The sequence below is a fragment of the Enterobacter sp. RHBSTW-01064 genome (assembly GCF_014103035.1).
Taxonomy (GTDB): domain Bacteria; phylum Pseudomonadota; class Gammaproteobacteria; order Enterobacterales; family Enterobacteriaceae; genus Enterobacter; species Enterobacter mori.
Genome location: NZ_JABXOU010000004.1, coordinates 342979 through 456172, shown reverse-complemented (window position 1 = coordinate 456172; position 113194 = coordinate 342979). Strand labels below are relative to the sequence as shown.

The following is a 113194-nucleotide window of genomic DNA, read 5'->3' as shown; positions in this document are numbered from 1 at the left end:
CGCGCCGTACTCCCAGAACATCGCCCCTGCCAGACCTTTCTCTTTGATATAGTCCGCTTTGATGGCAACGGAACGCGGGTTCTCATAGGAAATCGCAAACAGCGCCTTCCCGTCGGCAGAATTCACCGACAGCCACGGCACCTTAGCCTGGTCATCCCAGTGCTCAGTAAAGCGCTTCTGCGGATCTTTCAATAGCTTCTTCACGATATCGTTGTACTTCACGTAGGTATCTTTGGTCAGGTCATAGCCGAGTGACGTGAACAACCCGATCTCCTGAGGTCCGAAGTAGGGCTGGGTCACCGGATTTTTTTGCGCATCCTGTTTCGTCCAGTCGATCCCCGGCTCGACGGCGCGTTTCGGCACGCGGCCATAGAATCCGATCCCGAGGTTCATCTGCTGTGGTTTCAACCCGGCGGTAAGATAGTTGTTCACCACAAAATCGACGCTGTATTTATCGGCCGCGGCAACCGTCGGCCAGGCGCTGGAGTCATACAGGTTCGCGTTGAAATACTGCGTCCCGTACGCCATGTCGTAGGTCATCAGGTTGATGTAGTCGAGCAGCGGGGCGATGGCTTTGACATCCACCCAGCTTTTCGGACTTTCCGCATTCGCGCCTACCGCGATAGTGACCAGTTTTTTCTGCCCGAACGCCTCACGCATCTCTTTCAGCAGCGCGGTGAAGTTATCCCGGTCGGCAGGCGTGCTGGCAACCAGCCCCCACGCGCCGTTGACGGGATACTCCCAGTCGAGGTCGATCCCGTCCAGACCGTATTTATCGACGATCTCCTGCGCGGAGCGGATAAACACCGCGCGCGTCTCTTTAGTTGCCGCTGCGCCAGAGAAGCCACGCGCCCCCCAGCCGCCAACAGAAAGCAGCACTTTGAGGTTCGGGTTTTGTTTACGCAGGGTCGGGATGAGGGCCAGATCGGAGGCGACTTTTGGCGATAGCCAGATTTGATGCAGTTTCGTCGGATCTTTTAGGGCGGCGTTGGTTTCATCTTTCTCATCGTTATAGACAAGGCCAAACGAGTAGTTCAGGTGGGTGATCTGGCGAACGTCCAGCTTATTGATGTCGCCACCCGGTCCGGCGGTGACATCGCCACCCCCGTTAAAGTAGCCTACGGACATCAGGGTACTGGCGGAGGCAACTGACGCGCAAAGCAAGGGTAATGCTGCCAGCAAGGGCAAACGTTTCATACAAGTTCCTCTTTGACAAACGAAAAAACCACGCCACTGAAAAAGCGTGGCGGAAAAATAACCTGATGAGAATAGCATTGCCGCTTCGCTGAGGATGCGAGGGAGTTCACTTTATGGGAGATCGGAGAGGGGGTTGCCGGGTGGCGGCTGCGCCTTACCCGGCCTACGGGGAAAGGTAGGCCGGGTAAGCGTCAGCGCCACCCGGCTAAAAAGGTTTACGCCTGCGTTTCCAGCCAGTCTTCCAGCGTATACAGCGTCGCGCCTTCGGCGGCCATATCCATAAACGCCTGAGCGCTGTCCTGCGGGTTAATGTTCACCCCGCGGCAGCCATCGGTGATGACGCTGACGGAGTAACCCAGCTGGAGCGCATCGAGTACGGTAAACTTTACGCAGTAATCCGTCGCCAGGCCCAGCACAATCAGCTCCGTGATTTCGTGGTGACGTAACCATGCGTCCAGCGCCGTTTTCTGGCGATGCCCGTTATCAAAAAACGCGCTATAGCTGTCGATATCCGGGTTTTCCCCTTTATGGAACACCGCGTCGATGGCTTTCTGATTCAGGAGCGGATGCAGCTCCGCGCCTTCCGTCTGCTGTACGCAGTGATCCGGCCAGAAGGTTTGCACCAGCCCGTCGAGTTCCCCCTGAGTGAAAGGCTCAACGCCGTGCTGGCTGGCAAAGCTGCCGTGGTTCGCCGGGTGCCAGTCCTGGCTTGCGACAACCGCTTCGCCGCGGGCTTTGCACCAGTCAATCAGCGTATTCGCCACATCAACGGTACTGTCACCTTCCGCGACGGCCAGCGCGCCGCCCGCGCAGAAATCATTTTGCAAATCGACCAGTAACAGAGCGCGTTGCTTCATGTAGCCTCCTTATTCGTCCGGGGTCAGCTCGCCGCGCAGGTTTTGCATCATCGCGCTGCGAATAGACTGAATGTCCAGGTCCTGACTCAGTAAATAGTGAAGTTTAGTCAGCGTTGCCTCAACGGTCATATCGAAGCCGCTGATGACTCCGGCATGTGCGAGCGCGTTGCCGGTGGCGTAGCCGCCCATGTTCACCTTGCCGGACATACACTGGGTCAGGTTCACCACCACGATCCCGCGCTCGCTGGCCTCCTGAAGCTCTTTCAGGAATTCGCCGTTCTGCGGGGCGTTGCCGACGCCGTAAGAGCGCAAAATCAGCGCTTTCACCGGCTGACGCAGGAAGTTACGTACCACGTCCGCAGAGATCCCAGGGTAAATCGTCACCACGCCAATCGGTTGTGGGGTAATCGGGTGCACAATCAGCTCACCGGCGGTGTTCGGCGCAGGCGGCGTGCCCAGACGACGGATATGAATACCCGCTTCCAGCAGCGGCTGCAGGTTAGGCGAGGCGAAAGCGTCGAAGCCGTCGGCGTGCGCTTTGGTAGTGCGGTTGCCGCGGTAAAGACGGTTGTTGAAGAACAACGACACTTCGTTAATCGGATAATTCGCCGCCACGTAAAGGGAATTCAGCAGGTTGATCTGGCCGTCCGAGCGCAACTCCGCCAGCGGGATTTGCGAGCCGGTGACGATAACCGGCTTGCCCAGATTCTCCAGCATGAAGGAGAGCGCGGAAGCGGTAAACGCCATGGTGTCGGTGCCGTGCAGGATCACGAAGCCGTCGTACTGGTCGTAATGGGCTTTAATATCATCCGCGATGTGCTGCCAGTCTTCCGGCGTCATGTCGGAGGAGTCCATCAGCGGCTCGTATTCGTGGATGGTAAAGTCAGGCATTTCCGGGCGGTGGAATTCAGGCATCAGTGCAAGCTGACGCTGCAGGTGGCCGGAGACAGGAATATAGCCGTTTTCAGAGCGCTGCATCCCGATGGTACCGCCAGTGTAGGCTACATAAATCGATTTCTTCTGCATGGGTGTGAGTTCTTGTTCTTCAAAAGAAAAAAATCCCCTCTTCGCGCGAAGCGGGGACGGTTTTTAACGAACGTTCGCGCAGGTCAGGCAAAACGCGTAACGACTTTGTGGATCATTAAAGGCCGCGAGCTTATCGCTTTCCGCCTTCATCGCTTTCGCTGCCGTGGCAACAGGCGCAGGCAGGTAAGCCTGCAGCGCCTCCGGCAGCATGGCGCGAACGGAAACGGACATGCTGTCCATCACCATATCGAAGAACGACGGCTCGTCCTGATAATACTCAACGTGCCACTGCTTGAGCTTCGCCAGTTCGGCCGCTTTCTTAACGGCGTCGTCAAAGTCACCCAGACTGTCCACCAGGCCGTTGCTCTTCGCGTCCTGGCCGGTCCAGACGTGGCCCTGCGCGATCTGGTCGATCTGCTCAGGCGTCTTTTTACGCGAGTCCGCTACCAGCGTGATAAAGCGTTTATAGCCGTTCTCAATGCTGAGCTGCATCATCTCAGAGACTTCAGGCGGCAGAGATTTCGTCACCGACACATCCGCCAGCGGAGACGTGGAAACGCCATCGGTATGCACGCCCAGATAGTCCAGACTGTTTTCCACGGTATTAATCACCCCGAAGATGCCGATAGAGCCGGTCAACGTGCTTGGGTTGGCGACAATGTAGTTCGCTGGCGTGGAGATCCAATACCCGCCCGATGCGGCCATTCCGCCCATTGATACCACCACCGGTTTGCCAGCGGCGCGTGCCGCGGCCAGTTCCGCGCGGATCACTTCAGAAGCGCTCACGCTGCCGCCAGGGCTGTTTACGCGCAGAACAATCGCTTTCACTTTCGGGTCAAGGCGCGCATCGCGGATTTGCGACGCGGTGGTGTCCCCGCCAACGTTCCCCGGGGTCTCCTGTCCGTCCATGATAGCGCCGTTAGCGAAGACCACGGCAACGCTGTCCCCGGTCTCATCAGGTTTTTTCGCTGCGTAGTCATACATGCTAATGGCGCTGAAGTTTTTATCTTCTTTGCTCCAGCCAAACTGTTTGGTCAGCGCTTTTTCGACATCCGCGCTTGAGCCCAGCGCGTCAACCAGCTTGTTGTCGAGCGCATATTTCGCGGTATCGCCGTCAACCTTACGCAGCCCGTCCAGCATGCCGCGCGCGCCAGGGAAGACCTGTTCAGCGGTAATCTGACGGTTAGCGGCGATGGTGCCGAGATAGTTCTGCCACAGTTCGCCAATCCAGCGGCTGTCCGCTTCACGGGCAGCAGGGGACATATCGTCGCGGATAAACGGCTCAACCGCAGACTTATAGGTACCGACGCGGAAGACGTGGGTGGTGACTTTCAGCTTGTCGAGCAGCGACTTGTAATACAGCCCGTTGGTGGCAAAACCATGAAGGTCGACCGTACCCTGCGGCGAGAGCCAAATTTTATTGGCAAAGCTCGCCAGATAATATTGCCCCTGGCTGTAGCTGTCGCCCACGGCAATCACCGGTTTGCCGCTGTCGCGGAACTCGCGCAGCGCTTTACCGATGTACTGCATGGAAGGCTGATCGCCTCCGGCAAAATCTTTCAGATCCAGCACGATCCCGGTGATGTTGCGGTCGTCTTTGGCCTGACGAATGGTATCGACGATATCGAACAGGGAGTTTTCCTGCAGACGGTCGGATGTTGCGCCAAACAGCTGGCGGCCAATCACGCCCAGACGGTTGCTGGTAGAAGGTTTATCAACGATGACGCCGGTGATGTCGAGTAACAGCGCCCCACGGGTCGAATGTTGGGCCTGGTTGGCGTTGCTGATGTGCATCCAGACGCCTACGCAAACCAGCACCAGGAAGATGAAAAAGATGTTCATCACCAGGTTGCGGACGAAGTTGAGCAGTCGCCACGTCCATTTAAAGAAACCGGCAAAGATTCGCCAAAGGGTTCGCATGTATTCTCCCTAACCAGAAAATGACTGTTTCCGTCGCCACGTGACGGTAATGTTGGGCTATCGTAATGACCCAACCGCCACTTGTCAGCAGGAATCGCCTGACACGCTGTAACAAAATCTGCCGCCGTGTTAATTTTGTGAGTAAATTTCAAGAAAGGAGTTAACCAATGGATGCACTTGAACTGCTTGTTAACCGCCGTAGCGCGTCGCGTCTGGCCGAGCCTGCTCCAGCGGGCGAGCAGCTGGAAAACATTCTGCGTGCGGGCCTGCGCGCGCCGGATCATGGCACGCTCCAGCCCTGGCACTTCTTTGTGATTGAAGCCGAAGGCCGCGACCGCTTCAGTGCGTTACTGGAAAAAGGCGCGGTTGCTGCTGGTCAGGATGAGAAAGGGATTGATAAAGCCCGCAGTGCGCCTTTCCGCGCGCCGATGATCATCGCTGTCGTGGCGAAATGTCAGGCCGACCATAAGGTGCCGGTCTGGGAGCAGGAAATGTCCGCAGGCTGCGCGGTGATGGCGATGCAAATGGCCGCCGTCGCGCAGGGCTTCAATGGCATCTGGCGCACCGGGCCGCTGACCGAGAGTTCGGTCGTGCGTGATGGCTTTGCCTGTGGCGAGCACGATAAAATTGTCGGCTTCCTCTATCTTGGCACCCCGCAGCTTAAAGCCTCCAGCACCATCAGCGTGCCGGACACCACGCCTTTCGTCAGCCGTTTCTGATAACCCGCGCTAAACTGTCTGGATTCTGAGCATCCGCCGCAGAATTCAGACAGTCATACTTACCTCTTTATGGAATGAGCGCTACCATAGCGCGATTGAGATGACAGGAGACGTCCATGAGCGAGCAAACCATTCGTTTAACGCAATACAGCCACGGAGCCGGTTGCGGTTGTAAAATTTCCCCGAAAGTGCTGGAGACCATCCTGCACAGCGAACAGGCGAAGTTTGTCGACCCGAACCTGCTTGTCGGTAACGAAACGCGTGACGATGCAGCGGTTTATGACTTAGGTAACGGCACCAGCATTATCAGCACCACCGATTTCTTTATGCCGATTGTCGATAACCCGTTCGATTTCGGGCGCATTGCGGCGACTAACGCCATCAGCGATATCTTCGCGATGGGCGGTAAGCCGATCATGGCGATTGCCATTCTGGGCTGGCCGATTAACACCATTCCACCTGAGATTGCCCGCGATGTGATTGAGGGCGGGCGCTTTGCCTGTCAGCAGGCGGGGATTGCCCTGGCCGGTGGTCACTCTATCGATGCGCCGGAGCCGATCTTCGGCCTGGCCGTTACGGGCGTGGTACCGACCGAGCGCGTGAAGCGCAACAGCACCGCGCAGGCGGGCTGTAAGCTGTTCCTCACCAAGCCGCTGGGCATTGGCGTACTCACCACCGCCGAGAAAAAATCCCTGCTGAAGCCCGAGCATGTGGGTCTGGCAACGGAAGTGATGTGCCAGATGAACCTGGCGGGTGCGGCTTTCGCCAACATCGACGGCGTGAAGGCGATGACCGACGTGACCGGTTTTGGTCTGCTGGGACACCTGAGTGAAGTCTGCCAGGGCGCTGGCGTTCAGGCGCAGGTCTGGTATCAGGACGTGCCGAAGTTGCCGGGCGTGGAAGAGTATATTGCTCAGGGCGCGGTGCCGGGCGGTACCCAGCGCAACTTCGCCAGCTACGGTCACCTGATGGGCGAGATGCCTGAAGCGTGGCGCAACCTGCTGTGCGATCCGCAAACCTCCGGCGGCCTGCTGCTGGCGGTTACGCCGGGATCCGAAGCCGACGTTCAGGCGACCGCCGCTGAGTTTGGCATCACCCTGACGGCGATCGGCGAGCTGGTGACCGCGCGCGGCGGCCGACCGATGATTGAGATCCGTTAATTCGATGCGGTTGTTTATTGCCGAAAAGCCGAGCCTGGCCCGCGCCATTGCCGATGTGCTGCCTAAACCGCATCGCAAAGGCGACGGCTTCATCGAATGCGGTAACGGGCAGGTGGTCACCTGGTGTATTGGTCACCTGCTTGAGCAGGCGCAGCCGGATGTCTACGACAGCCGCTATGCCCGCTGGAACCTGAACGATCTGCCCATCGTGCCGGAAAAATGGCGCCTGCAGCCCCGGCCTTCGGTCACCAAACAGCTCAACGTGATCAAGCGCTTCCTGCATGAAGCGGCTGAAATCGTGCATGCGGGTGACCCGGACAGGGAAGGGCAGCTCCTGGTCGATGAAGTGCTGGACTACCTGGAGCTGGCGCCGGAAAAGCGCCAGCAGGTGCAGCGCTGTTTAATTAACGACCTCAACCCGCAGGCCGTTGAGCGGGCAATCTCGCGCCTGCGCGCCAACAGCGAGTTTATTCCGCTGTGCGTCTCGGCTTTAGCCCGCGCCCGCGCCGACTGGCTGTACGGTATCAATATGACTCGCGCCTACACCATCCTCGGGCGCAACGCGGGCTATCAGGGCGTGCTCTCCGTGGGCCGCGTGCAGACGCCGGTGCTGGGGCTGGTGGTTCGCCGTGATGAAGAGATTGAAAACTTCGTCGCCAAAGATTTCTTTGAAGTGAAAGCGCATATTGTCACCCCAAAAGACGAGCGCTTTACCGCCGTCTGGCAGCCGAGCGACGCCTGCGAGTCATACCAGGATGAAGAGGGGCGTCTGCTCCATCGTCCGCTGGCCGATCACGTGGTTAACCGCATTACCGGCCAGCCCGCTATCGTCACCAGCTATAACGATAAACGGGAATCAGAACCCGCGCCGCTGCCGTTTTCGCTCTCTGCACTTCAGATTGAGGCGGCCAAAAAGTTTGGCCTGAGCGCGCAGAACGTACTGGATATCTGCCAAAAGCTCTACGAAACCCATAAGCTCATCACCTATCCGCGTTCGGACAGTCGCTATCTGCCGGAAGAACACTTTGCCGGACGCCACTCGGTGATGAACGCCATCGGCGTGCATGCGCCGGATCTGCTCCCGCAGCCGACGGTCAACCCGGACACCCATAACCGCTGCTGGGATGATAAAAAGGTGGATGCCCACCACGCGATTATCCCGACGGCGCGTGCCAGCAGCGTCAATCTGACCGAGAACGAAGCGAAGGTGTACAACCTGGTCGCCCGTCAGTACCTGATGCAGTTCTGCCCGGACGCGGTGTTCCGTAAATGCGTCATTGAGCTTGAGATTGCCAAAGGCAAGTTTGTCGCCAAAGCGCGTTTCCTTGCGGAAGCGGGCTGGCGCACGCTGCTCGGTAACAAAGAGCGCGACGAGGAGAACGACGGCACGCCGCTGCCGGTGGTCGCTAAAGATGACGAGCTGCTGTGCGAGAAGGGCGAAGTGGTTGAGCGTCAGACCCAGCCGCCGCGCCATTTCACCGACGCGACGCTGCTTTCCGCCATGACCGGGATCGCCCGTTTTGTGCAGGATAAAGATCTGAAGAAGATCCTCCGCGCCACCGACGGTTTGGGTACGGAAGCAACCCGCGCGGGGATTATCGAGCTGCTGTTTAAGCGTGGTTTTCTCGAGAAAAAAGGGCGCTATATCCATTCGACAGAGCCGGGCCGGGCACTGATTCACTCCTTGCCAGAGCTGGCCGCGAGGCCGGACATGACCGCGCACTGGGAGTCGGTGCTGACGCAGATCAGCGAGAAGCAGTGCCGCTATCAGGACTTTATGCAGCCGCTGGTCGGGACGCTTTACCAACTGATCGATCAGGCGCGCAGCACGCCGGTGAAAACGTTCAGAGGGATGGTTGCACCCGGTGGTGGCGCGAAGAAAACGTTTAAAAAGAAAAAGAGCGCGGCAGCCTCTTAAACCGTAGGCCGGGTAAGGCGCAGCCGACACCCGGCGAAAAGCAGCTCTGCGGCCTGAAAAAAGCCCGGTGGCGCTAACGCTTACCGGGCCTACAAGAGCGAGAATGCAGCGAAAGCTTAAATCACGCCCTGCCCAATCATCGCATCCGCCACCTTCACGAACCCGGCAATATTCGCCCCGCGCACGTAGTTGGTTTGCGATGCTTCACCGCCGTACTCCACGCAGGCGTGGTGAATATCCAGCATGATGTGGTGCAGGCGCGCATCCACTTTCTCCGCTTTCCAGCCGAGGCGCGCGGCGTTTTGCGCCATCTCGAGGCCGGAGGTCGCCACGCCGCCCGCGTTAGCGGCCTTGCCCGGCGCAAACAGCACGCCCGCTTCCAGGAACAGGTCCGTCGCGTCGATGGTGGTCGGCATATTCGCCCCTTCAGCTACGGCTTTCACGCCGTTGCTAATCAATGTACGCGCGGCTTCAACATCCAGCTCGTTCTGCGTTGCGCACGGCAGGGCGATATCCACCGGCACGCCCCACGGCTGTTTCCCTTCCAGGTAGGTCAGGCCAAACTCTCGGGCATAATCCGCCACGCGACCGTCGCGGCTGGCTTTGATTTCACACAGGCGCGCCAGTTTCTCCGCCGTGAAGCCCGCTTCATCCACCACCGTGCCGCTGGAGTCAGAGGCGGTTACCACGCGAGCACCAAACTGCATCGCTTTCTCAATAGCGTACTGCGCCACGTTACCGGAACCGGACACCGCGACGCGCATCCCTTCAAAACCTAAGCCGTGACGCTTGAGCATGGCTTCGGTGAAGTAAACCAGGCCGTATCCGGTCGCTTCCGGGCGGATCAGACTCCCGCCAAACGACAGCCCCTTGCCGGTAAAGACGCAGGCGCTGTTATTAGAGAGTTTTTTCATCATCCCGGCCATAAAGCCCACTTCACGTCCACCGACGCCGATATCACCGGCAGGAACGTCGGTGTCAGGACCAAGGTGACGATACAGTTCGGTCATTAGCGCCTGGCAGAAGCGCATCACTTCGCCTTCGCTTTTGCCTTTCGGATCGAAATCGCTGCCGCCTTTCCCGCCGCCCATCGGAAGCGTGGTGAGGGCGTTTTTAAAGGTCTGCTCGAAGCCGAGGAACTTCAGAATCGACAGGTTTACGGACGGGTGGAAGCGCATACCGCCCTTAAACGGGCCAATGGCGGAGTTAAACTGTACGCGCCACGCACGATTGACCTGCACCTGATTGCGATCGTCAACCCATGTCACGCGGAACTGGATCACGCGTTCTGGCTCGACAAGGCGTTCAAGCAGAGACATCTGACGGTAGCGCGGATTTTGTTCAAGGAAGGGCCACAGGGTGGTCATCACTTCACGAACGGCCTGCGCGAACTCGCTTTGGTGCGGGTCGCGCTGCTGAACATGGGCAAGGAAACTTTCCAGAGTGCGTGTCTGATCCATAGATATAAGAACCTCTTATAGTAATTTATGTATGTTGCTTATGCGATTTGTGTTGTTTTTTTGACTATACCACCCGTACCGCTTTGTGAGGCAAGCAGAAATGTGTGCCGAAAGGGAAATTCATGAGAAAGGGCGGGTCATAACCAAAAGCGATGGCGAGATAAATTAAAGGTTCTGCTCAGGTTTACCGTTATAGTCAATATCAGGACACAACAGGAAGACAAGTCGATGAACCGTTACGTGATCACCGCGTTATGTTTGATGTTTACCGCTGGCGCTCAGGCGGACCGCATTCGCCCGGATGTGGAAGTGAACGTGCCGCCAGAGGTTTTTAGCTCCAGCGGCCAGCGCGCGCAGCCGTGCAATCAGTGCTGCATCTATCAGGATCAAAACTATTCTGAAGGGGCGGTGGTTAAAGCGGACGGTGTTTTACTGCAGTGCCAGCGTGATGAACGCACCATTAGCACGAATCCGCTGGTCTGGCGTCGCGTAAAAGAATAAAGGCCTCCAGCAGCGGAATATCCGCCGGGGCTAAGTCGTAGGCGAACGCCTCTTCCGGTGTACACCACACCAGCGCGCTGTGGTAGTGCGCCGTGAGCTCTCCACAGAAGACGGGAACATGCCAGGCGTGCAGGTTGATTAACCGCTGCGACACTTCGCGCTGGTGGCTTGCCACGTAGCGCGCAGGCTGAGCCTCAATGCCCAACTCTTCACGCAGTTCGCGGATCAGCGCCTCGGGCTGGGTTTCACCGGCTTCGACTTTCCCGCCCGCAAATTCCCACATTCCCGGCTGGTCGGCGTGGGTAGGGCGCTGCGCCAGTAAAATGTTGTCGTCTTTTTCGATGATGGCGGCAACGACATCGAGTGTTTTCAGCATGGTCGTCAATAATTGTTAGCAAAAAAAGACATATTATCGTGCCCTTTCTCAGAGTCCAGCTATCAGGAGAATCAGGTGAAAAAGACCACCACCTGGGTTGCCCCCATCGAATCCCTTCCCGCCAGCCTTAAGCCGATTGCCGCCATGCAGAAAAAACATTTTGGCGCGGTGCTTAATCCCACTCGCTGGTGGGGACGGATGCCGCGTCTGTTCTGGCTGGTTGCGCTGTTTGTCGGTTATCTGGAGCGCCGCAAGGCACGTCTTTCCCCGGTGCTGCGTTCACTGCTGATGACCCGCGTGTCGCAGCTGTGTCACTGCGCATTTTGTATCGATGCCAACAGCCTGCGGCTTGCCGAGCGGGCGGGCGCGCTGGATAAAGTTCAGGCGGTGAGCCACTGGCGTGAAAGCGATGTATTCAGCGACGAGGAGTGCGCTGCGCTGGCGTACGCCGAAGCCGTCAGCGCCACGCCGCCTCAGGTGGATGACGTGGTCAAAGCGCAGTTGAAGCGCCACTTTACAGACGACGCGATTACCGAAATGACGGCATTGATTGCGTTTCAAAACCTCTCGGCACGTTTTAATGCCGCGCTCGACATTCCTGCTCAGGGGCTGTGCGCGACCTTTAAAGAGAAACCCCATGCTTGATAAACACCTGCATCCTCGCCTGAAACCTCTGCTTAACCAGCTCGTGGCCGTGCTGGATAAACCCTTTATTACCCCTGATGGCCTGACGTTAACAGGATTTGCCGTCGGCGTGCTGGCGCTGCCGTTTCTGGCGCTCGGCGGGTATTTTGCTGCGCTGGTCGCCATCGTATTCAACCGCCTGCTGGATGGTCTGGACGGTGCGCTGGCGCGCCGCAGGGGATTAACCGATGCGGGAGGGTTTCTGGATATCGCGCTCGATTTTCTGTTTTACGCGCTGGTCCCGTTTGGCTTTGCCCTGGCTGCGCCCGCCGAGAATGCGCTGGCCGCCGCCTGGCTGTTGTTCGCGTTTATCGGCACCGGCAGCAGTTTTCTGGCGTTTGCGGCGCTGGCGGCGAAACACGATATCGACAACCCGGGCTATGCTCACAAGTCGTTTTATTACATCGGTGGGCTAACGGAAGGGACGGAAACCATCGCGCTGTTCGTACTGTGCTGCCTGTTTCCGGCACACTTTACGCTGTTTGCGTGGATATTCGGCGCGTTGTGCTGGCTGACCACCACAACGCGCATTTGGAGCGGCTATGTGACGCTGAAGTCACTCAAGCCTTAGAGGGTACTCTCAGGCCCGCGTTTGCCGGTAGAGACCGGATTTTGCGGATGACTGCTCCATTCGTACCAGCCGCCGTCATAGACGGCGACGTTCTTCCAGCCCATCGCGCGGGCATACATAAAGCTTTCTGACGCGCGCCAGCCGGTGCCGCAATAAAACGCAACGTGCTGCTCAGGCTGGATGTGCCAGGTCTTCCACATAGCGGCAATATCATCGGCGCTGCGCATGGTGCCATCCGGGTTATGGAAATCTTCCATGTGGGTCGCGTCGCTGCCCGCGTGACCCCAGCGCGCCCCGGCAATATCACCTTTGGGCTTGATGTAGCTGTAGCCGCTGGTGTCGCCGATAAACTCCGGCCACGAACGAATGCTGACCAGCGAGGCATCCTGACGGTTCAGCATGCGGCGCGCCTGTTCCATATCCACCATCAGCTGCGGCTGGCCGGGGATCGGCGCGCCAAAATCAGGGGCAGGCTTCACGTTTGCCGGCATACCGCGCTCAACCGGCAGGTTGGCCTCTGACCATGCTTTCCAGCCGCCGTCGAGAATGCGAACATCCTTCACGCCCGCATAGAGCATGATTTGCGCCACGCGCGCGGCGGCGTAAACGTCACGGCCATACAGAATGACGGTGGTATCGTGACGGATCCCGTGTTTCGCCAGCATCGCTTTCAGCTTGTCGTCGGAGACCTTATTCCACAGCGGCTCGCTTTCCACCTCGTTAGTGTCGATGTAACCCGCGCCGGGGATATGGTTCAGCAGGTAAAACTTCGGTGCGCCCCAGGCGGCTTCAATCACTTTCCAGTCGCCAGCCGGGGCGGCGGTGACCGGTTTGCCTTGTTGTAGCTGGTGGATCCACTGCGGGTAGACGAGTTGTTCAAAGTGCGGCAGGCGCTGTAGGCGGTCGGGTGTTTGCAGGGCATCGCTGAGAAGCGACAGATGCGCGTATCCGGCCTTCTCCAGGCGGGCTTTAACGGCCTGGTTGTCGGCATCGCGGCCGTAAAGGGCAATGGGCGTGGACGGGGTAAGCTGGTGCTGTTTTATCCACGCGCCAAACTGCTCGTCGCTCATGGCGCTTAGCCAGGAGGCCGCCAGGTTGAGCGCGGCGGGTTCATGCCCGGAGGGGCCGCTGAGCGTTTGCGGCCAGCCGTTGTAGAACGCGCTGGGGCGGGTGTCGATGGCTTTGCCCTGTTGCGCCTGCAGTTCGGCCAGCGTAAGGGAAGAGGACATATCAGCCGCCACGGCGGAGAGTGAGGCGAGGCCGCAGAGTAGGGCCAGCGCGGTCAGTTGAGAAACACGTTTCATCGAATAACCTGACGTCAGTAAAAGAGGGGGGCATTGTCGTCTCTCCCGGATCTGAAAACATTGCGTTAGCACATTATTGCCAGCGAGAAATCTCGATCACCTTGCCACCGGGCGGAATGTCTTCCTCATCATGGGTGACCAGCACCGCTGGAATATTACGCGCACGAACGGCGTCAAACACCCAGGTTCGAAACGTCGTTCGTAACGCTTTATCGAGGCGGCTGAACGGTTCATCCAGCAATAATGCCTGCGGCTCCGCAAGCAGGGCGCGCAGCAGGCTGACCCGGGCGCGTTCTCCGCCGGAAAGCGTAGCAGGGTCGCTGGCAGAGTAATTTTCCAGCCCGGCAGAACGTAGCGCCTGCTCAACGCGTTCCCGACGCGCCTCGCCTTTAATGCGGGAAGGCAGGGCGAGCATCAGGTTTTGCCCGACGCTGAAGTGGTCAAACAGCAGGGCGTCCTGAAAGAGGATCCCTAAACCACGCGTTTCCACGGGCAAGGTGTCACAGCGGCTTTCATCAAGCCACAGTTCTCCCTGCGCCTTAAAATCAGAAGATAACGCCCCCACCATCCAGGAGAAAAGTGTCGATTTCCCGCTACCGGACGGCCCCATCAGGGTCACTATCTCCCCGCGCGGTACACAAAAATTGACCTGCCGGAAAAGCGGTTCAATGGTCAGATTTTGCACCTTTAACATTAACGTAATCCTCGACGGTAGCGGCCTGCCAGACTGGATAAGAGGGCGGCGGTGCCAAAAACGATGCCCGTCACTAATAGTAATCCCAGCGCGCGGGTCGCCAGGATCGGAAGACTTCCCCCGCTGCTGAGCGCCACGGTTTCAGTGGTCAGCGTGGCAAAACGTCCGGCACCCAGCCACAGTGTGGGCATGTATTGCGCCATGCTCACCGAAAACCCGGTGGCAAAAGCCAGTAACGCCGGGCGTACCAGCAGCGGGCATTTTAGCATCCAGAATATTTTCATCCGTCCCCAGCCAAGCGTTCTGGCGGAGAGGAACAGTCGGGGATCCAGCTTTTGCCAGGCAGGTTGCAGCACCAGCAGCGTCCAGGGCAGTACCCACAGCAGGTGCCCCCAGAGCACGGCAGCGAACTGCCCGTCGATGCCCAGCGTGAGCGCAACGGCATATTGACCGGAGACAAGAGGTAGAGCGGGCAACGCGAGCGGCAGCCAGACCCACAGCGCGCCTCTTCTGGGCCCCCATTCGAGCCAGAGAAAACTCAGCCCAAGCGCCAGCACGCCAGAGAGCATCCCCAGCGTAAGGCTGGTGGTTAACGGGGTCAGTGCGGCCTCTTCGGGACGCGCTAAACCGAGCAGCACGATGGCGCAGAGGATCCCACATCCCGGTAGCCACCAGGCGAGCGACTTTTCCGGTACCGGCAGGGACGCGCGGCGCCTGACGCCGGAGAGGTTCGGCAAGGTGCGTCGCCAGGCTTTCCAGATGCCGAATCCCACTCCGGCCAGCAGAGCCAGAGTCAGGAGTAAGAGAAGGCAAACGAGCGTTCCCTGCGCCTGCTGCCACGCATCGCCCTGGCTGAGCCACTGCCAGGCCAGCACCGCCAGCGTGGGGGGATTACCTGGCCCCAGAATAATGGCAACATCCACCACAGACAGCGACCAGGCCAGCACGGCCAGCATCACGGCACCCAGCGCGGGGGCAATGGTCGGCAGGACCAGCCAGCACAGGCGCTGAAGGCGTCCGTAACCCAGGGTACGCAAAACCACATTCTTCTGCGCCAGCTGCGCTTCAGGCAGCGCGGCATAGAGTGCCCACAGGACAAACGCGCTCTCTTTGACCGCGAGCGTCAGCCCCAGCCCGATGCCATAACGATCGAGCTGCGGTGAGCAGAAAGTGCAGACCTGATAAAACAGCCCTCCCTCGGCAAACAGGAGTAGCGCGCTGGTCGCGAAAGCGACGTGGGGCACCGCCAGCATCCAGGGTAACTGCGTGCACAAGCGACGCCAGCGTTCGCCGGGCCAAAGCAGCGTGATGAACCCCAGGGCAATCACCAGCGAACCCAGCGTTGCCAACAGCGTCGAGACCAGCGTAGCGGCAAACGCCTGCGGCAACTGGGGATCGTCAGCCAGCGCCTGCCAGCTATCGAGCGACAGCGCCGGAGTAAACAGCATAGCGACGGCAGGAAGCAGCGGGAGATAAATCACCGCCATTACCAGCCAGATCGCCGCGCTTAGCGGGTGCCGTAACGGCGAAGCCATTCCTGCTCCAGCGCGTTAACCCAGACGGCGTGCGGTTCAGGAAGCACTGCCGGTAACGCTTCTGGCGTGTGGCTGCGAAGCCGCTTCGCCTCATCGGCGGGTAGCGTTCCCGCGTCCAGCACGCTCGGGTCACCCCACACGGCCGGATCGGCTTTGCGGATCTGCGCCTGCGGTGAAAGCAGGAAGTTTGCCACCACTTTTGCCCCCGCACTGGCGCTGGCATTCGCCGGAATGGCGACAAAATGGACGTTACCGATTGTGCCGTTCTTAAACCCGAAGCTGTAGCTGTCGGCAGGGAGTTCACCGCTGGCGACCTTTTGCCGGGCATGCGCCGGGTTAAAGGTCATCGACAGAGCCAGGTTGCCGCTGGCGAGCAGGGCATCCATGCGCGCGGGCGAGGGAGGAAAATCTTGCCCTTTACGCCACAGCAGAGGATGTAGCGTGTCGAGGTAGCGCCACAGCGGCGCGGTAACCTGCTGGAAGGTATCATCCGGCGCTTTTTTTAGCGCGTCAGGCTGCGTGGTGAGCGTCAGAAGCAGCTGTTCCAGGAACGCCGTGCCGGTAAAGTCAGGCGGGCGCGGATAAGTGACGTTGCCCGGATGCTGCCGCGCCCAGGCCAGCAATGCCTGAGGGGTATCTGGCGGCGCAGGCATGCTTGCTTTACGGGCGATAAAGGTCAGCTGCGCGCCGCCCCACGGCGATTCTGCTCCCTCGGTTGGGATGGCAAAATCCTCCATAACCGGTTTACGCGTATCAACGTATCGCCAGTTCGGCAGCTGCTGTGCCCATCCGGTTTGCAGCAAACCCGCCTCTTTTAGGGTGCGGAAATTTTCTCCGTTAACCCAGAGTAAATCGACCGAGCCGTTGTGGTTTCGCCCTGCGGCATGTTCCGTCTGGATGCGTTTTACCGCATCGGCGGCATCCGCCAGACGAACAATCCTGAGGTCAATCGCGTAGTGCGTTTTCATTTCGCCGCTAACCCAGTCCAGGTAGCGGTTTACCGCCGGATCGCCACCCCAGGCATTAAACCAGACGGTCTGGCCTTTTGCCTGTTGTTGAAGGGATTGCCAGCTGTCTGCAGAAAAGGCTGGCGTCGCCAGCAGCAGGCTTGTCAGAAACGCGCAAAAACGCACACGGCGCATAATGCCTCACTTTTTGAACGAAGAGGTGTAACGGGAAAAGAGCCAGCGGGTGGCCAGCGGGAATAACCCCAATAGTGTAAAGGCGAACAGCAGGCCCGGCGACAAAATATCGCGCAGCGATGTCACTCTTCCAAGCTCGCGCCCGGCGTTGAGAAAGACAACCGTTGCAGGCAGCATGGCGACCTGACTTACCCACCAGTAGCGACGCACCGTGATGCGGGTCAGCCCCATCAGCAAATTCACCAGGAAAAACGGAAACAGCGGCATCAGGCGAAGGGCAAAAATGTACCCCGCGCCGTCACGCGCCATCCCGGCATTGACCGTTTTCATCTGTAGCGTAAAACGCCGTTGCACCCCGTCGCGAAGCAGATAACGGCTGGCGAGCATCGCCAGCGTGGCGCCGAGCGTGGATGCAAACGACACCAGCAGTACGCCCTCCCACAAGCTGAAAAGTGCACCACCCAACAGCGTCAGGATGGCTGCGCCAGGGATCGACAGGGCGCTTACCACGACATAGATAACAAAATAGGTGAGCGCACTTCGAAGGGGGGCATGTTCGACCTGCGTGAGCAACGCCTGCTGGTGAGTTTTTATCACGTCGAGGGATAGCGTAACCGGTGGCAGGAGGAAGAACGCCAGCGCAAAGGCGCCCAGAAGGGCGCACAGTAAAAGTGTTTTTTGAATGTTCACTCAGAGTTACAGCTTGAATTTCGCCCACACCGGCGCGTGGTCAGACGGTTTTTCCATGCTACGGATATCGTAGTCAATACCGGTTTCGATGCAGCGTTCTGCCAGCGGGGAGCTGGCCAGCAGCAGGTCGATGCGCAGGCCACGGTTGTCATCAAAGCCTTTTGAGCGATAGTCAAACCACGAGAAGCGATCCTGCGTCTCCGGGTTGGCGGTACGGAAGGTATCCACCAGGCCCCAGTCCAGCAGGCGCTGCATCCACTCGCGCTCTTCCGGCAGGAAGGAACATTTGCCGGTACGCAGCCAGCGTTTGCGGCTGTCTTCACCGATGCCAATATCCAGGTCGGTCGGGCTGATGTTCACATCACCCATAATCAGCACCGGGTTGTCTTTGTTCAGTTCGGTGGTCAGATAGTCCTGCAGATCCTGATAAAACTTGGCTTTGGCCGGGAATTTGGTCGGATGGTCGCGGCTTTCGCCCTGGGGAAAGTAACCATTGATCACGGTGATGTTCCCCAGCGGGGAAGGCAGCTCCGCCATGATGATGCGGCGCTGTGCTTCTTCGTCATCGCCGGGAAAACCACGGCGCACAGAAACTGGCGTCTCTTTGGTCAACAGCGCAACGCCGTAATGGCCTTTCTGCCCATGATAAAAGACGTTGTAACCGAGTTTCGCCACCTCTTCGAGGGGGAACATGTCGTCGTGAACCTTGGTCTCCTGCAGGCCGATCACATCTGGCTGATGTTGCTCAACAATGGCTTCAAGCTGATGAGGACGGGCGCGCAGGCCGTTGATATTAAAAGAGACAAATTTCATAGTCGCTGCCAGTGCAAGGTGAATAGTGCATGGATGGTAGCAGAAATTGTGTCGTCTGTTATCCGCTTCGCCCAATTACTGCGACAGATAATGCCAACGGTGCAATTTTTGCACCATTCTGATGCGCCGTGCCCCCAAACAGAGCGTAAATGGTCAATAAATTTCGCGAGCGATCACAATTCCAGAATTATATTTGGCCTGTGCATACTCTTTCTGATTTTCATGCGGCAAAGCGCCGCTTGTCGTAAAAATATTCACTTTTTATGCATTAACAGTGAATAACTCCATATCGTAACCTGTTGATATTCTGTCTTGCTATCCCGTTTATGCATTTTTATCGCTGGCTGGCACGAAGCGTGCAATCTACATTCACAGTGCAAACACCCAATTATTTAACATTCAAATAACTTTTTATTTACCGGATGAGGTCGCTATGTCTCTGTCAATTACGCGTGAAAATTTCGATGAATGGATGATGCCGGTTTACGCTCCGGCGGCTTTTATTCCGGTACGTGGGGAAGGCTCGCGCCTGTGGGATCAGCAGGGCAAAGAGTACATCGACTTTGCGGGGGGGATTGCGGTGAATGCGCTGGGCCATGCGCACCCGGCGCTGCGTCAGGCGCTGAACGACCAGGCGGCGAAGTTCTGGCATACCGGTAACGGCTTTACCAACGAGCCTGCGCTGCGCCTGGCAAAAAAACTGATCGACGCGACCTTTGCCGAAAAAGTGTTTTTCTGTAACTCGGGGGCGGAAGCCAACGAAGCGGCGCTGAAGCTGGCGCGTAAATATGCCCACGACAAGTTTGGGACGCACAAGAGCGGGATTGTGGCGTTTAAAAATGCCTTCCACGGCCGCACGCTGTTTACCGTCAGCGCAGGCGGTCAGCCTTCCTACTCTCAGGACTTTGCACCGCTGCCACCGGATATCCGTCACGCCATCTATAACGATCTGCAGTCCGCCAGCGAGCTGATTGACGACACAACCTGTGCGGTGATCGTCGAGCCGATGCAGGGCGAGGGTGGCGTACTTCCGGCGCAAAAAGCCTTCCTGCAGGGGCTGCGCGAGCTGTGCGATCGTCACAATGCGGTGCTGATTTTCGACGAAGTGCAGACCGGCGTGGGCCGCACCGGTGAACTGTATGCCTATATGCACTATGGCGTAACCCCGGACGTGCTCTCAACCGCCAAAGCGCTGGGCGGCGGCTTCCCGATTGGGGCTATGCTGACTACCGATAAATTTGCCAGCGTGATGACCGTGGGCACCCATGGCACCACCTATGGGGGTAACCCGCTGGCTACCGCCGTCGCCGGGCAGGTGCTCGACATCATTAACACCCCTGAGGTGCTGAAAGGCGTTAAGCAGCGTCACGACTGGTTTGTTGAGCGCCTGAATGCCATCAACAGCAAAATGGGGCTGTTTAAAGAAATTCGCGGTCTGGGGCTGTTAATCGGCTGCGAACTCACGCCGGAGTTTGCCGGAAAAGCTAAACTTATTTCACAGGAAGCGGCAAAAGTGGGCGTGATGGTGCTGATTGCCGGTGCCAACGTGGTGCGGTTTGCCCCTGCGCTGATCGTCAGCGAAGAAGAGGTGAGAACTGGCTTAGACCGTTTTGCGCTGGCCTGTGAACAGGTGAAATCCGGGGTGTCATCATGATGGTCATCCGTCCCGTTGAGCGTGGCGATCTCGCCGGGCTCATGCAGCTTGCCGGTAAGACGGGAGGCGGGCTGACCTCGCTTCCTGCCGATGAAAAAACGCTGTCGGCGCGCATTGAGCGCGCCCTGCAAACCTGGCAGGGGACGTTGCCAAAAAGCGAACAGGGGTATGTGTTCGTGCTGGAAGAGACCGACACGGGCACCGTGGCCGGGATCTGCGCTATTGAAGTGGCCGTCGGGCTTAACGACCCGTGGTACAACTACCGCGTCGGCACCATGGTTCACGCCTCGAAAGAGCTGAACGTCTATAACGCGCTGCCCACGCTGTTTCTCTGTAATGACCACACGGGTGCCAGCGAGCTGTGCACGCTGTTCCTCGATCCGGCGTGGCGCAAAGAGGGTAACGGCTATCTGCTCTCCAAATCGCGCTTTATGTTTATGGCCGCCTTCCGCGATCGCTTTAACGAAAAAGTGGTTGCCGAGATGCGCGGCGTGATTGATGAGACAGGCTACTCGCCGTTCTGGGAGAGCCTGGGCGAGCGCTTCTTCTCGATGGAGTTCAGCCGGGCAGACTATCTCTGCGGCACGGGCCAGAAAGCCTTTATTGCCGAACTGATGCCGAAACATCCTATCTATACCCATTTCCTCACCCCGGAAGCGCAGGCAGTGATCGGCGAAGTGCATCCGCAGACCGCGCCCGCCCGCGCGGTGCTGGAGAAAGAGGGGTTCCGCTACCGTAACTATGTCGACATCTTCGACGGCGGCCCAACGCTTGAGTGTGACATTGACCGCGTGCGCGCCATTCGTAAAAGCCGTCTGGTGACGGTCTCCGAAGGACAGCCCGCGCCGGGCGAATGGCCAGCCTGTCTGGTCTCCAACGAAAATTACAATAATTTCCGCGCCATGCTGGTACGTACTGACCCTAAATGTGAGCGTCTGGTACTGACGGCGGCGCAGCTGGATGCGTTGAAATGTAACGCGGGCGACTCGGTTCGCCTGGTGCGTCTCTGCCCTGAGGAGAAAACAGCATGACTTTATGGATTAACGGTGACTGGGTAACGGGTGAAGGCGACCTGCGGGTAAAAACCAATCCGGTCGGCCAGGCGGTGCTCTGGAAAGGAAATGATGCCAGTGCCGGGCAGGTAGAACAGGCGGGCCAGGCTGCTCGCCGCGCGTTTCCGGCTTGGGCAAAACAGCCCTTCGCCGTGCGCCAGGAGATTGTGGAAAAATTTGCCGGGCTGCTGGAGGCGAATAAGGCCGAACTGACGCGCATCATTGCGTCCGAAACCAGTAAACCGCGCTGGGAAGCGACCACCGAAGTGACGGCGATGATCAACAAAATCGCCATTTCGGTGAAGGCCTACCACACCCGCACCGGTGAACAGCATACCGAGATGCCGGACGGCGCGGCCACGCTGCGCCACCGTCCACACGGCGTGCTGGCGGTATTTGGCCCGTACAACTTCCCGGGGCATCTGCCGAACGGCCACATTGTGCCCGCGCTGCTGGCGGGCAATACCGTTATTTTCAAACCGAGCGAGCTCACGCCATTAACCGGCGAGGCGGTGGTGAAGCTGTGGGAACAGGCCGGTCTGCCGCCGGGCGTGCTGAACCTGGTGCAGGGCGGGCGCGAAACCGGTCAGGCGCTGAGTGCGCTGAGCGATATCGACGGCCTGCTGTTTACCGGCAGCGCCGGAACGGGCTATCAGCTGCACCGCCAGCTGGCAGGGCAGCCGGAGAAAATTCTGGCACTTGAAATGGGCGGCAACAACCCGCTGATTATCGAAGATCCTGATGATATCGACGCTGCGGTGCACCTGACGATTCAGTCCGCCTTTATTACCGCCGGACAGCGTTGTACCTGTGCCCGCCGCCTGTTGGTCAAGCGTGGCGCGCAGGGGGATGCCTTCCTCAAGCGTCTGGTAGAGGTGAGCGCGCGTCTGGTGCCTGCCGCGTGGGATGCCGACCCGCAGCCGTTTATCGGTGGGCTGATTTCCGAGCAGGCCGCGCTAAACGTGCTGAAAGCCTGGCAGGACCACGTCGCGCGCGGCGCGAAAACTCTGCTGGAGCCGAAGCAGGTTCAGCCAGGTACCTCGCTGCTGACGCCGGGCATTATTGAGATGAGCGGCGCGAGCAACGTGCCGGATGAAGAGGTCTTTGGCCCGCTGCTGTGCGTCTGGCGCTATGACGATTTTGATGCGGCCATCGCGATGGCGAATAACACCCGCTACGGCCTGTCGAGCGGGCTGATTTCACCGCATCGCGAGAAGTTTGAACAACTGCTGCTGGAAGCGCGCGCCGGGATTGTGAACTGGAACAAACCGCTTACCGGGGCGGCAAGTACCGCGCCGTTCGGCGGCGTGGGCGCGTCGGGCAACCATCGCGCCAGCGCGTGGTATGCCGCCGATTACTGCGCGTGGCCGATGGCGAGCCTGGAAACGCCGGCGCTGACGCTGCCGGAGACGCTCAATCCGGGGCTGGATTTTACCGGAGGGGATCGTCATGAAAGCGCGTGAGGTCAACTTTGACGGGCTGGTGGGGCTGACGCACCACTATGCCGGTCTCTCATTCGGGAATGAAGCCTCGACGAAGCACCGTTTTCAGGTTTCCAACCCGAAGCTGGCGGCGAAGCAGGGGCTGCTAAAAATGAAGGCGCTGGCGGATGCCGGTTTCCCGCAGGCGGTCATCCCGCCGCAGGAGCGCCCGAACGTGGCTGTCCTTCGCCAGCTCGGTTTTAGCGGTACTGATGAGCAGGTGGTGGAAAAAGCGGGGACGCAAACGCCGCACCTGCTCTCTGCTGCAAGCTCCGCGTCGTCAATGTGGGTGGCAAACGCGGCGACCGTCGCGCCGTCAGCCGACACGCTGGATGGCAAAGTCCATCTGACCGTGGCGAACCTGAATAACAAATTCCACCGCGCCACCGAAGCGGAAACCACCGAGCGCGTGCTGCGCGCCATTTTCCAGAATGACGCCCGTTTCGAGGTGCATCAGGCCCTGCCGCAGGTGGCGATGTTTGGCGACGAAGGTGCGGCCAACCACAACCGGCTGGGCGGTGATTATGGCGATCCTGCCGTGCAGCTGTTTATCTACGGGCGGGAAGAGGGCGGTCACAACGCGCCCACGCGCTATCCTGCACGCCAGACGCTGGCGGCGAGCCAGGCGGTTGCCCGGCTGAACCAGGTCAATCCGTCACAGGCGATCTTTGCCCAGCAAAACCCGCAGGTGATCGACCAGGGCGTATTCCATAACGACGTGATTGCTGTCTCCAACCGTCAGGTGCTGTTCTGCCATGAACAGGCGTTTGCGCATCAGGAGAGGTTGCTTGCCACGCTGCATGAGCATGTACCCGGTTTTACGCCGATTCAGGTTCCCACACAGGCGGTGAGCGTGCAGGATGCGGTAGAAACCTACCTCTTCAACAGCCAGCTGCTGAGCCGTGACGATGGCAGCATGATGCTGGTGCTGCCGCAGGAGTCCCGTAATCATCAGGGCGTGTGGCGTTATTTGAGCGAACTGGTGAAAGCCGATAACCCGATTGATGAACTGCGCGTCTTTGATCTGCGTGAAAGCATGGCCAACGGCGGCGGGCCAGCCTGTTTACGTCTGCGCGTGGTGTTAACTCAGGACGAAATGCAGGCGGTAAACCCGGCGGTCATGATGAACGATACGCTCTTTGCGCGGCTGAACGACTGGGTCGATCGTTACTATCGGGATCGCTTGACCCAGGCCGATCTGGTTGACCCGCAGCTTCTGCGTGAAGGGCGCGAGGCGCTGGATGCGTTATCGACAATCCTGCAGCTGGGATCGGTTTATCCGTTCCAGCGCTAAGGGGCTGATATGGAAAATTTACTGGCGCTGACGCTGGCAGACGAAACGCCCGAACAGACTGAGGGCGATGGCCCCTCATTCCACTGGCGCTGGCTGGGACGGGGCGTACTTGAACTGACGCCGTTTGCGCAGAGCGACGTATCGCTTCTGCTGTCGAGCGGTATTCACGGCAACGAAACCGCACCCGTTGAGATTGTCGACCTGCTGCTGCGCGCGTTGTACCGTGGAGAGATTACGCTCGCGTGTCGCGTGCTGGTGGTGTTTGGCAATCCGCCAGCGCTGGCGCAAAACAAACGTTACCTGGTGAGTGATATCAACCGGATGTTTGGGGGCCGCTGGTCGCAGTTCCCCCAAAGCGATGAAACGGCGCGCGCGCAGTGGCTGGAGAGCGTAGTGACGACGTTTTTTGTCACCGCGGGGGGGACGCGCTGGCACCTCGACCTGCATACGGCTATCCGTGCCTCTTATCATGTGCGTTTTGGCGTCCTGCCGCAGCGCAGTCAGCCTTGGGATGAAACCTTTCTGAGCTGGCTGGGGGATGCGGGGCTGGAAGCCCTGGTCTTCCATCAGTCGCCGGGCGGTACGTTTACCCATTTTACGTGTGAAAACTTCGGCGCGCTGGCCTGCACGCTGGAGTTGGGAAAAGCGCTGCCTTTCGGGGAAAATGATCTGACGCGCTTTGCTCCGACGCACTCTGCGCTCCGGGCGCTGCTCGGCGGCACCGCCCCGGAACATGCGCAGGAGCCCGTCGTGCGTTATCGGGTCGTGCAGCAGATCACCCGTCGCAGCGATGCTTTCCTCCTCCATATGGCGGCCCACACGCTGAACTTCACGCCGTTCCGTCAAGGGGCACTCCTGGCAGAAGACGGTGACGAGCGATACGAGGTGCAGAAAGCCACAGAGTATGTTTTATTCCCCAATCCGTCGGTGGCGTTTGGTCTGCGAGCCGGACTGATGCTGGAAAAATTAGCCTGATAATTTCCCCTCTTGAAGTAAGAGGGGAAATTATTTTCTTAGCAATGAAGGCGGTTATATCTCTTTTGCAGAATATTCCTGGATAATTGCTTTATTAATAAACGCCACTTCGTTATACTTCTGCATAATCTCTTTAAAATCAGAATATTGAATATTTATGTTTCACCTCTCCATGTTTTATCCTTAATTCCTCCACATTTGGCGAAAAATTGTTTTTTACACTTTCATTGTTTTACCGTTGCTCTGATTAATTGACGATAAACCCCGTAAAGTGAATATCGTCAACACGGCATAGCGCCGAAGAATAACTGAAAGTAAGGAAATACATTATGCGTAAGTTAACTGCACTGTTTGTTGCCTCTACCCTGGCTCTGGGCGCCACCAGCATGGCGTTCGCCGCAGATACCGCCACTACGACCGCCGCGCCAACTGAAGGCAAAATGATGATGCATCATAAAGGCAAGCCGGGTATGCACCATGAGATGATGATGTTTAAAGACCTGAATCTGACCGACGCGCAGAAACAGCAGGTTCGCGACATCATGAAAGGCCAGCGTGACCAGATGAAACGTCCTCCGCTGGAAGAGCGCCGCGCGATGCATGACATCATTGCCAGCGACAGCTTCGATAAAGCGAAAGCGGAAGCGCAGATCGACAAAATGGCCGAGCAGCATAAAGCCCGCATGCTTGCCCACATGGAAACCCAGAATAAGATCTACAACATTCTGACCCCGGAACAGAAAAAACAGTTTAATGCCAATTTTGAGAAGCGTCTGACAGAACGTCCGGCGCCGGAAGGTAAAATGCCAGCACCAGCCGAATAATCGGTTTACCCTCTTAAGACCGCCGGGATCCTGTTCACATAAGCAAAAACGCTGTGGACAGGACCGGCGGTTTTTTCTTTCTGCCCACCTCTTGCCTGCCGCCGCCAGCGCGGTATTCTCCTGTAGTCGCGTCAGAGATTTACTAAGGTTTGCCCACTCTGCTGCCGATAATACGTCTGTAGATTTCCAACGATAATAAACAAGACAGCAATGACAGCAATGTCGTTGCCCTGGCGCAGGTTGCGCCCCTCAGGAGTGGTGATGGAGTTCTTTGATATCCGTAAGATGCCGGTCAGTCTCTGGCGTAATGGCGCTGGCGAAACACGCGAAATATGCTGTTTTCCTCCCGCGACGCGTGATTTTTACTGGCGCGCCAGCATTGCCTCTATTGCCAGCAATGGCGAGTTCTCGTCGTTTCCCGGCGTCGATCGGGTGATCACCCTGCTGGAAGGGGGAGAGGTCACGCTGGATGCCGGTCAGGCATTTTTCCATACGCTGAAACATCACCAGCCCTACAGTTTTGCCGGCGATCTGCCGGTGAAGGCGCTGCTGACGGATGGGCAGATGTCGATGGATTTTAATATTATGACCCGGCGGGATTGCTGCCAGGCGATGGTTCGCGTCGCGGATCGGACCTTCACCACCTATGGCTCCCGCGGTGGCGTGATATTTGTGTTAAGCGGGGCGTGGCAGCTTGGCGAAAAATTGCTGACGGCGGATCAGGGAGCCAGCTGGGAGGAGGGCACGCATACCCTCCGGCTGCTGGAATCTACAGGAACGCTGTTGTTCAGTGAAATTACGTGGCTGCCAGGTCATTAAGCGAAATGATCTCGTACTTGCCGGTTAACACGGGTTTACAGAGTATTTTGTAGCCGTCGTGGTCGAATCCGGCGGGGGTACGCAGCAGGGTTGCGGCGTCTTGCAGCGTATCAACGGCGCCCAGCCAAAGCCAGTTGTGGACGATGTGATACTGCGTCATCAATTCCCCCACTTCCTTCAGGGCAACGGCACCTTCCCATGGCCAGCATTTAACGCTGATGGCCCCCAGCCCGGCAAGCAGTCGGGCATTATGTTCCTCGACGCTCTCTTTCCCACAACAGGCACCCGCGCAGCGTTTCAGCGCCGAGCGGAAACAGGCGCGACCGCGCGTGGTGCCCTCTAACCCTAAAAGGCTGTAGCAAAGCTGTAAATCGTCGGCGAGCGCCTGCAAAGCCTGCAGTGCCGCGCGTTTATTGGCGAACAGGCCATAGAGGTTCGGCTCATGGGAAAAATCAACGTCACGGGCGTACACAACCTGTGGTTTGCCGTTGCTGATCTGCAGGGAACAGAGCTGGCGATTGCGCCGAAGCCGCTTATTGAACAGCGGCTGCTGCTCTTTTATCAATCGGGCTTCCAGCAGCAGCGCGCCCATTTCACCCGCAGTCGGAAACCAGGTGATGCGTCTCGACTGGCGGAGCATCGCGGCTTCGTCCGGCGTGCGCAGATGGGATAATACCCGGCTGCGAATATTCACACTTTTACCGATATAGAGCGGTAGGGTGTCGCTTTCGCCGTGAAAGATGTACACACCCGGCTGTTTAGGCAACGCTTCAAGCCAGGGGCGAAGATGTTCGGGATATTCATAAATAGCCGCCGCTTCAAACTCAAGACGCGGGGCAGATTGACGCCTGCTCACATACTGCTCCATATACTGTTCAGGTATACAGTGTAGCAGGTGTGTGGTGGTTAAAAAAGAGCCGGGTGGCCTGATGCCCTCACCCCAACCCTCTCCCTCGGGAGAGGGCGCAAACACTAAAAACGGTAACCAGGTTACCGTTTTGCTTTATTTTTTCCAGAAGTCGTCGAACACCGTAATCGGCGTGTGACGCTTGTGCTCGGTTTTCAGATACCAGCCCTCGATAATCTTCGCGGTACCTTCATCCAGCTGTTTGCCTTCCAGATAATCGTCAATATTGTCATAGGTCACGCCCAGGGCGGCCTCATCAGGCAAGGAAGGGCGATCGTCTTCCAGATCGGCGGTTGGCGCCTTCTTGTATAAATGCTCCGGGCAGCCAAGTGCGGCGAGAAGCTGTTTACCCTGACGCTTGTTCAGGCGGAAGATCGGATTAATGTCGGTGCCGCCGTCGCCGTATTTGGTAAAGAAACCGGTGACCGCTTCCGCTGCGTGATCGGTGCCGACAACAACACCTTTGGTCATGCCCGCAATGCTGTACTGCGCTTTCATACGCTCACGCGCTTTTTCGTTGCCGCGGACAAAATCGCTCAGCTCGATACCCGCTTCGCGCAGCGCCTGTTCGCTCGCCAGCACGGAACCTTTAATGTTCACGGTCAGAACACGGTCGGGCTGAATGAAGGTAATCGCGTCCTGGCAATCTTGTTCGTCGGCCTGCACACCATAAGGAAGGCGCACGGCGATAAACTGCAGCGCATTATCACCCGTTTCTTCACGCAGCTCTGAAATGGCCATCTGGCACAGTTTGCCGGTCAGCGTAGAGTCCTGGCCGCCGCTGATGCCCAGCACCAGAGACTTCAGGAAAGCGTTTGTTTTTAAGTAGGACTTCAAAAAATCAACGCTTCGGCGGATCTCTTCATTTGCATCTACTGCAGGTTTCGCGCCCAGCGCCTGGATAATCTCTTGTTGCAGAGCCATTACGCCCTCCCTATGCAGAACGAGACAGAAAAATGTTATCTGGTAAAACTAACCCTTTGGGCGTAAAACGACAAGGATCACAGTTTCGAGTGCGCTAAATTGCGGCGCTTTAGCAGCTTATCGTTGTTTTATTAGAATTTTCCGAAATTCGTGTGGCGTAACTCGCAAAGTTGAACAATAGTATTTTTTATCCCATGCTTAGTTAACACGCTGATAAACAAGAGGACGGAATATGAACAAGAACGTAGCAGGAATTTTAAGCGCAGCGGCGGTACTGACTATGCTGGCAGGGTGTACGGCTTACGATCGCACCAAGGATCAGTTTACCCAGCCAGTTGTAAAAGACGTCAAAAAAGGGATGACGCGTTCACAGGTTGCTGCAATTGCAGGTAAACCTTCTTCTGAAGTCACCATGATTCATGCTAAGGGAACCTGTCAGACCTACATACTGGGTCAACGTGATGGTAAGGCAGAGACCTACTTTGTCGCGCTGGATGATACCGGTCATGTGATTAACTCCGGCTATCAGACCTGTGCAGAATACGACACCGATCCACAGGCCCCTAAGGCGCAGTAACCGCGCTTGCCTGAGGATGTTAACTAACCGGCCTGGTGGCCGGTTTTTTTATGCATACGTAAATCTTATTTCTTTGCGCGAATTATTTGCCCGAAATGTGAAGGGAGTCAACAAGCCAGGTCAATGAGAGACAATTTGACCCTATCCAGAATTATCCCCTCCTTGTACCATTGCGTATACTCGTTTCAACGACAAACAACAGTAAGTAACCTACCCGTCAGCCGGGATAGCAAGTCGAGTGATAGCGCGACGGCGGGGGGCACACAAGAGGGAAGTTATTATGGAAAAGAAACATATCTATCTGTTCTGCTCTGCGGGCATGTCAACCTCACTTCTGGTTTCCAAGATGCGTGCGCAGGCCGAAAAGTATGAAGTTCCTGTGGTGATCGAGGCGTTTCCAGAGACGCTGGCGGGCGAAAAGGGCCAGACAGCAGATGTTATTTTACTGGGGCCGCAAATCGCTTATATGTTGCCAGAAATTCAGCGTTTGCTGCCTCATAAACCGGTCGAAGTCATCGACTCGGGGCTGTACGGTAAGATTGATGGTTTAGGTGTATTAAAAGCTGCTGTTGCAGCCATTAAAAAAGCTGCTAATTAATTATTTATTTTTCCCGTCAAAGAGTTATTTCACACACAATACGCCGTAACATGCGTTACGGCATTTAAGGGTATTTTCCTATGAGTAAAGTCATCGCTTCACTTGAAAAGGTACTCCTTCCTTTTGCTGTTAAAATAGGAAAGCAGCCTCACGTTAATGCCATCAAAAACGGCTTTATTAAATTAATGCCGTTGACGCTGGCCGGGGCAATGTTCGTTTTAATTAACAACGTTTTTCTGAGCTTTGGTGAAGGTTCCTTCTTTTATTCATTAGGAATTCGGTTAGACGCTTCCACTATTGAAACCCTTAATGGTCTTAAAGCCATCGGCGGCAACGTATACAACGGTACGTTGGGTATTATGTCGCTGATGGCGCCTTTCTTTATCGGGATGGCGCTGGCGGAAGAGCGTAAAGTGGATCCTCTGGCCGCAGGTTTACTCTCTGTCGCAGCATTCATGACGGTTACCCCATACAGCGTCGGCGAGGCTTATGCTGTCGGTGCTAATTGGCTGGGTGGCGCAAATATTATTTCGGGTATTGTTATCGGTCTGGTCGTTGCGGAAATGTTCACGTTCATTATTCGCCGCAACTGGGTTATCCGTCTGCCGGATAGCGTACCGGCATCGGTATCTCGTTCATTTTCCGCGTTGATTCCAGGCTTCATTATTCTCTCCATTATGGGGATTATCGCCTGGGCGCTCTCTCACTGGGGCACAAACTTCCACCAGATCATTATGGACTCTATCTCTACGCCGCTGGCGTCAATGGGTGGAGTGGTGGGTTGGGCGTATGTCATCTTTACCTCCCTGCTGTGGTTCTTCGGCGTGCATGGTTCACTGGCACTGGCGGCGCTAGACAGCGGTATCATGACCCCTTGGGCACTGGAAAACGTTGCGCTTTATCAGCAGTACGGCTCCGTTGATGCGGCGCTGGCAGCCGGTAAAACCTTCCATGTGTGGGCGAAACCTATGCTTGACTCCTATATCTTCCTGGGCGGTACCGGGGCGACATTGGGTCTGATCATCGCGGTCTTTATTGTCTCTCGTCGTGCCGATCATCGTCAGGTTGCGAAGCTGGCGCTGCCGTCAGGCATCTTCCAGATTAACGAACCGATTCTGTTTGGTCTGCCAATCATCATGAACCCGGTGATGTTCATTCCATTCATCCTGGTGCAACCGCTGCTGGCGGCAATCACCCTGACCGCGTACTACCTGGGCATTATCCCGCCGGTGACCAACATTGCACCGTGGACCATGCCAGCCGGTCTGGGCGCGTTCTTTAACACCAACGGTAGCGTCGCGGCCTTCCTGCTGGCGATATTCAACCTCGGGATTGCAACCCTGCTTTACATGCCATTCGTGGCAATAGCGAACAAAGCGGCGACCGTTATCGATGAAGAAGAGAGCGAAGAGGATATCGCCCTCGCACTGAAATTCTAAAATTGCACGGCGCGGGGCAACCCGCGCCAGCTAAAAGGAGCTTAACGATGTTAGATTTGGATAGTATTGTCGCAGACGAAACCGCAGAGAACGATCTGGAAGAAGTGGTGATGGGGCTTATCATCAACTCTGGACAGGCACGCAGCCTGGCGTATGCCGCGCTGAAGCAGGCCAAGCAGGGTGATTTCGTCGCAGCAAAAACCATGATGGACCAGTCCCGTCTTGCACTGAATGAAGCGCATCTGGTGCAGACGAAGCTCATCGAAGGCGACCAGGGCGAAGGGAAAATGAAGGTGAGCCTGGTGCTGGTACATGCCCAGGATCATCTGATGACCTCCATGCTGGCGCGCGAGCTGGTGGCAGAGTTAATCGAGCTTCACGAGAAGATGCAGTAAGTCAGGTCAGGCAGCAGGAGGTCAGCACGATGGAAATTAAAACCGCACTTGAGCAGCAGCTGTTTAATGGCAAGAATTTTCACGTGGTTATTTACAACAAGACGGAGAGCGCCAGTGGTCTGCACCAGCATGACTACTACGAGTTCACGATTGTTCTGACCGGCCGCTACTACCAGGAGATCAACGGTAAGCGCGTGTTACTGGAGCGCGGAGATTTTGTCTTCCTGCCGATGGGGTCCTATCATCAGAGCTTTTACGAGTTTGGTGCCACACGCATTCTGAATGTGGGCGTCAGCCGACGCTTCTTTGAGAAACATTATCTGCCGCTGGTACCGTTCTGCTTCGTGGCGTCACAGGTCTATCGCGTCAAAAACGAGTTCATGACCTGGATCGAAACGGTTATTGCCTCACTCAACTTCCGCGACAATGAGTTCGACGAGTTTATTGAAACCGTGACGTTTTATGTGATGAACCGCCTTCGCCATCATCGCGAAGAACAGCAGGTCATTGATGATATCCCACAGTGGCTTCGCAGCACCGTTGAGCTCATGCACGACAAAGGGCAATTCAGCGACAACGCGCTGGAAAATATGGTTTCGTTGTCGGGCAAGTCGCAGGAGTATTTAACCCGCGCGACGCAGCGTTATTATCGTAAAACGCCTGTGCAAATCATTAATGAAATCCGCATTAACTTTGCCAAGAAACAGCTGGAAATTACCAATTATTCTGTCACCGATATTGCTTATGAGTCAGGTTACAGTAGCCCCAGCCTGTTTATTAAAACGTTTAAGAAGTTTACTTCGTTCACACCAAACAGTTACCGCAAAAATCTGACGGTAATTAATTAATATCCGGCGATTTTATTCGCCACGAATATTGACGTAATTGCTTGCCCAAATAGCGGGAAGAGAACGCTATACCTTGCAGGCGGTTAACCTGATACGCTAAGGGAGATATTATGCAACAGAAATTAAAAGTCGTAACCATTGGTGGCGGCAGCAGCTATACCCCGGAATTACTGGAAGGTTTCCTGAAACGTTATCATGAATTACCGGTCAGCGAATTATGGCTGGTGGATGTAGAAGAAGGTCAGGAAAAGCTGAATATTATTTTCGACCTGTGTAAACGTATGGTTGAGAAAGCCGGTGTGCCATTGACCGTACATAAAACGCTGGATCGCCGTCTGGCGCTGAAAGATGCTGATTTCGTCACCACCCAGCTGCGCGTCGGCCAGCTGAAAGCACGCGAGCTGGATGAGCGTATTCCGCTGAGCCACGGCTATCTGGGACAGGAAACCAACGGTGCGGGCGGTCTGTTTAAAGGTCTGCGTACCATTCCGGTGATTTTCGACATCATCAAAGACGTGGAAGAGATTTGCCCGAATGCGTGGGTGATTAACTTCACCAACCCGGCGGGAATGGTGACGGAGGCAGTCTATCGCCACACCGGTTTCAAACGCTTTATCGGCGTCTGTAATATCCCGATTGGCATGAAGATGTTTATCCGCGACGTGCTGGCGCTGACCGACAACGACGAGCTCTCCATCGATCTGTTCGGCCTGAACCACATGGTGTTTATCAAAGACGTGATCGTTAACGGCACGTCGCGCTTTGCCGAACTGCTCGACGGTGTTGCTTCGGGTCGACTGACCGCCGCATCCGTGAAGAACATTTTCGATCTGCCATTCAGTGAAGGGCTGATCCGCTCCCTGAACCTGCTGCCGTGCTCGTACCTGCTCTACTATTTCAAGCAGAAAGAGATGCTGGCTATCGAAATGGGCGAGTACTATAAAGGCGGCGCGCGTGCCCAGGTGGTACAAAAAGTTGAGAAGCAGCTGTTTGATTTGTATAAAGATCCAAATCTTAATGTTAAACCGAAAGAGCTGGAGCAGCGTGGCGGGGCATACTATTCCGATGCGGCCTGCGAAGTGATTAACGCCATTTACAACGACAAGCAGGCTGAGCACTACGTCAACGTGCCGCATCATGGCCACATTGATAATATCCCGGCTGACTGGGCCGTTGAGATGACCTGCATTCTGGGTCGCGATGGCGCGAAACCGCACCCGCGCATTACCCACTTTGACGACAAAGTGATGGGCCTGATCCACACCATTAAAGGCTTTGAGGTGGCAGCAAGCAATGCGGCGTTGAGCGGTGAACTGAATGATGTGCTTCTGGCCCTGAACCTCAGTCCGCTGGTGCACTCCGACCGTGATGCGGAGCAGCTGGCGAGTGAGATGATCCTGGCGCATGAAAAATGGCTGCCAAACTTTGCTGCAACGGTTGAGAAACTGAAGTTCACCCACCGTTAAGAGGATGTACGATGGAAAACCTGCTGATCGTAAACGCCGATGATTTTGGCCTGTCGAAAGGGCAGAACTACGGCATCATTGAAGCATGTCGTCGGGGTGTGGTGAGTTCAACCACGGCGTTGATTAACGGCGAGGCGGTTGAACATGCGGCTCAGCTAAGTCGGGACGTTCCCGAGCTGGGTGTGGGCATGCATTTTGTTCTGACGCTGGGTATGCCGCTTTCACCGATGCCGGGCCTGACGCGTGACGGACAGTTAGGGAAATGGATTTGGGAAATGGCAGAGCAGAACGCTCTGCCGCTCGAAGAGATTACCCGTGAACTGGATTGCCAGTTTAACCGCTTTGTTGATGTGTTTGGCAGGGAGCCGACGCACATCGATAGCCATCACCACGTGCACATGATCCCGGCGATTTTCCCGATTGTCGCGGAGTTTGCACAGCGTAAAGGCGTCGCGCTCCGCGTGGATCGTGAGGTGCCCGGCGTGCCGGACTGCGCTGTGAAATCAACAGATGGATTCAGCAGTGCATTTTACGGCGACGAGATTGACGAAGCGCTGTTCCTGAAGGTGCTGGATGAGTCCGCCGCTCGCGGTGAAAAGTCCGTAGAGGTGATGGCGCACCCGGCATTTGTCGATAATACCGTGCGGAAAAGTGCCTACTGCTGGCCGCGTCTGGTGGAACTGGATGTGCTGACGTCGGCGTCGCTGAAGTATGCGATTGCCGAGCGCGGGTATCGTCTGGGGACGTTCAGAGATTTGTGAGAAATCCCCCTCACCCTAACCCTCTCCCCAAAGGGGCGAGGGGACTGGGCGGTGCGGCCTGTAATGCCAGCACAGGTCTGCATTTCTCCCTCTCCCTTTCAGGGAGAGGGCCGGGGTGAGGGTATTGTTTACGCCGGTATCTGGTCAATCTTACTGCTGCGCGACCAGACGCGGTGCGCGGCGAGTAAATCAAACAGCTTCGTCATAAAGGCATCGTCAACGTTATCGCCCTCGACAATGCCGTCCTCACCCTGATCGGCCACCTTCAGCTGCGCCTTAAACTGTCGCGCATCGCCTGCCAGGGCGATCGGTTTCAGGTGCTTATAGGCTTCCAGCAGATAATAGACGGCGTCACCGTTGGTCAGCAGGCTGTCAATATCTCCACACGGCACAATCACCGCATCAACGGTCAGCGAAGGCGCCCCGGCAAAGGTCGCCGCCACCGGCAGCACGGAGCCATCATCGGCGGTCACTTCGCCCATACGGGAATAAAGCAGTTTCGCATGCACGCCCTGGGTTTTCAGCGCCTGCATAATCCCCAGCACGTCGCTGGCGCGGGTTTTATCGTTCAACAGGATGGCGACTACGCGGCCCTTAATCGATCCGCCCGGTACGGCATACAGGCTCAGAGACGGATCCTTTTTCAGCCCGTTAACGTCTTTCGGTGGAGCTGCGTTACGTTGCTCATCGGTCAGGGTAATACCAAGGTTATCGGCGACGCTCTGCGCAAGCTGGATATCGATTCGCGCCAGCTGATCAACCACGCGCTCGCGGATGTAGGTGCGCACCACCTTGCTCAGCTCAAAGCTGAAGCCGCCGATGATATGCTGCTGCTCAATCGGGGTCTGGCTGTTCCAGAAGAGGCGAGGATGGGCGTAATACTCACCGAAGGATAGGCTGCGTTCGCGAATTTTGGTCCCCTCGACGCGTTCCTGATACGACTCAAACCCGCCACGTTTCGGGCCCGGTGGTGTTTCACGCGGCCAGTTATCGTTGATCGAGTTCGGTTCGTAGTTCGCCGGGTTGGTGTCGATATCCTGGCGATGCATCCCGTCGCGCTGGAAATTGTGATACGGGCAGGTAGGGCGGTTAATGGGGATTTCGTGGAAGTTCGGTCCGCCGAGACGGCTAATTTGCGTGTCGGTGTAGGAGAACAGACGACCCTGTAACAGCGGGTCGTTGGTGAAATCCAGACCGGGGACAATATGGCCCGGGTGGAAGGCGGCCTGTTCATTCTCGGCAAAGAAATTATCCGGATTACGGTTGAGCACCATTTTCCCTACCAGCTGAACCGGCACCAGTTCCTCAGGAATGAGTTTAGTCGGATCAAGCAGGTCGAAATCAAATTTGAACTCGTCCTCCTCCGGAATCAACTGCAACCCCAGTTCGTATTCCGGGAAGTCTCCGGCTTCAATGGATTCCCACAGCTCGCGGCGGTGGAAATCGGGATCGCGGCCAGTCAGCTTCTGCGCTTCATCCCACACCAGCGACGCTTTACCCGCCACAGGTTTCCAGTGGAAGCGCACGAAAGTGGCTTTGCCTTCCGCGTTAATCAGGCGGAAGGTGTGAATGCCAAACCCTTCCATGGTGCGATAGCTGCGCGGAATGCCGCGGTCTGACATTGCCCACATCACGTTGTGCAATGTTTCTGGCTGTAGCGAGACGTAGTCCCAGAAGGTGTCGTGCGCACTTTGTCCCTGCGGTATGGCCCAGTGGGGCTCCGGTTTTACCGCATGGACAAAGTCAGGAAATTTATGCGCATCCTGAATGAAAAACACCGGGGTATTGTTGCCGACCAGATCGAAAATACCCTCTTCGGTATAAAATTTGGTGGCAAAGCCGCGGATATCGCGCACCGTGTCGGCCGAGCCTGCGCCACCCTGCACGGTAGAAAAGCGCACAAATACCGGGGTGATTTTATCCGGGTCGGAGAGGAAATCCGCTTTGGTAATGTCTTTCAGGCTTTTATAGGGCTGGAAGTATCCGTGCGCAGCCGAGCCGCGCGCGTGAACGATGCGTTCCGGTATGCGTTCGTGGTCAAAATGGGTAATCTTTTCCCGCAGGATGAAATCTTCCAGCAGGGTCGGCCCACGCGTGCCTGCGCGAAGGGAGTTCTGATCGTCAGCAATACGCACGCCCTGATTGGTCGTGAGCGCAAAACCTTCGCTACCTTTACGGTGTGGCTCAAGCGATTCCAGCTTCTCGTTCCCCGTATCCGGCGATTTCATGCTTCCCGGTGCAGTAGGCTGCTCGCCAGGCGCGGAAGGGCCCGGTGAGGGGCGGTGAGAGCCGTCAGCTGGAGCGAGAGAGTCCATACCCGGTTGCGATTCTTCAGTGCCATGAATCGGTGATTGATGTGTTTTATCTTTGTTCGACATTGCACGTTTCTCCTTTATCCATTGCTAAAAACCCTATTAAGGATAGAACAATGTCGTGAGATGGCTCGCCAACTAAGAGTTTTCACATGCCGTCATTAACGAAAGGAGCCATCTCACCCACTCTGAGCGCGACGGAAGGTAGTCGGATCGGCTATCATAGAATTTTCCTGCTTCAAGAATTTGCTTTAGTGAACCCGTCGCTTATGAAACCTCTTCGTCAACAAAACCGCCAGGTTATTAGCTATGTGCCCCGCGTTGAGCCCGCGCCGCCTGACCATGCCCTGAAAGTGGATGGTTTTCGCGACGTCTGGCAGTTACGGGGTAAATACGTGGCCTTTGTGCTGATCGGCGAACATTTCCGCCGCTCTCCCACGTTTACGGTGCCGGAGTCAGCGCAACGGTGGGCGATGCAGATCCGCCAGGATGAAGAGGTTGAAGAATAACAGCCATAAAAAAACCGCCATCAGGCGGTTTTTTTATTTCAACAGTGATTAACGGTGCGCCAGTTCGGCGTCGTCTTCACTTTCCAGAATCGCTTTGTCGGTCTGCTTCAGCCACTGGCTGGTTAGCGTACCGGCGGTCATGGAGCCACTCACGTTCAGCGCGGTACGTCCCATGTCGATCAGCGGCTCAACGGAGATCAGCAGCGCAACCAGCGTCACAGGCAGACCCAGCGCAGGCAGCACAATCAGCGCGGCGAAGGTTGCACCACCACCGACACCCGCAACGCCTGCTGAGCTGATGGTCACAATGCCCACCAGGGTGGCAATCCACACTGGATCCAGCGGGTTGATACCCACAGTCGGCGCGACCATTACGGCCAGCATTGCCGGGTACAGACCTGCACAGCCGTTCTGTCCAATGGTGGCACCAAAGGAAGCAGAGAAGCTGGCGATGGACTCAGGAACGCCCAGGCGACGCGTTTGCGCTTCCACGTTCAGCGGTATAGACGCTGCACTGGAACGGCTGGTAAACGCGAAGGTCAGCACTGGCCACACTTTACGGAAGTATTTCAGCGGGCTGACGCCGTTCACGCCCAGCAGGATGCCGTGCACCACAAACATGATGCCCAGACCCAGGTAAGAGGCGACGACAAAGCTGCCCAGCTTGATGATGTCCTGCAGGTTTGATCCCGCAACCACTTTGGTCATCAGTGCCAGCACACCGTAAGGCGTCAGCTGCATGACCAGACGGACCAGCTTCATTACCCAGCTCTGCAGGGTATCGATAGCGGTCAGCACGCGTTCACCTTTTGGCGCATCGTCTTTCAGCAGCTTCAACGCAGCCACACCCAGGAACGCGGCGAAGATCACCACGCTGATGATGGAGGTTGGGCTTGCGCCGGTCAGGTCAGCAAACGGGTTTTTAGGAATAAAGGAGAGCACCATCTGCGGAACCGTCAGGTCGGCCACTTTGCCAACATAGTTGGTTTGAATCGCCGTCAGACGCGCGGTTTCAGCCGTACCCTGGACCAGACCTTCAGCGGTCAGGCCAAACAGGTTGGTCACCAGCACGCCCACCAGCGCGGCAATCAGCGTGGTGAACAGCAGCGTACCGATAGTCAGGAAGCTGATTTTCCCCAGCTGAGTCGCATTATGCAGACGAGCAACTGCGCTCAGAATAGACGCGAACACCAGCGGCATCACAATCATCTGCAGCAGCTGCACGTAGCCGTTACCGACAATGTTGAACCATTGAATGGAGTCTTTCAGTACCGGGTTATCGGAGCCGTAAACAGCGTGTAATGCCAGACCAAAGGCCACACCCATGACCAGACCGACCAGCACTTTTTTCGCCAGGCTCCACTGTTTGTGGCGCGCCTGCGCGAGAAGCAATAGCAATACAACGAACACAATAATGTTCGCGATGAGTGGAAAATTCATCCCCGTTCTCCTGATTTATTATACGGTCGGTTTTTACCGATCCTGATGGCGCAAGGTTAGCAGAAGTGTGATGCAGCGCTTATATCCAAATGGAATGGTTTATGACAAACGGGATTATTTTGTTTGTTTACTGTTCAATCTGGTGATGAATGAAACGATTGAACTGAAATTGCAGCGAATTGATCATCTGCGATGACCAACGAACTGCACCATTTTCGGGCAACGTCTGCGGCATCCAGACGGCGTACGCGAAGAGTGCCATGCACAAAACGCGCTCCAGCTGATTGCCTTTTTGCGGGGCGAGAATGGGAAAACGGAAACGCCACCGGCAGGGCCACAGGAGGGGGACACCGGCAGGCGTCAGCATATCGGCAAGAATATGACTTAAATAACCCAGCACCATCCCCTGTATGGCATCTGCCGGCACTATCCAGCTTTCAGGCACTTTTAAATAGAACAGGGTAAGCAGGGCAAATACGGCCAGCAGGCTGTGGGTAAACCCACGATGGCCAAACGCTCTGGCAATGGGTTTGGCGATCCACTTCAACCGTTGTCCAAGAAACGACTTGGGGTGATCGATGTCCGGCAGGAGACAGGTTAATACGGCGGAAGGGACGATATGCCACCAGTCACCCTGTGCCAGCACAGGGGTCAGTTCAGCGTTTTTGGCAAACACTGCGCATGCAATTGAAAAAAGCAGGTGGCCTTCCGCCGTCATGATAAAACCCAACAAACTGTCAATTCATACAGTATAGGGTTTTTATACAGTGTGCGGAAGAGGTGACGGTGTAACTCTTTGTCACAAAGCGGCGTCAGCGCGCCAGCCAGCCACCGTCTACGGCCAGGGTGTGACCGTTGACATAATCCGATGCAGCAGAGGCAAGGAAAACAACCGGACCTTGCAAATCCTCCGGCAATCCCCAGCGCCCGGCCGGGATACGCTCCAGGATCGCCTGGCTACGCTGTTCATCATCGCGCAACTGCTGCGTGTTATTGGTCGCCATATAACCCGGCGCAATGGCGTTCACGTTGATGCCATGCGTAGCCCATTCGTTGGCGAGCAGGCGCGTGATACCCAGAACACCGCTTTTAGACGCGGTGTAAGAAGGCACGCGGATCCCGCCCTGGAAAGAAAGCATCGAGGCAATATTGATGATTTTCCCACCCTGACCCTTCTGGATAAACTGTTTGGCCACCGCCTGAGAGAGGAAAAAAACCGATTTGAGATTCAGGTTAACAACGTCGTCCCAGTCTTTTTCACTGAATGCCAGGGCATCCTCCCGACGTATGGTCCCGGCGTTATTCACCAGAATATCGACGCGTCCCATCTCGGCGACAGCGCTATCCACTACGCGCTGAATGCTCTCTTGTTGACCGAGATCGGCCCGAATCGCCATAAATCGACGCCCGAGAGCGGTGATGCGCGCGGCCGTTTCGTCGGGAACTTTACGGTTCACGCCAACAATATCGCATCCGGCTTGTGCGAGCGCCACGGCCATGCCCTGTCCCAGCCCGGTATCGCATCCCGTCACGATGGCCACTTTTCCTGCAAGAGTGAAGGACTCCAGTATCATACGTGCCTCAGAAGTAAGGTTATTGTCATTCTGAAGGTAAGAATAGGAGGTGAAAGCGGGAAATGCAATTAAATGAAACGATGTTTTATTTTTATTTCAGGCAGCGAAGGGCTGCCTGAAAGAGAAGGTCACTCGCCGCGCAGATGGGCAACCGTAAGGTCTTCCAGAGAGGCCAGTTTCACATCCGCCAGGGCAAAGCGGGGATCGTGGCGGCCTTCTTCGGCAGGCACAACGATAGAGCGCATGCGTGCGGCTTTGGAGGCCACCATGCCGTTAACGGAATCTTCCAGCGCCACGCAGGTGAGCGGATCCAGACCCAGTTTTGCGGCGCAGTCCATATAGACCTGAGGGTGCGGCTTGCTGTAGGGCAGTTTCTCGGCTGAGGCCAGCGCGTCGAAGCTGTCGCGCAGTTCGAACAGGGACAGTACTTTTTCCAGCATATGCAGCGGCGAGGCAGAGGCCAGCCCGACCTTCAATCCTTGCGCCTTGCACAGGGCGATCGCATCACGCACGCCCGGAAGCAGGGGCTTCTGCTCTTCAACCAGCGTAATGGCGCGGTTAATAATACGCGCGGTGACTTCGTCACGACCGGGGCCAACCCATGGCTGGTGGGCATACCAGAGGTCTACAACCATATCAATGCGAAGTCCCAGCGTATCGGGAAGTTCGTTCCGGCGGCTGATATCAACGCCGAGGCTCGCCATCACATCCAGTTCAGCCCGATCCCACAGCGGTTCGGAGTCAATCAGCAATCCGTCCATGTCAAAAATGGCGGCAAGTATTTGGCGCGGTGTCGACATCACAACGTCTCCTTATCTCAGGTGTTCGACAGACGATACGTGCTAAGCACAATCTGCAATTTAGCATAATGCTTTTAAAGAACGGGCGAAAATGATGGGCAGCAGGTAGACTTAGGCAAAAATAACGCGTCTTTTTGAAGGGGAACGAATGACGTATCAACAAGCTGGACGCATCGCTGTCTTAAAACGTATTGCCGGTTGGGCCATTTTTATTCCGGCTGTGATTTCCACACTGATTTCCGTACTCAAATTTATGTACGATCACAGCGAAAAGCAGCCGGGTATCAATGCGGTAATGCTGGATTTCGCGCATGTGATGATTGAAATGATGCGTTTTAACACCCCGTTCTTAAACTTTTTCTGGTTTAACTCACCGACACCGAATTTTCATCAACAGGCGAACGTTGGCTTTTGGGTGATTTACGCGCTGATTTTTATCGCGATGGCATTGCAGGCATCAGGCGCGCGCATGAGTCGCCAGACGCGTTTTTTACGAGAAGGTGTGGAAGACCAGCTCATTCTTGAGCAGGCGAAAGGGCCGGACGGAATGAGCCGCGAGCAAATCGAATCCCGCATCGTTGTTCCGCGGCACACGATTTTCCTGCAGATTTTCCCGCTCTATGTATTACCGGTAGTCATCATCGTGGCCGGTTATTTCTTTTTCTCACTGCTCGGTTTTATCTAGAGCCACAGCGGGTGGTGCATGACCGCCCGCTACGCCGCCAGTACCCGCTCCAGTGCGCGCTGCGCATTCACCAGATGTTGACCGCCGAACAGAATTGCCCGATTCAACAGGGTATAAAGTTGATACACCGGCTGGCGGTCGAGGAAGTCAGGCGGCAACGGCGAGACCGACTGGTATCCGTCATAAATCTGCGGCAGCTGTTCAGGATGCAGTGGCAGCATAGCGAGGTCGCACTCTCTGTCACCCCAGTAACAGGCAGGGTCGAAGATATAAGGGCCGTCCGGACCCAGCGCACAGTTATCTGACCACAAATCCCCGTGCAACAGTGAAGCCTGAGGCTGGTGCGCGGCAAGACGCTGCTGCACGTGTTCGACAATGGCATCAATGTTGCCAAATTCCAGCCCTTTCTCTGCCGCCAGTTCCAGTTGCCAGCCAATACGTTGCTCTGCAAAGAAGATCGACCAGCGGCGTTGCCAGGCGTTCGGCTGCGGTGTGGTGGAGAGATCGTTGTCGAAATCGAGTCCAAACTGCGGTTGATCGCTCCACTGGTGCAATCGTGCTAGCTGCTGTCCAAGAATAAACGCGTTATGGGCATCCAGAGGGCGAGCGGGGAGATATTCCATGACCAGAAAACTGTAGTCGCGGTCACTGCCCACGGCCCAGACGTGCGGGACGGTGACCGTTTTGCTGCGCGACAGCAGATCCAACTGATCGGCTTCGGCAGTGAAGATGGGGAGAAGTTCACGTTCATCGCATTTAACGAAAAGGTCGCGCCCCGCGTAGCGTAAATGCCACGCGGCGTGGATCTCACCGCCAGGCAGTTCATTACGCAGTTCAATTTCACCTTCACCTAATTGCTCGCTTAAAAGATGACTGATAGCCTGCCACATGATATCTCTCCCATGTTGTCTGCCAGATCATAAAGTTAGCGCAAAACGGCTGTTAAAAAATACGAACTAACGCACACCTGAGCGGTTTAAATTCATACAACGCACTTATTGTTCTTTTTTTCGCCAGCTTTCCCAGGTCTCTACCTCAATATCCGCGTCCTTATCGGTCACACTCTCAGCCAGACTGCTTGCCAGGGCGTGAACCTCCTCGTCGCTGAGGGCGCTTATCAGGCCAAATGTCAGCGTGCCTAAATCATGAATATTGCCCTCGTCGTCCGTGAGGGTGAGCAGAAAATTTGCCCGTGTAAAAGCGTTGTTGAGTTCATTGAGCTCGGTCAGTGACGCTTCATGAATGTTGACGGTAATGACGTAGCGGGTGATGTCACCACTGCTCATAGTTCACCTCATTGTTATCATGAAAGTTTTCTTAGCATAGTCGATAGTACGTTTTTGGCGACTATGGCTCGTCTTTCCCCTCTCTCCGGAAGAGAGAGGTGGCGGTTAATTTTGGGACAGATAATCAACAATTTTTTCGGTGTCAGGCAGCGAACAAAGCCGCGTTCCCTGATTGATGGTTGCAGCGCTACCTGCTGCAACGCCGTAGCGCGTCATCTCCAGCAGCGACGCCCCCTGCGCCAGCTTCAGCGTCATCGCCCCCACCATGCTGTCGCCTGCGCCAACGGTGCTCTGGCTTTTCATGGGGGGTGGCACAACCTGCACATAGCCCGTTCCATCCACGGCCAGCGCACCCTGAGGGCCAAGGGAAACCACCACACGCAATGCCTTGCCGCTGCGTATTAGCTCTTGCGCAGCGTTACGGACGTCATCCGGCTGGGTGAGTTCACGATTCACCAGCGCGCTTAGCTCTTTCTGATTAGGTTTGACCAGCTCAAGGTTGCCCGGCTCCAGGGCGGCTTTTAACGCCTCGCCGGAACTGTCGACAATGCACCGGATGCCCCGTTGCTGGGCTGCCCGAATTAATGCTGTGAGTTTCTCTGTGCTCACGCCCGGCGGCAGGCTGCCGCTGATCACCAGCAAAGCACCCCTTTCAATTGTCAGGACCTTCTCCTCAAGCTGACGAAACTCATCATCACTCAATTTTGCCCCGGGCATGACAAAGCGGTACTGCTCGCCGCTGGACTCAACGTGAACGTGCAGGTTCTGACGCGTCCAGTCGCTGGCCTCTACGGTCTGCACGGCAACCTGTTCGTCTGCCAGCAGAGACACCAGATGTTCACCAGTGGCACCACCGGCAGGAAAAATCGCCGTCGCTTTGCCTCCAAGGTGGGTAATGGCGCGTGCGACGTTGATACCGCCACCACCGGGCTCAAACACCGGGGCGCTACAGCGTAGTTTACCTTCCGGGTAAATCTGTGCGGTTAAGGTAGCGGAATCGAGAGAAGGGGAGAGTGTTAGCGTGTAGACAGGAACCATCATAACCTCCTTTTTGCATGGGTTCCTTTAAGCCTGGCACCAATCGACAGGAAGACAACGTAAATAACAGTATGATTTTAAATATGAATGCTGACAAAAGGGCGGTATTGTTTTTATAAAATAAAAGTCGTTTTGGGATCGTTCTTATTCAAAAAATGAAATAAGAAAACATTGCTATGTTATTTGCGGCTTTTTATAATTTGTTACCTTTCTCTGGACGCCTTGTCATTGATCCTCAAGAAAGTTTCCGAGACCGTGATGGTCTCTTTTTTTGTTGTATGGACTCCTTAATAAAATGAAGCTTTTGAAGACAGTACCCGCTGCAATGATGCTGGTGGGTGGCGTGTTTGCGTCAATGAATGCAATCGCCGATGATACCGTTTTTACTGTCATGGACGATCCCTCCACAGCGCAAAAACCTTTTGAAGGTAACCTGAACGCAGGGTATCTGGCGCAATCCGGCAACACGAAAAGCTCTTCCCTGACCGCAGACAGCACCCTGACGTGGTATGGCAACACCACCGCCTGGTCACTGTGGGGGAATGCCAGCAACACCTCAGCGAATGACGAACGATCGTCAGAGAAATACGCCGTAGGCGGGCGTAGTCGTTACAATATGACCGATTATGATTACCTGTTCGGTCAGGCAAGCTGGCTAACCGACCGCTATAACGGCTACCGGCAGCGTGATGTCTTCACTGCGGGTTATGGTCGCCAGTTCCTGAATGGACCGGTACACAGCCTGCGTTTTGAATTCGGTCCAGGCGTACGTTATGACGAATACACCGACGGTGATACCAAAACCCAACCGCTGGGCTATGCGTCGGGCACTTACGCCTGGCAGATGACCGACAACACCAAATTCACGCAGGGTGTTTCGGTATTCGGTGCTGATGATACGACGCTGAACTCCGAGACGGCGCTGAATGTGGCCATCAATGAACACTTTGGGTTAAAGGTAGCGTACAACGTGACCTGGAACTCAGCACCGCCTGAAACTGCGCCGGATCATACCGACCGCAGGACGACAATTTCTTTGGGTTATAAAATGTAATCTGAATGGGCCGACATTATTTCGGCCCTTTTTTAATTTTTGAAATTGTGCTGATTTATATTAAACGGTGTTTTAAAATAATTGGTCCGAAAATATCCCCATACTTTCTTCATAATTACACCGCTCCCCGAATATTCAGATTATTTGACACGAATTGATAAATAAACTGACTATGCAAAAGTGTGATCCAGATCTACACTGACACTACAGGCAAAATTCAGCCTTAGGTCTTTATGCTCTAATTAGGTATGAGAATAATCATGATGAAAAAAATCAAAACTGCTGCAGCAGCAATGGTGCTTTCAGCACTCTCTTTTGGCGTATTCGCTGCTGATCGCACTGGTATTAGCACCGCCTCTGATGTTGAAGCGGGTTCAAACATCGCCCCGGCGTCACAGTCTACCGGTCAGTCAATGAATGATGCGTTTGACGTGCATACACTGGTAGCCGGTGAGTGGTCCTGATACGTGTTTCAGTTTTAAACTTCACCGTAAAAAACCGGATTGTGATGTACCGGTTTTCATCACATCAATGCTGTAAAGATATTCAAAGATTTTTCAGGGTTTGATGTCTTATTACTTTTGCTTGCAATGCGTTAACACTAACCCCATATCATTGCAGCCCAGCGCAATAACAACATTGCACCGCAGATTGCAATTAATACGACCACCATTTTCCAGTGCTTCGCGGCAAAGCGTTTTGTTGGCATAACCTCTTCCTTGTCAGTTTATTGTTCCAGTCTACCAAAAAAATGCGGTAAAAAGCGCATTATTCGGGACAACGGGTTATGTCACGGCATTGATTCATGTCAGAACCAATGGAATCTGTCGGCAAGAATCAACACTAGACCGGCAGCGGAAAGGATATTCAATATCACAACGGTTCTACTGGACACATTCATGTGATGCCCCTTGGGTGTGTAAGGACCTGTTCAAGAATAGCTCAGCACTTTTGAATTGCGAGCCATGGTTCGCGAAAGTTCCTTCACTCATACCGATGAGTGAAGGTTCAAACTGGTCGCAGAGGGTGCATTCGCCCTTTCATTAGTGTTACCATTAGGGTGCTTGCCGTAAATCCGCATTTGTCTGAAATCGGCGGGAGCATGATGACGAGCCAATTTGACGATTGTTGGTCAGATGGTTTCGTAATCTATTGTTAAATAATGATTATTTTCTTTGTATATGCTCTTATGTGTGGGGCATCACTGCAAATAAGGATATAAAATGCCTGTAATTACTCTTCCTGATGGCAGCCAACGCCATTACGACCACGCTGTTAGCCCAATGGATGTTGCCCTGGATATCGGCCCTGGACTCGCGAAAGCGACCATCGCTGGCCGTGTAAATGGTGAGCTGGTTGATGCGTCCGATCTGATCGAGAGCGATGCGACGCTGTCTATCATCACCGCGAAAGACGAAGAAGGTCTTGAGATCATTCGTCACTCCTGCGCGCACCTGTTAGGTCATGCGATTAAACAGCTGTGGCCAAACACCAAAATGGCGATCGGTCCGGTTATCGACAACGGCTTCTACTATGACGTTGACCTCGATCATACCCTGACCCAGGAAGATATCGACGCGCTCGAAAAACGTATGCACGAGCTCGCCGAAACCAACTATGACGTCATCAAGAAGAAAGTCAGCTGGCACGAAGCGCGTGAAACCTTCGTGAAGCGCGGTGAGAACTATAAAGTCTCTATTCTTGACGAAAATATTTCGCATGATGACAAGCCTGGTTTGTACCATCACGAAGAATACGTCGACATGTGCCGTGGACCGCACGTGCCGAACATGCGCTTCTGTCATCACTTCAAGCTGATGAAGATCGCGGGCGCCTACTGGCGTGGCGACAGCAACAACAAGATGTTGCAGCGTATTTATGGTACCGCATGGGCAGATAAGAAAGCCCTGAGCGCGTACCTGCAGCGCCTTGAAGAGGCTGCGAAGCGTGACCACCGTAAAATCGGTAAGCAGCTTGACCTGTATCATATGCAGGAAGAAGCGCCGGGTATGGTGTTCTGGCATAACGACGGCTGGACTATCTTCCGTGAACTGGAAACCTTCGTTCGCTCCAAGCTGAAAGAGTACCAGTACCAGGAAGTGAAAGGCCCGTTCATGATGGACCGTGTGCTGTGGGAAAAAACCGGCCACTGGGACAACTACAAAGATGCGATGTTCACCACCTCGTCTGAGAATCGTGAGTACTGCATCAAGCCAATGAACTGCCCGGGTCACGTTCAGATCTTCAACCAGGGTCTGAAATCCTACCGCGACCTGCCGCTGCGTATGGCGGAGTTCGGTAGCTGCCACCGTAACGAGCCATCAGGTGCGCTGCACGGTCTGATGCGCGTTCGTGGCTTTACTCAGGATGATGCGCATATCTTCTGTACTGAAGATCAGGTACGTGACGAAGTTAACGCCTGTATTCGTATGGTCTACGATATGTACAGCACCTTTGGCTTCGAGAAGATCGTGGTCAAACTCTCAACGCGTCCGGAAAAACGTATCGGTAGCGATGAGACCTGGGATCGCGCAGAAGCGGATCTCGCCGTGGCGCTGGAAGAGAACGGCATTCCGTTCGAATACCAGCTGGGTGAGGGCGCATTCTACGGTCCGAAAATTGAATTTACCCTGTATGACTGCCTCGATCGCGCATGGCAGTGCGGTACTGTACAGCTGGACTTCTCCCTGCCGCAGCGTTTAAGCGCCTCTTATGTTGGCGAAGACAACGAGCGTCAGGTACCGGTAATGATTCACCGTGCAATTCTCGGTTCTCTGGAGCGCTTCATCGGCATCCTGACCGAAGAGTTCGCGGGCTTCTTCCCAACCTGGCTTGCGCCAGTGCAGGTCGTGGTGATGAACATTACCGATTCTCAGGCGGATTACGTTAAAGAATTGACGCAGAAACTACAAAATGCGGGCATTCGCGTAAAAGCAGACTTGAGAAATGAGAAGATTGGCTTTAAAATCCGCGAGCACACTTTACGTCGTGTCCCGTATATGTTGGTCTGTGGTGATAAAGAGGTGGAAGCAGGCAAAGTTGCCGTTCGCACCCGCCGTGGTAAAGACCTGGGGAGCCTGGACGTAAGTGAAGTGATTGAGAAGCTGCAACAAGAGATTCGCAGCCGCAGTCTTCAACAACTGGAGGAATAAGGTATTAAAGGCGGAAAACGAGTTCAAACGGCACGTCCGAATCGTATCAATGGCGAGATTCGCGCCCAGGAAGTTCGCTTAACAGATCTTGAAGGTGAACCACTGGGAATTGTGAGTCTGAGAGAAGCGATCGAAAAAGCTGAAGAAGCTGGAGTAGATTTAGTTGAAATCAGCCCTAACGCCGAACCGCCAGTTTGTCGTATCATGGACTACGGCAAGTTCCTTTATGAAAAGAGTAAGTCTTCTAAGGAACAGAAGAAGAAGCAAAAAGTTATCCAGGTTAAGGAAATCAAATTCCGTCCTGGTACCGACGATGGCGATTATCAGGTAAAACTCCGCAGCCTGATTCGCTTTCTGGAAGATGGCGATAAGGCCAAGATCACACTGCGTTTCCGCGGTCGTGAGATGGCCCACCAACAGATCGGTATGGAAGTGCTTAACCGCGTCCGTGAAGATCTGAGTGAACTGGCAGTAGTCGAATCCTTCCCTACGAAGATCGAAGGCCGCCAGATGATCATGGTGCTCGCTCCTAAGAAGAAACAGTAAGGCCTTCAAGCAGCAAAATCTGTGGAGCCTTCGGGTTTCATAGGTTTTGTTCGCCTATGTTTCGTTTATTTAACAATGCGAAGTGGAAGTTATTAAGATGCCAAAAATTAAGACCGTACGCGGTGCTGCTAAGCGCTTCAAAAAAACCGGTGGTGGTGGATTTAAGCGTAAGCACGCAAACCTGCGTCATATTCTGACCAAAAAATCTACTAAGCGTAAACGTCACCTGCGTCCAAAAGGCCTTGTTTCTAAAGGCGATCTGGGTCTGGTTATCGCGTGCCTGCCGTACGCATAAGCCGTTAACGTTTAATTTTTTTACTAAGAATATAGATACAGGAGAGCACACATGGCTCGCGTAAAACGTGGTGTAATTGCACGTGCACGTCACAAGAAAATTTTGAAACAAGCTAAAGGCTACTACGGTGCGCGTTCACGCGTATACCGCGTTGCCTTCCAGGCTGTTATCAAAGCAGGTCAGTACGCTTACCGTGACCGTCGTCAGCGTAAGCGTCAGTTCCGTCAACTGTGGATTGCGCGTATCAACGCAGCAGCACGTCAGAACGGTATTTCTTACAGCAAATTCATCAACGGCCTGAAAAAAGCCTCTGTTGAAATCGACCGTAAGATCCTGGCTGACATCGCAGTATTCGACAAAGTAGCGTTCACCGCTCTGGTCGAAAAAGCGAAAGCAGCACTGGCATAAGCCAGTTGAGAGAGGGAGCTTTGCTCCCTCTTTTGTTTTAACATCATCAGAACATTGACTTTTACCCGTCCAGGCTTTTCAATAAGGTCTTTACGGTTTTTACCACATAAGGTAACGCAAGCATGAATGCTGCTATTTTCCGCTTCTTCTTTTACTTTAGCACCTGAATTCAGGAGGCTAGCGCGTGAAAGATGAAACGAAAAACAGCGCCAGATAAGCCTCCCGATGGAGGCTTTTTTTGTGTCTAAATTCGAGAGAATAAGTCCACCAAATCGGTGTCTGCACCGACATAATGAGGAAAACCATGTCACATCTCGCAGAGCTGGTTGCCAGTGCAACGGCCGCCATTAACCAGGCCTCAGATGTTGCCGCGTTAGACAATGTCCGCGTCGAATATCTGGGCAAGAAAGGGCATTTAACCCTTCAAATGACTACCCTGCGTGAGCTGCCGCCGGAAGAACGCCCGGCAGCGGGTGCGGTGATTAACGAAGCCAAAGAGCAGGTACAGCAGGCGCTAAACGCGCGTAAAGCTGAACTCGAAAGCGCGGTGCTGAATGCGCGTCTGGCGGCGGAAACCATCGACGTTTCTCTGCCCGGTCGCCGTATTGAAAACGGTGGTCTGCACCCGGTAACCCGTACCATCGATCGCATTGAAAGTTTCTTCGGTGAGCTCGGCTTTACCGTGGCGACTGGCCCGGAAATTGAAGATGATTATCACAACTTCGATGCCCTGAACATTCCTGGCCATCATCCGGCACGCGCTGACCACGACACTTTCTGGTTCGACGCTACGCGTCTCCTGCGTACTCAGACCTCCGGCGTACAGATCCGTACCATGAAGGATCAGGAGCCGCCAATCCGTATTATCGCGCCGGGCCGCGTCTATCGTAACGACTACGATCAGACCCACACCCCAATGTTCCACCAGATGGAAGGTCTGATTGTTGATAAAAACATCAGCTTCACCAACCTGAAGGGTACGCTGCACGATTTCCTGAACAACTTCTTTGAGGAAGATCTGCAGGTTCGTTTCCGTCCGTCCTACTTCCCGTTCACCGAACCGTCTGCGGAAGTTGACGTGATGGGTAAAAACGGCAAATGGCTGGAAGTGCTGGGCTGCGGTATGGTGCATCCAAACGTGCTGCGCAACGTGGGTATCGATCCGGAAGTGTACTCCGGCTTTGCCTTCGGTATGGGCATGGAGCGTCTGACCATGCTGCGCTACGGCGTGACCGACTTACGTGCATTCTTCGAAAACGATCTGCGTTTCCTCAAACAGTTTAAATAAGGGCAGGACAGAACAATGAAATTCAGTGAACTGTGGTTACGCGAATGGGTGAACACGACGCTCGACAGCGAAGCACTTTCTAACCAGATCACCATGGCGGGTCTGGAAGTTGATGGCGTCGATCCTGTCTCGGGTGCTTTTACCGGCGTGGTGGTGGGTGAAGTGGTCGAGTGCGGCCAGCACCCTAACGCTGACAAACTGCGCGTGACAAAAGTGAACGTGGGCGGTGACCGTCTGCTGGATATCGTCTGCGGTGCGCCAAACTGCCGTCAGGGCCTGAAGGTGGCCGTGGCGACCGTCGGTGCGGTGCTGCCGGGCGATTTCAAAATTAAAGCGGCTAAGCTGCGCGGCGAGCCGTCTGAAGGCATGCTGTGCTCCTTCTCCGAGCTGGGTATTTCCGACGACCATAACGGCATTATCGAACTGCCGCTGGATGCGCCGATCGGAACCGATATCCGCGAATACCTGAAACTTGATGACAACACCATCGAAATCAGCGTGACGCCAAACCGCGCCGATTGCCTGGGCATCATCGGCGTGGCGCGCGACGTTGCCGTGCTGAACCAGACTGAACTGAACGCGCCGGAGATTGCGCCGGTTGAAGCGACCATCAGCGACACGCTGCCAATCCAGGTTGAGGCTGCGGATGCTTGCCCGCGCTATCTGGGCCGCGTGGTGAAAGGTATTAACGTTAAGGCGCCAACGCCGCTGTGGATGAAAGAGAAGCTGCGCCGCTGCGGTATCCGCTCTATCGATGCGGTTGTTGACGTAACCAACTACGTTCTGCTGGAGCTGGGCCAGCCGATGCACGCGTTCGATAAAGATCGTATCGACGGCGGCATCGTTGTGCGCATGGCGAAAGAGGGCGAAACCCTGGTTCTGCTGGACGGCAGCGAAGCCAAACTGAAGGCTGATACTCTGGTGATTGCTGACCACAGCAAAGCGCTGGCAATGGGCGGTATCTTCGGGGGTGAACACTCTGGCGTGAACGATGAAACGCAAAACGTTCTGCTGGAATGCGCGTTCTTCAGCCCACTCTCCATTACCGGCCGCGCACGCCGCCACGGTCTGCATACCGATGCCTCTCACCGCTACGAGCGCGGCGTTGACCCGGCTCTGCAGTACAAGGCGATGGAACGTGCGACTCGCCTGCTGATCGACATCTGCGGGGGAGAAGCGGGTCCGGTTATCGACGTGACCAACGAAGCGACGCTGCCTAAGCGTGCCACCATTACCCTGCGCCGCAGCAAGCTGGATCGCCTGATTGGCCACCACGTTGCCGATGCACAGGTTACCGACATTCTGACCCGTCTGGGCTGTGAAGTGACCGAAGGCCAGGACGAGTGGAAAGCCGTTGCGCCATCATGGCGTTTCGACATGGAAATTGAAGAAGATCTGGTGGAAGAAGTGGCCCGCGTTTACGGCTACAACAATATCCCTGACGAGCCGGTACAGGCGGGTCTGGTGATGGGCACCCACCGTGAAGCCGACCTGTCCCTGAAGCGTGTGAAAACCATGCTCAACGACAAAGGCTATCAGGAAGTGATCACCTACAGCTTTGTTGATCCTAAGCTGCAGCAGCTGATCCACCCGAGCCAGGAGGCGCTAATCCTGCCAAGCCCGATCTCCAGCGAGATGTCCGCGATGCGTCTGTCCCTGTGGACCGGCCTGCTCGGCACTATCGTGTACAACCAGAATCGTCAGCAAAACCGCGTGCGCATTTTCGAAAGCGGTTTGCGCTTTGTACCGGATACTCAGGCGAATTTAGGCATCCGTCAGGATCTCATGCTGGCGGGGGCTATCAGCGGTAACCGCTATGAAGAGCACTGGGATCTGGCAAAAGGTACGGTTGATTTCTACGATATGAAGGGCGATCTGGAAGCCATTCTCGATCTGACCGGTAAATTATCTGAAATTGAATTCCGCGCAGAAGCGAATCCAGCCCTGCATCCGGGCCAGAGCGCGGCGATTTATTTAGACGGTAAACGCGTTGGTTTCATTGGAGTTGTTCATCCGGAGCTGGAGCGTAAGCTGGACCTGAATGGCCGTACCATCGTGTTCGAGCTGGAGTGGAACCCGGTCGCAGACCGCGTCATTCCTCAGGCGCAGGACGTATCACGCTTCCCGGCGAACCGCCGTGATATCGCGGTTGTCGTCGCTGAAAACGTGCCCGCAGCAGATATTTTGGCCGAATGTAAGAAAGTTGGCGTAAATCAGGTAGTTGGCGTAAACTTATTTGACGTGTACCGCGGCAAGGGCGTAGCAGAAGGTTTCAAGAGCCTCGCTATTAGCCTTATCCTTCAGGATACCAGCCGTACACTCGAAGAAGAGGAGATTGCCGCTACCGTTGCCAGATGTGTAGAGGCATTAAAAGAGCGATTCCAGGCATCATTGAGGGATTGAACCTATGGCGCTTACAAAAGCTGAAATGTCAGAATATCTGTTTGATAAGCTTGGGCTTAGCAAACGGGATGCCAAAGAGCTGGTAGAGCTGTTTTTCGAAGAGATCCGTCGTGCTCTGGAAAATGGTGAGCAGGTAAAACTCTCCGGTTTTGGCAATTTTGATTTGCGAGACAAAAACCAACGTCCGGGTCGCAACCCGAAGACGGGGGAAGATATTCCCATTACAGCCCGCCGCGTGGTGACCTTCAGACCCGGCCAGAAGTTAAAAAGCCGTGTCGAAAACGCAACGCCTAAAGCAGAGTAATATGAACTAACTAAAAAGGCCGCTATTGCGGCCTTTTTTCTTTGCGCTCTTCTGCAAACCCACCGTAAAATCAATTACATCTCACGTGACTAAAACCATACCCATGCTTGATTTTGCCCATCGCCAGCACCTTTCCGATCGACGTCGCCTGCTTCTGCTTGCGCTGCTGCTCATTGTGGCCGCTGTCGTTAGCCTGTGCGCGGGCGACAGGTGGCTGGGGCCGGAAAGCTGGCTGGGTCCGGATGGCCAGCTTTTCGTCTGGCAAATACGCCTGCCGCGCACGCTGGCGGTGATCCTGGTGGGGGCCGCGCTGGCGCTGTGCGGTACCATCATGCAGGCGCTGTTTGAAAATCCGCTGGCGGAGCCCGGGCTGCTTGGCGTGTCGAATGGGGCTGGCGTGGGGCTGATTGCGGCTGTCATGCTGGGGGGCGGGGCGCTCTCAGCGTGGAGCATTAGCTTTAGCGCTATTCTCGGCGCCTTGCTGATAACCCTCATTCTTCTGCGTTTTGCCAGACGGCATCTGTCGACCAGTCGGCTGCTGCTTGCCGGGGTGGCGCTGGGGATCATCTGCAGCGCGTTAATGACCTGGGCGGTCTATTTTTCAACGTCGTTCGATTTGCGCCAGCTAATGTACTGGATGATGGGCGGATTCGGTGGCGTCGACTGGCGGCAGGGCTGGCTGATGGCGCTGTTGATCCCGGTCATACTGTGGACCGCTTTTCAGGCACAGCCGCTGAATATTCTCGCGCTCGGCGAAACGTCGGCTCGCCAGCTCGGCATGCCGATTAGCTTCTGGCGCAATGCGCTGGTGATTGCCATTGGCTGGATGGTGGGGGTGAGCGTGGCGCTGGCGGGGGCGATTGGCTTTATCGGGCTGGTTATCCCACATATGTTGCGTCTGTGCGGTATTACCGACCATCGGACGTTACTCCCGGCCTCGGCGGTTGCCGGGGCGGCAACGCTGCTGGTGGCTGACATCATCGCCCGACTCGCCCTGAGCGCAGCCGAACTGCCGATTGGTGTAGTGACCGCTACGCTGGGCGCGCCGGTATTTATCTGGCTACTCTTAAAAGCTGGACGTTAAATCACTACCCGTAAGACAACCTGAGGGAATGCTATGCAGACTGATATTCTGAATACCGAAGTGACCACCATTGACGGCGAGAAAACCACGCTGGAAGGCTACAAGGGCAACGTGTTGCTCATCGTCAACGTGGCATCTAAATGTGGCCTGACGCCGCAGTACGAACAGCTGGAGAACATTCAGAAAGCCTGGGAGAAAGACGGTTTCACCGTACTGGGCTTCCCGTGCAACCAATTCCTGGGTCAGGAGCCGGGCAGCGAAGAGGAGATTAAAACCTTCTGCAGCACCACCTATGGCGTGACGTTCCCGCTATTCAGCAAGATCGACGTCAACGGTGAAGACCGCCACCCGCTCTATGCGAAGCTGGTGGCCGCAGCGCCGACCGCCGTGGCGCCAGAGGGCAGCGGTTTCTATGAACGTATGGCAAGCAAAGGGCGTGCGCCGCTCTATCCTGACGATATCCTGTGGAATTTTGAAAAATTCCTGATTGGTCGCGACGGTCAGGTTGTCCAGCGTTTCTCACCGGATATGACGCCTGAAGATCCGATCGTCATGGAGTCTATCAAGCTGGCGCTGGCGAAATAATGACGTTGCTGATGCAGCTCACGGACGTCGCCGATAAGGGACGTCTGGAGCCGGTAACCGGTGCTATCAATGCCGGAGAAATCCTGCATTTTGTTGGGCCAAATGGGGCCGGTAAAAGCACGCTGCTGGCACGCATGGCGGGCTTGACCTCTGGTCCGGGTGAGATCGTGCTGCAGGGGCACGCCCTTGCCGACTGGTCACCGGTATCGCTGGCACATCGGCGTAGCTATTTAGTTCAGCAGCAGGTGCCACCGTTTGCGATGCCGGTCTGGCACTATCTGATGCTGCATCTGCATGATAAAAACAGCCCCACGCTGCTCTCGGATGTCGCGACGGCGTTAGGGTTAGACGATAAACTCACCCGTCACGCCAGCCAGCTCTCCGGTGGGGAGTGGCAGCGCGTGCGTCTGGCCGCGGTTATCCTGCAGATCCATCCGGCAGGAAATCCTCACGGACGCTTGCTGCTTCTGGACGAGCCGATGAGCGGTCTGGATGTCGCCCAGCAGGCGGCGCTGGATACCCTGCTAAGCGGGTTGTCCCGTCAGGGGATAGCCGTCGTCATGAGCAGTCATGACCTGAACCACACGCTGCGTCATGCCCACAGGGTCTGGCTGCTGTCGCGAGGCAAAATGATTGCCAGCGGCGCGCGTGACCAGGTTCTTACGCCCCCAAATCTTGCCCGCGCCTACAATATGTCGTTCCGCAGGCTGGACATAGAAGGGCATAAGATGCTGATTTCTACCGCGCAAGAGTAACCGTTTCTTGCCTGGTAGCCTACTTGCACGCTAAATTACAAAAAGAATAAAAAAGCAGAGGATTCGTCTGGACATGCGATTCTGGTTTCTCTTTGTGGCAGCGCTCTTTCTTGCGGGATGCAGTAGCCATCGTGCGCCACCCCCTAACGCCCGGCTCTCGGATTCAATCACCGTGATTGCCAGCCTGAACGACCAGTTAAGCAACTGGCGCGGCACGCCTTATCGCTACGGCGGTATGAGCCGCGGCGGCGTGGACTGTTCTGGTTTTGTTCTGATGACCTTCCGCGATAAGTTTGATTTGCAGCTTCCGCGTGAAACGCGCAAGCAAGCTGAAATAGGTACGGAAATCGACAAAGATGAGTTACTGCCTGGCGACCTGGTCTTTTTCAAAACCGGTTCGGGTGAAAGCGGTCTCCATGTTGGCATTTACGATACGGACAACCAGTTTATTCATGCTTCGACCAGCCGTGGGGTGATGCGCTCTTCGCTCGATAATGTCTACTGGCGTAAAAATTTCTGGCAGGCGCGGCGTATTTAGTCGCTGCTTGACAGCTCAACGCTGGCGGCTGGGTCACTAATAAACTCTGCCGCTTTTAATCATATAAGATGATTAAAGTTAAATTTACGAAGAATTACTTATGTCCATATGTATCTGTTTTATCTAAAACTGGCTATTACACAGCAACCAGGATAAGATTAATTTAGATTCAGGGATAAATCTGAAAAATAATACGGAACTGATGAAATTAATCTTATTAAAATCAAGACAGTGGAATTGTGTCGTCAATTGCTCCAGGATGTCCTCTCTCATCTTTAATGCGGGGCGAGTGCAATGATTATTACGCTAGATAATGCCTACAAGTCTGAACTTTTGCTGCAGCCTGCGCGTAATAGCGCCGGGGAGCTTAAAGGTTTAGAGCTTGTGGTTAACTTTGCTGGCGTTGACACGGAAGTGAGGATCCCTACTGAACTGGTTATCCCGCGTCTTTCACCCGCAGAAGAGTTAGTGCTGTTTCAAGAGAAACTGCAATTGCTCGACACCTGTAAACTGTTCTTTATTCAGCATCAGTTAATTGCATGGATCAATATTACACCTGTAATAGTTGAGTTTTTATTAACTAATGGAAATGCTGTTTCATTACTTGAGCGCTATCCTTTTCTTGAGTTTACTGTTAATGAGAACTATCCAGGTTTAAATAATGGAAAAGATGATCTGAACCTGGCGAGAATGGCAATCCATTTCCCTTTAGTGCTGACAAACTTTGGTGCAGGTGCAGCATCTCTCAAAGCGGTTTATGACGGTTTGTTTAAGCGCGTAATACTGGACAAGGGTTTTATCCAGCAGCGGGCTGCAGCGCTTTCTTTTGAGCCCTTTATGCGCGCTATTCTCTGGCAAATCACCCCGCACTGCCAGTCGGTTATGGTATCCGGGATTGACGATCACAGCCTGTTGCAGCGCGTGCTGACGTTTAATTTTGGCGCGATGCAGGGAAATCTCTGGCCTGCCGTACCGGCAGAGCAGGTGACAACGCTCGTTCAATGATAACCCTTCTCTTCGCCCGTGTTTAAGACCCGCTAAACCCTCTACACTAAAAGCAGGAGGACCTATGACCCTGTCTTTTACTGCACACTGGCATGACGAGTTGCCTGGCTTTTATACCGCACTCAAACCTACACCGTTACACCATTCCCGTCTTATCTGGCATAACGAGCCGCTGGCTGACGAACTGGCGATCCCGCCTGACCTGTTCCAGCCTGCAGAAGGGGCTGGCGTCTGGGGCGGCGAAACGCTTTTGCCGGGCATGCAGCCATTGGCTCAGGTCTACAGCGGCCACCAGTTTGGCGTCTGGGCGGGGCAACTGGGTGATGGCCGGGGGATCCTGCTCGGTGAACAACAGCTTCCCAACGGGAAGACGGTTGACTGGCATCTGAAAGGTGCAGGTCTTACCCCCTATTCGCGAATGGGCGACGGGCGCGCGGTGCTGCGCTCAACGATCCGCGAAAGCCTGGCGTCGGAAGCCATGCATGCGCTGGGGATCCCTACCACGCGCGCGCTGTCCATTGTTACCAGCGACACGCCGGTTGCGCGTGAGACGATGGAGCAGGGGGCAATGCTGGTCCGCATCGCTGAAAGCCATGTGCGCTTTGGTCATTTTGAACACTTTTACTATCGCCGCGAGCCGGAAAAAGTCCGACAGCTTGCAGACTATGCCATTCGCCGCCACTGGCCACAGTTGCAGGGTGAAGCGGAAAAGTATGTTCTCTGGTTCCGCGATATCGTCTCCCGTACCGCCTCAATGATTGCCCGCTGGCAGACCGTCGGGTTTGCACACGGGGTCATGAATACCGACAACATGTCCCTTCTGGGACTCACCTTCGATTACGGTCCGTATGGCTTCCTTGATGATTACCAGCCGGGTTACATCTGTAACCATTCGGACTATCAGGGACGCTACAGTTTTGATAATCAGCCTGCTGTAGGGTTGTGGAATCTACAACGCCTTGCGCAAAGCCTGTCGCCTTTTATTGACGTCGATGCCCTGAACGATGCGCTCGACGGTTATCAGGAGGTTCTGCTGCGGGAGTATGGTGCGCTGATGCGCAACAAGCTGGGCCTGCTGACCCAGGAGAAGGGTGATAACGAATTACTGAACACCTTGTTTGCGCTGATGGCGCGGGAAGGCAGTGACTACACCCGCACCTTCCGGATGCTGAGCCAGACGGAGCAGAACAGCGCGGCGTCACCGCTGCGTGACGAGTTTATCGACAGGCAGGCGTTTGACGACTGGTTCACGCTCTACCGCTCGCGGCTTCAGCAGGAGCAGGTGGACGATGCAACCCGCCAGGAGAAGATGAAGGCCGCGAACCCCGCAATGGTGTTGCGCAACTGGCTGGCGCAGCGGGCGATTGAGCAGGCAGAGCAGGGGCAGTACGACGAGCTACACCGCCTGCATGTGGCGTTGCGCACGCCGTTTGCCGACCGGGACGATGACTACGTCAGCCGCCCGCCTGACTGGGGCAAGCGGCTGGAAGTGAGCTGCTCAAGCTAGGGGGCGAGAAACACCTGCGGCGCGGCGTGAGCCGGATGTTGACCCACGTGCAGCTGTGCGCCATACCAGTGGGCCAGCGCATCGGCCTGCAGGACGGCCTCCGGTGTGCCTCCGGCGACCAGCCTGCCGTTATGCAACAGCAGGATCCTGTCTGCCCACAGCGCCGCCAGATTGAGATCGTGCAGCACTACGCAGACGTGCAGATCCTTTTGACGGGTCAGCGACCTCAACAGCCGCAGCAGATACTGCTGATGGTAGAGATCCAGCGCGGAGGTGGGTTCATCCAGGAACAGCCAGCCGCGCGGAGCACCGTCGCACCAGAGCTGCGCCAGCGCGCGCGCAAGCTGGACACGCTGCTGTTCGCCACCGGAAAGCGCCGCAAATTGCCTTCCGGCAAGCGGTAAACATTCGGTGATCCGCATGATTTCCTGAATCACTGCCGCTTCAGGCGTGCGCGTCCACGGGGCGCGGCCCATGCCGATAACGGCCTCCACCGGCCAGTCAAATCCCAGCTGCGTGTTTTGTCGCATCACCGCCCGCTGGCGGGAAAGTGCGTCCGGACGCCATGCGCTGAGGGGTTTCCCCGCCAGAAGACAGTGCCCGCTGGCAGGCTTGAGATAACCCGTTAACAGCCGTAATAACGTCGATTTCCCGGCACCGTTCGGGCCAATTAACGCGATCAGTTCACCCTGCGACAATGACAGCGAAATGTCGTTGATTATCGTGCGTCGTCCCGCCTGAAAAACAATATTTTCAGCGCAATAGCGGTCAGCCATGTTGCCCTCCACGACGGAAGATAAGCCAGAGAAACCAGGGTGCTCCAAGAAGGCTGGTCAGCAAACCGACCGGCATTTCTGCTGGCGCGACCAGCGTTCGCGCGGCCGTATCCGCAACCAACAGCAGCGAAGCTCCGGCGAGGACCGAGCCGGGGATCGCGGCCCGGTGATCCGCGCCCAGCCACATACGCATCAGATGCGGCACCACCAGCCCCACAAAGCCGATCACGCCGCTGATCGCCACTGCGGCAGCAACCAGCAGGGCGCTGCACAGCAGCAGGATCCGCTGTACGACGGCGACATCCACACCCAGGTAGTGCGCTTCCTCATCACCGAGTTGCAGCACGTTGAGCGCGTTCGCCAGCCGCCAGATAACCAGAACGGTGGGCACCATCAGCGAGGTAACGGCCAGCAGTGTAGACCACTGCGCCTGACCAAGGCTGCCCATTCCCCAGAGCGAAAGCTGGCGAAGCTGCGCATCGTTACTCACCCAGGAGAGGACGCCGACCGCCGCACCGCACAGGGCGTTTATCGCAATGCCAACCAGTAACAGACGTGACAGGGAGCTGTTACGCTGCTGGCTGAGCAGGAAGATCGCAACGGTCGCTGCCAGCGCGCCGAGAAAGGCTGCCAGCATCGGGGCGTAGAGCATCACCAGGGCAGGTAACGAGAGCGGAAGAACGACCCATAGCGCGACCGCCAGCGCCGCGCCGCTGCTGATGCCGAGCAAACCCGGATCCGCCAGGGGATTGCGAAACAGTCCTTGCATCACACACCCCGCCAACGCCAGCGACCCGCCGATGACCAGCGCCAGCAGCACGCGAGGCAGGCGGATCGTCAGCCAGATTTGACGCAGCGCCTCGTCGCTGCCGTTCCACAGCAGGCTGACCGGCAGGCGCAACGCACCAAAGCCGGTGGCCGTGAACGTCAAAAGGGAGAGCAGGGCAGCCAGCAGCCACAGTGAAACCGTAACCCGTCGGGACATCAGGGGAGTTGCTCCGCTTTGGCGCGCAACTGCTGGATCGCTTTCGGCGTTCGCACGCTAAAGCCCAGCAGCGCCATGTCATCAATCGCCAGCACCTGTCTGTACCGCCCGGCTGGCGTTTGCGCCAGACCCGGCAGCGTCCACAGATTTTCTTCACCGCCCAGCGCCCGCACGCCGTCCTGCGAAATCACCACAAGGTCGGGCTGGCTGGCAATCACGCCCTCCTGCGACAGCGGCTGATAGCGGGAAAATCCCTGCATAGCGTTCTGTAAACCCGCCGCACGGATGGCGGCATCCGCGCCGGTCTGCTGCCCGGCAGCCATGGCGGTCATCCCGCCGTGGTTAAGAATAAACAGCACCCGCTTGTTCAGCGACGACCCAGGCAGTGCGGCCAGCTCCGCACGCAGCGTTTTGCGCAGGATTTCTCCCTGCGCCTGCTGGTGCGTTGCTTCGGCTATCGTCCGGACTTTCTCGTCAATCACGCTCAGGGCGTTACTGGCGGGAACGGTGACCACCCTGACGCGGCTTTGCTCAACCTGCTTCAGCGCCAGAGAGGGCTGAGCCTGAGCGCTCGCCAGCACCAGCGTGGGACGCATGGACAAAATCCCCTCTGCATTAAGCTGGCGCAGATAACCCACGTCTGGCAGGTCGTTCGCCGCCTGCGGCCACTGGCTGGTGCTGTCGCGCGCGACCAGAGAAGACTGTGCGCCAAGGGCATAAACGATCTCCGTGACGTCGCCGCCGAGGGTGACAATTTTCTCCTGCGTGGCGGCAAACGCCACCAGAGGCAGAGCGCTTAGCAGGGCAAACCAGCTTTTCATGCGGCCATTCCTTTTGGCGTCAGGGCGTCAATCTGGCTGCGCCACTGGCTCTGCTCCGGCTCGCCTTCGGTACGCTGGCCGTACAGCTGGGCGATTTGCGTACCGTCGGCGGCAAACAGTTCCAGGCTGGTGACGTGGCCATCTGCGGTCGGCTTGCGCGTTACCCAGCTCTCCGCGACGGCGTCTTCCAGCAGATGCAGCGTAAAGGTGGGGTTAAAGATATTCAGCCAGCCTTTCATCGGTACGACTTTTTCCACCGCGCCGGTGAAGATCTGCACGCAGCCGCGGTTGCCCACGAAGACCATGATTTCGTTACCGTCCTGACGTGCCGTTTCCAGCAGCTGCCCCAGCGCGCTGTTCTCAACTTTGCAGGCGAGGTCGTCGCCCACCAGACGAAACGCCTGCTGGCGGCTGAGGTTATGGCGCTTCAACAGGCTGAAGAACTGATGAACGTCGGTCATGGCGCGCCACTCTTTGTCCACACGCGCGGCATCCGCATTCTCAGCGTGAGGCGGGGCATCGGCAGCCTTCAGCTCAAGCGGCGGGTTATCGGCAAAGATAAAACGGGTCAACACGTCGCCCCAGGCAGAGACGTCGGTATTGTCCGTGGTATACACCTTCAGCAGGGCATCGCCCTGACGATCGAAAAACTGAATGCTCTGACGCTCACCGCGTGCGGTGGTTTCGCTGATGTGAAACACGCTCGCCCACTGGTTGAGGAACAGGCGCAGATCCAGCGCGCGCGGGTTCAGCACCAGCCCGGCGTGGCCGTTCAGGTGCTGGTTGGTAAAGCTCCCGATCTGCTCGTGCACGGCGTATTCGTTGCGGCAGATACATTTGGTTTCGCCCACAGCCTCCAGCGCGCCTAAAATCTCGCGGATTTCACCGTGCAGTCGCCAGGCGTCGTGACCTACGCGGGCAAAGGTCAGCTCCGCTTCGCTGATGTTCATTAACCCTGCGATGTCACGCGCGTATTTACCCGGATTGTCTTCTTTTAACTCAAGCCAGCGTGTGTAGTGATTCATTGTCTCTTCCTTCTCAATATGCATTACCACTGATAACTCACGAAAATCTTACCGTTACGACCGTCCTGCGGGATCCCCTGCGGGGACCAGTACGCTTTGTCGAAGGCGTTGCCCAGCACCAGCGTAGTGGTCACGCCTTTGAGCTGTTCCTGACCTTTATAGCTGACGTAGAAATCATTGACCGCATAGCCCGGCTGTTTACTGTAGCTGCTGCTGATATGCGTTGAGCGATCGACAAAAGTACCGATCCAGCCGACGGAGAACCCGCTTTGCGCCACCGGGATATCCAGCTTGCTTGTGACGGTGTCCGGGTTAATGCTGGAGATATACTCGCCGGTGTTGGTGTCTTTGCCGCGCGTGCGGTTGTAGGCCACGTCGAGGTTGAACAGGTCGGCGGCGTATTTCGCCATTACGTCCCATCCCCAGATTTTGGCGTCGGGGACGTTATAGGACATGGTGGTCGCCGCGGCAAAATCGACGGTGGTGGAGATGTAGTCTTTGGCTTTGGTATCGAAATAGCTGGCCTTAAACTCCAGCGCATCGTTGGCAAGCATCAGATCGTCAAAGCGCAGACCAAAACCGAACTCCTGGGTTTTGTTGGTTTCCGGGCGCAGATTCGGGTTAGGTACCCAGTAGTTGGTGTAAAAGCTGCCGATGGAGAAGTGTTTCGCATCGTTATACATCTCGCCCATGGTAGGCGCGCGGAAGGCCTGCGCATAAGAGCCGAACAGCATCAGCCAGTCGGTTGGGCTGACGGTTAACCCGGCGCGGGATGACCACTTATCGGCATCCACATCGTCGTAACCCTCGCTGCTGCCGCGATAATTGTCGTAGCGCGTACCGCCCAGCAGGGTCACGGGCAGATCGCGCAGGGTGATCTCATCCTGCAGCCAGCCGGAGCTGAAATCGATTTTGGCATTCGGGAAGCCGGTTGTCGCACCGCCCGGGCGTTGCTCCTGACGATAGTATTCGCCGCCGTAGGTCAGGAGATGGGACGCAAAGGAGTCGCTGAACAGACGGGTGCGGTTTTCCACTTTGCCGCCTTTGGTGGTCTGCTTGCGGAACTCGCCGGTGCCGTCGACGTTCTGGGCGTTAATGCGCGCTTCGGACCAGTAGACTTTTGCATCGGCGTTCAGCCAGTCGTTACCTTCCGGGGCAAGGTGGTAGCCAAGCTGCGCATCACGCTGGATGGTGGAGCGGTCGGTCATGGGATTGCTGCTGTCGGACGCGTCGGTGGTTTGCGGGTTTTTCGGCTCCTGCGCGTCGTTGTTGTAGTAGCGCAGGGAGCCGCTCAGGGTTTGAGCCGGGTCGATTTTCCAGCTCCCTTTTGCCAGCATGTTATTAATGGATTCGTCGTTAGGCGCCGTTGCACCGTCACTCTGGCGAATATCACCGCGATCCCGGCTCGACCATGCCACCAGACCGTCCAGCGTCTCGGTACGGCCGTAGGCGCTGGCACCCATTCCGATGCTGTGATCGCCCGTCGCGCCCGTACCAAACACGCGGTAGCCGCTGTTCTTGCCTGGCTCGAGCAGATCGTTGGCGTCGGCGGTGTCATAGGAAATCACGCCGCCCAATGCGCCGCTGCCGTACAGAAGAGCGGAAGGACCGCGCACCACTTCGATACGTTTGATCAGCGCCGGGTCGAGGAAGGTGCTGTTGAGGTGGCCGGTATCGGTTCCCTGACGCACGCCGTCGACCAGGACCAGCACGCCGCGACGGTCGTAACCGCGCAGGTTGACGTCCTGACCATTCGTGCGGCCGGTGCCGTCCAGCGTCAGACCGGGGACCTTGCGCAGCAGGTCGGCGGCAGAGCTGGCGGTCTGGTTTTCCGGGGCGGTGGCGTCAATGACGCTGACCATCATCGGCGCCTCAAAGGCGCTGCGGGCGTTGCCGGTGGCGGTTACGGTGATGTCGTCTGTGGCGGCAAACGCAGCCCCCGGCAGGGTGCTGACAATCGCCAGCGCCAGAAGTGACGGACGTAAAGACGTGGAATGCAGGTGTGGCATAGCAACTCTCCATAAGAATTGAAAAGCGCTGGCTGCCTGGGGATCACCTGGGTGGCTGGCGAAATTATCGTGTTGTTTATTTAGTCAGGATCAGTTTTCCGGCATGGGTCTGGCGCAGAAGATAGTGCTGGCCGTCATGCTCGATAATGACCCGCCCCTCATCACCGAGCAGGGTTTTGCTGTCGATACGGCGATCGGTGGAGGTGGGGGAAGGCGCTGTGTGTGTTTTTATTGGCGTTGCCGCGCTGTTATCCGTACGTGACATAATGTTTATAAATAACAATCAATGTAACAATGATAATCATTATCAATAAACTACAAATTCACGGCAAGCGTTTTTGTGAAAATTGTGTGACGGGATCAAATTTGGGGGAGGTGCAGTCTGATGCCCTCTCCCACAGGGAGAGGGCACGGATCGTAGGTCGGGTAAGCGCAGCGCCACCCGACAATAACATCAGAAGCGAGAATCAACCGCAGCTGCCAGCTTCTCCAGCAGCAGCTCGCTGTCTTCCCAGCTCAGGCACGGGTCGGTGATCGACTGGCCGTAAACCATCTGCTGTCCGGTAACGATTTTCTGCGTGCCTTCTTTGAGGAAGCTTTCCGCCATAATGCCTGCCACGGCGGTGGAACCGCTGCGGATCTGCTGGCAGATCTCATCGCAGACATCCAGCTGGCGACGGTGCTGCTTCTGGCAGTTGCCGTGGCTGAAATCCACCACCAGGTGTTCCGGCAGGTCGAACTCGGCCAGCGTTTCGCAGGCTGCTGCGATATCTTGCGCATGATAGTTCGGTTTTTTGCCGCCACGCATAATGATATGCCCGTACGGATTACCGCTGGTCTGGTAGATGGTCATGTGACCGCTCTTATCCGGCGACAGGAACATATGGCTGGCACGCGAGGCGCGGATCGCGTCGACCGCAATTCGCGTGTTGCCATCGGTCCCGTTTTTAAAGCCGACCGGACAGGAGAGCGCGGAGGCCATCTCACGGTGGATCTGGCTTTCGGTGGTGCGTGCGCCAATTGCGCCCCAGCTGATCAGATCGGCGATAAACTGCCCGGTTACCATATCGAGAAACTCGGTCGCCGTCGGAACGCCCAGCTCGTTGACCTGTAAAAGCAGCTTCCGCGCCAGCTCAATACCGTGGTTCACGCGATAGCTGCCGTTGAGATCAGGATCGGAAATCAGACCCTTCCAGCCCACCACGGTGCGCGGTTTTTCAAAGTAGGTGCGCATGACGATCTCAAGGCGATGCTGATACTTCTCACGCATCCCCTGAAGACGTTTTGCGTAGTCCATCGCGGCATCCAGGTCGTGAATGGAGCAGGGGCCAATCACCACCAGAAGGCGCTTGTCTTCGCCGTTCAGGATTTTTTCAATGCGGCGGCGGGACGCCGTTACATGTTCCGCAACGCCTGCGGAAACGGGGTGCCGCTGGGCCAGTTCAGCCGGAGTCACCAGGCTATCAATGCGCGCAGTGCGGAGTTCGTCGGTTTTGTTCATGGAATGTCTCAGAATTTTTGTGCTTCATCGGCAGACTACCGGGAAGTGATGGGCATCACCTTAAACCAATCCCTGCTGATTTCAAGTTCGGGGCAAATTCGCCCCGATGATGCCATTATGATAACTGAAACTGGATTAATGTACTAGCATATTAGTACATGCGGCGATTCAGCCCCATGATGTCGAGGATTTTGGTAGCAATTTCTTCTACAGAATAGTTCGTGCTGTTCAGCCACGGGATCTGGTTTTTGCGGTACAGCGCTTCAACCTCGGAAACTTCCATCCGGCACTGGCGCATGGAGGCGTAGCGGCTGTTCTCGCGGCGCTCTTCGCGGATGGCGGCGAGGCGCTCCGGGTTAATGGTCAGGCCGAACAGCTTGTGCTGCAGCGGCTTAAGGGCGGCGGGCAGCACCAGGTTGTCCATATCGTCGGCAATAAACGGGTAGTTTGCAGCGCGAATGCCAAACTGCATTGCCAGATAGAGGCTGGTCGGGGTTTTGCCGCAGCGCGACACGCCCAGCAGGATCACCTGCGCCTGGTCAAGATTACGCAGCGAGATCCCGTCGTCGTGGGCGAGGGTGTAGTCAATGGCGGCGATACGCGCATCGTACTTGGTCAGGTTGCCGGGGTTCAGCCCGTGTGTACGGTGGGCGATGGGCGTGGGGTCGAGCTTGAGCTCGCTCTGCAATGGTGCCACCAGCGCCTGCACGATGTCCTGGCAGAAGCCTTCACTTTGCAGAATGATGCTGCGAATTTCCGGGATAACAATCGAATAGAACACCAGCGGGCGCACGCCGGTTTGCTGGAAGATGGCGTCAATCTGGTCTTTCACCGCTTTGGCGCGGCTCTCATTTTCCACAAAGGGCAGCGTGATGCTGTTAATCGAAACGGGAAACTGCGACATCACCGCGTGCCCCAGCACCTCGGCGGTGATCGCCGTACCATCAGAAATATAAAAAACGTGGCGATCGACAGCACTATCCATTTTATCCACCCTGAATATCAGACCTAATTGACTGAAAGCATAAATTAAAAAAGTAAATTAGACAGCAAAGAACTTGTCCTAATTATTTACCCGTCATAATTCAAGCTGCAGGCGCGTTGGCTTTCCTCGCTCGCCCAGTCACGTACTAAATGTACGCTCCTGGGACTCTCTGCGTCGCCGCCTTCCTGCAACTCGAATTATTTAGGGTAAAAATGAAACGGTGTTTTTGATTTTCCTGAAAAGTAGATTTCATTTTTCAAATAGCGACTTTATTTCTGTGGTTTTTGGCTGAATATAGAGGAATCATCGGTTTAGCGAGTGATGGGAAAGTATCCGAAAAGTTGAAAATTTAAATTGCTTACACGATTCACCGTTTTTTTAGCGGAAGTAAATATGCCAGTATAAATACGTAGTCAGGTGTTTCTTACTCCGATCAAATATCACAAAAGGATTGTTTCGATGTCCAACAATGGCTCGTCACCGCTGGTGCTTTGGTATAACCAACTCGGCATGAATGATGTAGACAGAGTTGGGGGCAAAAATGCCTCCCTGGGTGAAATGATTACAAATCTGTCCGGTATGGGTGTTTCCGTACCAAACGGGTTTGCCACCACCGCCGATGCCTTTAACCTGTTTTTAGACCAGAGCGGTGTTAACCAGCGCATTTACGACCTGCTGGATAAAACGGATATTGATGACGTCACCGAGCTTGCCAAAGCCGGGTCACAAATCCGCCAGTGGATCATCGACACACCTTTCCAGCCGGAACTGGAAAAAGCCATTCACGACGCGTACAACCAGCTCTCTGCTGACGATGCGCAGGCCTCCTTTGCCGTGCGTTCTTCTGCAACCGCAGAAGATATGCCCGATGCCTCGTTCGCCGGACAACAGGAAACCTTCCTGAACGTTCAGGGTTACGATGCGGTGCTGGTGGCGGTGAAGCACGTGTTTGCTTCCCTGTTTAATGACCGCGCCATCTCCTATCGCGTGCACCAGGGCTACGACCATCGCGGCGTCGCGCTCTCCGCTGGTGTGCAGCGTATGGTTCGCTCGGACGTAGGTTCTTCCGGCGTGATGTTCTCCATCGATACCGAATCCGGCTTCGACCAGGTGGTGTTTATCACCTCCGCGTGGGGCCTGGGCGAGATGGTTGTCCAGGGCGCGGTAAACCCTGACGAATTCTACGTCCACAAGCCTACGCTGGCGGCTAACCGTCCGGCGGTGGTGCGCCGCACCATGGGCTCGAAAAAAATTCGCATGATCTATGCCCCAACCCAGGAGCATGGCAAGCAGGTTAAGATTGAAGATGTGCCGCAGGAGCAGCGCGACCGCTTCTCCCTGACCGACGCCGAAGTGGAAGAACTGGCGAAGCAGGCGGTGCAGATCGAAAAACACTACGGCCGTCCGATGGATATCGAATGGGCGAAAGACGGTAACACCGGCAAGCTGTTTATCGTGCAGGCGCGTCCGGAAACCGTCCGTTCTCGTGGTCAGGTGATGGAGCGTTATACGCTGCACGCGCAGGGCAAAATCGTGGCGGAAGGCCGCGCCATCGGTCACCGTATCGGTGCTGGTCCGGTGAAAGTGATCCACGATATCAGCGAGATGAACCGCATTGAGCCAGGCGACGTGCTGGTGACCGACATGACCGACCCGGACTGGGAACCGATCATGAAGAAAGCGGCGGCCATCGTCACCAACCGCGGCGGTCGTACCTGTCACGCGGCGATCATTGCCCGCGAGCTGGGTATTCCTGCGGTTGTCGGCTGCGGTGACGCCACCGAGCGCATGAAGGACGGACAAAACGTAACCGTCTCCTGCGCCGAAGGCGATACCGGCTACGTGTACGCCGATATTCTGGACTTCAGCGTGAAAAGCTCCAGCGTGGATACCATGCCGGACCTGCCGCTGAAGATCATGATGAACGTCGGTAACCCGGACCGCGCGTTTGACTTCGCCTGCCTGCCGAACGAAGGCGTAGGCCTGGCGCGTCTGGAATTTATCATCAACCGTATGATCGGCGTTCACCCGCGCGCGCTGCTGGAGTTTGACGACCAGGAGCCGAAGCTGCAGAACGAAATTCGCGAGATGATGAAAGGCTACGACTCACCAAGAGAGTTCTATGTCGGCCGTCTGACCGAAGGGATCGCGACGCTGGGCGCGGCTTTCTACCCGAAACGCGTGATTGTGCGTCTGTCAGACTTTAAGTCTAACGAATACGCCAACCTGGTGGGCGGCGAGCGCTACGAGCCGGAAGAAGAGAACCCGATGCTGGGCTTCCGCGGGGCCGGACGCTACGTGTCCGACAGCTTCCGCGACTGTTTCGCGCTGGAGTGTGACGCGGTGAAACGCGTGCGCAACGACATGGGGCTGACCAACGTGGAGATCATGATCCCGTTCGTGCGTACCGTGGACCAGGCGAAAGCGGTGGTGGACGAGCTGGCGCGTCAGGGGCTGAAGCGCGGCGAGAACGGGCTGAAGATCATCATGATGTGCGAAATCCCGTCCAACGCCCTGCTGGCCGAGCAGTTCCTGGAGCACTTCGACGGCTTCTCTATCGGCTCGAACGACATGACGCAGCTGGCGCTGGGTCTGGACCGCGACTCTGGCGTGGTCTCTGAGCTGTTCGACGAGCGTAACGAGGCGGTGAAAGCGCTGCTCTCGATGTCCATCCGCGCGGCGAAGAAGCAGGGGAAATACGTCGGGATCTGCGGTCAGGGCCCGTCCGACCATGAAGACTTTGCCGCCTGGCTGATGGAAGAGGGGATTGATAGCCTCTCCCTGAACCCGGACACCGTGGTGCAAACCTGGCTGAGCCTGGCAGAACTGAATAAGTAACCGCGTAAAAACGGAAAAAGGCGAGGAGAGATCTCCTCGCCTTTTTTTATTTCCGCCCGAATATGCTCCCCATCACAAATAAAACAAAAAACCAAATATCATAATTTGTCTGTTAATTTAGACAATTGTTAGCGCGCAAAGCGTTGCTAATACTTGAGCCTTACTGCGCACTTCCCTTCAGATGATGCGCAACTGGTTGAAATACGTTTTAACCTGATAAAAAGGCAAATAACAATGACAATCTCCTCTGTATTACGTACGAAAGATAAAATAGGTTATGGCTTAGGCGATATGGCCAGCGCGCTGGTCTGGCAAACGGCGACGTTATTTCTCGCCTATTTTTATACGGACGTTTTTGGCTTGCCCGCCGCGATTATGGGCACCATGTTTTTAGTGGTGCGCGTGGTCGATGCATTTATCGATCCCTGCATTGGTGCGCTCGTTGACCGCACGCAAACGCGCCACGGCCGCTTTCGCCCCTGGCTGCTGTGGTTTGCTATTCCGTTTGGCGTCAGCTGTCTGATTACCTTCTATGTGCCGGACGTCGGGCCGACCGGGAAAATCGTCTATGCCTGCGTGACTTACGCCATTCTGAGCCTTATTTACTCGGCGATTAACGTGCCTTACTGCGCCATGCCGGGGGCGCTGACGCTGGATCCCCGCGAACGTCACTCTCTGCAATCCTGGCGCTTTGGGTTGTCCTTTATTGGCGGACTGATCGTGACGGTGATTGCCCTGCCGCTGGTGTCACAGCTGGGGCAAGGAAACGTACAGAAAGGCTATTTCTATGCCATGAGCCTGATGGGGCTGCTGGGTATTGTTTTATTCTTCTGCTGCTTCCTGATGACCCGCGAACGTTATTCACCACGAAATGATACCTCCGGCTCCATGCTGACGGATTTAAAACTGCTGGCCAAAAACAGCCAGTGGCGAATTGTGTTCGTGTTTAATATTTTGCTGTTAACGGCGGTCGTGACGCGCGGCTCTGCCACCATGTATTACGTCAACTATGTGCTGCTGCGCCCGGAACTGGTCTTTGCCTTTATTGTTTCAGGCATGGTGGCCTCATTAAGCGGGGCATTATTATCTGAACGTCTGCTCGGAAAATTTGATCGCGTTCGCGCCTATCAGTGGACCATTATGACGTTCGTCATTTTCGGGGCGCTGATTTTCTTCATTCCGCCTTCGCAGGTCTGGCTGATATTCGGCCTCAACATCGTTTTTAGCTTTATTCAAAACCTGACCACGCCGCTCCAGTGGACCATGTTCTCCGACGTGGTGGATTACGAAGAGCATCGCAGCGGTCGTCGTCTGGACGGTCTGGTCTTCTCTACCGCGCTGTTTGCCATCAAGTTTGGCCTGGCGCTGGGCGGGGCCGTGGTCGGTTGGGTGCTTGGCATGGTGGATTACGCCCCGGGCCAGGTGACGCAGGCGCCGCACGTGCTCTCTACCATCAACGCGCTCTTTACGCTCATTCCTTGCGTGCTGTTCCTCTGCATGGTGGCGCTTCTTTCCATTTACAAACTCAACAGTCGGCTGGTGGATTCCATTGCCCGTGAACTTGCGGGCAAGCGTGATGTGCGTCCCGACGCAGGAAAGCTCAGCCCGGCAACCCATTCTGCAATACAGGAGTAAAACATGACGGCTATCTATAAGGACGCAGGACGTCCGGTACACGAGCGCGTCGCCGATTTACTGGCGCGCATGACCCCGGAAGAGAAGTTTGCCCAGATGCACGCGTACTGGCTGATCCTCGATGAAAACGGCAATCACCGCGAACGGAGCGATCTCAGCGATGAGTTCGCAGGCGTGAGCGAGCAGGCCTCGCTCAACGAACGGCTGAAGCTGGGTGTGGGGCAGATCACGCGTCCGCTCGGCACGCATATTGTTGATGCGAAAACGGGCGTGCGCGCGGCCAACCGACTCCAGCGCATGATGATGGAAGAGACGCGTCTCGGTATTCCGGCGCTGTTCCACGAGGAGTGTCTGGTGGGGCTGCTGTGCAAAGACGCAACACTATTCCCGTCCTCGCTGAACTATGGTTCGACCTGGGACCCGGAGCTGGTGCAGCGGGCGGCGGAGCAGATTGGCAAAGAGGCGCGCTCCGTCGGCTGTCAGCAGGGGCTGGCGCCGGTGCTGGACGTGTCCCGCGACGTGCGCTGGGGGCGTACCGAAGAAACCTTCGGCGAAGATCCCTGGCTGGTGGGGGTGATGGCGACCGCCTACGTGAAGGGGTTACAGGGCGATAAACGCGACCTGCTGGCGACCCTGAAACATTACGTTGGCCACTCGTTTAGCGAAGGGGCGCGCAACCACGCGCCGGTGCACCTCGGATTTAGCGAGCTGAATGATACCTTCCTGCTGCCGTTTGAAATGGCGGTGAAGCTGGCCAACGCCGGTTCGGTCATGCCCGCCTACCACGATATTGATAATCAGCCGGGTCACAGCGACAGCTTCCTGCTGACCACCGTCCTGCGTGAACAGTGGGGCTTTGATGGCATCATCGTGGCGGATTACGGCGGCGTCAGCCTGCTGCATCAGCACCATGGAATTTCCCACGATGCAGCGGAGTCCGCCGCGCTGGCCTTTAACGCCGGGCTGGACGTTGAGCTGCCGAAAGATGACTGCGCGCGCCATCTGGCGGAAGCGGTAGAGCGTGGGCTGATTTCGATGGCGAAGGTGGATGAGATCGTGGCGCGTACGCTGACGGAAAAATTCCGCCTTGGCCTGTTTGAACGTCCCTATGCCAATGAGCAGGGCAGCGATCTGCAAAATGAGACGACCCGGCAGGTGGCGCGTGATGTCGCGACAAAGTCGATCACGCTTCTGGAAAACAATGGCATCCTGCCCCTCGGCGGAAAGCCTCGCGTTGCGCTGGTCGGCCCGACGGCAGACGATCCGCTGGCGTTACTCAGCGGTTACAGCTTCCCGGTACACCTGATCATCAGCGACATGGTGGAAGAGACGTCGCAGGTGACGACCCCGCGCGCGGCGCTGGAACACTATCTGGGTGCATCGAACGTGCGCTATGCCAAAGGGTGCCACATCATTGAAAAACGGATGGCGGGCGCGCCGGTCTTCCCCGGCGACAGCGGCGGTAAGCCGATGCAGCAGTCGCCGGTTTCACTGAGCACCGCACTGATCCCCGAGGCGGTAGACGCCGCGCAACAAAGTGACGTGGTGGTGGCCTGCGTGGGCGATCTCGCCGGGCTGTTCCAGAGTGGCACCGTGGGTGAAGGCTCAGATACTGACTCATTGAATCTGCCTGGCGTGCAGCAACAGCTGCTGGAAGCGCTGGTCGCTACCGGTAAACCGGTGATCGTGGTGATGACCGGCGGGCGTCCGTACAACCTTCAGGGCCTGGAAGATAAGGTCGCGGCGCTGATGATGGCCTGGGCGCCCGGGCAGGAAGGTGGCTGGGCGATTGCGGACGTGCTGACGGGGCGGGCGGAGCCGCAGGGGCGTCTGGTGGTGAGCGTGCCGAAAAGCGCCGGAGCAATGCCGTATTACTACAATCACAAGCTGAAAAGCGGCGGCACGCCGTTTGCGTTCCATTTCGGTTCGCGTTACCCGTTTGGCTTCGGCCTCGGCTGGACGCAGTTTAGCTGGGGAGCGGCAAAAGTGGCGGCATCCAGCGTGCCGGTCGACGGCGAGGTGACGCTGAATGTGGATATCACCAATACCGGTGAGCGCAGCGGCAGCGAGGTGGTACAGGTTTACGTCAGGGATAAGGTCGCCACGCAGGTGCGACCGCTTCAGGAGCTGAAGGCCTTCCAGCGCGTCACGCTCTCGCCGGGCGAAACCGCCACGCTCACCTTTACGCTACCGGTTGATATGTTCAACTTTACCCGTCGCGACGGGAAACGCATCGTTGAGCCGGGTGAGTTTGAACTGCAGGTTGGCGCATCGTCGGCGGATATTCGCGAGGCGGTGACGGTCAATGTGACAGGGGAAACGCGGGTACTGCCTGCTGAGTGGCGGATGCTCAGTACCTGTGAGGTTGAGCGCGCGTAGTCAGGATAAAAAAAAGCCCATCGTGGGAGATGGGCAAAGCTTCCAATTGTACATTTGCGAGTGAGAATCAAGGGCCAAGAAGTCAGCAACTCATCAAAGCCACCTCTAAGGTGTTCAATCTGGCGCCTTACAATCGATTACAGGTGTTATATCATCGCGTAAATGGGGTTAATTAGCTGTTAAGATCATTCTTAAGTAACCCATGCTATACCGTTTATTTTCCGCTTTTATTTACAAAGAGATAGGAACTATTTTCGCTGGTTAAATAGATGTAATCAGACGCTATCATGCTTCTGGTGTTTAATGTATTTGTGCCAGTGGTCGCTATTAGTTTTTGCTAGTTAATAGTGGCAGTCCTACTATTGACTTCCCAGCTACAGTGGAACTCGAAAAAGAGGATGATTGAATGACTCTATTTAAAGATGTAAACCTAAACTCGCTGTTTGTTTTTAATGGCACTGTATTAAAGAAGGTGTTAACCAAGCCAGTGCTGATTGTTGGCAATCCAGATGCAACTACTAACTTTGATGTAATAGGTAACTGTGTCGTTAACCTGCCTGTAGATATGATTGATGATAATGAGCCTGTAACAGCATTAAACATCACAGAGCAGGTTTATAATATTTGGCTTGAGGCGGGCATGAATCCGTTAACAGGTGACGCGCTTTAAGTTGTAGTGATTGTGGGCTGGTAGTATTGCTAGCCCTAACTGGAGAGATAGAGATTATGAACTTAGAGCAGATTTTTTATTAATACAGGTTTAGATGTGGCTCTATTGGGTAATGCAACTAATCCTAAGCCAGCTTTAGAGGCACGTAAAGAAGAAGCTAAGGAGCTTGTTCCCGCTCTGGAATCAGGTGCAATCACTGTAGGCGTTATTGTGAGGCATGTAACAGCGCAGAAAGGTCACAAGCTCGCACAGCATGAGTTTTTACTTGTGCTGCTGAAACTGGTTAAACGTGATACTAAGTCAGTCCTGAACGCGGCATATGCAGAGATCCAGCATAAGAACCTGCAAGAAGTGCAGGAGCGCATTAAGGCAGAACTGGCTAAGAAAATGGGCGGCTTAGCTGACCTTATCCCACAGGAGGAACCAGAAAGGCTAAAAGGGGCTAAGTGATGTAATGAATACACTGATAGCCCTGTTAATAATAAAATGAATAACGGGGCTTGCAGAGCGATTAAAAGGGACTGTGTAGCTTATAGCTGCAAGCAGGGCAAGCTTAAATAAACTGTGCATATTGTGATGGTTCATCTTTAATTAATTAGTAGTTGGAGACGGTAATTAAATGCGGAAGTCTTTATTGGTTGTATTAATGGCACTTAGCGCTTTTGCAATGGCTGGTAATTGTACCTATCCAGATGATATAGCCGCTGATGGTTCTGTCTGCGGTGGTCGTGCTGCTTCTGTTCGTCCAGGCGGATATGAGCCACCTCCTGAAAATGCAGCGTCTACTAACAGTGATTTTATTCAGTCTGAAAACATGGGTTTTGGGGCTGTAATGAATGTAGTTAAAATGGGGGTTAATACATACCCTGATGATGTTGAATTTAATTGTAATGGTGATTTAAATATTGCATTTAATGCAGGGCGTTATACATCCAGCGTAGAAACTTCTGAGGTTCCTAATAACTGGTATGAAATAACGCTGATAGCACACAATCACTATTTGGGTGATATGAAGCATGATGTTAATTCTGATGGTTCAGATATTAAGAATGTTAAATATCACTTTGATGATAATGATACTGGTTATTTAACTATAGGTCAATCAGATCATGCTTTAGAATTCTCAACTTTAAGGGTTGATTATGTGAATGGTAAGGCTATTAGTGCCTCTTTTAAATCAAGCTACGATAAAGATTTTAATTATCAGTGTAAGCGTATTAACGTAGAAAACCCGTGGAAGGCTTAAATGAAAAAGTTAATTATTATGTGTATGCTGTTCGCTATCTCTTGTGCTGCTATAGCGTGTGATTATGAATATACAGATACTAACGGCTCTAATATTTGCGCAACTGAGGGAGAGCAGGAAGTAACTATTACGGTAGATAACGGTGATGAACATCAAGGTGAATGGGTAGGTAATGGTGAAGTGCAGGATAATGAAACAGGGGAAGTAACAGAGGTTAGCCAATGAAAAAGATATTGGTGTTTATTCTTATGTTATTTTGTTCTGTTGTAATTGCTTGTCCAAAAGGGCAACGCTTACACGGTGGTGCTGGTTCACATCATAAATATGGCTATTGCTCTTACTAATATCAGGTAGAACATGAAACGTTTAATTATCCCCTTGATTGTGGCAGGGCTTCTTAATGGCTGTACGGGGGCCAGATAACCAATGACAGCAGAACAGCAGCAAGCATTTTTATCTGACCAGAGCGCACAGCACACAGCAGAACTTGAATCCGTAGAGGCACAGGCGAAAGCGCAGGGCTTATCTCTGGAACAGCTACAGGACAAGGAGAGAGCAGAACAGGAACACAAAGGCTTTAATGCTGAGCTGGAACGCTCACAGGCTAAGTATTATAGCGAACAGAGAGTTCGTAACTATGAAGGCTGTGTGAAGCCGCACACCCTTACATGGTCAGCCAGTGTATGATCAACAGTGGGATAAATCAGATGGTGGATAGCCTGTAATGAAAAAAATATTGATAGCTGCTCTGGTGCTTGCTTCCTTTGGTGCTAACGCTTCTGCTTACGTCTGTAAGGATATGAACGGTAATAAAGTCACTATTGAAAATGGAGTTGCTAAGCAGGGTGAATTTATGGGGTACGCTGGCAAGCAATACTATCATTCTGGAACAGCTGAGGATGGTAGTAGCATTTTTACCTTTGATGAACAGAATAGGCTATATGTTCACTGGGTAAATGATGGTTTAACTATTGTTACTATATTTAGTCCTGTTATGCCTAAGATTAATGAATTTGAATGTAGGGGAACTTTCTAGATAATGAAAGAGCAGGAGTTCAATGAGATTCTGGAACCTCCATTTTTCGGGGCTTTTTGTGTTTGTCACCCCATCTGAAACAATATGCATAGAGCGTAAGCTATTGATATTCTATGGGGAAAGGAGGATGGCGTTTTTTTCTCTGCACACAGTTTGCACACTAAAGCCCTGCATAGCACCGTAAGTTACTGAAAAAAAAGCCCATCGTGGGAGATGGGCAAAGACTACACACAGCAATTCGTTGTTTCACTCAGGGGATTTCCATGCTTATAAATCAAGGTGTTGATTTATAACCGTGTCCTAATAGTAGGCATGTCGGCTTTTAGCGTCGATCAGATTCGTCTCAATAGTTAAAGAGACGTAAAGATTTCTTGAGGTTAGCAGCGGACTTGCTGCTGAAATGGCGGGTCTGACCAGTGAGTAATGAATAAATACTTTAGCAGCGTTAAAGTATTGTGAGGGGGAATGTAGGCCGGGTAAGCGTTAGCGCCACCCGGCCAAAAGGCTTAATGCGTGTTCTTCTCTTCCAGCTCTTCCAGTTCGCTCAGGATCACATCAGGATCTGTTCCCGGAGGGGGAACTTCATGCACCCAGGCCGAGAAGAGACGCCATGTCACTGCGAGCAGCACCGGGCCAATAAAGAGGCCGATCATTCCAAATGCGATTAACCCGCCGATAACGCCTGACAGGATCAGAATCAACGGTAAATCAGCCCCCATGCGGATCAGTATCGGGCGAATGACGTTATCCATGGTGCCGACCACGCAGCTCCAGACCAGAAGCACGGTGCCCCAGGTGGTATCGCCCGTCCAGTAGAGCCAAATGATGGACGGCACCAGCACCAGCAATGGTCCCAGTTGCGCAAGACAGGTCATCAGCATGACAACGGTGAATACGGTAGCGTACGGCACGCCGGAAATCGCCAGGCCGATACCGCCCAGCACCGCCTGCACCAGCGCGGTCACCACCACGCCCAGCGCAACGGCACGGACGGCTTGCGCAGCCAGCAGCACGGCGGCATCGCCGCGTTTACCCGCCAGTCGGGTGGCAAAATGACGCACCCCAAGGGCAACCTGCTCACCGCGCCAGTACAGGAGCGCGCTAAAGACCAGCATCAGCGCACAGTGCATCATAAAGCGACCAATATGCGCCGCCTGACCGACAAACCAGGTGGTGGTGGTGCCAATATACGGCCGCACTTTCGCGATCAGCGCGCTGCCGCCCATCTCCAGCAGGCTGTGCCAGCCGCTGTAGAGTTTCGCGCCGACCAGTGGAATGCTATTAAGCCACGCGAGATCCGGCAACGTCAGATCCCCGCTGGTGGCGGCACGGATAACCGGGCCACTGGAGTCGACAAGACTATTTACCAGCAGGGCAATCGGAATAATAAACAGCATGAACAGCAGCAGCGTCATGACCAGCACCGCCAGGCCACGGCGGCCAAACAGCAGTTTCTGCAGTCGTAATAGCAGAGGCCAGGTGGCGACGACAACGGTAGCGGCCCACGCAAAGCCAAGCACGAAGGGTTGAACAATCCACAGACACGCAATAATCATCAGGGCTAAAAACAGCACCGACAGCAAAATTTGCGCAACATCCCTGGGCTGACGAAGATTGACCATAAATGTAACTTTCCTTAAATGAACACCAGCATGGCTGGCGAGAACGTGAACCGCCTTTCTCTAATCATTAGTGATATCAGCGATTTTTGACAGGCGGATTTTGCCCGTAATTCTGCTGAGCGCATAAGAAAAAAATGTGATAAAAAGTTGTGATACAACGCAAACGATTTCCACAACAACTCTAATTAGGGTCGACAGTGATGATCCCACAGATTTCTCAGGCACCTGGCGTCGTTCAGCTGGTGCTTAATTTTTTGCAAGCACTGGAGCAACAGGGTTTTACAGGTGATACCGCCACGAATTATGCCGACAGGCTGACAATGGCGACCGATAACAGTATCTACCAGCTTCTCCCCGATGCCGTCGTTTTTCCACGCTCTACAGCGGATGTGGCGCTGATTGCCCGTCTGGCCTCGCAGGAGCGCTTTACCTCCCTGGTTTTCACACCCCGTGGCGGCGGTACCGGCACCAACGGGCAGGCGCTGAACCAGGGCATCATCATCGATATGTCCCGCTATATGAACCGCATCATTGAAATCAACCCTGAAGAGGGATGGGTGCGCGTGGAAGCGGGGGTTATCAAAGATCAGCTTAATCAATTCTTAAAACCGTACGGCTACTTTTTTGCGCCGGAACTGTCGACCAGCAACCGGGCGACCATTGGCGGGATGATCAATACCGACGCATCCGGTCAGGGCTCTCTGGTCTACGGTAAAACCTCCGATCACGTGCTGGGCGTGCGCGCGGTGCTTCTGGGGGGCGACATCCTCGATACCCAGCCAATGCCGGTCGAGCTGGCCGAGACGCTGGGTAAAGAGAGCACGGCGAGCGGGCGGATTTATCGCACCGTGCTGGAGCGCTGTCGCGATAACCGTCAGCTGATCCTCGACAAATTCCCGAAACTGAACCGCTTCCTGACGGGTTACGATCTGCGTCACGTCTTTAACGACGACCTGACCCAGTTCGATTTAACCCGCGTGCTGACCGGTTCGGAAGGTACGCTGGCGTTTATTACCGAAGCGCGTCTGGATATCACCCGGCTGCCGAAGGTGCGTCGCCTGGTGAACGTTAAATACAACTCCTTCGATTCTGCTCTGCGCAATGCGCCATTTATGGTGGATGCGCGGGCGTTGTCGGTGGAAACCGTTGACTCAAAAGTGTTGAACCTGGCAAGAGAAGATATCGTCTGGCATTCGGTCAGTGAGCTGATTACCGATGTACCCGACAAAGAGATGCTCGGTCTGAACATCGTTGAGTTCGCTGGCGATGACGCCGAACTGATTGAACGTCAGGTTAGCACGCTGTGCCAGCGGCTGGACGAACTGATTGCACGCGGTGAAGGCGGCGTGATCGGCTGGCAGCTGTGCAACGATCTCTCCGGCATTGAGCGTATCTACGCGATGCGTAAAAAAGCGGTGGGGCTGCTCGGGAATGCGAAAGGGGCCGCGAAGCCAATTCCGTTTGCCGAGGATACCTGCGTGCCGCCGGAACATCTGGCGGATTACATCGTTGAATTCCGCGCGCTGTTGGACAGCCACGGCCTGAGCTACGGCATGTTTGGCCACGTGGACGCGGGCGTGCTGCACGTGCGTCCGGCGCTGGATATGTGTGACCCGCAGCAGGAGATCCTGATGAAGGAGATCTCCGACGACGTGGTGGCCTTAACCGCCAAATATGGCGGCCTGCTGTGGGGTGAGCACGGCAAAGGGTTCCGCGCGGAGTACAGCCCGGCGTTCTTCGGGGAGCAGCTCTTCGGTGAACTGCGTAAGGTCAAAGCGGCATTCGACCCGGATAACCGCCTCAATCCCGGTAAGATTTGCCCGCCGGAGGGCGTTGACGCGCCAATGCTGCAGGTGGATGCGGTCAAGCGCGGCACCTATGACCGACAAATCCCGATTGCGGTGCGCTCTTCCTGGCGTGGCGCGATGGAGTGCAACGGCAACGGCCTGTGCTTTAACTTCGATGTGAAGAGCCCGATGTGCCCGTCGATGAAAATCACCAGCAACCGTATCCACTCGCCAAAAGGGCGTGCGACGCTGGTGCGCGAGTGGCTGCGACTGCTGGCGGACCGCGGCGTCGACCCGCTCAAGCTCGAGCAGGAACTGCCGGAAAAACGCGCCAGCCTGCGTTCCCTTATCGAACGCACCCGCAACAGCTGGCATGCGAATAAAGGCGAATACGACTTCTCGCATGAAGTGAAAGAGGCCATGTCCGGCTGCCTGGCCTGCAAGGCCTGTTCGACGCAGTGTCCGATCAAAATCGACGTGCCGGAGTTCCGCTCGCGCTTCCTGCAGCTGTATCACACGCGCTATCTGCGACCGATGCGCGACCATCTGGTGGCGACGGTGGAAAGCTACGCCCCGCTGATGGCGCGTGCGCCGAAGACCTTTAACTTCTTTATCAATCAGCCGCTGGTGCGCAAGCTTTCCGAAAAACATATCGGCATGGTGGATCTGCCGCTGCTCTCGACACCGTCGCTGCAACGCCAGCTGGTGGGACACCGCTCGGCAAACATGACGCTGGAGCAGCTTGAAGCACTGAGTGATGCGCAAAAAGCCAACGTGGTGCTGGTGGTGCAGGATCCGTTTACCAGTTACTACGATGCGCAGGTGGTGGCCGATTTTATCCGTCTGGCGGAAAAAGTGGGCTACCAGCCGGTTGTGCTGCCGTTCTCCCCGAATGGCAAGGCGCAGCACATTAAGGGCTTCCTGACCCGTTTTGCGAAGACGGCGCAGAAAACGTCTGACTTCCTGAATCGCGTGGCGCAGCTTGGGATACCCATGGTCGGCGTCGATCCGGCGCTGGTACTGTGCTACCGCGATGAGTACAAGCAGACGCTGGGCGAAAAACGCGGTGATTTCCACGTCATGCTGGTACACGAGTGGCTGCCTTTAGCGCTACAGCAAACTGCCGCACGTGAGGCCAGCGGTGAGCCCTGGTATCTCTTTGGTCACTGTACTGAAGTTACGGCACTGCCGGGCGCACCTGCCCAGTGGGCCGCTATTTTCGCCCGTTTTGGCGCGAAGCTGGAAAACGTTAGCGTGGGCTGCTGCGGTATGGCAGGTACCTACGGGCACGAAGTGAAAAACCACGCCAATTCGCTTGGGATCTATGAATTATCGTGGCAACAGGCGATGCAGCGTCTACCGCGTAACCGCTGTCTGGCCACGGGGTATTCGTGTCGCAGCCAGGTGAAACGCGTTGAGGGTAACGGCGTTCGCCATCCATTACAGGCTTTGCTGGAGATTATCGGATGATCTGGAAACGTGCGGTGACGCTGCAGGCGTTAAACGCCATGGGCGAAGGCAATATGGTGGGGCTGCTGGACATCCAGTTTACCCGGATTGGTGAGAATGAGCTGGAAGCGACGATGCCCGTCGATAGCCGCACGCATCAGCCGTTCGGTTTGCTGCACGGCGGCGCGTCCGTTGTGCTGGCCGAAACGCTGGGTTCGGTTGCGGGCTACCTCTGTACCGAAGGGGAGCAGAAGGTTGTCGGGCTGGAGGTGAACGCTAACCATATCCGCTCTGTTCGCAGCGGGCGGGTGCGCGGTATTTGCCGCGCGCTTCATGCCGGGAGCCGTCATCAGGTGTGGCAGATCGATATTCTCGATGAGCAGGAACGCCTGTGCTGCTCCTCAAGGCTGACGACGGCAGTTGTGTAAAGTTTCCTGATGTTTTTGCCCGTGGTCAAAAACTAGCCAGCGCGTTGTGATATACTGGTCAGGATTTGTACATAAGCGAGGACATCATGGATACTGAAATAACCCCAACCCAACTGGCAATTGAATATTTACGTCGCGATAAGAGCAACCTGTCTCCGGCGCAGTACCTGAAAAAACTGAAACAACTTGAGCTGGAATTTGCAGATTTGCTGGCGCTCTCTTCAAACGAGCTGAAAGAAGAGATCTATTTTGCCTGGCGGTTGGGCGTTCACGTCCATTGAGTGCGAATGAAAAGGCCGCGTATGCGGCCTTTTTTGTGTCTGGAGTTCAGTATTTGGCGGGAAGCTTATTGATTTTTATCAGCCTGCCTTCATCGATTTCAATAAACCCACCTGTTTTTAGATCGGCCAGAATGCGCATAACGCCACTGCGCGAAAGCTGCGTTTTTTCCCTGATATACCTTTCTGCCGTCACGCCGAGCCGATAAGCCTCATCTTCCTCCATCAGCTTAACAAGCTGCTGGCGAATCATCTCATACGCCGTCGGTGCGCCTTGTGGCATTACGTTATTATACAGTCGGCTATAGACAAACATCAGCTGGTTAGAAAGCAGGCCCCATAATGCTTTCTCTTTAATAATTTCACTGACCTTCTCGGTAGGGAGAATGCCAATCAGGCACGGGCTCACGGTTTTGATGTAATCATTGAAATAAATATCCGTCAGATTCGCGAGACCAAACAGAGCAGGGCTGCGGGCGGTGGAGAGCATCATGTCATCGCTTCTGCGGTAGACGGCAATTGTCCCCTCCAGAATTAAATAACAGATCCCCTTGCCGTCGACCTGAAGATCGAATTGCTCGCCACGGCCTGTTCTGCGCGTGGTGCAGTACGGCTCTAAATAAGAGATCAGTTCCTGGGCGTAGGGAGAGCCGCGATGTTGTTGTGCTGAAGACATTGTCTGAAACCTGAAAAAAGACCGGACTGATTATAGTGTCGCTCTTATCCTCCACCTTCTCCAGATATAAATGTAAGGTCAGTACTTTCGGGGTAAGTGATGGATATCCATCAGCACGCCGCGCACCATAGTGATGTATTTACCCGTTCGTAACTCCGCCAGAATACGCATAATACCGCTACGGGAAAGATAGGTGCGGCTTTTGATATAGGCCGCAGCGGTCGTGTTGAGCCTTATCGCCTCAGGCTCCTGCATCAGCTCAACAAGCTGAAAGCGGATAATGTCGTAAGCCGACATTTGCGATATCTGGGCACAGTGCTCATAGACGCGTGAGGCGGTATAGATCAGCAGGTTAGAAAAATGCTCCCACAGATTTTGCTGCGCAACGATGCAATTAAAACGCTCCAGCGACACTGCCGCGACTTCGGAGGTTTCCAGCGCCCTGACATAAAGATGCTCAGAGGAGAACTGGCTGCTTACACCCAGAACAAAGGGCGCTGATTCAGAATTTAAGACAATACCATCTCCACGGCGGTGTAAGGCCACGCTCCCCTGGATCAGTAAAAAACACTGGCGAATATCGCTCTTATAATAGTGAACCACTTCCCCTCTGGACAGTATTTTCCTTTCTGCTGAAGGAAGTAGGGTATCGATAATTTTTTCAATGTGCTTATAGGGTTTTAGGTGGAGCACGGTGGAATTGTCTTTACTACATTCTATAGCCATTCGTGTATTCATCAGATGCCTCATTCACTCATGCGATCATTTTTTGATCGGCATAGAGAATTATCTTAAAAAACAGCATCTCAGGGAATGACCGAAGCAGGTCTAATAATAGACTGGAGGATGTATAAAATCTAATCTTATGAATTTAAAGGCTTTGTATTAAGAGTCTAAAAGTAGACCCATGAATAATCTGTCTAAGGTTTATCTAAAAAGAAATGTTTCGTGATTGTTAAATGAAAGTCTACAGCTAGACCTCAAATAGATTGTGCGCTGAATAAGAGTTGGTTAAATTTTGACTCGTCGACAGGAGTGCTCATATTTCTATTCGTGAGTCATTTATCGGGTTCCTGACAAAAAATAAAAGGCAACGCTCAGGTTGATTGAAACTTGTGGGGAACGTTTGCCCGGATTTCAGTAATAAATAAAGTGATACAGGGTTGGATATTATGAAAAAGAAAATGATGATGGCAATGCTGGCAGTGAGTTCTGCACTGCCGATGACGCAGGCTTTTGCTGCAGCGGGTACCGTTAATTTTAACGGTAATATTCTGGATTCCGCCTGCGACGTTGATGTGGCGTCTCAGAACCAGGTCGTCGTATTGGGCGATTATTATAAAACTGAATTCCCGACAACGGGAGCCAGAACCGCTGCCACACAATTCAGTATTGTATTGAAAAACTGTCCGGTCACGGTGACTAACGCGAAAGTGCGCTTTGACGGTACGCCTGATTTAAGCAACGCCAGCCTGCTGGCGATTGACTCCTCGGTGGCGGGGGCGGCAACAGGGGTGGCAATCAACCTGATGAGCGCCGATAAGGCCGATCTTCCTCTGCATGGCAGCAACAGCTATTCCTATGCACTGAGCAGCACCGCAGATAATACGCTGAACTTCTATGCGCAGTATATTTCGACCGCCTCATCAGTCACTGCCGGTCCGGCAAACTCGGTCGCGAACTTCTCCGTGGTTTACAACTAAGTTTTTGCAGTAATCAGTAGGGGGCCAACCCGGCCCCTTTGTTTTACGAGGTTTTTACCATGCGTTTTATCAGAACAACAGGACTGGCGATGGCGCTGTTACCGTTGACATTAACGACGGCCAATGCCGGGGTGATTATTGGTGGTACGCGCGTTATTTTCGAGGGTGCGAAGAAAGAAGCCACAATCAATATTACTAACCCTGACATTACTCCTTATTTAATCCAGTCATGGATAGATATGCAGGATGGGGGGGCGGGTAAAACGCCGTTTATTATTACGCCGCCGCTGTATCGCCTAGACGGTGGACAAAAAAACCTTGAGCGTATTGTAATGACGGGTTCCCTACCTCAGGAGCAGGAAAGTTTATTTTGGTTGAATATTAAAGCGATTCCCTCAGCCTCAAAACAGATGAACGCCCTGCAAATTGCGGTAAAGACGCGGATTAAATTAATTTATCGGCCTGAAGGTCTGCGTGCGTCAACTCCGGAAGAACAAGCGAATAAATTAACGTGGCAACAATCCGGGAATGCGATTCAGGTGAATAATCCCACGCCCTACGTGATCAATTTCAATGAGATTACCCTGGGCGGGCGAAAACTTGATGATGTGACCTATGTTTTACCCGGCGCATCAGCCCGGTTTTCATTACCTGAAGGGGTGAGTGGGCATTCTCTCACATTTAAAGTCATTAATGACTATGGCAGTCCTGGCACCGCACATCAAGCCAGTTTTTGATGTTCGTGCATTCATTAGGTTTCCTGCAATGACAACATCGACGCATAGGATACGGCCTGCTCGTCTGGCGATATTAATCGCCTGCGCACTTGCCGGTTCATCACCGGCACTTTATGCCAGTGAAACGTTTAATACGGAACTGGTTGAGCTGGATAATCCAGGTATGGGCAAAGCAGACCTGTCGGCGTTTGAAACAGGCTCTCAGGCACCGGGAACGTACCATGTTGACATCATTCTTGACGACCAGTTAATGGAGACCCGCGATATCGCCTTTGCCGCAGTTAAAAGCGACGACGGTAATGAGATATTGCAGCCTTGCCTGAGCATCGACCAGTTAAAACAGTGGGGAGTGAAAACCGCGCTATTTCCTCAGCTTGCTTCGGGAAAAAGTGACTGCGCGGATCTTCAGGCCATTCCGCAAGCAAGTACCGATTTTCAGTTTGGCGCTCAGCGCCTTCTGATCAGCATTCCACAGGCGGCGATCGATCTGCCCGCGCGAGGCTATGTGTCGCCAGAGATGTGGGATGAGGGGATCGCGGCGGCCATGCTCAATTACAGCCTGAGCGGCGCGAACACCCGGGCGAACCACGGTGAAGGCAACAGCAGCGACAGCCAGTATGCCAACCTGCGTCCGGGGATCAATATCGGTCCGTGGCGGCTGCGCAATTACTCCACGTGGTCACGGGACGGTTCCGGTCAGGACAGGTGGGACACCGTCTATACCTACGCGCAGCGTGCCGTGATCCCCCTGAAAGCACAGCTGACGCTTGGAGACAGTTCTGCACCGGCTGACGTGTTTGACAGTATGCCGTTTCGCGGCGCTCAGCTGGCCTCTGATGACGACATGCTGCCAGATTCCCTGAAGGGGTATGCCCCTGTCGTGCGGGGTATCGCGCGCACCAATGCGCAGGTTGTGGTGCGTCAGAATGGTTATCAGATCTACCAAAGCTACGTTGCACCCGGTGCATTCGAGATTACGGATATGTATCCGACCGGAGGGGCTGGCGATCTGGACGTGACGATCAAAGAAGCCGATGGCAGCGAGCAACATTTCATACTGCCGTATGCGTCGTTACCGGTCCTGCAGCGCGAAGGCCGTCTGAAATATGCCCTCACCGGGGGGCAATATCGATCCTATAACCACGGCGTGGACAACACGCCTTTCGGGCAACTTACCGGCATTTATGGCCTCAAGCACGGGATCACCCTCTATGGCGGAGTGCAGGGCTCAAGCAAATATCGGTCGCTGGCGCTGGGGGTGGGGAAGAACATGGGCGATTTCGGCGCGCTCTCAGCAGACGTCACGCAGGGCTGGTCAACGCCGGATAACACAGCCAAAACCAACGGTCAGTCCTTGCGCGCGAGGTATAGCAAGAATTTCGTGAATACCGGGACGAACTTTTCAATCGCGGGATACCGCTATTCAACCCGCGGTTATTACGGGATGCAGGAGGTGCTGGATTCTTACGGAGACAGCAGCGTGCTTCAGGAAAGGCGGCGTAACCGCGCAGAGCTGACGATGAGCCAGACGCTGGGCGGCGACCTCGGATCTCTGACCCTTAGCGCGGCGCGGGAAAATTACTGGAACACCGGTAAGTCGATGGCTTCCTGGAGTGTCGGATACAACAACTATTGGCATAACATCAGCTACGGCGTGACCTGGACATACAGCAAAAATGCCAGCTCTGCGGCATACGGCAGCGGGAAAACCTATGACCATGACCAGCAGCTGGCATTCAACGTCAGCGTGCCGCTGGATAAATTCCTGCCGCAGACGTGGGCCAACTATGCCATGAGCGCCAGCAAGAATAATGGCACCACCCACAACATCGGCATGAACGGCGTTGCGCTGGAAAACAGCGCGCTCAGCTGGAACGTGCAGCAGGGTTACGGCACGAACGGCGTGGGTTACACCGGCAACATGAACGGTGATTACAAAGGGACCTACGGCGAACTGACGGCGGGCTATGGCTACGACAAAAACAGCGAGCGTCTGAATTACGGGCTGCAGGGGGGCATACTCGCCCACGCCGATGGCGTCACGCTTTCTCAGCCGCTGGGTGAGACGAATGCCCTGATAAAAGCGCCCGGTGCGCGGGGTGTCGATATCCGAAATCAGTCAGGAGTACGTACGGATTATCGCGGTTATACGGTGGTCAGTAATTTGTCCGTGTACCGGAAAAACGATCTCATCCTCGATCCGGAAAATATGCCTGACGATGTTGAGCTGGAGATCAATACCCGTACGGTCACCCCGACGCGCGGGGCGGTGGTGAGAGCGGACTACCTTTCCAGAGTCGGACGCCGGGTGCTGATGACCCTGACAGACAACAACCGTCCCGTCCCGTTTGGGGCTGTGGTCACCCTCGCGGGTGACCGTAACAACAGTTTCATTGTGGGCGATCGCGGCCAGGTGTATTTAACCGGCATGAGCGAGCAGGGGACGTTAGTTGCGACCTGGGGAAACCAGGACAGCCAACAGTGCCGTGCTGATTTCAGTCTGCCGAAACAATCAACCTACAGTGGAATAACCGACGTAGGTGCCACGTGTCGCCAGGAGCATTAACATGAAATTCATTCAGGCTATTATCCTGCTCTGTTTACTCACCGGCTGGAATAACAGCGTGCGTGCAGGGACCTGCACGACAATAACACCGCAAGTGTCCACGCTGTCGGTGGGCACGATTAATGTCCAGCGCGATGCACCTGTCGGCACGGTGATATTTTCCGGCGCGGCCACCTATACGGGATCCTATCTTACCGGGTGCAGTAATCCATTAATGCTCGGATTTAGCATGCGCTATAACAACGCCACGTTGAGCAGCTATGGCAACCATGTTTACAACACCAATATCAGCGGGATTGGTATTCGTTTTTCTTCGAATAACTACTTTGAAAATCCGACCAATACGTTTTCTTATAATGCGCAGACCTCTTATGTTGACTGGTACGGCGGTAGAGTTGAGCTGGTGGTCACCGGTCAGGTATCGTCAGGTGCCTTAACGTCGGGAGTCATAGGCGTAGTGACGCTTCAGGGGAGCGACGGCGTCTACCGCGACGGCCTGACGACCCAGCTCACCAGCGGGACGATTAACGCGCTTGCATGCAGTATTACCACGCCTCAGCTGACGTTCTCCATCGGCGATATCTCCGCCTCAGCGTTTGGCACGGCGATCGGCACCACCCCCACAGGCGCGCAGAATACGCAAAATTTGGGGTTAACCTGCACCCCCGGAACCAATATTAGCGTTTCGCTTGGTGGAATTCAGAACCCGGACAGCACCAATACCAGCGTAATGGCGCTAACGGGACAGGGGATGACCGGTACGGCAAAAGGCGTGGGCGTGCAACTTTTATATAACGGCACGCCGCTGGTGCTGAATAGCCGCCTGCTATTAAAACAATCTTCGGGTGGACTAGAGACGCTGCCGTTAACGGCGCGATATTACCAGACGTTAACGTCTGTCGAATCCGGCGCGGCCAATGCCTCTGCCACGCTTAATTTGACCTACCAGTAGCAGGTAAATGATGAAACTCTCGCACAAGAAACTGGCCTTTCTCGCCTTATTGAGCTGGAGGGCTTTTTCCGCCGATAACGTGAATCTTGACGTGACGGGAAATATTGTGGCCTCGCCCTGCATATTTAATGGCGGGAATACGCAGCTGGATATTAATCTCGGCAATATTCAGGCGACAAACATGGAGACGCCAGGATCATCCTCCGACCCAGTGACGTTTAATCTGCAGTTTACGCAATGTCCCGCGGGGACGCGCAGCGTGACGGTCTCCTTCACCGGAAACCCCGATCCGGTTGCCGGGGCGGACTACTACATGAACAGCGGCTCGGCAACGAACGTGGCGGTGGCCATGCGTGAGGCGGGGACCGGCACGCTCAAAGGAACGGGCTCCAGCATGACGCAAAATATTGCCGCCGACCGAACGGCCAGCATGCCCATGCAGGCATCGGTGATATCCCAGGCCGGTGGCGCGACGCCGGGAAGCATCAGCGCGGTTGTTGTGATGACGATGCAATACAACTGAATGCCGGAAAGCGCATTTATCATGAGACGTGGGGGAACTATGTTGAATATCCTGATTCAGGAAACGGATTTATTTTTTCAGGCCGGGTTGCGGTATTTTTTCGAAGATTTTTTTGAGCATAATTTTCATCGATCCATCCATTTTAACGCTGGCCTGACCGAGGACAACGTCATTCAGGCGGATATTATTGTCCTTTCGCTCTGTCAGGGGGAAACGCTGACCTGTTTTCCTGAATTACAGGTCCGGGAAAAAGGGATTGTGATAGGTCTGGTGGATGATGAGCACCGTTTTTCCGCGTTGCCCTCCTGCTTTCAGGACATTATTTTTCTCTCTCGCCGCGCTTCGCTCGATCGTATAAGCGGGGCATTGTTTATCGCCTTGTTCAGGGCGCAATTACCGGGCTACGCCTGGAATAAAAAATCCTGTTTCGAATGCCAACATAAAGTCCTGTCACCGCAACAGATTCGAATTATGGTGAATTTCTATCAGGGACACTCGGTTGTGCAGACCGCCAACATATTAAAGATGAGTGATAAAACGGTCTTTACCCATAAATATATGATGATGCAGAAGTTTAACCTGCGCAGTGATTACGAGTTGATCGTTCTGCTCAGAAGGTTAATGGAGAAAAAGAGTCGGCCAAACCCGCTGCGCGATTACCTGGAAAATAATTATGCATGAGCGGTAATTTGATATTGCTGCAGAGAATATGCCGGGCAAGCGTAGCGCCGCCCGGCAGTACATTCACACGTTTACCGCACTGATTAACCGCGACTTCATGGACTGGTAGGCCGACGCCGCAAAATCTTCGGCCCAGCGCTGATCCTCAATCGCCTCCAGCTGCACCGCGCAATACTTCGTTTCCGGCGTTTTGGAGACGGGGTCGAGGTTATCCTGGGTCAGCTCGTTGCAGGCGCCAATCCACCACTGATAGGTCATGTAGACGGCTCCGGCATTGATGCGTTCGCTGATGCTGGCGCGGGTTATCACTTTACCCCGGCGTGAACGTACCCAGACCAGTTGGCCGTCTGCAATTCCCAGTCTATGGGCATCGGCGGGGTTCATCTGGACGCGTCCAGGCTCGTCGGCCAGGCTTTGCAGCGCCGCGCAGTTTCCGGTCATGGAGCGACAGGAGTAGTGCCCCACCTCGCGTACCGTGCACAGCACCAGCGGGTAATCCTCATCCGGGGTTTCCGCTGGCGCGCGCCAGGCGGCAGCAAAAAGTTGCCCTTTGCCCGTTGGGGTGTCGAACTGATTGTCCTTGTACAGGTAGGGCGTACCGGGGTGGTCGAGCGTCGGGCACGGCCACTGAACATGGCCCATCTCGCCCATTTTTGCGTAGGTCACGCCGTAGAACAGCGGGCACAGTTCGCGCATTTCGTCCCAGATCTGCTGGTTGTCGTCGTAATGCATCGGGTAGCCCATCTCCGTCGCCAGCAGGCTAATGATCTCCCAGTCGCGCTTCACGTTGCCGCTGGCCTCAATGGCTTTCCCGAAACGCTGGAAGCCACGATCGGCGCAGGTAAAGACGCCGCCGTGTTCACCCCATGACGTGGCCGGTAACAGCACGTCCGCCACTTCCGCCGTTTTGGTCATAAAGATGTCCTGAACCACCACGAAATCGAGCGCGTCGAAACCGCGACGGACCAGGCCGAGATCGGCTTCTGTCTGAAGCGGATCTTCCCCCATGATGTAATACGCTTTGACCTTACCTTCCAGCGCAAGATGCGGCACTTCGGTGATGCGCGTCCCGACGCGATCGTCCATTCTGTTGACGTCTATCTTCCACGCATCGGCAAATTTCTGTCTGACCGCCGGGTCCGTTACTTCCTGATAGCCGGGGAACATATTGGGCAGAACGCCCATGTCACACGCGCCCTGAACGTTGTTTTGCCCGCGCACCGGGCCAACGCCGACCGCCGGACGGCCCAGGTTGCCCGTCAGCAGCGCCAGGCTGGAAAGGCCTTTCACCACATCGACCGCCTGACCAAACTGGGTAACACCCATCCCCCACATTACCGTCGCTGACGGTGCCGCCGCGAACGTGCGCATTGCCTGGCGCACATCGCGCGCGGGGATGCCCGTCAGATGCTCCACGCGCTCTGGCGCGTAATCTTTGACGATCTGTCGGTACGCCTCGAGCCCTTCCGTAAAACGTGCGACGTAGTTTTTGTCGTACAGTTCCTCTTCCAGCAGCACATAGCCAAAGGCATTCACCAGCGCCATGTTGCTGCCGTTTTTCAGCTGAAGATGCTGATCGGCAATGCGCGCTGTTTCAATGCGCCGCGGATCGCAGACGATGATTTTTGCGCCATTCTCACGCGCTTTCAGCACGCGCCGGGCGACGATAGGGTGAGAGTCTGCGCAGTTATAGCCGAACACCAGCAGGCATTTTGAGTTTTCAATGTCGTTGATTGAGTTACTCATGGCGCCGTTACCGAGCGTCTCCTGCAAACCGGCAACCGAAGGGCCATGGCAGACGCGCGCACAGCAATCGACGTTGTTGGTATTAAGCACGGCACGGGCGAATTTCTGCATGACATAGTTGGTCTCATTACCCGTTCCTCGCGAGGAGCCGGTAGTCATGATTGACCGTGGACCGAACTGTTCTTTGATGCTCTTGAGCCTGTGGGCGGTATAGCGAATGGCCTCTTCCCAGGTGACGGGGGTAAACGCCTCTCCTTTGTGGTAGCGGATCATGGGCTGCGTCAGGCGGGGGGTGAGCAGGCGGGTGTCGTTAAGGAAATCCCAGCCGTAGAATCCTTTCAGGCAAAGTGTGCCCTGATTGGTGACGCCGTCTGCTGCTTCGGCTCGGATAATACGGTTATTTTCAACGACGAGGTTAAGTTTGCAGCCTGCACCGCAGTACGGGCAGACGCTGGCGATTTTTTTCATCAATAACAGACCTGTTAAGAAATGAAGCAATGTTTAACTGGAAAGCCCAGTCCCTTATTGGCTTAAGCAGGATCCATGCCACATTACTTGCGCTTGATTTACAGGGAGTTATCGACGAGCGGCGTGTCATCGTCAGGCTGTTCGTCAGAATTGACGATGACATGCTCGCTTTTTTGTGAGGAGGGGGTCAAAGATCGTCCATGGTGTAGCCGACGACGATTTCCAGCGTCTTGCGGATCACATCCGCCTGAACGACATCGTCAGTGGCTTCCAGCGTCTGGATCAGCCAAAGGATAATGGCCTTATTGGTCAGATGCCCTTCAGAGGCAAGGACACAGCGTACTGCAGTAGAAAAAACAGCGGACTCTTCAGCAAAACGTTCGCCTGCATGACGGAAGTACTCCGATAATGCACTGTCTAGAAAGGCAGAATGAAATTCGGGTTGAAGCTGAATATTTTGTCTCATTTGTTCTCACCGTAGCTGTATGGTTGCAGTCAATGTATCTTCTTTGGATCGGACGGTTTTCCATTACCAAATAACGGCACTACATTGTCTCGACTCTCTTTGAGAGATCCCTCTCTTTTTGGTCGTCCGTGTGCGGTTCTGCGACGTTTAAAGGCGAGGTCATTTGAACCGATTTCGGCAATCACCCTCGCAAGTGTCTCCCGCCGCTGGGGATCCTTTTCATGTGCTTTCATATTGCGCAGTCGCTGGATGAGACCTTCGGTTGTCACAGGGCCACGCTCTCTCAGAAGAGAAAGAACGGCTTCACCGATTAGCTGGTCGATCAGACGATCTGCGTCACTACTGTTCATCAGGTTACCGTTCGAAAAGCAGTCCAAGCAGCATGTGATAATGCTGTTCCTCTTCCGGGCCTTCAGCCCTTTCGAGACGACTTAAAAGTTTGGTACAGAGCGATTTGCGATTGAGATGTCGCCCGTCGCTAAGAATTTCAACAACCACCTGACCCAGCGTCTCCTGCTGAGTAGGTAGCGCGGCTTTCTCGAAGTACTGCGCGATTGCTGCTGCTGAATCTGCGACATAACCGTTCTGGTTCATGTTTCGCTCCTGTAAATATCCGTAATCAGTAACGTTACAATTAAGGTATACATATTTTCCAAATCTGTACATTTAAAATGTACAGATTTTTAAACTTTTCTTGATATATTTTATAATTTATATAAATATCAGTTGGTTGTGTGCGTGTTGTTTAACGCTATCGTTGCAGGATATATTGTACAATCTCGGTTGTGTTCAGAGAGTTGTACAACGCCAAAACCCGGCTTTGTAAATGCGCTAAATCATTGACGTGTAAATTATTTGTTAAGCAATGAATGTGCTATAACAACACTCTATCCACGATCTTTTCGTGGCCGAACCTATAAACCCCCAGGAATAGCATGCTAACAACCATCATTTACCGCAGTCATATCTGCGAGGACGTTCCGGTGAAAGCGCTGGAAGAAATGGTAGCTGCTGCAAATCGTAAAAATCGGCACTCCGATGTCACGGGGATCTTGCTGTTTAACGGCACACATTTTTTCCAGTTACTTGAAGGGCCAGTTGATAATGTGACGGCCATCTATCAGCATATCTGCCGTGACCCGCGACATCATAATGTGGTGGAACTCATGTGCGATCACGGTCCCTTCCGACGCTTTGGCAATGTGGGTATGGAGCTTTTCGATTTGCGTCAATTTGATACAGACGAAGTGCTCCAGCAGGTGCTTGATAAAGGGACGACGAAGTACCGGTTAACGTATAACGACCGTGCCCTGCAGTTTTTCCGCACCTTCGTTGAGGCCACCGAAAAAGCCAACTATTTTGAACTGCCTCCGGCGAACAGCTGGGAATTTATTTCCGAAGAGACGCCCTTATCCGCGCAGTCAGAGGTTGTGGCAAAAGGTGCAGAGTGCAGCTTTGCGTTTCAACCTATCGTCGATCCCTTTATGCAACAGATTGTCTCCTGGGAAGCGCTGATTCGTACAACAGAAGGGGACTCACCTGCGGCCTATTTTCAGACTCTGCCGCAAGACGCGCTTTATGAGGCCGATCTGAAGAGCAAGCAGGTGGCACTGTCGATGGCCAGCGCGCTGGGGCTACACACCCAAACGCTGTCCCTCAATCTGCTGCCGATGACGCTGGTTAACGTGCCTAACGCGGTTGATTTCCTGCTCACGGTCATTGAAGCGAATGGTTTTGTGCCGGAACAGATCGTTGTCGAGTTCACGGAGAGTGAAGCGATCTCCCGCTTTGACGAATTTACGCACTCAGTCAGGCAGTTAAAGAGCGCGGGAATCAGCGTGACGATCGATCACTTTGGCGCAGGGTTTGCCGGGCTGCAGCTGCTGGCGCAGTTCCAGCCGGACAGAATTAAGATTAATCGGGATTTGATAGCCAACGTGCACAAAAGCGGCCCGCGCCAGGCGATTGTACAAGCCATCATCAAATGCTGCGCGTCCCTGGAAATCCAGTTCTGCGCGGTGGGGGTAGAGCTGGCTGAGGAGTGGATGTGGCTGGAATCCGCCGGAATTTCGCAGTTTCAGGGGCATCTGTTCGCCAGCCCGCGCCTGGGCGGGATCCCGGCTGTTGCCTGGCCTGAAAAAAAGAACGATTTTTAAAAACCTGTACATGACACCCGAGAGTTAACTGTACGAACAGAGAAATTTGGACAACAATAGATAAACGAGTGAAAGGATTTGACCCCTTTCACTTGTCTCATAACGGGGAGTTGGTTATACAAATGCGTTGTACAATCTGATAAGGTTGGTGCGGTTAGGTATGGAAGTGTTGAGCGTGAGGGAGTTAATGGCCTATTACAGTATCGGCGAAGTCGCCGAACGATGCGGTATCAACCCCGTTACGCTGCGCGCCTGGCAACGCCGTTATGGTTTGTTGAAGCCGCAACGCAGCGAAGGGGGCCATCGTCAGTTTGACGATGAGGATATCCTGCGTATCGAAGAGATCAAGCGCCTGATGAAAACCGGCGTCTCGGTCGGAAAAGTCAAAGCGTTACTGGAAAATAAAGAAGAGCTGACGCAGGGCAACTGGGCCTCTTTCCAGGAAGAGATGATGACGGTTCTGCGTTACGCCAGCCCGGGTAAACTGCGCGCCAAAATCGGCGAGTTCCGCCGCGATCATGCGATGGATGCGCTGATTGATAACATTATTTCTCCGGTCCGACAGCGAATGAACCAGGACCAAAATACCGTGCGTCACATGGCGAGTCTGTTTGACGGCGTACTGATTGAATTCGCGGTTGCAAGCCTGGCGGAGTCCCGCAAAAAAGGCGGTAAAGACGCGCTCCTGATTGGCTGGGAATGCGACGACCGAACGCATCTGTGGCTTGAAGCCGCGCGTTTGGCACAGAAGGGTTGGCATATTGACGTGCTGGCTGAACCCATCGATTCACCGCGTCCTGAACTGTTCCCGGGGCAAAAAATCTTCGTCTGGACGGGGAAATCCCCCACACCTCGCCAGCAGGAACAGCTCGATCACTGGCGTGAACAGGGGTTTGCTGTTTCATTTCATCATTGATCGTAAGAGGCCTTGAGGGCCTTTTTTGTTTTTTTCACTTACTGAGCAAAAGTTAACTTCGCATGTTTAATGTTCCGAGGCGTCATCAGGAGCGTGAAAGGATGAGCACCATTATCAGATAATTCACAAAAGAATAGGTGGCGGTGCTCCTTATTATTACTCAGCTTGTATGGCGCTCATTCCATGCATCTGAAAATTGGATATTACCGTCAATAATTCTCCAGGTGATTTTTTCATATTGAATGCTGACACTTTCAATATGATTCATTTTATCGTTGCCCGCCAGCTTAACATTTGGAACGCTACAGTGGACGCCCGTTAATTTCACATTCTCCATAAGAACGGTGTAATAGCAAACCTCCTGACCTGCATCATTGATGTGATAAAACCTGATTTCTGCGCTTTTCAACGTCTGCCCGGTTGCTGCAGCCTTGTAAAGATATGGTGTAGCGCTATCAACTTCTTTTTCAATCATCATGGATGAGTGCTGGCGGGTGCCGGTGATTTTGCCGTTTGCGCTGTCAACGGGCAAGTTTATACCGTGGCTCAGGCCGATAATTTCAATACTTCCTTCACGATCTTGTACGTCAACAGATCCTTTGATATCTGCACCGCCATCGTCTTTAAGCCACATATAGGGAGGTATAGGCATTTATTTGTTCCTTATTTTTTCGAGTAAATTCATTGTTATAATATAAAAAGGGATGATGATAATTAGCATTATAAGCCAGTCAATAAATGAGTAGGCGTCATACATTGATTCTGCATTCTCATTTCCGGTGATAATCATGGCTGTTGTTCTGGCTAAATCATAGTTAATATATATCTCAGGGCCTGGTAGAATATGACCTACAGTGAGTAATAAAATGAGAAAATAAATAATTTTACATGCCCTACGAGCAAGGTTTTTTAATGTAGCCACCAGCTACGACCTCCACCCATCCCCGCGCCATTAATGATCGCATGCATGGGACCTGAATAAGCGATGTATTCATTAGCGCGTTATGAATCATCGCAAAATCAGACATGTTGGCGATAGTTATGCAACCTTTTGAAACCGTGCCTGGATGGAGTCGGAAATTTCCACGTTTTACGCTTTCTACCCATGTGTAATCATCAATACCCCAGTCCTCACGCCACAAAGCAAACCAGTCCGATTTACCAAAAGCATTTCTGCCAATAAATCTGTTAGCTCCATCGTGAATTTCCTCTTTTTTTTGCGAAAACCAGTTACCCTCCCTGCGATCTACAATCCAGTATTTCCCTAAGGGAATAGGACCCGTATTGGCGACATGTCCGCAACTGGCATTGTTTCTGCTGGCCCCCAACCCTGAGTGCGCCATGAACACGCCCACCCCATACAAATCGAAAGGCGCGTAATCTGCGCCGTTCAGAATCATCTTTCCCTGTAACGCCATATGACACCTATTTTCCATTAAATGTGTATGGTTAATGCTACAGCGATTGATAATGTGATTCAGAGGGACTGCATGATTTTCAGAAAAAGACTCTGATTATCCGATTGTTTGCTGCTGGGGTAGCACTTGTTTCTGTGCGCCAAAGCGCATTCGTTTGACTATGTTTACGACAGCTAAAGAAGCTATCTTAAAAATAGGCATTTCCGATGCATATTTTACTTTTCTCCTCATCGCCACAAATGCCGCGGCGAAATGCATTATTTATCAATGCATTGAACAATTAAATCCATCCTGCCTGCATCCTTCTACAGGGTCTATGCTTAATAAAAGTAACCAAAAAGGGCGGTTTACCCGGATGCCCCTACTGACAGGGGGTTGAAGTGATAATCGTTATCACTAACATGGTGTTATGCCCTGATGGCTATTCAGACGAGGTGGACCTATGGAACTGCATTCAGAAACCTTTAATCCGGCCGATTTTGCCTGGCGCGGTTTAACGCTCACGCCAGCGGCGGCGGCACACATTCACGAGCTGGTGGCGAAAAAGCCCGAGATCCTTGGCGTGCGTTTAGGCGTCAAACAGACCGGATGCGCAGGTTTTGGTTACGTGCTTGATACCGTCACCGAACCCGAGAAAGATGACCTGGTCTTCGAAACCGACGGCGCGAAACTGTTCGTTGCGCTGCAGGCGATGCCCTTTATTGACGGCACCGAAGTGGACTACGTCCGCGAAGGCTTAAACCAGTTATTCAAATTTCATAACCCGAAAGCCCAGAACGAATGCGGCTGCGGCGAAAGCTTTGGGGTATAGGCGGTACTATGTCTCGTAATACTGAAGCAACGAGTGATGTGAACACCTGGAGCGGCGGACACCTGAATTATAAAGAAGGGTTCTTCACGCAGCTGCAGACCGATGAGCTGGCGAAAGGCATCAACGAAGATGTCGTACGGGCGATCTCGGCCAAACGTAACGAACCCGAGTGGATGCTCGAATTTCGTCTGAGCGCCTTCCGCGCCTGGCTGGAAATGGAAGAGCCGCACTGGCTGAAAGCGCACTACGACAAGCTGAACTATCAGGATTACAGCTACTACTCCGCGCCCTCCTGCGGCAGCTGTGACGACACCTGCGCCTCGCAGCCGGGTGCGGTACAGCAAACCGGCGCAGAAAACAGCTTCCTGAGCAAAGAAGTTGAAGAAGCCTTTAATCAGCTTGGCGTGCCCGTTCGCGAAGGAAGAGAGGTGGCGGTGGACGCCATTTTTGACTCCGTCTCGGTGGCGACCACCTACCGCGAGAAGCTGGCAGAGCAGGGGATCATTTTCTGCTCCTTCGGCGAAGCGATTCACGATCACCCGGAACTGGTGAAAAAGTACATTGGGACCGTGGTGCCCTCTAACGATAATTTCTTCGCGGCGCTCAACGCGGCGGTAGCCTCCGACGGCACCTTTATTTATGTGCCGAAAGGCGTACGTTGCCCGATGGAGCTGTCGACTTATTTCCGTATCAACGCGGAAAAAACTGGCCAGTTCGAACGTACCATTCTGGTGGCCGATGAAGGCAGCTACGTCAGCTATATCGAAGGCTGTTCCGCGCCGGTACGAGATAGCTATCAGCTGCACGCGGCGGTGGTGGAAGTCATCATCCACAAAGACGCCGAGGTGAAATACTCCACGGTGCAAAACTGGTTCCCGGGCGACGGCAACACCGGCGGTATCCTGAACTTCGTCACCAAGCGCGCACTGTGCGAAGGCGAAAACAGCAAGATGTCCTGGACCCAGTCGGAAACCGGCTCGGCCATTACCTGGAAATACCCGAGCTGCATCCTGCGCGGGGATAACTCCATCGGTGAGTTTTACTCGGTGGCGCTGACCAGCGGCCATCAGCAGGCCGATACCGGCACCAAGATGATCCACATTGGTAAAAACACCAAATCCACCATTATCTCGAAAGGGATCTCCGCCGGGCACAGCCAGAACAGCTATCGCGGGCTGGTGAAAATCATGCCGACGGCCACCAACGCGCGTAACTTTACCCAGTGTGACTCAATGCTGATTGGCGCTGACTGCGGCGCGCATACCTTCCCGTACGTCGAGTGCCGTAATAACACGGCCCAGCTTGAGCACGAAGCGACCACGTCGCGCATCGGGGAAGACCAGCTCTTCTACTGCCTGCAGCGCGGGATCAGTGAAGAAGATGCCATTTCAATGATTGTGAACGGCTTCTGTAAGGACGTGTTCTCTGAACTGCCGCTGGAATTCGCCGTTGAAGCACAAAAACTCCTCGCCATTAGTCTTGAACACAGCGTCGGTTAAGGAAAGCACATGTTAAGCATTAAAGATTTACAGGTTAGCGTGGAAGAGAAAGCCATCCTGCGTGGCCTCAATTTTGACATTAAGCCGGGTGAAGTTCATGCCATCATGGGGCCGAACGGCTCCGGGAAAAGTACGCTTTCCGCGACGCTGGCAGGACGCGAAGATTACGAAGTCACCCACGGCTCCGTCGAGTTTAACGGCAAAGATCTGCTGGAGATGTCGCCGGAAGAGCGGGCCGGGGAGGGCATTTTTATGGCCTTCCAGTACCCGGTAGAAATTCCGGGCGTCAGCAATCAGTTCTTCCTGCAGACGGCGCTGAACGCGGTGCGCAAATATCGCGGTCTCGACGCGCTGGACCGCTTCGACTTCCAGGATCTGATGGAAGAGAAGATCAAGCTGCTGAAAATGCCGGAAGACCTGCTGACCCGTTCGGTCAACGTCGGCTTCTCCGGCGGTGAGAAAAAGCGTAACGACATTCTGCAGATGGCGGTGCTCGAGCCCGAGCTGTGCATTCTTGATGAGACCGATTCAGGCCTGGACATCGACGCCCTGAAGATTGTCGCGGACGGGGTGAACTCGCTGCGTGACGGCAAGCGCTCGTTTATTATCGTCACCCACTACCAACGCATTCTTGACTACATCAAACCAGACTACGTCCACGTGCTTTACCAGGGGCGCATTGTGAAATCCGGCGATTTCACGCTGGTTAAACAACTGGAGGAGCAGGGTTATGGCTGGCTTACCGAACAGCAGTAATGCACTCCAGCAGTGGCACCGGCTGTTTGAAACGCAGGGGCAATCGCGTTCTGAACAGGCTCAGCAGCACCTTCAGCAGATGCTGCGTCTGGGTCTGCCCACCCGTAAGCACGAAAACTGGAAATACACACCGCTCGATGGCCTGCTGAACGGCGAGTTTGTCACGCGCTCGGCGGACGTCACTCCGGCCCAGCGAGACGGGCTGGCGTTACCTGTGGATGCGCTGCGCCTGGTCTTTGTCGACGGCGTGTTTCACCCGGAACTCAGTGACGAGACGCAACACAGCGGCTTTGAGATCGCCGTGAATGACGTTCATCAGAGTCTGGCCGCACCGGTTCAGCCGGAGGTCTTCCTGCATCTCACCGAAAGTCTGGCGCAGTCTGTGACGCATATCAGCGTGAAACGTAACCAGCGTCCGGCGAAGCCGCTGCTGCTGATGCACATCACTCAGGGGCTGGACGGTGACGAAATCAACACCGCGCACTATCGCCATCATCTTGAACTGGCGGAGGGGGCAGAGGCCACGGTGATTGAACATTACGTCAGCCTCAACGAGACGCGCCACTTTACCGGCTCGCGTCTGACGATGAATGTGGCGGCCAATGCCCAGCTTCACCACATCAAGCTGGCGTTTGAGAACCCCCAGAGCCACCACTTTGCCCATAACGACATTTTACTTGGGCAAGATGCCGCGGCCTACAGCCATAGCTTCCTGCTCGGCAGCGTGGTGCTGCGCCACAATACCAGCACCCAGCTTAACGGTGAAAATACCACGCTACGTATTAACAGCCTGGCGATGCCGGTCAAATCTGAAGTGTGCGACACGCGCACCTGGCTTGAGCACAACAAAGGCTATTGCAACAGCCGTCAGCTGCATAAAACTATCGTCAGCGACAAAGGGCGCGCGGTGTTTAACGGCCTGATTAACGTGGCCCAGCACGCCATTAAAACCGACGGACAGATGACCAACAACAACCTGCTGCTGGGGCGTCTGGCGGAAGTGGACACCAAACCGCAGCTGGAGATCTACGCCGATGACGTGAAATGCAGCCACGGTGCGACGGTCGGGCGGATTGACGATGAGCAGATGTTCTACCTGCGCTCCCGCGGTATCGATCGGCAGGCGGCGCAGAAGATGATCATCTACGCGTTTGCCGCCGAGCTGACGGAAGCGCTGCACGATGGCGCGTTAAAACAGCAGGTGCTGGCCCGTATAGGTCAGCGTCTGCCTGGAGGCGAAGCATGAGTTTTCCCGTCGAGAAAGTACGGGCAGATTTTCCCGTTCTGACCCGTGAAGTGAACGGTCTGCCGCTGGCCTATCTGGACAGCGCGGCCAGCGCGCAGAAACCGAATCAGGTGGTGGATGCAGAAGCAGAATTCTATCGTCACGGCTACGCCGCCGTGCATCGCGGTATTCATACCCTGAGCGCCGAGGCGACCCAGCGTATGGAAAACGTTCGCACGCAGATTGCCGCCTTCCTCAACGCGCAATCGCCTGAAGAGCTGGTCTTCGTGCGCGGCACCACCGAAGGGATCAACCTGGTCGCCAACAGCTGGGGCAACGCACAGGTGCATGCGGGCGATAACATCGTCATCACGCAAATGGAGCACCACGCCAATATCGTGCCGTGGCAAATGCTCTGTGAGCGCGTTGGCGCGCAGCTGCGGGTGATCCCGTTGAATGCCGACGGGACGCTTCAGCTTGAGCAGCTTGACGCGTTGCTGGATGAGCGCACGCGGCTGGTGGCCGTCACCCAGGTCTCTAACGTCCTGGGGACTGAGAACCCGGTGGCGGAGATTATCGCAAAGGCCCATCAGGCAGGGGCGAAGGTACTGATTGACGGCGCGCAGGCGGTGATGCACCACGCGGTTGATGTCCAGGCGCTGGACTGCGATTTCTACGTCTTCTCGGGACACAAGCTCTACGGCCCGACCGGGATTGGCGTGCTGTATGTGAAAGAAGACATCCTGCAGGCGATGCCGCCGTGGGAAGGGGGCGGATCGATGATCGCCACCGTTAGCCTCTCAGAAGGGACTACCTACGCCCGCGCGCCGTGGCGTTTTGAGGCGGGCACGCCCAACACCGGGGGCATTATCGGGCTGGGGGCGGCGGTCTCCTACGTTTCTGCGATTGGCCTTGATGCCATTCAGGAATATGAACAGCTGCTGATGCACTATGCGCTTGCCCAGCTTGCCAGCGTACCGGATCTTACCCTCTACGGACCTGCCGACCGGCAAGGGGTGATCGCGTTTAATCTCGGGAAACACCACGCCTATGACGTGGGCAGTTTCCTCGATAACTACGGCGTAGCGGTCCGTACCGGGCACCACTGCGCCATGCCCCTGATGGCGTTTTACCAGGTGCCGGCAATGTGTCGCGCGTCGCTGGTGATGTACAACACAACGGAAGAGGTCGACAGGCTGGTGGCGGGGCTTAAGCGCATTCACCAGTTGCTGGGCTAACGGAGAGGCGAAAGATGGCAGAACTGCCGGATAAAGATAAATTGCTGCGCAACTTCGGGCGTTGCGCTAACTGGGAAGAGAAATATCTCTATATTATTGAGTTGGGGCAGCGTTTAGCGCCGCTCAGCGAAGAGGCGCATAACCCGGATAATATTATTCAGGGCTGCCAGAGCCAGGTGTGGATTGTGATGAAGCAATCTGCCGATGGCACTATCGAATTACATGGCGACAGCGACGCTGCGATTGTGAAAGGGCTTATTGCCGTCGTCTTTATTCTCTATCACCAGATGTCGGCGCAGGACATTGTCGCTTTTGATGTTCGTCCCTGGTTCGAAAAAATGGCGCTCACCCAACATCTCACCCCGTCCCGATCCCAGGGACTGGAAGCGATGATCCGCGGCATTCGCGCCAAAGCTGCAATCCTTAGCTAGACTTACAGAACAGCATTCATTCTGTTTCGCGAGGTGGTTCCCGCCTCGCTGGTTTTTCAGCTTTCTGGCGTTCTGTCAGTGAATAAGGAATCTCAGCATGAAGCGCGCGTCTCTAATAACTCTATTACTCCTTGGTTCGCTCGGTGTGCTTAATTCGGCCCGGGCGGTGGATTATCCGTTGCCGCCCGCAGGCAGCCGTCTGATTGGGCAAAATCAAACCTACACGATTCAGGAAGGCGACAATAAACTGCAGGCCATTGCCCGCCGGTTTAATACGGCTGCTCAGCTTATTCTTGAAACCAATAATACCATTGCACCGGTGAACCCCGCGCCGGGGACGGTGATCACCATTCCTTCTCAAATGCTGCTGCCGGATACCCCGCGGGAAGGGATCGTGGTCAACCTGGCTGAGCTTCGGCTTTACTATTTCCCGCCGGGGGAGAATATCGTTCAGGTCTTCCCGCTCGGTATCGGGCAGTTAGGACTGGAAACGCCGGTGACGACCACCCGTGTGAGTCAGAAAATCCCTAATCCAACCTGGACACCGACAGCGGGCATCAGGGCGCGCTCTCTGGCGCAAGGAATTAAATTGCCGCCGGTCGTGCCAGCAGGGCCAAATAACCCGTTAGGACGCTTTGCGCTGCGTTTAGGCGTAGGGAACGGTGAATATCTTATCCACGGCACCAGCGCGCCGGACAGCGTCGGTTTACGGGTCAGTTCAGGCTGTATGCGGATGAACGCGCCGGATATCAAAGCGCTGTTTGGGCAGGTGCGTGTTGGCACGCGGGTCCAGATTATCAATGAGCCGGTGAAGTTTGCCGTCGAGCCGGACGGGAAACGCTACATCGAAGTACACCGTCCGTTAGCGCAGGTTGAAGGGGAAAACCCACAGGTTGCGCCCATTAGCCACTCCGAAGATTTCGCGACCTTCGTGTCTCAATCGGGGAGTGATAAAGCGCTTATCGATAAAGCCCTGTCACGTCGTGCGGGGATCCCGGTGGCAGTGTCTGCCGGTAGTGGTCCATCAGCCAGCAACAGCGTGTTGTCGGTGCAGAACAGTCGGGTGTCAGCTGCGGTAGCCGAAGAGGAAGGAGAGAGGGTGACGCAGTAGGGGTTTGACGAAGGCAAAAAAAATGGCGCACAATGTGCGCCATTTTATTAACAGGTACTATTACTTACGGTATTTAGTAGCCTGGTTGTCCAGACGCTGGTTAGCGCGAGCTGCGTCGTCTTTAGCAGCCTGAACGTCGGAACGGATTGCGTTCACGTCGTTGCTCAGCTGGTCAACTTTAGCGTTCAGAGTCTGAACGTCAGAAGACAGCTGATCGATTTTAGCGTTGCTGGAGCAACCTGCCAGCAGAGTAGAACCCAGGATTACCGCGCCCAGTACCAGTTTAGTACGATTCATTATTAATACCCTCTAGATTGAGTTAATCTCCATGTAGCGTTACAAGTATTACACAAAGTTTTTTGGGTTGAGAATATTTTTTTGATGGGAATACGCCTATTTTTGATCGTTCGCTCAAAGAAGCAACGAATTTGGCCTTTTTGTCGAAAAAGCCATGTTAAAAAAGGCATTTTTCATCGGATTCATCTTAGATAAAACGCAATTAAATAGAAAAACCCGATTTGCAATTTGAATGACTTTGGCTAATGCCGAGAATAAAAAAAGCGCCCCGAAGGACGCTTTCTATCAAAAAATAATTCGTTCGGGAATTATTACAGTACGTGAACAGATGCAGTGTTAGTGGTACCTGCTGGAACCAGGGCACCAGAAACCATCACCACAACGTCGCCTTTCTGTGCCAGACCGCTTTCAAGCGCCATCGCTTTACCCTGAATGTAGAAATCATCGGTAGACGCGATCTCTTTCACCAGATGGGCAACCACGCCTTTGCTCAGCACCAGCTGACGCGCGGTGGTTTCATTGGTGGTCAGGGCCAGGATGGTGGCATCCGGGAAGTATTTACGCACTGCACGAGCAGATTTACCGCCCTGGGTCGCTACCACGATCAGCGGTGCGTCCAGTTTCTCAGCGGTTTCAACTGCACCGCGGCACACAGCTTCGGTGATGCGCAGTTTGCGGCTGTCGTTGTTGAAGTCCAGACGGCTGGTCATCACGCGGTCAGTACGCTCGCAGATGGTTGCCATGATGCCGACCGCTTCCAGCGGGTATTTACCCTTCGCTGACTCACCGGACAGCATCACTGCATCGGTACCGTCGAGGATGGCGTTCGCCACGTCGCCTGCTTCAGCGCGGGTAGGGCGTGGGTTTTTGATCATGGAGTCCAGCATCTGCGTTGCAGTGATAACCACTTTACGCGCGCGAACGCATTTCTCGATCATCATCTTCTGCGCGAAGATCACTTCTTCAACCGGGATCTCAACACCCAGGTCGCCACGTGCAACCATGATGCCGTCAGACGCTTCGAGAATTTCGTCGAAGTTGTTCAGGCCTTCCTGGTTTTCGATTTTGGAGATGATCTGGATCTTCTCGCCGCCGTGCGCTTTCAGGTGCTCACGGATCTCAACCACGTCAGAACGCTTACGGATGAAGGATGCAGCAACGAAATCAACACCTTGCTCGCAACCAAAGATCAGGTCCTGTTTGTCTTTTTCAGCCAGTGCTGGCAGCGCGATAGAAACGCCCGGCAGGTTAACGCCTTTGTTTTCGCCCAGGTCGCCGTTGTTCAGCACTTTACAGATAACCTTGTTACCTTCGATAGCGGTAACTTCCATACCGATCAGGCCATCATCCACCAGCACGGTGTTGCCGACGGACAGATCGCTGGTGAAGCCTTCGTAGGTCACTGCAACGATTTCGCTGTTACCAACAACAGATTTGTCGGTGGTGAAGGTGAAGGTCTGGCCCGCTTTCAGAGAAACGTCGTTACCGCCTTCCAGTTTGATGGTACGGATTTCCGGACCTTTGGTATCCAGCAGAATAGCGGCTTTTTTGCCGGTCTTGCTCATCACGTTGCGCAAGTTCTGGATACGCTGGCCGTGCTCAGCATAGTCGCCATGGGAGAAGTTCAGACGCATCACGTTCATGCCGGCATCCAGCATTTTGCTCAGCATCTCTTCAGATTCGGTTTTCGGGCCGATAGTACAAACAATTTTCGTCTTTTTCATGACAGTCTTAGTCTTTAAGTTGGGAAGGATATGGAAATCTCGCTCCGGGGGCGCACCGCCGCGGAGTCAAACCTGTGTTGCAAAAGAGTATATGACACGCACTAAGGATAGGAGACATCAAATGAGCGTGCAGAAGAAAGTGTGCCTGAGTGTCAGCCCAACGAAGGAGAGGAGAAGTTGTACGTTGTTTTTTGTATTCCAAGCGCTGAAACCATTCACCAGGGATTTGGCGCGCATTATACGCTGATTTTAAGATAAAAGGAAAATGGAAGCAGCGTTTCAAAAATAATCTGTGCAGATTCACATAAGTTTGTTATCAAGGCGTTAAGGCATAATGACAACTTATGGCGGCAGGTGCCTGACCTGCCGCGTTTTGCTTATTTTTGCAGCGCCTGGCTGAGATCGGCTATCAGGTCTTTCGGATCTTCAATTCCGACTGACAGGCGGATCAGCTGCGGCACAATGCCGTTGGCCAGGCGTTGTTCCAGCGGAATTGACGCGTGGGTCATGCTGTAGGGCTGGCTCACCAGGCTCTCCACGCCGCCCAGGCTTTCCGCGAGGGTGAACAACTTCAGGTTACGGATCACCTCGGTGGCGCGTTGCGCATCGCCTTTCACCACGACGGAAATCATCCCGCCCGGCAGCGCCATCTGCGTACGGGCAAGCGGATATTGTGGATGCGATTCCAGACCGGGATAGAAAACGTTTTCCACCAGAGGATGCTGATCGAGCCATTGCGCAATCGCCAGCGCGTTGGTGCTGTGCTTTTCGACGCGCAGCGCAAGGGTGCGAATACCGCGCAGCGTCAGGAAGCTGCTGAACGGATCCAGTACGCCGCCCACCGCGTTTTGCAGATAACCCAGCTTATCCGCCAGTTCCTTGTTGTCCCCGACAATCGCCAGCCCGGCCACCACGTCAGAGTGGCCGTTCAGGTATTTAGTGGCGGAGTGCACCACGATATCGAAACCTGATTCCAGCGGACGGTGGATCACCGGCGACGCGAAGGTATTATCCGCCACGCTGATGACGTTATGACGACGGGCAATTTGCGCAATAGCCGCCAGATCCGCCAGCTTCAGCCGCGGGTTGGTTGGCGTTTCAACCCATACCATGCGGGTTTCCGGACGAATGGCGGCCTCAAGCCCGGCCAGGTCGTCCGGTTTAACCCAGCTGACCTGCAGACCGGTGCTGCGCTTGCGCACGTTTTCAATCAGGCGATACGTCCCGCCGTAAACGTCATCAATGGCGACAATATGGCTGTCTTTATCGAGCAGTTCGAGCACCGTGGAGATGGCCGCCAGACCGGAGGCAAACGCGTAGCCGCGCGAGCCGCCTTCCAGTTCGGCGATGGCGGTTTCCAGCGCGTGGCGGGTGGGGTTGCCGCTGCGGGAATACTCATAGCCGGTATGCTCGCCGGGTGACGGTTGCGCAAACGTCGAGGTAGCGTAAATCGGCGGCATGACGGCGCCGTGCTGGTCGTTGAACTCGCCGCTGTGAACGCTCAGGGTTGCCAGGTTTTTCATCTCTTATTCCTTTATTGTTGTAGACGGTTGCGCCAGGCGGTCAGGACGTCGCTGCGCGTGATCAGACCCAAAAAGCGGTCGTTGTCATTAATCACGGCCACCAGGCCACGGTCGAAAATAGCGTTCAGGGCGCTCTCAGGGGCGTGTTTATCAAGGAACTCCACCTGACGCGTCATGGCTGCCGTCACCGGAAGGGCGAAGCGATCGCCGTCGCCGCCGATATGCCGCAGCAGATCCCACTCGTCGATGATGCCCACCACCTTGCCGTTCTCCAGCACCGGAAGCTGGGAGATGTCATACAAACGCATGCGCGCCAGGACGGTGGAAAGTGTGTCGTCCGGGGCGGCGGTGACGGTGGCACCTTCATCGTGACGCAGGGCAATATAGTCGGAGAGATCGCCAGCCTGAGGACGCGTGATGAGCCCTTGCTGACGCATCCAGTCATCGTTGAACATCTTCGAGAGATATTTATTGCCGCTGTCGCAGGCGAAGGTGACCACGCGTTTCGCCGTGGTCTGCGCCTGACAATATTTCAGCGCCGCCGCCAGCAGCGTGCCGCTGGAGGAGCCCGCCAGAATGCCTTCCGTTTTCAGCAGATCGCGCGCGGTGGTGAAGGCTTCCCGGTCGGCGATGCGCCAGGCGCGATTCACCCCTTCGATGTGGGCCAGCGGCGGAATAAAGTCTTCGCCAATCCCTTCAACCAGCCATGAGCCTGCATCGTGATAGCGTCCGGTTTCCACCTGGTCGGCCAGAACCGATCCGGCCGGGTCTGCCAGGACAAACTCCGTATCGGGGGAATGTTCCGCAAACCACGCCTGTAATCCCCCCAGCGTGCCGCCAGAGCCCACGCCGACAACAATGGCGTCGATCCGCCCATCAAGCTGTTCAAACAGTTCCGGCGCCGTCGTGGTGCGGTGCGCCAGCGGGTTGGCCTCATTATTGAACTGGTCGATGTAAAACGCGCCGGGCAATTCGTTGGCCAGACGCTGGGCGTAATCCTGGTAATAGGCCGGATGCCCCTTATTCACATCGGAGCGGGTCAACACCACCTGAGCTCCCAGCGCGCGCAGGTGGAAAATCTTTTCGCGGCTCATTTTGTCGGGTACTACCAGGATCAGCGAGTAGCCTTTCTGCGCGGCGATCAGGGCCAGGCCGAGGCCGGTATTGCCCGCCGTCGCTTCTATAATCGTGCCACCCGGCTGCAGCTGGCCGGTGCGCTCCGCTTCGTTGATCATCGACAGCGCAACGCGGTCTTTAATCGAGCCGCCGGGATTTTGGTTTTCCAGCTTCAGGAACAAGGAGCAGGGACCGGTATCCAGTTTATGCAGCTGGATAAGCGGCGTGTGGCCAATCAGTTCGGTGACGGAGTGATAAATCGTCATGGTCTTTTTCCTTTAACGAGGTCATGACCGGATGATAGGACCATGAAAATTTCTCAATAAAGAACGTTTCACTGCCTTTTAGAACAGAAAGGAATATTCAGTATGTTTTTGGATGTAAGGACAGCAAGACGTAAAGTTGTCTGGATGTGAGGATGGCTATATCGGGATAAAATGCTGCAAAAATGACCATTTTTTCTGCGGGTCAGCCATCGAATATGCGTATGGCAGATAATCATTGCTGAAAATGATCTAAATGCTTTCCAGCCGTTAAATCCGCTGTTTATTTCCGAAAGTTATAACACATTCTTTTTTGTTCATTTAAAACCTGATAACGCCTGTTTACTATCGTTTGGACATCCATACTGCTAAACCGCCATGGGCGGAACGGATAACGAATAAGAATGATTGTACTGAGCAATATTTCGAAGGTTTTTGACAACGGAAAGGTGGCACTGACAGCCGTTGATAATGTCAATTTGACGATAGCGCAGGGACAGATTTACGGGATTATCGGTTACAGCGGTGCCGGGAAAAGTACGCTTATCCGCCTGCTGAACGGTCTGGAAAAACCCAGTACCGGCAGCGTAACCATCAACGGGCAAAATATTTCTGCCGCTAAGGGCGAAGCCTTACGGCAGGCGCGACTGAAGATCAGCATGGTGTTCCAGCATTTCAACCTGCTCTGGTCGCGAACGGTTAACGAGAACATCGCCTTCTCGATGCAAATTGCGGGCGTGCCTAAAGCCAATATCAAGGCGCGCGTTGCTGAGCTGGTGGATTTGGTCGGCCTGAAAGGGCGCGAGAATGCGTACCCGTCCCAGCTGAGCGGCGGGCAAAAACAGCGCGTGGGCATTGCGCGCGCGCTGGCCAATAACCCGGACGTGCTGCTCTGCGACGAAGCCACGTCGGCTCTTGACCCACAGACCACCGATCAGATCCTCGATCTGCTGCTGGATATTAACCGTCGTTTCAAACTCACCATCGTGCTGATCACCCACGAGATGCACGTGGTGCGCAAAATCTGCGACCGCGTGGCGGTGATGGAGAATGGCAAGGTGGTGGAAGAGGGCGACGTCCTGAGCGTCTTCACCCATCCGCAGCAGCCCATCACGCAGCAGTTTGTTCGTCAGGTGAGCCAGTACGCCGAGGAAGAGACCTTCAACGCTGAGCTGGCAAATGAACTCGAAGGCACGGTTATCAAGCTGACCTTTACCGGACATAGCACGCATAAGCCTGTCGTCGGTGAATTAACGCTGCGCTATGGCCTGCCGTTTAACATCCTGCACGGAAAAATGACGCAAACCGCCCACGGTGTTTTCGGGCAACTCTGGGTGCACGTAGTGGCATCTGATGAACAACTGAACAATATCCTCGCCGACCTGCAGCACAGCGATATTGAAGGCGAGGTGATTAAACATGACTGAGGATCTCTTTCCGCATCTGAAGTGGGACCAGCTGTGGGCAGCAACCCAGGAGACGCTGTACATGACCGCGCTCTCCGGCGTGGCGACCTTTGTTCTGGGGCTCGTGCTCGGTCTGGCGCTGTTTTTAACCGCGCGCGGCGGGCTGTTCCATAACCGCACGGTCTACAGCGTGATTTCGATTGTGGTGAACGTGTTCCGCTCCATTCCGTTCATCATCCTGATTGTATTGCTGATCCCGTTCACGAAAACCATCGTGGGGACCATCCTTGGCGCCAACGCGGCACTCCCGGCGCTGATTGTGGGCGCAGCACCGTTCTACGCACGCCTGGTGGAAATCGCCCTGCGTGAAGTGGATAAAGGCGTTATAGAAGCAACGCGCTCGATGGGCGCACGACTGAGCACGTTAGTGTTTCGGGTTTTACTGCCGGAATCATCACCTGCACTGGTTTCAGGTATTACGGTGACGCTGATTGCGCTGGTGAGCTACAGCGCAATGGCGGGGGTGATTGGTGCCGGCGGTTTGGGAAATCTGGCTTATCTGGAAGGATTCCAGCGCAACCATGGTGACGTCACGCTGGTGGCAACGGTGACCATTTTAATCATCGTTTTCATTATCCAGTTCTGCGGCGATGTCATTACTTCACTGTTAGATAAAAGATAAACACGAATAACACACAGGAACCATCATCATGAAAAAGACACTGACACTGATCGCCGCAGCAACCCTGAGCGCCCTGAGCTTCGCCTCCTGGGCTGACACGCTGACCGTAGGCGCGTCCAACACGCCGCACGCCGAAATTCTGGAGCAGGCGAAGCCGATTCTGGCGAAGCAGGGTATCGACCTGGAGATTAAACCGTTCCAGGACTACATTCTGCCGAACACCGCGCTGGCGGGACGTGACATCGATGCGAACTATTTCCAGCACATTCCTTACCTGAACAGCGTGCTGAAAGATCATGCGGGCGATAAGGACTACGATTTTGTCAGCGCAGGCGCGATCCACATTGAGCCAATCGGTATCTACTCTAAAAAATACAAGTCGCTGAAAGACCTGCCGGAAGGCGGCAAGATCATCATGCGTGACGCGGTTTCCGAAGAGGGTCGCATTCTCTCTATCTTCGAGAAAGAGGGTGTGATCAAGCTGAAGCCGGGCATTGATAAAGTGACCGCGCGCATCAGCGATATCGTCGAAAACCCGAAAAAACTGCAGTTCACACCTAACGTCGAAGCGTCTCTTCTGCCGCAGATGTATAACAACGATGAAGGCGCTGCGGTGGTGATCAACGCCAACTACGCGATTGATGCAGGTCTGGACCCGGTTCACGATCCGATTGCGGTAGAGAGTGGTGAAAATAACCCGTACGCCAACATCATTACCGTACACCGCGGTGATGAGAAGAAAAAAGATATCGTTGCGCTGGTGAACGTTCTGCACTCCAAAGAGATTCAGGACTGGATCCGCACCAAATACAAAGGCGCGGTCATCCCCGTAAACAACTAATTAGCTGATTTTTCAGATGAAGCCCGGCGAGTCTCTCGTCGGGCTTCTTTTTTGTATCCAGCCGATGAATCATTTAAGCTGGCGCTTTAGAGCAATGGAGTGAAGGTAATGGGCAATGTGACCAAAGACGAAGCGCTGTACCAGGAGATGTGTCGGGTGGTCGGCAAGGTTGTTCTCGAAATGCGTGATTTAGGGCAGGAGCCAAAGCATATTGTGATTGCCGGTGTGCTGCGAACCGCGCTGGCGAACCAGCGCGTCAAACGCAGTGAATTGACAACCGAAGCGATGGAAACGGTGGTTAAAGCGCTGGCCGGGTAATGCGCCAGCGCTTCGCGAGTTGCTCAAGCGAGCAGCACAGCAGGTAGTAAACCACCCCCGTAAAGATAAAAATGGCCGCCGGGTAGATTTGCACCCGGTTGTTCACCTGGCCCGCCACGGTGGTCAGTTCAGGTACGTTCACAATAAACGCCAGCGACGTATCTTTCAGCAGGCTGATAAATATCCCCACCAGAGACGGCAGAATATTGCGCATCACCTGCGGGAGCAGCACGCGCCACAGGGTTTGCCGCGTGCTGAATCCCTGCGTCAGTGCCGCTTCATATTGCCCGGCGGGCAACGCGTTTAGTCCGGCGAGTACCGAATGC

The 113194-nt window shown here is 54.9% G+C and carries 115 protein-coding genes, 1 other RNA gene, 1 pseudogene and 1 other annotated feature (2 of these 118 running past the window's edge); of the genes and pseudogenes, 70 read left to right on the top strand and 47 right to left on the bottom strand.

What is annotated here, in order from left to right; all coding sequences use genetic code 11:
* From HV355_RS15230 to sppA, 4 genes are all read right to left on the bottom strand, one after another.
* Positions 1 to 1197 carry the 5' portion of a glycoside hydrolase family 18 protein gene (locus HV355_RS15230; protein WP_182402507.1) on the bottom strand. 57 nt of this gene lie to the left of the window's left edge, so the window shows 1197 of its 1254 coding nt (coding positions 1-1197); it begins with the start codon at positions 1195 to 1197; the stop codon falls past the left edge of the window.
* A gap of 215 nt (positions 1198 to 1412) precedes the next feature.
* On the bottom strand, positions 1413 to 2054 hold the full coding sequence (gene pncA / locus HV355_RS15225) for a bifunctional nicotinamidase/pyrazinamidase (protein WP_182402505.1): 642 nt from the start codon (positions 2052 to 2054) through the stop codon (positions 1413 to 1415).
* A gap of 9 nt (positions 2055 to 2063) precedes the next feature.
* The gene (gene ansA / locus HV355_RS15220; RefSeq protein ID WP_010430087.1) at positions 2064 to 3080 is read right to left on the bottom strand and encodes an asparaginase; all 1017 of its coding nucleotides are present in this window, start codon (positions 3078 to 3080) and stop codon (positions 2064 to 2066) included.
* 63 nt (positions 3081 to 3143) lie between these two features.
* Complete coding sequence (gene sppA, locus HV355_RS15215) at positions 3144 to 5000, bottom strand: signal peptide peptidase SppA (RefSeq protein ID WP_148399510.1); 1857 nt, start codon at positions 4998 to 5000, stop codon at positions 3144 to 3146.
* A 167-nt stretch (positions 5001 to 5167) separates the two neighbouring features.
* Here sppA and HV355_RS15210 point away from each other — a divergent pair, with 167 nt between their 5' ends.
* From HV355_RS15210 to HV355_RS15200, 3 genes are all read left to right on the top strand, one after another.
* Positions 5168 to 5719, top strand: coding sequence for an NAD(P)H nitroreductase (locus tag HV355_RS15210; RefSeq protein ID WP_010430090.1), 552 nt, complete (start codon positions 5168 to 5170; stop codon positions 5717 to 5719).
* 116 nt (positions 5720 to 5835) lie between these two features.
* Positions 5836 to 6879, top strand: a complete 1044-nt coding sequence (gene selD / locus HV355_RS15205; RefSeq protein ID WP_108416788.1) for a selenide, water dikinase SelD — start codon at positions 5836 to 5838, stop codon at positions 6877 to 6879.
* A gap of 4 nt (positions 6880 to 6883) precedes the next feature.
* Complete coding sequence (locus tag HV355_RS15200) at positions 6884 to 8797, top strand: DNA topoisomerase III (protein ID WP_174339369.1); 1914 nt, start codon at positions 6884 to 6886, stop codon at positions 8795 to 8797.
* Positions 8798 to 8913: 116 nt separating this feature from the next.
* Here HV355_RS15200 and gdhA read toward each other — a convergent pair whose 3' ends face one another.
* The gene (gene gdhA / locus HV355_RS15195; protein WP_182402504.1) at positions 8914 to 10257 is read right to left on the bottom strand and encodes an NADP-specific glutamate dehydrogenase; all 1344 of its coding nucleotides are present in this window, start codon (positions 10255 to 10257) and stop codon (positions 8914 to 8916) included.
* Between the two features lie 228 nt (positions 10258 to 10485).
* On the opposite strand from gdhA, the gene HV355_RS15190 reads away from it, so the two are divergent.
* Entirely contained in the window at positions 10486 to 10758 is a 273-nt protein-coding gene (locus tag HV355_RS15190; protein WP_042714824.1) for a YnjH family protein, read from the top strand.
* Here the strand turns inward: HV355_RS15190 and HV355_RS15185 are convergent.
* Positions 10718 to 11134: a pyrimidine (deoxy)nucleoside triphosphate diphosphatase gene (locus HV355_RS15185; RefSeq protein WP_275943576.1), complete on the bottom strand. Its 417-nt coding sequence runs from the start codon at positions 11132 to 11134 to the stop codon at positions 10718 to 10720. The genes HV355_RS15190 and HV355_RS15185 overlap by 41 nt on opposite strands.
* Positions 11135 to 11209: 75 nt before the next feature.
* On the opposite strand from HV355_RS15185, the gene HV355_RS15180 reads away from it, so the two are divergent.
* Together HV355_RS15180 and HV355_RS15175 are read left to right on the top strand one after the other, a co-directional pair.
* Positions 11210 to 11779, top strand: a complete 570-nt coding sequence (locus HV355_RS15180) for a carboxymuconolactone decarboxylase family protein (RefSeq protein WP_182402502.1) — start codon at positions 11210 to 11212, stop codon at positions 11777 to 11779.
* Positions 11772 to 12389 carry a CDP-alcohol phosphatidyltransferase family protein gene (locus HV355_RS15175; protein ID WP_182402500.1) on the top strand — a complete coding sequence of 206 codons (618 nt, stop codon included), beginning with the start codon at positions 11772 to 11774 and terminating at the stop codon, positions 12387 to 12389. Before HV355_RS15180 ends, HV355_RS15175 begins: the two co-directional genes overlap by 8 nt.
* Here the strand turns inward: HV355_RS15175 and HV355_RS15170 are convergent.
* The 6 genes from HV355_RS15170 to xthA all read right to left on the bottom strand — a co-directional run bounded on the left by HV355_RS15170 (position 12386) and on the right by xthA (position 18567).
* Positions 12386 to 13693, bottom strand: coding sequence for a sulfurtransferase (locus tag HV355_RS15170; RefSeq protein WP_182402498.1), 1308 nt, complete (start codon positions 13691 to 13693; stop codon positions 12386 to 12388). The genes HV355_RS15175 and HV355_RS15170 overlap by 4 nt on opposite strands.
* Positions 13694 to 13766: 73 nt before the next feature.
* The gene (locus HV355_RS15165; protein WP_182402496.1) at positions 13767 to 14387 is read right to left on the bottom strand and encodes an ATP-binding cassette domain-containing protein; all 621 of its coding nucleotides are present in this window, start codon (positions 14385 to 14387) and stop codon (positions 13767 to 13769) included.
* A complete protein-coding gene (locus HV355_RS15160; RefSeq protein ID WP_182402495.1) occupies positions 14387 to 15922 on the bottom strand; it encodes a thiamine ABC transporter permease in 1536 nt (511 codons plus the stop codon). Before HV355_RS15160 ends, HV355_RS15165 begins: the two co-directional genes overlap by 1 nt.
* Complete coding sequence (locus HV355_RS15155) at positions 15895 to 17055, bottom strand: ABC transporter substrate-binding protein (RefSeq protein ID WP_182402539.1); 1161 nt, start codon at positions 17053 to 17055, stop codon at positions 15895 to 15897. The genes HV355_RS15160 and HV355_RS15155 overlap by 28 nt, the downstream gene beginning before the upstream one ends.
* Before the next feature lie 15 nt (positions 17056 to 17070).
* Positions 17071 to 17754 (bottom strand): TVP38/TMEM64 family protein, encoded by a 684-nt coding sequence (locus HV355_RS15150; protein WP_120158872.1) that lies wholly within the window; start codon positions 17752 to 17754, stop codon positions 17071 to 17073.
* 6 nt (positions 17755 to 17760) lie between these two features.
* A complete protein-coding gene (xthA, locus tag HV355_RS15145) occupies positions 17761 to 18567 on the bottom strand; it encodes an exodeoxyribonuclease III (protein WP_100166976.1) in 807 nt (268 codons plus the stop codon).
* Positions 18568 to 19000: 433 nt separating this feature from the next.
* Between xthA and HV355_RS15140 the strand changes: the two genes are divergently transcribed.
* The 7 genes from HV355_RS15140 to ves all read left to right on the top strand — a co-directional run bounded on the left by HV355_RS15140 (position 19001) and on the right by ves (position 26666).
* On the top strand, positions 19001 to 20221 hold the full coding sequence (locus HV355_RS15140) for an aspartate aminotransferase family protein (RefSeq protein ID WP_010430119.1): 1221 nt from the start codon (positions 19001 to 19003) through the stop codon (positions 20219 to 20221).
* Positions 20218 to 21252, top strand: coding sequence for an arginine N-succinyltransferase (gene astA, locus HV355_RS15135; RefSeq protein WP_120158871.1), 1035 nt, complete (start codon positions 20218 to 20220; stop codon positions 21250 to 21252). The genes HV355_RS15140 and astA overlap by 4 nt, the downstream gene beginning before the upstream one ends.
* Complete coding sequence (gene astD / locus HV355_RS15130; RefSeq protein ID WP_182402493.1) at positions 21249 to 22736, top strand: succinylglutamate-semialdehyde dehydrogenase; 1488 nt, start codon at positions 21249 to 21251, stop codon at positions 22734 to 22736. Before astA ends, astD begins: the two co-directional genes overlap by 4 nt.
* Entirely contained in the window at positions 22723 to 24048 is a 1326-nt protein-coding gene (gene astB / locus HV355_RS15125; protein WP_148399498.1) for an N-succinylarginine dihydrolase, read from the top strand. The genes astD and astB overlap by 14 nt, the downstream gene beginning before the upstream one ends.
* A 9-nt stretch (positions 24049 to 24057) precedes the next feature.
* The gene (gene astE / locus HV355_RS15120; RefSeq protein ID WP_108416799.1) at positions 24058 to 25023 is read left to right on the top strand and encodes a succinylglutamate desuccinylase; all 966 of its coding nucleotides are present in this window, start codon (positions 24058 to 24060) and stop codon (positions 25021 to 25023) included.
* Positions 25024 to 25352: 329 nt separating this feature from the next.
* A complete protein-coding gene (gene spy / locus HV355_RS15115; RefSeq protein ID WP_042718470.1) occupies positions 25353 to 25847 on the top strand; it encodes an ATP-independent periplasmic protein-refolding chaperone Spy in 495 nt (164 codons plus the stop codon).
* A 261-nt stretch (positions 25848 to 26108) separates the two neighbouring features.
* Positions 26109 to 26666 (top strand): environmental stress-induced protein Ves, encoded by a 558-nt coding sequence (ves, locus tag HV355_RS15110; RefSeq protein ID WP_182402491.1) that lies wholly within the window; start codon positions 26109 to 26111, stop codon positions 26664 to 26666.
* Here the strand turns inward: ves and cho are convergent.
* Positions 26644 to 27522, bottom strand: a complete 879-nt coding sequence (gene cho / locus HV355_RS15105) for an excinuclease Cho (RefSeq protein WP_120158903.1) — start codon at positions 27520 to 27522, stop codon at positions 26644 to 26646. The genes ves and cho overlap by 23 nt on opposite strands.
* A 147-nt stretch (positions 27523 to 27669) precedes the next feature.
* The gene (gene nadE / locus HV355_RS15100) at positions 27670 to 28497 is read right to left on the bottom strand and encodes an ammonia-dependent NAD(+) synthetase (protein WP_108416802.1); all 828 of its coding nucleotides are present in this window, start codon (positions 28495 to 28497) and stop codon (positions 27670 to 27672) included.
* A gap of 232 nt (positions 28498 to 28729) precedes the next feature.
* On the opposite strand from nadE, the gene osmE reads away from it, so the two are divergent.
* The 7 genes and pseudogenes from osmE to chbG all read left to right on the top strand — a co-directional run bounded on the left by osmE (position 28730) and on the right by chbG (position 34581).
* A complete protein-coding gene (osmE, locus tag HV355_RS15095; RefSeq protein WP_010430142.1) occupies positions 28730 to 29074 on the top strand; it encodes an osmotically-inducible lipoprotein OsmE in 345 nt (114 codons plus the stop codon).
* Positions 29075 to 29315: 241 nt separating this feature from the next.
* Complete coding sequence (locus tag HV355_RS15090) at positions 29316 to 29672, top strand: PTS sugar transporter subunit IIB (protein ID WP_260591518.1); 357 nt, start codon at positions 29316 to 29318, stop codon at positions 29670 to 29672.
* 80 nt (positions 29673 to 29752) lie between these two features.
* A complete protein-coding gene (gene chbC / locus HV355_RS15085; protein WP_010430146.1) occupies positions 29753 to 31111 on the top strand; it encodes a PTS N,N'-diacetylchitobiose transporter subunit IIC in 1359 nt (452 codons plus the stop codon).
* Between the two features lie 47 nt (positions 31112 to 31158).
* A complete protein-coding gene (gene chbA / locus HV355_RS15080; protein ID WP_182402487.1) occupies positions 31159 to 31506 on the top strand; it encodes a PTS N,N'-diacetylchitobiose transporter subunit IIA in 348 nt (115 codons plus the stop codon).
* Between the two features lie 11 nt (positions 31507 to 31517).
* Positions 31518 to 32354: pseudogene (chbR, locus tag HV355_RS15075) on the top strand (transcriptional regulator ChbR); the annotation flags it as partial.
* A 110-nt stretch (positions 32355 to 32464) separates the two neighbouring features.
* Positions 32465 to 33820 carry a 6-phospho-beta-glucosidase gene (locus HV355_RS15070; RefSeq protein WP_089599100.1) on the top strand — a complete coding sequence of 452 codons (1356 nt, stop codon included), beginning with the start codon at positions 32465 to 32467 and terminating at the stop codon, positions 33818 to 33820.
* Between the two features lie 11 nt (positions 33821 to 33831).
* A complete protein-coding gene (chbG, locus tag HV355_RS15065; RefSeq protein WP_126815363.1) occupies positions 33832 to 34581 on the top strand; it encodes a chitin disaccharide deacetylase in 750 nt (249 codons plus the stop codon).
* Positions 34582 to 34709: 128 nt separating this feature from the next.
* Here the strand turns inward: chbG and katE are convergent, their stop codons facing one another.
* On the bottom strand, positions 34710 to 36959 hold the full coding sequence (gene katE, locus HV355_RS15060) for a catalase HPII (RefSeq protein WP_182402485.1): 2250 nt from the start codon (positions 36957 to 36959) through the stop codon (positions 34710 to 34712).
* A 167-nt stretch (positions 36960 to 37126) separates the two neighbouring features.
* Here katE and cedA point away from each other — a divergent pair, with 167 nt between their 5' ends.
* Complete coding sequence (cedA, locus tag HV355_RS15055) at positions 37127 to 37402, top strand: cell division activator CedA (RefSeq protein WP_256350567.1); 276 nt, start codon at positions 37127 to 37129, stop codon at positions 37400 to 37402.
* Positions 37403 to 37450: 48 nt separating this feature from the next.
* Here cedA and HV355_RS15050 read toward each other — a convergent pair whose 3' ends face one another.
* The 4 genes from HV355_RS15050 to hxpB form a co-directional block, all read right to left on the bottom strand.
* Positions 37451 to 38842, bottom strand: coding sequence for an L-cystine transporter (locus HV355_RS15050; RefSeq protein ID WP_089599103.1), 1392 nt, complete (start codon positions 38840 to 38842; stop codon positions 37451 to 37453).
* A gap of 127 nt (positions 38843 to 38969) precedes the next feature.
* Positions 38970 to 39560 (bottom strand): metal-dependent hydrolase, encoded by a 591-nt coding sequence (locus tag HV355_RS15045; protein ID WP_010426116.1) that lies wholly within the window; start codon positions 39558 to 39560, stop codon positions 38970 to 38972.
* A gap of 94 nt (positions 39561 to 39654) precedes the next feature.
* Positions 39655 to 40416 carry a 2-dehydro-3-deoxy-D-gluconate 5-dehydrogenase KduD gene (kduD, locus tag HV355_RS15040; RefSeq protein ID WP_182402483.1) on the bottom strand — a complete coding sequence of 254 codons (762 nt, stop codon included), beginning with the start codon at positions 40414 to 40416 and terminating at the stop codon, positions 39655 to 39657.
* A 128-nt stretch (positions 40417 to 40544) separates the two neighbouring features.
* Complete coding sequence (gene hxpB / locus HV355_RS15035; protein ID WP_108416806.1) at positions 40545 to 41216, bottom strand: hexitol phosphatase HxpB; 672 nt, start codon at positions 41214 to 41216, stop codon at positions 40545 to 40547.
* Positions 41217 to 41364: 148 nt separating this feature from the next.
* On the opposite strand from hxpB, the gene HV355_RS15030 reads away from it, so the two are divergent.
* Complete coding sequence (locus HV355_RS15030) at positions 41365 to 41901, top strand: YniB family protein (protein WP_010426111.1); 537 nt, start codon at positions 41365 to 41367, stop codon at positions 41899 to 41901.
* A 29-nt stretch (positions 41902 to 41930) separates the two neighbouring features.
* On the opposite strand, the gene HV355_RS15025 is transcribed toward HV355_RS15030, so the two are convergent.
* From HV355_RS15025 to pfkB, 3 genes are all read right to left on the bottom strand, one after another.
* Positions 41931 to 42791, bottom strand: coding sequence for a fructosamine kinase family protein (locus HV355_RS15025; protein WP_182402482.1), 861 nt, complete (start codon positions 42789 to 42791; stop codon positions 41931 to 41933).
* Between the two features lie 105 nt (positions 42792 to 42896).
* Entirely contained in the window at positions 42897 to 43187 is a 291-nt protein-coding gene (ghoS, locus tag HV355_RS15020) for a type V toxin-antitoxin system endoribonuclease antitoxin GhoS (protein ID WP_182402480.1), read from the bottom strand.
* A gap of 105 nt (positions 43188 to 43292) precedes the next feature.
* On the bottom strand, positions 43293 to 44225 hold the full coding sequence (gene pfkB, locus HV355_RS15015) for a 6-phosphofructokinase II (RefSeq protein WP_010426105.1): 933 nt from the start codon (positions 44223 to 44225) through the stop codon (positions 43293 to 43295).
* Between the two features lie 295 nt (positions 44226 to 44520).
* Here pfkB and HV355_RS15010 point away from each other — a divergent pair, with 295 nt between their 5' ends.
* Together HV355_RS15010 and HV355_RS15005 are read left to right on the top strand one after the other, a co-directional pair.
* Positions 44521 to 45279 (top strand): YdiY family protein, encoded by a 759-nt coding sequence (locus tag HV355_RS15010; protein WP_010430164.1) that lies wholly within the window; start codon positions 44521 to 44523, stop codon positions 45277 to 45279.
* Between the two features lie 263 nt (positions 45280 to 45542).
* On the top strand, positions 45543 to 45743 hold the full coding sequence (locus HV355_RS15005) for a hypothetical protein (RefSeq protein WP_010426103.1): 201 nt from the start codon (positions 45543 to 45545) through the stop codon (positions 45741 to 45743).
* A 137-nt stretch (positions 45744 to 45880) separates the two neighbouring features.
* Here the strand turns inward: HV355_RS15005 and yniD are convergent, their stop codons facing one another.
* Together yniD and yncL are read right to left on the bottom strand one after the other, a co-directional pair.
* Positions 45881 to 45988 carry a small membrane protein YniD gene (gene yniD, locus HV355_RS15000; RefSeq protein WP_010426102.1) on the bottom strand — a complete coding sequence of 36 codons (108 nt, stop codon included), beginning with the start codon at positions 45986 to 45988 and terminating at the stop codon, positions 45881 to 45883.
* A gap of 99 nt (positions 45989 to 46087) precedes the next feature.
* The gene (gene yncL, locus HV355_RS14995; RefSeq protein ID WP_071985389.1) at positions 46088 to 46180 is read right to left on the bottom strand and encodes a stress response membrane protein YncL; all 93 of its coding nucleotides are present in this window, start codon (positions 46178 to 46180) and stop codon (positions 46088 to 46090) included.
* A 322-nt stretch (positions 46181 to 46502) separates the two neighbouring features.
* Between yncL and thrS the strand changes: the two genes are divergently transcribed.
* The 14 genes from thrS (at position 46503) to selO (ending at position 59149) form a co-directional block, all read left to right on the top strand.
* The gene (gene thrS, locus HV355_RS14990) at positions 46503 to 48431 is read left to right on the top strand and encodes a threonine--tRNA ligase (protein ID WP_182402478.1); all 1929 of its coding nucleotides are present in this window, start codon (positions 46503 to 46505) and stop codon (positions 48429 to 48431) included.
* Between the two features lie 3 nt (positions 48432 to 48434).
* A complete protein-coding gene (gene infC / locus HV355_RS14985) occupies positions 48435 to 48977 on the top strand; it encodes a translation initiation factor IF-3 (RefSeq protein WP_059443439.1) in 543 nt (180 codons plus the stop codon).
* 97 nt (positions 48978 to 49074) lie between these two features.
* On the top strand, positions 49075 to 49272 hold the full coding sequence (rpmI, locus tag HV355_RS14980; protein WP_003030583.1) for a 50S ribosomal protein L35: 198 nt from the start codon (positions 49075 to 49077) through the stop codon (positions 49270 to 49272).
* A gap of 51 nt (positions 49273 to 49323) precedes the next feature.
* Entirely contained in the window at positions 49324 to 49680 is a 357-nt protein-coding gene (gene rplT, locus HV355_RS14975) for a 50S ribosomal protein L20 (protein WP_000124850.1), read from the top strand.
* A gap of 117 nt (positions 49681 to 49797) precedes the next feature.
* Positions 49798 to 49922, top strand: a sequence feature (Phe leader region).
* Complete coding sequence (gene pheM, locus HV355_RS14970) at positions 49803 to 49847, top strand: pheST operon leader peptide PheM (protein WP_001386830.1); 45 nt, start codon at positions 49803 to 49805, stop codon at positions 49845 to 49847. Its footprint overlaps the feature before it by 45 nt.
* Positions 49923 to 49984: 62 nt before the next feature.
* Positions 49985 to 50968 (top strand): phenylalanine--tRNA ligase subunit alpha, encoded by a 984-nt coding sequence (gene pheS / locus HV355_RS14965; protein ID WP_010426091.1) that lies wholly within the window; start codon positions 49985 to 49987, stop codon positions 50966 to 50968.
* Positions 50969 to 50983: 15 nt separating this feature from the next.
* Complete coding sequence (gene pheT, locus HV355_RS14960) at positions 50984 to 53371, top strand: phenylalanine--tRNA ligase subunit beta (protein WP_182402476.1); 2388 nt, start codon at positions 50984 to 50986, stop codon at positions 53369 to 53371.
* 4 nt (positions 53372 to 53375) lie between these two features.
* On the top strand, positions 53376 to 53675 hold the full coding sequence (gene ihfA, locus HV355_RS14955) for an integration host factor subunit alpha (protein ID WP_003857805.1): 300 nt from the start codon (positions 53376 to 53378) through the stop codon (positions 53673 to 53675).
* A gap of 103 nt (positions 53676 to 53778) precedes the next feature.
* Positions 53779 to 54759 carry a vitamin B12 ABC transporter permease BtuC gene (btuC, locus tag HV355_RS14950; RefSeq protein ID WP_108416811.1) on the top strand — a complete coding sequence of 327 codons (981 nt, stop codon included), beginning with the start codon at positions 53779 to 53781 and terminating at the stop codon, positions 54757 to 54759.
* Between the two features lie 33 nt (positions 54760 to 54792).
* Positions 54793 to 55344 carry a glutathione peroxidase gene (locus HV355_RS14945; protein ID WP_042714875.1) on the top strand — a complete coding sequence of 184 codons (552 nt, stop codon included), beginning with the start codon at positions 54793 to 54795 and terminating at the stop codon, positions 55342 to 55344.
* On the top strand, positions 55344 to 56099 hold the full coding sequence (btuD, locus tag HV355_RS14940) for a vitamin B12 ABC transporter ATP-binding protein BtuD (protein WP_126815368.1): 756 nt from the start codon (positions 55344 to 55346) through the stop codon (positions 56097 to 56099). Before HV355_RS14945 ends, btuD begins: the two co-directional genes overlap by 1 nt.
* A gap of 73 nt (positions 56100 to 56172) precedes the next feature.
* Entirely contained in the window at positions 56173 to 56637 is a 465-nt protein-coding gene (locus tag HV355_RS14935; RefSeq protein ID WP_108416813.1) for an NlpC/P60 family protein, read from the top strand.
* A 294-nt stretch (positions 56638 to 56931) separates the two neighbouring features.
* Entirely contained in the window at positions 56932 to 57642 is a 711-nt protein-coding gene (locus HV355_RS14930) for an EAL domain-containing protein (RefSeq protein WP_126815369.1), read from the top strand.
* Between the two features lie 64 nt (positions 57643 to 57706).
* The gene (selO, locus tag HV355_RS14925) at positions 57707 to 59149 is read left to right on the top strand and encodes a protein adenylyltransferase SelO (RefSeq protein WP_182402474.1); all 1443 of its coding nucleotides are present in this window, start codon (positions 57707 to 57709) and stop codon (positions 59147 to 59149) included.
* On the opposite strand, the gene HV355_RS14920 is transcribed toward selO, so the two are convergent.
* From HV355_RS14920 to HV355_RS14885, 8 genes are all read right to left on the bottom strand, one after another.
* A complete protein-coding gene (locus HV355_RS14920) occupies positions 59146 to 59925 on the bottom strand; it encodes a heme ABC transporter ATP-binding protein (protein WP_109080997.1) in 780 nt (259 codons plus the stop codon). The two genes, selO and HV355_RS14920, sit on opposite strands and share 4 nt — an antisense overlap.
* A complete protein-coding gene (locus HV355_RS14915; protein WP_182402472.1) occupies positions 59918 to 60910 on the bottom strand; it encodes an iron ABC transporter permease in 993 nt (330 codons plus the stop codon). Before HV355_RS14915 ends, HV355_RS14920 begins: the two co-directional genes overlap by 8 nt.
* Positions 60910 to 61731 (bottom strand): hemin ABC transporter substrate-binding protein, encoded by an 822-nt coding sequence (locus HV355_RS14910; protein WP_182402470.1) that lies wholly within the window; start codon positions 61729 to 61731, stop codon positions 60910 to 60912. The genes HV355_RS14915 and HV355_RS14910 overlap by 1 nt, the downstream gene beginning before the upstream one ends.
* Positions 61728 to 62756, bottom strand: coding sequence for a hematinate-forming heme oxygenase ChuS (gene chuS, locus HV355_RS14905; protein WP_182402467.1), 1029 nt, complete (start codon positions 62754 to 62756; stop codon positions 61728 to 61730). The genes HV355_RS14910 and chuS overlap by 4 nt, the downstream gene beginning before the upstream one ends.
* A 23-nt stretch (positions 62757 to 62779) precedes the next feature.
* The gene (locus tag HV355_RS14900) at positions 62780 to 64765 is read right to left on the bottom strand and encodes a TonB-dependent hemoglobin/transferrin/lactoferrin family receptor (RefSeq protein ID WP_120158851.1); all 1986 of its coding nucleotides are present in this window, start codon (positions 64763 to 64765) and stop codon (positions 62780 to 62782) included.
* Positions 64766 to 64841: 76 nt separating this feature from the next.
* Positions 64842 to 65030: a hemin uptake protein HemP gene (hemP, locus tag HV355_RS14895; RefSeq protein WP_010426061.1), complete on the bottom strand. Its 189-nt coding sequence runs from the start codon at positions 65028 to 65030 to the stop codon at positions 64842 to 64844.
* Between the two features lie 189 nt (positions 65031 to 65219).
* Positions 65220 to 66266 (bottom strand): 3-deoxy-7-phosphoheptulonate synthase AroH, encoded by a 1047-nt coding sequence (gene aroH, locus HV355_RS14890; RefSeq protein WP_108416820.1) that lies wholly within the window; start codon positions 66264 to 66266, stop codon positions 65220 to 65222.
* A 151-nt stretch (positions 66267 to 66417) separates the two neighbouring features.
* A complete protein-coding gene (locus HV355_RS14885; RefSeq protein WP_042719439.1) occupies positions 66418 to 67251 on the bottom strand; it encodes a pyruvate, water dikinase regulatory protein in 834 nt (277 codons plus the stop codon).
* A 459-nt stretch (positions 67252 to 67710) separates the two neighbouring features.
* Between HV355_RS14885 and ppsA the strand changes: the two genes are divergently transcribed.
* The 9 genes from ppsA (at position 67711) to HV355_RS14840 (ending at position 77055) form a co-directional block, all read left to right on the top strand.
* Positions 67711 to 70089: a phosphoenolpyruvate synthase gene (gene ppsA / locus HV355_RS14880; RefSeq protein ID WP_010430177.1), complete on the top strand. Its 2379-nt coding sequence runs from the start codon at positions 67711 to 67713 to the stop codon at positions 70087 to 70089.
* 234 nt (positions 70090 to 70323) lie between these two features.
* The gene (locus HV355_RS14875; RefSeq protein WP_108416822.1) at positions 70324 to 71724 is read left to right on the top strand and encodes an MFS transporter; all 1401 of its coding nucleotides are present in this window, start codon (positions 70324 to 70326) and stop codon (positions 71722 to 71724) included.
* A gap of 3 nt (positions 71725 to 71727) precedes the next feature.
* Positions 71728 to 74103, top strand: a complete 2376-nt coding sequence (locus tag HV355_RS14870) for a glycoside hydrolase family 3 N-terminal domain-containing protein (protein WP_182402465.1) — start codon at positions 71728 to 71730, stop codon at positions 74101 to 74103.
* A gap of 406 nt (positions 74104 to 74509) precedes the next feature.
* On the top strand, positions 74510 to 74773 hold the full coding sequence (locus tag HV355_RS14865; protein WP_182402463.1) for a hypothetical protein: 264 nt from the start codon (positions 74510 to 74512) through the stop codon (positions 74771 to 74773).
* Positions 74774 to 74869: 96 nt separating this feature from the next.
* Complete coding sequence (locus HV355_RS14860) at positions 74870 to 75223, top strand: hypothetical protein (protein ID WP_182402461.1); 354 nt, start codon at positions 74870 to 74872, stop codon at positions 75221 to 75223.
* Between the two features lie 169 nt (positions 75224 to 75392).
* Positions 75393 to 76019, top strand: coding sequence for a hypothetical protein (locus HV355_RS24275; protein ID WP_249420871.1), 627 nt, complete (start codon positions 75393 to 75395; stop codon positions 76017 to 76019).
* Positions 76020 to 76244, top strand: coding sequence for a hypothetical protein (locus HV355_RS14850; protein WP_182402459.1), 225 nt, complete (start codon positions 76020 to 76022; stop codon positions 76242 to 76244). It abuts the gene before it with no gap.
* 201 nt (positions 76245 to 76445) lie between these two features.
* The gene (locus tag HV355_RS14845) at positions 76446 to 76706 is read left to right on the top strand and encodes a hypothetical protein (RefSeq protein WP_182402457.1); all 261 of its coding nucleotides are present in this window, start codon (positions 76446 to 76448) and stop codon (positions 76704 to 76706) included.
* A gap of 37 nt (positions 76707 to 76743) precedes the next feature.
* Positions 76744 to 77055, top strand: coding sequence for a hypothetical protein (locus HV355_RS14840; protein WP_182402455.1), 312 nt, complete (start codon positions 76744 to 76746; stop codon positions 77053 to 77055).
* Positions 77056 to 77244: 189 nt separating this feature from the next.
* Here HV355_RS14840 and rprA read toward each other — a convergent pair.
* Positions 77245 to 77352, bottom strand: an RNA gene (gene rprA, locus HV355_RS14835) — antisense sRNA RprA.
* A gap of 209 nt (positions 77353 to 77561) precedes the next feature.
* A complete protein-coding gene (gene ydiK / locus HV355_RS14830) occupies positions 77562 to 78677 on the bottom strand; it encodes an AI-2E family transporter YdiK (RefSeq protein WP_010430184.1) in 1116 nt (371 codons plus the stop codon).
* Between the two features lie 200 nt (positions 78678 to 78877).
* Between ydiK and HV355_RS14825 the strand changes: the two genes are divergently transcribed.
* From HV355_RS14825 to HV355_RS14815, 3 genes are all read left to right on the top strand, one after another.
* Entirely contained in the window at positions 78878 to 81934 is a 3057-nt protein-coding gene (locus tag HV355_RS14825) for an FAD-binding and (Fe-S)-binding domain-containing protein (RefSeq protein WP_089601396.1), read from the top strand.
* A complete protein-coding gene (gene menI, locus HV355_RS14820; RefSeq protein WP_042715638.1) occupies positions 81931 to 82341 on the top strand; it encodes a 1,4-dihydroxy-2-naphthoyl-CoA hydrolase in 411 nt (136 codons plus the stop codon). Before HV355_RS14825 ends, menI begins: the two co-directional genes overlap by 4 nt.
* Before the next feature lie 86 nt (positions 82342 to 82427).
* The gene (locus HV355_RS14815; RefSeq protein WP_010430192.1) at positions 82428 to 82622 is read left to right on the top strand and encodes a YdiH family protein; all 195 of its coding nucleotides are present in this window, start codon (positions 82428 to 82430) and stop codon (positions 82620 to 82622) included.
* 46 nt (positions 82623 to 82668) lie between these two features.
* Here HV355_RS14815 and HV355_RS14810 read toward each other — a convergent pair whose 3' ends face one another.
* Together HV355_RS14810 and HV355_RS14805 are read right to left on the bottom strand one after the other, a co-directional pair.
* The gene (locus HV355_RS14810; protein WP_120158846.1) at positions 82669 to 83295 is read right to left on the bottom strand and encodes a helix-turn-helix domain-containing protein; all 627 of its coding nucleotides are present in this window, start codon (positions 83293 to 83295) and stop codon (positions 82669 to 82671) included.
* A 78-nt stretch (positions 83296 to 83373) separates the two neighbouring features.
* Positions 83374 to 84033, bottom strand: coding sequence for a helix-turn-helix domain-containing protein (locus HV355_RS14805; protein WP_182402453.1), 660 nt, complete (start codon positions 84031 to 84033; stop codon positions 83374 to 83376).
* Between the two features lie 434 nt (positions 84034 to 84467).
* Between HV355_RS14805 and HV355_RS14800 the strand changes: the two genes are divergently transcribed.
* From HV355_RS14800 to HV355_RS14775, 6 genes are read left to right on the top strand one after another with little or no spacing between them, the layout of a single operon-like run.
* Entirely contained in the window at positions 84468 to 84998 is a 531-nt protein-coding gene (locus HV355_RS14800; RefSeq protein WP_100166943.1) for a fimbrial protein, read from the top strand.
* A gap of 59 nt (positions 84999 to 85057) precedes the next feature.
* Complete coding sequence (locus HV355_RS14795) at positions 85058 to 85735, top strand: fimbria/pilus periplasmic chaperone (RefSeq protein ID WP_182402451.1); 678 nt, start codon at positions 85058 to 85060, stop codon at positions 85733 to 85735.
* A 28-nt stretch (positions 85736 to 85763) separates the two neighbouring features.
* Entirely contained in the window at positions 85764 to 88301 is a 2538-nt protein-coding gene (locus HV355_RS14790) for a fimbria/pilus outer membrane usher protein (RefSeq protein ID WP_182402449.1), read from the top strand.
* A 1-nt stretch (position 88302) separates the two neighbouring features.
* On the top strand, positions 88303 to 89253 hold the full coding sequence (locus tag HV355_RS14785; RefSeq protein ID WP_182402447.1) for a fimbrial protein: 951 nt from the start codon (positions 88303 to 88305) through the stop codon (positions 89251 to 89253).
* A 10-nt stretch (positions 89254 to 89263) separates the two neighbouring features.
* Complete coding sequence (locus HV355_RS14780) at positions 89264 to 89776, top strand: fimbrial protein (protein ID WP_182402537.1); 513 nt, start codon at positions 89264 to 89266, stop codon at positions 89774 to 89776.
* A 39-nt stretch (positions 89777 to 89815) separates the two neighbouring features.
* On the top strand, positions 89816 to 90457 hold the full coding sequence (locus tag HV355_RS14775) for a LuxR C-terminal-related transcriptional regulator (protein ID WP_182402535.1): 642 nt from the start codon (positions 89816 to 89818) through the stop codon (positions 90455 to 90457).
* 63 nt (positions 90458 to 90520) lie between these two features.
* On the opposite strand, the gene fdhF is transcribed toward HV355_RS14775, so the two are convergent.
* Complete coding sequence (gene fdhF / locus HV355_RS14770) at positions 90521 to 92671, bottom strand: formate dehydrogenase subunit alpha (RefSeq protein ID WP_182402445.1); 2151 nt, start codon at positions 92669 to 92671, stop codon at positions 90521 to 90523.
* Positions 92672 to 92700: 29 nt separating this feature from the next.
* Here fdhF and HV355_RS14765 point away from each other — a divergent pair, with 29 nt between their 5' ends.
* Positions 92701 to 92850 carry a hypothetical protein gene (locus HV355_RS14765; RefSeq protein ID WP_159077883.1) on the top strand — a complete coding sequence of 50 codons (150 nt, stop codon included), beginning with the start codon at positions 92701 to 92703 and terminating at the stop codon, positions 92848 to 92850.
* 8 nt (positions 92851 to 92858) lie between these two features.
* Here HV355_RS14765 and HV355_RS14760 read toward each other — a convergent pair whose 3' ends face one another.
* The 3 genes from HV355_RS14760 to ycgZ are packed head-to-tail and all read right to left on the bottom strand — an operon-like array spanning position 92859 to position 93731.
* A complete protein-coding gene (locus HV355_RS14760) occupies positions 92859 to 93137 on the bottom strand; it encodes a biofilm development regulator YmgB/AriR family protein (protein WP_010430215.1) in 279 nt (92 codons plus the stop codon).
* Between the two features lie 29 nt (positions 93138 to 93166).
* Positions 93167 to 93487 (bottom strand): hypothetical protein, encoded by a 321-nt coding sequence (locus tag HV355_RS14755; RefSeq protein WP_182402443.1) that lies wholly within the window; start codon positions 93485 to 93487, stop codon positions 93167 to 93169.
* A 4-nt stretch (positions 93488 to 93491) separates the two neighbouring features.
* On the bottom strand, positions 93492 to 93731 hold the full coding sequence (gene ycgZ, locus HV355_RS14750) for a regulatory protein YcgZ (protein ID WP_010430219.1): 240 nt from the start codon (positions 93729 to 93731) through the stop codon (positions 93492 to 93494).
* A 341-nt stretch (positions 93732 to 94072) separates the two neighbouring features.
* Here ycgZ and HV355_RS14745 point away from each other — a divergent pair, with 341 nt between their 5' ends.
* Entirely contained in the window at positions 94073 to 95293 is a 1221-nt protein-coding gene (locus tag HV355_RS14745) for a diguanylate phosphodiesterase (RefSeq protein WP_182402441.1), read from the top strand.
* A 187-nt stretch (positions 95294 to 95480) separates the two neighbouring features.
* The gene (locus tag HV355_RS14740; RefSeq protein ID WP_108416834.1) at positions 95481 to 96209 is read left to right on the top strand and encodes a MerR family transcriptional regulator; all 729 of its coding nucleotides are present in this window, start codon (positions 95481 to 95483) and stop codon (positions 96207 to 96209) included.
* Between the two features lie 160 nt (positions 96210 to 96369).
* Here HV355_RS14740 and tssD read toward each other — a convergent pair whose 3' ends face one another.
* Entirely contained in the window at positions 96370 to 96861 is a 492-nt protein-coding gene (gene tssD, locus HV355_RS14735) for a type VI secretion system tube protein TssD (protein WP_148399478.1), read from the bottom strand.
* 241 nt (positions 96862 to 97102) lie between these two features.
* Complete coding sequence (locus HV355_RS14730) at positions 97103 to 97627, bottom strand: DUF2778 domain-containing protein (protein WP_182402439.1); 525 nt, start codon at positions 97625 to 97627, stop codon at positions 97103 to 97105.
* A 442-nt stretch (positions 97628 to 98069) separates the two neighbouring features.
* On the opposite strand from HV355_RS14730, the gene sufA reads away from it, so the two are divergent.
* The 7 genes from sufA to HV355_RS14695 all read left to right on the top strand — a co-directional run bounded on the left by sufA (position 98070) and on the right by HV355_RS14695 (position 104698).
* On the top strand, positions 98070 to 98438 hold the full coding sequence (gene sufA / locus HV355_RS14725) for a Fe-S cluster assembly scaffold SufA (RefSeq protein WP_010430228.1): 369 nt from the start codon (positions 98070 to 98072) through the stop codon (positions 98436 to 98438).
* 8 nt (positions 98439 to 98446) lie between these two features.
* On the top strand, positions 98447 to 99937 hold the full coding sequence (gene sufB / locus HV355_RS14720; RefSeq protein ID WP_010430231.1) for a Fe-S cluster assembly protein SufB: 1491 nt from the start codon (positions 98447 to 98449) through the stop codon (positions 99935 to 99937).
* Positions 99938 to 99946: 9 nt separating this feature from the next.
* Positions 99947 to 100693, top strand: a complete 747-nt coding sequence (sufC, locus tag HV355_RS14715) for a Fe-S cluster assembly ATPase SufC (RefSeq protein ID WP_108416836.1) — start codon at positions 99947 to 99949, stop codon at positions 100691 to 100693.
* Complete coding sequence (gene sufD, locus HV355_RS14710; protein ID WP_174339400.1) at positions 100668 to 101939, top strand: Fe-S cluster assembly protein SufD; 1272 nt, start codon at positions 100668 to 100670, stop codon at positions 101937 to 101939. The genes sufC and sufD overlap by 26 nt, the downstream gene beginning before the upstream one ends.
* The gene (sufS, locus tag HV355_RS14705; protein ID WP_108416838.1) at positions 101936 to 103156 is read left to right on the top strand and encodes a cysteine desulfurase SufS; all 1221 of its coding nucleotides are present in this window, start codon (positions 101936 to 101938) and stop codon (positions 103154 to 103156) included. The genes sufD and sufS overlap by 4 nt, the downstream gene beginning before the upstream one ends.
* Positions 103157 to 103170: 14 nt before the next feature.
* Positions 103171 to 103587, top strand: coding sequence for a cysteine desulfuration protein SufE (sufE, locus tag HV355_RS14700; protein WP_108416839.1), 417 nt, complete (start codon positions 103171 to 103173; stop codon positions 103585 to 103587).
* Between the two features lie 97 nt (positions 103588 to 103684).
* Positions 103685 to 104698, top strand: a complete 1014-nt coding sequence (locus HV355_RS14695; protein WP_120158827.1) for a L,D-transpeptidase family protein — start codon at positions 103685 to 103687, stop codon at positions 104696 to 104698.
* Between the two features lie 60 nt (positions 104699 to 104758).
* Here the strand turns inward: HV355_RS14695 and lpp are convergent, their stop codons facing one another.
* From lpp to HV355_RS14675, 4 genes are all read right to left on the bottom strand, one after another.
* Complete coding sequence (lpp, locus tag HV355_RS14690; protein WP_010430241.1) at positions 104759 to 104995, bottom strand: murein lipoprotein Lpp; 237 nt, start codon at positions 104993 to 104995, stop codon at positions 104759 to 104761.
* Between the two features lie 311 nt (positions 104996 to 105306).
* On the bottom strand, positions 105307 to 106719 hold the full coding sequence (gene pykF / locus HV355_RS14685; RefSeq protein WP_010430242.1) for a pyruvate kinase PykF: 1413 nt from the start codon (positions 106717 to 106719) through the stop codon (positions 105307 to 105309).
* Positions 106720 to 107096: 377 nt separating this feature from the next.
* A complete protein-coding gene (locus HV355_RS14680) occupies positions 107097 to 108242 on the bottom strand; it encodes a PLP-dependent aspartate aminotransferase family protein (RefSeq protein ID WP_182402437.1) in 1146 nt (381 codons plus the stop codon).
* An 11-nt stretch (positions 108243 to 108253) separates the two neighbouring features.
* On the bottom strand, positions 108254 to 109624 hold the full coding sequence (locus HV355_RS14675) for a pyridoxal-phosphate dependent enzyme (RefSeq protein ID WP_182402435.1): 1371 nt from the start codon (positions 109622 to 109624) through the stop codon (positions 108254 to 108256).
* A 401-nt stretch (positions 109625 to 110025) separates the two neighbouring features.
* Here HV355_RS14675 and HV355_RS14670 point away from each other — a divergent pair, with 401 nt between their 5' ends.
* The 4 genes from HV355_RS14670 to fumD all read left to right on the top strand — a co-directional run bounded on the left by HV355_RS14670 (position 110026) and on the right by fumD (position 112868).
* On the top strand, positions 110026 to 111048 hold the full coding sequence (locus HV355_RS14670; protein WP_100166927.1) for an ATP-binding cassette domain-containing protein: 1023 nt from the start codon (positions 110026 to 110028) through the stop codon (positions 111046 to 111048).
* Positions 111041 to 111709, top strand: coding sequence for a methionine ABC transporter permease (locus tag HV355_RS14665; RefSeq protein ID WP_108416844.1), 669 nt, complete (start codon positions 111041 to 111043; stop codon positions 111707 to 111709). Before HV355_RS14670 ends, HV355_RS14665 begins: the two co-directional genes overlap by 8 nt.
* A 28-nt stretch (positions 111710 to 111737) precedes the next feature.
* Positions 111738 to 112550 (top strand): MetQ/NlpA family ABC transporter substrate-binding protein, encoded by an 813-nt coding sequence (locus tag HV355_RS14660; RefSeq protein ID WP_010430254.1) that lies wholly within the window; start codon positions 111738 to 111740, stop codon positions 112548 to 112550.
* 108 nt (positions 112551 to 112658) lie between these two features.
* Positions 112659 to 112868: a fumarate hydratase FumD gene (gene fumD / locus HV355_RS14655; protein ID WP_008500615.1), complete on the top strand. Its 210-nt coding sequence runs from the start codon at positions 112659 to 112661 to the stop codon at positions 112866 to 112868.
* Here the strand turns inward: fumD and HV355_RS14650 are convergent.
* Positions 112849 to 113194, bottom strand: partial view of an amino acid ABC transporter permease gene (locus HV355_RS14650; RefSeq protein ID WP_010430258.1) — the 3' portion only. Its footprint extends 341 nt past the window's final position; the window shows 346 of its 687 coding nt (coding positions 342-687); its start codon lies off the right edge, out of view; it ends in the stop codon at positions 112849 to 112851. The two genes, fumD and HV355_RS14650, sit on opposite strands and share 20 nt — an antisense overlap.

Bases quoted from the DNA above. Each gene is read 5' to 3' on its own strand.
- pncA (WP_182402505.1), bottom strand. From the start codon at position 2,054: ATGAAGCAACGCGCTCTGTTACTGGTCGATTTGCAAAATGATTTCTGC.
- ansA (WP_010430087.1), bottom strand. From the start codon at position 3,080: ATGCAGAAGAAATCGATTTATGTAGCCTACACTGGCGGTACCATCGGG.
- sppA (WP_148399510.1), bottom strand. From the start codon at position 5,000: ATGCGAACCCTTTGGCGAATCTTTGCCGGTTTCTTTAAATGGACGTGG.
- HV355_RS15210 (WP_010430090.1), top strand. From the start codon at position 5,168: ATGGATGCACTTGAACTGCTTGTTAACCGCCGTAGCGCGTCGCGTCTG.
- selD (WP_108416788.1), top strand. From the start codon at position 5,836: ATGAGCGAGCAAACCATTCGTTTAACGCAATACAGCCACGGAGCCGGT.
- HV355_RS15200 (WP_174339369.1), top strand. From the start codon at position 6,884: ATGCGGTTGTTTATTGCCGAAAAGCCGAGCCTGGCCCGCGCCATTGCC.
- gdhA (WP_182402504.1), bottom strand. From the start codon at position 10,257: ATGGATCAGACACGCACTCTGGAAAGTTTCCTTGCCCATGTTCAGCAG.
- HV355_RS15190 (WP_042714824.1), top strand. From the start codon at position 10,486: ATGAACCGTTACGTGATCACCGCGTTATGTTTGATGTTTACCGCTGGC.
- HV355_RS15185 (WP_275943576.1), bottom strand. From the start codon at position 11,134: ATGCTGAAAACACTCGATGTCGTTGCCGCCATCATCGAAAAAGACGAC.
- HV355_RS15175 (WP_182402500.1), top strand. From the start codon at position 11,772: ATGCTTGATAAACACCTGCATCCTCGCCTGAAACCTCTGCTTAACCAG.
- HV355_RS15170 (WP_182402498.1), bottom strand. From the start codon at position 13,693: ATGAAACGTGTTTCTCAACTGACCGCGCTGGCCCTACTCTGCGGCCTC.
- HV355_RS15165 (WP_182402496.1), bottom strand. From the start codon at position 14,387: ATGTTAAAGGTGCAAAATCTGACCATTGAACCGCTTTTCCGGCAGGTC.
- HV355_RS15160 (WP_182402495.1), bottom strand. From the start codon at position 15,922: ATGGCTTCGCCGTTACGGCACCCGCTAAGCGCGGCGATCTGGCTGGTA.
- xthA (WP_100166976.1), bottom strand. From the start codon at position 18,567: ATGAAATTTGTCTCTTTTAATATCAACGGCCTGCGCGCCCGTCCTCAT.
- HV355_RS15140 (WP_010430119.1), top strand. From the start codon at position 19,001: ATGTCTCTGTCAATTACGCGTGAAAATTTCGATGAATGGATGATGCCG.
- astA (WP_120158871.1), top strand. From the start codon at position 20,218: ATGATGGTCATCCGTCCCGTTGAGCGTGGCGATCTCGCCGGGCTCATG.
- astD (WP_182402493.1), top strand. From the start codon at position 21,249: ATGACTTTATGGATTAACGGTGACTGGGTAACGGGTGAAGGCGACCTG.
- astB (WP_148399498.1), top strand. From the start codon at position 22,723: ATGAAAGCGCGTGAGGTCAACTTTGACGGGCTGGTGGGGCTGACGCAC.
- astE (WP_108416799.1), top strand. From the start codon at position 24,058: ATGGAAAATTTACTGGCGCTGACGCTGGCAGACGAAACGCCCGAACAG.
- spy (WP_042718470.1), top strand. From the start codon at position 25,353: ATGCGTAAGTTAACTGCACTGTTTGTTGCCTCTACCCTGGCTCTGGGC.
- ves (WP_182402491.1), top strand. From the start codon at position 26,109: ATGGAGTTCTTTGATATCCGTAAGATGCCGGTCAGTCTCTGGCGTAAT.
- nadE (WP_108416802.1), bottom strand. From the start codon at position 28,497: ATGGCTCTGCAACAAGAGATTATCCAGGCGCTGGGCGCGAAACCTGCA.
- osmE (WP_010430142.1), top strand. From the start codon at position 28,730: ATGAACAAGAACGTAGCAGGAATTTTAAGCGCAGCGGCGGTACTGACT.
- chbC (WP_010430146.1), top strand. From the start codon at position 29,753: ATGAGTAAAGTCATCGCTTCACTTGAAAAGGTACTCCTTCCTTTTGCT.
- chbA (WP_182402487.1), top strand. From the start codon at position 31,159: ATGTTAGATTTGGATAGTATTGTCGCAGACGAAACCGCAGAGAACGAT.
- HV355_RS15070 (WP_089599100.1), top strand. From the start codon at position 32,465: ATGCAACAGAAATTAAAAGTCGTAACCATTGGTGGCGGCAGCAGCTAT.
- chbG (WP_126815363.1), top strand. From the start codon at position 33,832: ATGGAAAACCTGCTGATCGTAAACGCCGATGATTTTGGCCTGTCGAAA.
- katE (WP_182402485.1), bottom strand. From the start codon at position 36,959: ATGTCGAACAAAGATAAAACACATCAATCACCGATTCATGGCACTGAA.
- HV355_RS15050 (WP_089599103.1), bottom strand. From the start codon at position 38,842: ATGAATTTTCCACTCATCGCGAACATTATTGTGTTCGTTGTATTGCTA.
- HV355_RS15045 (WP_010426116.1), bottom strand. From the start codon at position 39,560: ATGACGGCGGAAGGCCACCTGCTTTTTTCAATTGCATGCGCAGTGTTT.
- kduD (WP_182402483.1), bottom strand. From the start codon at position 40,416: ATGATACTGGAGTCCTTCACTCTTGCAGGAAAAGTGGCCATCGTGACG.
- hxpB (WP_108416806.1), bottom strand. From the start codon at position 41,216: ATGTCGACACCGCGCCAAATACTTGCCGCCATTTTTGACATGGACGGA.
- HV355_RS15030 (WP_010426111.1), top strand. From the start codon at position 41,365: ATGACGTATCAACAAGCTGGACGCATCGCTGTCTTAAAACGTATTGCC.
- HV355_RS15025 (WP_182402482.1), bottom strand. From the start codon at position 42,791: ATGTGGCAGGCTATCAGTCATCTTTTAAGCGAGCAATTAGGTGAAGGT.
- ghoS (WP_182402480.1), bottom strand. From the start codon at position 43,187: ATGAGCAGTGGTGACATCACCCGCTACGTCATTACCGTCAACATTCAT.
- pfkB (WP_010426105.1), bottom strand. From the start codon at position 44,225: ATGGTTCCTGTCTACACGCTAACACTCTCCCCTTCTCTCGATTCCGCT.
- HV355_RS15010 (WP_010430164.1), top strand. From the start codon at position 44,521: ATGAAGCTTTTGAAGACAGTACCCGCTGCAATGATGCTGGTGGGTGGC.
- HV355_RS15005 (WP_010426103.1), top strand. From the start codon at position 45,543: ATGAAAAAAATCAAAACTGCTGCAGCAGCAATGGTGCTTTCAGCACTC.
- yniD (WP_010426102.1), bottom strand. From the start codon at position 45,988: ATGCCAACAAAACGCTTTGCCGCGAAGCACTGGAAAATGGTGGTCGTA.
- yncL (WP_071985389.1), bottom strand. From the start codon at position 46,180: ATGAATGTGTCCAGTAGAACCGTTGTGATATTGAATATCCTTTCCGCT.
- thrS (WP_182402478.1), top strand. From the start codon at position 46,503: ATGCCTGTAATTACTCTTCCTGATGGCAGCCAACGCCATTACGACCAC.
- rpmI (WP_003030583.1), top strand. From the start codon at position 49,075: ATGCCAAAAATTAAGACCGTACGCGGTGCTGCTAAGCGCTTCAAAAAA.
- rplT (WP_000124850.1), top strand. From the start codon at position 49,324: ATGGCTCGCGTAAAACGTGGTGTAATTGCACGTGCACGTCACAAGAAA.
- pheS (WP_010426091.1), top strand. From the start codon at position 49,985: ATGTCACATCTCGCAGAGCTGGTTGCCAGTGCAACGGCCGCCATTAAC.
- pheT (WP_182402476.1), top strand. From the start codon at position 50,984: ATGAAATTCAGTGAACTGTGGTTACGCGAATGGGTGAACACGACGCTC.
- ihfA (WP_003857805.1), top strand. From the start codon at position 53,376: ATGGCGCTTACAAAAGCTGAAATGTCAGAATATCTGTTTGATAAGCTT.
- btuC (WP_108416811.1), top strand. From the start codon at position 53,779: ATGCTTGATTTTGCCCATCGCCAGCACCTTTCCGATCGACGTCGCCTG.
- HV355_RS14945 (WP_042714875.1), top strand. From the start codon at position 54,793: ATGCAGACTGATATTCTGAATACCGAAGTGACCACCATTGACGGCGAG.
- btuD (WP_126815368.1), top strand. From the start codon at position 55,344: ATGACGTTGCTGATGCAGCTCACGGACGTCGCCGATAAGGGACGTCTG.
- HV355_RS14935 (WP_108416813.1), top strand. From the start codon at position 56,173: ATGCGATTCTGGTTTCTCTTTGTGGCAGCGCTCTTTCTTGCGGGATGC.
- HV355_RS14930 (WP_126815369.1), top strand. From the start codon at position 56,932: ATGATTATTACGCTAGATAATGCCTACAAGTCTGAACTTTTGCTGCAG.
- selO (WP_182402474.1), top strand. From the start codon at position 57,707: ATGACCCTGTCTTTTACTGCACACTGGCATGACGAGTTGCCTGGCTTT.
- HV355_RS14920 (WP_109080997.1), bottom strand. From the start codon at position 59,925: ATGGCTGACCGCTATTGCGCTGAAAATATTGTTTTTCAGGCGGGACGA.
- HV355_RS14915 (WP_182402472.1), bottom strand. From the start codon at position 60,910: ATGTCCCGACGGGTTACGGTTTCACTGTGGCTGCTGGCTGCCCTGCTC.
- HV355_RS14910 (WP_182402470.1), bottom strand. From the start codon at position 61,731: ATGAAAAGCTGGTTTGCCCTGCTAAGCGCTCTGCCTCTGGTGGCGTTT.
- chuS (WP_182402467.1), bottom strand. From the start codon at position 62,756: ATGAATCACTACACACGCTGGCTTGAGTTAAAAGAAGACAATCCGGGT.
- HV355_RS14900 (WP_120158851.1), bottom strand. From the start codon at position 64,765: ATGCCACACCTGCATTCCACGTCTTTACGTCCGTCACTTCTGGCGCTG.
- hemP (WP_010426061.1), bottom strand. From the start codon at position 65,030: ATGTCACGTACGGATAACAGCGCGGCAACGCCAATAAAAACACACACA.
- aroH (WP_108416820.1), bottom strand. From the start codon at position 66,266: ATGAACAAAACCGACGAACTCCGCACTGCGCGCATTGATAGCCTGGTG.
- HV355_RS14885 (WP_042719439.1), bottom strand. From the start codon at position 67,251: ATGGATAGTGCTGTCGATCGCCACGTTTTTTATATTTCTGATGGTACG.
- ppsA (WP_010430177.1), top strand. From the start codon at position 67,711: ATGTCCAACAATGGCTCGTCACCGCTGGTGCTTTGGTATAACCAACTC.
- HV355_RS14875 (WP_108416822.1), top strand. From the start codon at position 70,324: ATGACAATCTCCTCTGTATTACGTACGAAAGATAAAATAGGTTATGGC.
- HV355_RS14870 (WP_182402465.1), top strand. From the start codon at position 71,728: ATGACGGCTATCTATAAGGACGCAGGACGTCCGGTACACGAGCGCGTC.
- HV355_RS14865 (WP_182402463.1), top strand. From the start codon at position 74,510: ATGACTCTATTTAAAGATGTAAACCTAAACTCGCTGTTTGTTTTTAAT.
- HV355_RS24275 (WP_249420871.1), top strand. From the start codon at position 75,393: ATGCGGAAGTCTTTATTGGTTGTATTAATGGCACTTAGCGCTTTTGCA.
- HV355_RS14850 (WP_182402459.1), top strand. From the start codon at position 76,020: ATGAAAAAGTTAATTATTATGTGTATGCTGTTCGCTATCTCTTGTGCT.
- HV355_RS14845 (WP_182402457.1), top strand. From the start codon at position 76,446: ATGACAGCAGAACAGCAGCAAGCATTTTTATCTGACCAGAGCGCACAG.
- HV355_RS14840 (WP_182402455.1), top strand. From the start codon at position 76,744: ATGAAAAAAATATTGATAGCTGCTCTGGTGCTTGCTTCCTTTGGTGCT.
- ydiK (WP_010430184.1), bottom strand. From the start codon at position 78,677: ATGGTCAATCTTCGTCAGCCCAGGGATGTTGCGCAAATTTTGCTGTCG.
- HV355_RS14825 (WP_089601396.1), top strand. From the start codon at position 78,878: ATGATCCCACAGATTTCTCAGGCACCTGGCGTCGTTCAGCTGGTGCTT.
- menI (WP_042715638.1), top strand. From the start codon at position 81,931: ATGATCTGGAAACGTGCGGTGACGCTGCAGGCGTTAAACGCCATGGGC.
- HV355_RS14815 (WP_010430192.1), top strand. From the start codon at position 82,428: ATGGATACTGAAATAACCCCAACCCAACTGGCAATTGAATATTTACGT.
- HV355_RS14810 (WP_120158846.1), bottom strand. From the start codon at position 83,295: ATGTCTTCAGCACAACAACATCGCGGCTCTCCCTACGCCCAGGAACTG.
- HV355_RS14805 (WP_182402453.1), bottom strand. From the start codon at position 84,033: ATGAATACACGAATGGCTATAGAATGTAGTAAAGACAATTCCACCGTG.
- HV355_RS14800 (WP_100166943.1), top strand. From the start codon at position 84,468: ATGAAAAAGAAAATGATGATGGCAATGCTGGCAGTGAGTTCTGCACTG.
- HV355_RS14795 (WP_182402451.1), top strand. From the start codon at position 85,058: ATGCGTTTTATCAGAACAACAGGACTGGCGATGGCGCTGTTACCGTTG.
- HV355_RS14790 (WP_182402449.1), top strand. From the start codon at position 85,764: ATGACAACATCGACGCATAGGATACGGCCTGCTCGTCTGGCGATATTA.
- HV355_RS14785 (WP_182402447.1), top strand. From the start codon at position 88,303: ATGAAATTCATTCAGGCTATTATCCTGCTCTGTTTACTCACCGGCTGG.
- HV355_RS14780 (WP_182402537.1), top strand. From the start codon at position 89,264: ATGAAACTCTCGCACAAGAAACTGGCCTTTCTCGCCTTATTGAGCTGG.
- HV355_RS14775 (WP_182402535.1), top strand. From the start codon at position 89,816: ATGTTGAATATCCTGATTCAGGAAACGGATTTATTTTTTCAGGCCGGG.
- fdhF (WP_182402445.1), bottom strand. From the start codon at position 92,671: ATGAAAAAAATCGCCAGCGTCTGCCCGTACTGCGGTGCAGGCTGCAAA.
- HV355_RS14765 (WP_159077883.1), top strand. From the start codon at position 92,701: ATGTTTAACTGGAAAGCCCAGTCCCTTATTGGCTTAAGCAGGATCCAT.
- HV355_RS14760 (WP_010430215.1), bottom strand. From the start codon at position 93,137: ATGAGACAAAATATTCAGCTTCAACCCGAATTTCATTCTGCCTTTCTA.
- HV355_RS14755 (WP_182402443.1), bottom strand. From the start codon at position 93,487: ATGAACAGTAGTGACGCAGATCGTCTGATCGACCAGCTAATCGGTGAA.
- ycgZ (WP_010430219.1), bottom strand. From the start codon at position 93,731: ATGAACCAGAACGGTTATGTCGCAGATTCAGCAGCAGCAATCGCGCAG.
- HV355_RS14745 (WP_182402441.1), top strand. From the start codon at position 94,073: ATGCTAACAACCATCATTTACCGCAGTCATATCTGCGAGGACGTTCCG.
- HV355_RS14740 (WP_108416834.1), top strand. From the start codon at position 95,481: ATGGCCTATTACAGTATCGGCGAAGTCGCCGAACGATGCGGTATCAAC.
- tssD (WP_148399478.1), bottom strand. From the start codon at position 96,861: ATGCCTATACCTCCCTATATGTGGCTTAAAGACGATGGCGGTGCAGAT.
- HV355_RS14730 (WP_182402439.1), bottom strand. From the start codon at position 97,627: ATGGCGTTACAGGGAAAGATGATTCTGAACGGCGCAGATTACGCGCCT.
- sufA (WP_010430228.1), top strand. From the start codon at position 98,070: ATGGAACTGCATTCAGAAACCTTTAATCCGGCCGATTTTGCCTGGCGC.
- sufB (WP_010430231.1), top strand. From the start codon at position 98,447: ATGTCTCGTAATACTGAAGCAACGAGTGATGTGAACACCTGGAGCGGC.
- sufC (WP_108416836.1), top strand. From the start codon at position 99,947: ATGTTAAGCATTAAAGATTTACAGGTTAGCGTGGAAGAGAAAGCCATC.
- sufD (WP_174339400.1), top strand. From the start codon at position 100,668: ATGGCTGGCTTACCGAACAGCAGTAATGCACTCCAGCAGTGGCACCGG.
- sufS (WP_108416838.1), top strand. From the start codon at position 101,936: ATGAGTTTTCCCGTCGAGAAAGTACGGGCAGATTTTCCCGTTCTGACC.
- sufE (WP_108416839.1), top strand. From the start codon at position 103,171: ATGGCAGAACTGCCGGATAAAGATAAATTGCTGCGCAACTTCGGGCGT.
- HV355_RS14695 (WP_120158827.1), top strand. From the start codon at position 103,685: ATGAAGCGCGCGTCTCTAATAACTCTATTACTCCTTGGTTCGCTCGGT.
- lpp (WP_010430241.1), bottom strand. From the start codon at position 104,995: ATGAATCGTACTAAACTGGTACTGGGCGCGGTAATCCTGGGTTCTACT.
- pykF (WP_010430242.1), bottom strand. From the start codon at position 106,719: ATGAAAAAGACGAAAATTGTTTGTACTATCGGCCCGAAAACCGAATCT.
- HV355_RS14680 (WP_182402437.1), bottom strand. From the start codon at position 108,242: ATGAAAAACCTGGCAACCCTGAGCGTTCACAGCGGCGAGTTCAACGAC.
- HV355_RS14675 (WP_182402435.1), bottom strand. From the start codon at position 109,624: ATGACGATTTATCACTCCGTCACCGAACTGATTGGCCACACGCCGCTT.
- HV355_RS14670 (WP_100166927.1), top strand. From the start codon at position 110,026: ATGATTGTACTGAGCAATATTTCGAAGGTTTTTGACAACGGAAAGGTG.
- HV355_RS14665 (WP_108416844.1), top strand. From the start codon at position 111,041: ATGACTGAGGATCTCTTTCCGCATCTGAAGTGGGACCAGCTGTGGGCA.
- HV355_RS14660 (WP_010430254.1), top strand. From the start codon at position 111,738: ATGAAAAAGACACTGACACTGATCGCCGCAGCAACCCTGAGCGCCCTG.
- fumD (WP_008500615.1), top strand. From the start codon at position 112,659: ATGGGCAATGTGACCAAAGACGAAGCGCTGTACCAGGAGATGTGTCGG.